General features: G+C 53.6%; 108 protein-coding genes (2 of these 108 running past the window's edge). 44 read left to right on the forward strand and 64 right to left on the reverse strand.

Annotated features, from left to right (window positions below):
- On the reverse strand, positions 1-122 hold the 5' end (the start) of the coding sequence (locus WKJ03_RS07655; RefSeq protein ID WP_337841587.1) for a transporter substrate-binding domain-containing protein. The gene continues 640 nt to the left of window position 1, outside the view; the window shows 122 of its 762 coding nt (coding positions 1-122); its start codon is at positions 120-122; the stop codon falls past the left edge of the window.
- A gap of 244 nt (positions 123-366) precedes the next feature.
- Here WKJ03_RS07655 and WKJ03_RS07660 point away from each other — a divergent pair, with 244 nt between their 5' ends.
- Positions 367-915, forward strand: coding sequence for a glycine zipper 2TM domain-containing protein (locus WKJ03_RS07660; RefSeq protein ID WP_337841588.1), 549 nt, complete (start codon positions 367-369; stop codon positions 913-915).
- 104 nt (positions 916-1,019) lie between these two features.
- Here the strand turns inward: WKJ03_RS07660 and WKJ03_RS07665 are convergent, their stop codons facing one another.
- A complete protein-coding gene (locus WKJ03_RS07665; protein WP_337841589.1) occupies positions 1,020-1,607 on the reverse strand; it encodes a hypothetical protein in 588 nt (195 codons plus the stop codon).
- A gap of 336 nt (positions 1,608-1,943) precedes the next feature.
- On the opposite strand from WKJ03_RS07665, the gene WKJ03_RS07670 reads away from it, so the two are divergent.
- From WKJ03_RS07670 to WKJ03_RS07690, 5 genes are all read left to right on the forward strand, one after another.
- Positions 1,944-2,321, forward strand: a complete 378-nt coding sequence (locus WKJ03_RS07670) for a DUF1294 domain-containing protein (RefSeq protein ID WP_337841590.1) — start codon at positions 1,944-1,946, stop codon at positions 2,319-2,321.
- A 91-nt stretch (positions 2,322-2,412) separates the two neighbouring features.
- Positions 2,413-3,585, forward strand: coding sequence for a dipeptidase (locus WKJ03_RS07675; RefSeq protein WP_337841591.1), 1,173 nt, complete (start codon positions 2,413-2,415; stop codon positions 3,583-3,585).
- A gap of 24 nt (positions 3,586-3,609) precedes the next feature.
- Positions 3,610-6,924, forward strand: coding sequence for an MHYT domain-containing protein (locus tag WKJ03_RS07680; RefSeq protein ID WP_337841592.1), 3,315 nt, complete (start codon positions 3,610-3,612; stop codon positions 6,922-6,924).
- Positions 6,924-7,919: a two-component system response regulator gene (locus tag WKJ03_RS07685; RefSeq protein WP_337841593.1), complete on the forward strand. Its 996-nt coding sequence runs from the start codon at positions 6,924-6,926 to the stop codon at positions 7,917-7,919. The genes WKJ03_RS07680 and WKJ03_RS07685 overlap by 1 nt, the downstream gene beginning before the upstream one ends.
- A 74-nt stretch (positions 7,920-7,993) precedes the next feature.
- Positions 7,994-8,524, forward strand: a complete 531-nt coding sequence (locus WKJ03_RS07690; RefSeq protein WP_337841594.1) for a hypothetical protein — start codon at positions 7,994-7,996, stop codon at positions 8,522-8,524.
- 44 nt (positions 8,525-8,568) lie between these two features.
- On the opposite strand, the gene WKJ03_RS07695 is transcribed toward WKJ03_RS07690, so the two are convergent.
- The 3 genes from WKJ03_RS07695 to WKJ03_RS07705 form a co-directional block, all read right to left on the reverse strand.
- A complete protein-coding gene (locus WKJ03_RS07695; protein WP_337841595.1) occupies positions 8,569-8,847 on the reverse strand; it encodes a cell division protein ZapA in 279 nt (92 codons plus the stop codon).
- Between the two features lie 3 nt (positions 8,848-8,850).
- Entirely contained in the window at positions 8,851-9,054 is a 204-nt protein-coding gene (locus tag WKJ03_RS07700) for a hypothetical protein (protein WP_337841596.1), read from the reverse strand.
- A gap of 162 nt (positions 9,055-9,216) precedes the next feature.
- On the reverse strand, positions 9,217-10,020 hold the full coding sequence (locus tag WKJ03_RS07705; RefSeq protein WP_337841597.1) for a DUF2884 family protein: 804 nt from the start codon (positions 10,018-10,020) through the stop codon (positions 9,217-9,219).
- A 236-nt stretch (positions 10,021-10,256) separates the two neighbouring features.
- Here WKJ03_RS07705 and WKJ03_RS07710 point away from each other — a divergent pair, with 236 nt between their 5' ends.
- The gene (locus WKJ03_RS07710) at positions 10,257-11,192 is read left to right on the forward strand and encodes a M14 family metallocarboxypeptidase (RefSeq protein WP_337841598.1); all 936 of its coding nucleotides are present in this window, start codon (positions 10,257-10,259) and stop codon (positions 11,190-11,192) included.
- A 53-nt stretch (positions 11,193-11,245) separates the two neighbouring features.
- Here WKJ03_RS07710 and WKJ03_RS07715 read toward each other — a convergent pair whose 3' ends face one another.
- Positions 11,246-13,381: a TonB-dependent siderophore receptor gene (locus WKJ03_RS07715; RefSeq protein WP_337841599.1), complete on the reverse strand. Its 2,136-nt coding sequence runs from the start codon at positions 13,379-13,381 to the stop codon at positions 11,246-11,248.
- Between the two features lie 162 nt (positions 13,382-13,543).
- Between WKJ03_RS07715 and WKJ03_RS07720 the strand changes: the two genes are divergently transcribed.
- Entirely contained in the window at positions 13,544-14,197 is a 654-nt protein-coding gene (locus WKJ03_RS07720; protein ID WP_337841600.1) for a DsbA family oxidoreductase, read from the forward strand.
- A 7-nt stretch (positions 14,198-14,204) separates the two neighbouring features.
- On the opposite strand, the gene WKJ03_RS07725 is transcribed toward WKJ03_RS07720, so the two are convergent.
- Positions 14,205-14,543: an FKBP-type peptidyl-prolyl cis-trans isomerase gene (locus tag WKJ03_RS07725; RefSeq protein ID WP_337841601.1), complete on the reverse strand. Its 339-nt coding sequence runs from the start codon at positions 14,541-14,543 to the stop codon at positions 14,205-14,207.
- A gap of 5 nt (positions 14,544-14,548) precedes the next feature.
- Positions 14,549-15,019 carry a MarR family transcriptional regulator gene (locus tag WKJ03_RS07730; protein ID WP_337841602.1) on the reverse strand — a complete coding sequence of 157 codons (471 nt, stop codon included), beginning with the start codon at positions 15,017-15,019 and terminating at the stop codon, positions 14,549-14,551.
- A gap of 159 nt (positions 15,020-15,178) precedes the next feature.
- Between WKJ03_RS07730 and WKJ03_RS07735 the strand changes: the two genes are divergently transcribed.
- On the forward strand, positions 15,179-15,967 hold the full coding sequence (locus tag WKJ03_RS07735) for a transporter substrate-binding domain-containing protein (protein WP_337841603.1): 789 nt from the start codon (positions 15,179-15,181) through the stop codon (positions 15,965-15,967).
- A 75-nt stretch (positions 15,968-16,042) separates the two neighbouring features.
- A complete protein-coding gene (locus WKJ03_RS07740; protein WP_337841604.1) occupies positions 16,043-16,531 on the forward strand; it encodes a hypothetical protein in 489 nt (162 codons plus the stop codon).
- 45 nt (positions 16,532-16,576) lie between these two features.
- On the opposite strand, the gene WKJ03_RS07745 is transcribed toward WKJ03_RS07740, so the two are convergent.
- On the reverse strand, positions 16,577-18,691 hold the full coding sequence (locus tag WKJ03_RS07745) for a hypothetical protein (protein ID WP_337841605.1): 2,115 nt from the start codon (positions 18,689-18,691) through the stop codon (positions 16,577-16,579).
- Between the two features lie 187 nt (positions 18,692-18,878).
- Between WKJ03_RS07745 and WKJ03_RS07750 the strand changes: the two genes are divergently transcribed.
- Both WKJ03_RS07750 and WKJ03_RS07755 read left to right on the forward strand, forming a co-directional pair.
- Positions 18,879-19,496, forward strand: coding sequence for a lysoplasmalogenase (locus WKJ03_RS07750; protein ID WP_337841606.1), 618 nt, complete (start codon positions 18,879-18,881; stop codon positions 19,494-19,496).
- 221 nt (positions 19,497-19,717) lie between these two features.
- Positions 19,718-20,776, forward strand: a complete 1,059-nt coding sequence (locus WKJ03_RS07755; protein WP_337841607.1) for a DUF3083 family protein — start codon at positions 19,718-19,720, stop codon at positions 20,774-20,776.
- 40 nt (positions 20,777-20,816) lie between these two features.
- Here WKJ03_RS07755 and WKJ03_RS07760 read toward each other — a convergent pair whose 3' ends face one another.
- The 4 genes from WKJ03_RS07760 to WKJ03_RS07775 all read right to left on the reverse strand — a co-directional run bounded on the left by WKJ03_RS07760 (position 20,817) and on the right by WKJ03_RS07775 (position 23,485).
- On the reverse strand, positions 20,817-21,989 hold the full coding sequence (locus WKJ03_RS07760) for a GGDEF domain-containing protein (protein WP_337841608.1): 1,173 nt from the start codon (positions 21,987-21,989) through the stop codon (positions 20,817-20,819).
- A 130-nt stretch (positions 21,990-22,119) separates the two neighbouring features.
- The gene (locus WKJ03_RS07765; protein WP_337841609.1) at positions 22,120-22,710 is read right to left on the reverse strand and encodes a hypothetical protein; all 591 of its coding nucleotides are present in this window, start codon (positions 22,708-22,710) and stop codon (positions 22,120-22,122) included.
- A 116-nt stretch (positions 22,711-22,826) separates the two neighbouring features.
- Complete coding sequence (locus WKJ03_RS07770; RefSeq protein ID WP_337841610.1) at positions 22,827-23,042, reverse strand: helix-turn-helix transcriptional regulator; 216 nt, start codon at positions 23,040-23,042, stop codon at positions 22,827-22,829.
- Positions 23,039-23,485 carry a hypothetical protein gene (locus WKJ03_RS07775; protein ID WP_337841611.1) on the reverse strand — a complete coding sequence of 149 codons (447 nt, stop codon included), beginning with the start codon at positions 23,483-23,485 and terminating at the stop codon, positions 23,039-23,041. Before WKJ03_RS07775 ends, WKJ03_RS07770 begins: the two co-directional genes overlap by 4 nt.
- 433 nt (positions 23,486-23,918) lie before the next feature.
- Here WKJ03_RS07775 and WKJ03_RS07780 point away from each other — a divergent pair, with 433 nt between their 5' ends.
- Positions 23,919-24,911, forward strand: coding sequence for a branched-chain amino acid aminotransferase (locus WKJ03_RS07780; RefSeq protein ID WP_337841612.1), 993 nt, complete (start codon positions 23,919-23,921; stop codon positions 24,909-24,911).
- 79 nt (positions 24,912-24,990) lie between these two features.
- Here the strand turns inward: WKJ03_RS07780 and WKJ03_RS07785 are convergent, their stop codons facing one another.
- Positions 24,991-26,250, reverse strand: coding sequence for an NADH:flavin oxidoreductase/NADH oxidase family protein (locus WKJ03_RS07785; protein ID WP_337841613.1), 1,260 nt, complete (start codon positions 26,248-26,250; stop codon positions 24,991-24,993).
- Between the two features lie 410 nt (positions 26,251-26,660).
- On the opposite strand from WKJ03_RS07785, the gene WKJ03_RS07790 reads away from it, so the two are divergent.
- From WKJ03_RS07790 to WKJ03_RS07805, 4 genes are all read left to right on the forward strand, one after another.
- Positions 26,661-27,020: a MerR family transcriptional regulator gene (locus WKJ03_RS07790; RefSeq protein WP_337841614.1), complete on the forward strand. Its 360-nt coding sequence runs from the start codon at positions 26,661-26,663 to the stop codon at positions 27,018-27,020.
- 150 nt (positions 27,021-27,170) lie between these two features.
- Entirely contained in the window at positions 27,171-27,926 is a 756-nt protein-coding gene (locus WKJ03_RS07795) for a hypothetical protein (protein WP_337841615.1), read from the forward strand.
- A gap of 120 nt (positions 27,927-28,046) precedes the next feature.
- Positions 28,047-28,214, forward strand: coding sequence for a hypothetical protein (locus tag WKJ03_RS07800; protein ID WP_337841616.1), 168 nt, complete (start codon positions 28,047-28,049; stop codon positions 28,212-28,214).
- Positions 28,211-28,549 (forward strand): nucleotidyltransferase domain-containing protein, encoded by a 339-nt coding sequence (locus WKJ03_RS07805; protein WP_337841617.1) that lies wholly within the window; start codon positions 28,211-28,213, stop codon positions 28,547-28,549. The genes WKJ03_RS07800 and WKJ03_RS07805 overlap by 4 nt, the downstream gene beginning before the upstream one ends.
- 37 nt (positions 28,550-28,586) lie before the next feature.
- On the opposite strand, the gene WKJ03_RS07810 is transcribed toward WKJ03_RS07805, so the two are convergent.
- Together WKJ03_RS07810 and WKJ03_RS07815 are read right to left on the reverse strand one after the other, a co-directional pair.
- A complete protein-coding gene (locus WKJ03_RS07810) occupies positions 28,587-28,913 on the reverse strand; it encodes a nucleotidyltransferase domain-containing protein (protein ID WP_337841618.1) in 327 nt (108 codons plus the stop codon).
- Positions 28,906-29,316 (reverse strand): nucleotidyltransferase substrate binding protein, encoded by a 411-nt coding sequence (locus tag WKJ03_RS07815; RefSeq protein WP_337841619.1) that lies wholly within the window; start codon positions 29,314-29,316, stop codon positions 28,906-28,908. Before WKJ03_RS07815 ends, WKJ03_RS07810 begins: the two co-directional genes overlap by 8 nt.
- 187 nt (positions 29,317-29,503) lie before the next feature.
- On the opposite strand from WKJ03_RS07815, the gene WKJ03_RS07820 reads away from it, so the two are divergent.
- The 3 genes from WKJ03_RS07820 (at position 29,504) to WKJ03_RS07830 (ending at position 31,153) form a co-directional block, all read left to right on the forward strand.
- Positions 29,504-29,794, forward strand: coding sequence for a nucleotidyltransferase family protein (locus WKJ03_RS07820; protein WP_337841620.1), 291 nt, complete (start codon positions 29,504-29,506; stop codon positions 29,792-29,794).
- Entirely contained in the window at positions 29,791-30,147 is a 357-nt protein-coding gene (locus WKJ03_RS07825) for a DUF86 domain-containing protein (protein WP_337841621.1), read from the forward strand. Before WKJ03_RS07820 ends, WKJ03_RS07825 begins: the two co-directional genes overlap by 4 nt.
- Positions 30,148-30,391: 244 nt before the next feature.
- Positions 30,392-31,153 (forward strand): hypothetical protein, encoded by a 762-nt coding sequence (locus WKJ03_RS07830; protein WP_337841622.1) that lies wholly within the window; start codon positions 30,392-30,394, stop codon positions 31,151-31,153.
- A 280-nt stretch (positions 31,154-31,433) separates the two neighbouring features.
- Here the strand turns inward: WKJ03_RS07830 and ilvA are convergent, their stop codons facing one another.
- The 4 genes from ilvA to ilvG all read right to left on the reverse strand — a co-directional run bounded on the left by ilvA (position 31,434) and on the right by ilvG (position 37,194).
- A complete protein-coding gene (gene ilvA / locus WKJ03_RS07835; protein WP_337841623.1) occupies positions 31,434-33,071 on the reverse strand; it encodes a threonine ammonia-lyase, biosynthetic in 1,638 nt (545 codons plus the stop codon).
- Between the two features lie 2 nt (positions 33,072-33,073).
- Complete coding sequence (gene ilvD / locus WKJ03_RS07840) at positions 33,074-34,927, reverse strand: dihydroxy-acid dehydratase (RefSeq protein ID WP_337841624.1); 1,854 nt, start codon at positions 34,925-34,927, stop codon at positions 33,074-33,076.
- Positions 34,928-35,278: 351 nt separating this feature from the next.
- Positions 35,279-35,536, reverse strand: a complete 258-nt coding sequence (ilvM, locus tag WKJ03_RS07845) for an acetolactate synthase 2 small subunit (RefSeq protein WP_337841625.1) — start codon at positions 35,534-35,536, stop codon at positions 35,279-35,281.
- On the reverse strand, positions 35,533-37,194 hold the full coding sequence (ilvG, locus tag WKJ03_RS07850; protein WP_337841626.1) for an acetolactate synthase 2 catalytic subunit: 1,662 nt from the start codon (positions 37,192-37,194) through the stop codon (positions 35,533-35,535). The genes ilvM and ilvG overlap by 4 nt, the downstream gene beginning before the upstream one ends.
- 640 nt (positions 37,195-37,834) lie before the next feature.
- Here ilvG and WKJ03_RS07855 point away from each other — a divergent pair.
- On the forward strand, positions 37,835-38,095 hold the full coding sequence (locus tag WKJ03_RS07855; RefSeq protein WP_337841627.1) for a DUF1289 domain-containing protein: 261 nt from the start codon (positions 37,835-37,837) through the stop codon (positions 38,093-38,095).
- Positions 38,096-38,176: 81 nt separating this feature from the next.
- On the forward strand, positions 38,177-39,799 hold the full coding sequence (locus WKJ03_RS07860) for a PAS domain-containing sensor histidine kinase (protein WP_337841628.1): 1,623 nt from the start codon (positions 38,177-38,179) through the stop codon (positions 39,797-39,799).
- On the opposite strand, the gene WKJ03_RS07865 is transcribed toward WKJ03_RS07860, so the two are convergent.
- Positions 39,763-40,680, reverse strand: coding sequence for a LysR family transcriptional regulator (locus WKJ03_RS07865; RefSeq protein WP_337841629.1), 918 nt, complete (start codon positions 40,678-40,680; stop codon positions 39,763-39,765). The genes WKJ03_RS07860 and WKJ03_RS07865 overlap by 37 nt on opposite strands.
- A 109-nt stretch (positions 40,681-40,789) precedes the next feature.
- On the opposite strand from WKJ03_RS07865, the gene WKJ03_RS07870 reads away from it, so the two are divergent.
- Positions 40,790-41,548 (forward strand): SDR family oxidoreductase, encoded by a 759-nt coding sequence (locus WKJ03_RS07870; RefSeq protein ID WP_337841630.1) that lies wholly within the window; start codon positions 40,790-40,792, stop codon positions 41,546-41,548.
- 256 nt (positions 41,549-41,804) lie between these two features.
- On the opposite strand, the gene WKJ03_RS07875 is transcribed toward WKJ03_RS07870, so the two are convergent.
- The 3 genes from WKJ03_RS07875 to WKJ03_RS07885 form a co-directional block, all read right to left on the reverse strand.
- On the reverse strand, positions 41,805-43,487 hold the full coding sequence (locus WKJ03_RS07875; RefSeq protein ID WP_337841631.1) for an alpha-amylase family glycosyl hydrolase: 1,683 nt from the start codon (positions 43,485-43,487) through the stop codon (positions 41,805-41,807).
- Positions 43,488-43,580: 93 nt separating this feature from the next.
- Positions 43,581-44,549: a catalase family peroxidase gene (locus WKJ03_RS07880; RefSeq protein ID WP_337841632.1), complete on the reverse strand. Its 969-nt coding sequence runs from the start codon at positions 44,547-44,549 to the stop codon at positions 43,581-43,583.
- Between the two features lie 132 nt (positions 44,550-44,681).
- The gene (locus tag WKJ03_RS07885) at positions 44,682-45,410 is read right to left on the reverse strand and encodes a complement resistance protein TraT (protein WP_337841633.1); all 729 of its coding nucleotides are present in this window, start codon (positions 45,408-45,410) and stop codon (positions 44,682-44,684) included.
- A 248-nt stretch (positions 45,411-45,658) separates the two neighbouring features.
- Between WKJ03_RS07885 and WKJ03_RS07890 the strand changes: the two genes are divergently transcribed.
- The 4 genes from WKJ03_RS07890 to WKJ03_RS07905 all read left to right on the forward strand — a co-directional run bounded on the left by WKJ03_RS07890 (position 45,659) and on the right by WKJ03_RS07905 (position 51,663).
- Positions 45,659-46,528, forward strand: a complete 870-nt coding sequence (locus WKJ03_RS07890) for a hypothetical protein (protein ID WP_337841634.1) — start codon at positions 45,659-45,661, stop codon at positions 46,526-46,528.
- A complete protein-coding gene (locus WKJ03_RS07895) occupies positions 46,525-47,661 on the forward strand; it encodes a hypothetical protein (protein ID WP_337841635.1) in 1,137 nt (378 codons plus the stop codon). The genes WKJ03_RS07890 and WKJ03_RS07895 overlap by 4 nt, the downstream gene beginning before the upstream one ends.
- A 147-nt stretch (positions 47,662-47,808) precedes the next feature.
- Positions 47,809-50,493: a TonB-dependent receptor gene (locus tag WKJ03_RS07900; RefSeq protein WP_337841636.1), complete on the forward strand. Its 2,685-nt coding sequence runs from the start codon at positions 47,809-47,811 to the stop codon at positions 50,491-50,493.
- A 21-nt stretch (positions 50,494-50,514) separates the two neighbouring features.
- Entirely contained in the window at positions 50,515-51,663 is a 1,149-nt protein-coding gene (locus WKJ03_RS07905; RefSeq protein ID WP_337841637.1) for a tyrosine-protein phosphatase, read from the forward strand.
- A gap of 81 nt (positions 51,664-51,744) precedes the next feature.
- Here WKJ03_RS07905 and rsuA read toward each other — a convergent pair whose 3' ends face one another.
- Positions 51,745-52,437 carry a 16S rRNA pseudouridine(516) synthase RsuA gene (rsuA, locus tag WKJ03_RS07910; RefSeq protein WP_337841638.1) on the reverse strand — a complete coding sequence of 231 codons (693 nt, stop codon included), beginning with the start codon at positions 52,435-52,437 and terminating at the stop codon, positions 51,745-51,747.
- A gap of 60 nt (positions 52,438-52,497) precedes the next feature.
- Positions 52,498-53,985: a thioredoxin-like domain-containing protein gene (locus WKJ03_RS07915; protein ID WP_337841639.1), complete on the reverse strand. Its 1,488-nt coding sequence runs from the start codon at positions 53,983-53,985 to the stop codon at positions 52,498-52,500.
- Between the two features lie 255 nt (positions 53,986-54,240).
- On the opposite strand from WKJ03_RS07915, the gene WKJ03_RS07920 reads away from it, so the two are divergent.
- On the forward strand, positions 54,241-55,587 hold the full coding sequence (locus tag WKJ03_RS07920) for a sodium-dependent transporter (protein ID WP_337841640.1): 1,347 nt from the start codon (positions 54,241-54,243) through the stop codon (positions 55,585-55,587).
- Positions 55,588-55,771: 184 nt separating this feature from the next.
- Positions 55,772-56,722: a lysylphosphatidylglycerol synthase domain-containing protein gene (locus WKJ03_RS07925; protein ID WP_337841641.1), complete on the forward strand. Its 951-nt coding sequence runs from the start codon at positions 55,772-55,774 to the stop codon at positions 56,720-56,722.
- On the opposite strand, the gene WKJ03_RS07930 is transcribed toward WKJ03_RS07925, so the two are convergent.
- The 10 genes from WKJ03_RS07930 to WKJ03_RS07975 all read right to left on the reverse strand — a co-directional run bounded on the left by WKJ03_RS07930 (position 56,719) and on the right by WKJ03_RS07975 (position 69,757).
- The gene (locus tag WKJ03_RS07930) at positions 56,719-57,111 is read right to left on the reverse strand and encodes a hypothetical protein (RefSeq protein WP_337841642.1); all 393 of its coding nucleotides are present in this window, start codon (positions 57,109-57,111) and stop codon (positions 56,719-56,721) included. The genes WKJ03_RS07925 and WKJ03_RS07930 overlap by 4 nt on opposite strands.
- A 91-nt stretch (positions 57,112-57,202) precedes the next feature.
- Positions 57,203-57,973 (reverse strand): 3'(2'),5'-bisphosphate nucleotidase CysQ, encoded by a 771-nt coding sequence (cysQ, locus tag WKJ03_RS07935; protein WP_337841643.1) that lies wholly within the window; start codon positions 57,971-57,973, stop codon positions 57,203-57,205.
- Complete coding sequence (gene cysC / locus WKJ03_RS07940; protein WP_337841644.1) at positions 57,973-58,566, reverse strand: adenylyl-sulfate kinase; 594 nt, start codon at positions 58,564-58,566, stop codon at positions 57,973-57,975. Before cysC ends, cysQ (WKJ03_RS07935) begins: the two co-directional genes overlap by 1 nt.
- 9 nt (positions 58,567-58,575) lie before the next feature.
- The gene (locus WKJ03_RS07945) at positions 58,576-60,315 is read right to left on the reverse strand and encodes an SLC13 family permease (protein ID WP_337841645.1); all 1,740 of its coding nucleotides are present in this window, start codon (positions 60,313-60,315) and stop codon (positions 58,576-58,578) included.
- The gene (cysN, locus tag WKJ03_RS07950) at positions 60,315-61,727 is read right to left on the reverse strand and encodes a sulfate adenylyltransferase subunit CysN (protein ID WP_337841646.1); all 1,413 of its coding nucleotides are present in this window, start codon (positions 61,725-61,727) and stop codon (positions 60,315-60,317) included. The genes WKJ03_RS07945 and cysN overlap by 1 nt, the downstream gene beginning before the upstream one ends.
- On the reverse strand, positions 61,727-62,641 hold the full coding sequence (cysD, locus tag WKJ03_RS07955; RefSeq protein WP_337841647.1) for a sulfate adenylyltransferase subunit CysD: 915 nt from the start codon (positions 62,639-62,641) through the stop codon (positions 61,727-61,729). Before cysD ends, cysN begins: the two co-directional genes overlap by 1 nt.
- A gap of 13 nt (positions 62,642-62,654) precedes the next feature.
- Positions 62,655-64,073 carry a siroheme synthase CysG gene (gene cysG, locus WKJ03_RS07960; RefSeq protein ID WP_337841648.1) on the reverse strand — a complete coding sequence of 473 codons (1,419 nt, stop codon included), beginning with the start codon at positions 64,071-64,073 and terminating at the stop codon, positions 62,655-62,657.
- Between the two features lie 170 nt (positions 64,074-64,243).
- Positions 64,244-66,046: a PDZ domain-containing protein gene (locus WKJ03_RS07965; RefSeq protein ID WP_337841649.1), complete on the reverse strand. Its 1,803-nt coding sequence runs from the start codon at positions 66,044-66,046 to the stop codon at positions 64,244-64,246.
- Between the two features lie 83 nt (positions 66,047-66,129).
- On the reverse strand, positions 66,130-67,341 hold the full coding sequence (gene sstT, locus WKJ03_RS07970) for a serine/threonine transporter SstT (RefSeq protein WP_337841650.1): 1,212 nt from the start codon (positions 67,339-67,341) through the stop codon (positions 66,130-66,132).
- A gap of 136 nt (positions 67,342-67,477) precedes the next feature.
- On the reverse strand, positions 67,478-69,757 hold the full coding sequence (locus tag WKJ03_RS07975; RefSeq protein WP_337841651.1) for a bifunctional diguanylate cyclase/phosphodiesterase: 2,280 nt from the start codon (positions 69,755-69,757) through the stop codon (positions 67,478-67,480).
- 263 nt (positions 69,758-70,020) lie between these two features.
- Between WKJ03_RS07975 and WKJ03_RS07980 the strand changes: the two genes are divergently transcribed.
- A complete protein-coding gene (locus tag WKJ03_RS07980; RefSeq protein WP_337841652.1) occupies positions 70,021-71,073 on the forward strand; it encodes a tetratricopeptide repeat protein in 1,053 nt (350 codons plus the stop codon).
- Between the two features lie 9 nt (positions 71,074-71,082).
- Here WKJ03_RS07980 and WKJ03_RS07985 read toward each other — a convergent pair whose 3' ends face one another.
- From WKJ03_RS07985 to WKJ03_RS07995, 3 genes are read right to left on the reverse strand one after another with little or no spacing between them, the layout of a single operon-like run.
- On the reverse strand, positions 71,083-71,820 hold the full coding sequence (locus WKJ03_RS07985; RefSeq protein ID WP_337841653.1) for a phosphoadenylyl-sulfate reductase: 738 nt from the start codon (positions 71,818-71,820) through the stop codon (positions 71,083-71,085).
- Between the two features lie 15 nt (positions 71,821-71,835).
- On the reverse strand, positions 71,836-73,551 hold the full coding sequence (cysI, locus tag WKJ03_RS07990) for an assimilatory sulfite reductase (NADPH) hemoprotein subunit (protein WP_337841654.1): 1,716 nt from the start codon (positions 73,549-73,551) through the stop codon (positions 71,836-71,838).
- Positions 73,551-75,356, reverse strand: coding sequence for an assimilatory sulfite reductase (NADPH) flavoprotein subunit (locus WKJ03_RS07995; RefSeq protein WP_337841655.1), 1,806 nt, complete (start codon positions 75,354-75,356; stop codon positions 73,551-73,553). Before WKJ03_RS07995 ends, cysI begins: the two co-directional genes overlap by 1 nt.
- Before the next feature lie 190 nt (positions 75,357-75,546).
- On the opposite strand from WKJ03_RS07995, the gene WKJ03_RS08000 reads away from it, so the two are divergent.
- Genes WKJ03_RS08000 through WKJ03_RS08010 form a run of 3 tightly spaced genes read left to right on the forward strand, consistent with a single transcriptional unit; the run spans position 75,547 to position 79,575 of the window.
- A complete protein-coding gene (locus WKJ03_RS08000; protein WP_337841656.1) occupies positions 75,547-78,381 on the forward strand; it encodes an ATP-binding protein in 2,835 nt (944 codons plus the stop codon).
- A gap of 49 nt (positions 78,382-78,430) precedes the next feature.
- Complete coding sequence (locus WKJ03_RS08005) at positions 78,431-79,234, forward strand: DUF2884 family protein (protein ID WP_337841657.1); 804 nt, start codon at positions 78,431-78,433, stop codon at positions 79,232-79,234.
- Positions 79,231-79,575, forward strand: coding sequence for a RidA family protein (locus WKJ03_RS08010; RefSeq protein ID WP_337841658.1), 345 nt, complete (start codon positions 79,231-79,233; stop codon positions 79,573-79,575). The genes WKJ03_RS08005 and WKJ03_RS08010 overlap by 4 nt, the downstream gene beginning before the upstream one ends.
- Before the next feature lie 19 nt (positions 79,576-79,594).
- On the opposite strand, the gene WKJ03_RS08015 is transcribed toward WKJ03_RS08010, so the two are convergent.
- The 5 genes from WKJ03_RS08015 to WKJ03_RS08035 all read right to left on the reverse strand — a co-directional run bounded on the left by WKJ03_RS08015 (position 79,595) and on the right by WKJ03_RS08035 (position 82,640).
- Positions 79,595-80,362, reverse strand: coding sequence for an alpha/beta hydrolase-fold protein (locus tag WKJ03_RS08015; protein ID WP_337841659.1), 768 nt, complete (start codon positions 80,360-80,362; stop codon positions 79,595-79,597).
- Positions 80,362-80,553, reverse strand: a complete 192-nt coding sequence (locus WKJ03_RS08020) for a hypothetical protein (protein ID WP_337841660.1) — start codon at positions 80,551-80,553, stop codon at positions 80,362-80,364. Before WKJ03_RS08020 ends, WKJ03_RS08015 begins: the two co-directional genes overlap by 1 nt.
- 74 nt (positions 80,554-80,627) lie before the next feature.
- On the reverse strand, positions 80,628-80,981 hold the full coding sequence (locus WKJ03_RS08025; RefSeq protein ID WP_337841661.1) for a hypothetical protein: 354 nt from the start codon (positions 80,979-80,981) through the stop codon (positions 80,628-80,630).
- A 136-nt stretch (positions 80,982-81,117) separates the two neighbouring features.
- A complete protein-coding gene (locus WKJ03_RS08030; protein WP_337841662.1) occupies positions 81,118-82,386 on the reverse strand; it encodes an amidohydrolase family protein in 1,269 nt (422 codons plus the stop codon).
- Complete coding sequence (locus WKJ03_RS08035) at positions 82,383-82,640, reverse strand: accessory factor UbiK family protein (RefSeq protein ID WP_337841663.1); 258 nt, start codon at positions 82,638-82,640, stop codon at positions 82,383-82,385. Before WKJ03_RS08035 ends, WKJ03_RS08030 begins: the two co-directional genes overlap by 4 nt.
- A gap of 110 nt (positions 82,641-82,750) precedes the next feature.
- On the opposite strand from WKJ03_RS08035, the gene rep reads away from it, so the two are divergent.
- Positions 82,751-84,766 carry a DNA helicase Rep gene (rep, locus tag WKJ03_RS08040; RefSeq protein ID WP_337841664.1) on the forward strand — a complete coding sequence of 672 codons (2,016 nt, stop codon included), beginning with the start codon at positions 82,751-82,753 and terminating at the stop codon, positions 84,764-84,766.
- Here the strand turns inward: rep and WKJ03_RS08045 are convergent.
- A complete protein-coding gene (locus tag WKJ03_RS08045; protein WP_337841665.1) occupies positions 84,740-87,319 on the reverse strand; it encodes a diguanylate cyclase in 2,580 nt (859 codons plus the stop codon). The genes rep and WKJ03_RS08045 overlap by 27 nt on opposite strands.
- Before the next feature lie 231 nt (positions 87,320-87,550).
- Positions 87,551-87,949 (reverse strand): c-type cytochrome, encoded by a 399-nt coding sequence (locus WKJ03_RS08050; protein WP_337841666.1) that lies wholly within the window; start codon positions 87,947-87,949, stop codon positions 87,551-87,553.
- Between the two features lie 518 nt (positions 87,950-88,467).
- Between WKJ03_RS08050 and polA the strand changes: the two genes are divergently transcribed.
- Positions 88,468-91,251 (forward strand): DNA polymerase I, encoded by a 2,784-nt coding sequence (gene polA, locus WKJ03_RS08055; protein ID WP_337841667.1) that lies wholly within the window; start codon positions 88,468-88,470, stop codon positions 91,249-91,251.
- Between the two features lie 750 nt (positions 91,252-92,001).
- On the opposite strand, the gene yihA is transcribed toward polA, so the two are convergent.
- Entirely contained in the window at positions 92,002-92,637 is a 636-nt protein-coding gene (gene yihA, locus WKJ03_RS08060; RefSeq protein ID WP_337841668.1) for a ribosome biogenesis GTP-binding protein YihA/YsxC, read from the reverse strand.
- A gap of 182 nt (positions 92,638-92,819) precedes the next feature.
- Between yihA and WKJ03_RS08065 the strand changes: the two genes are divergently transcribed.
- The gene (locus WKJ03_RS08065; protein ID WP_337841669.1) at positions 92,820-93,446 is read left to right on the forward strand and encodes a c-type cytochrome; all 627 of its coding nucleotides are present in this window, start codon (positions 92,820-92,822) and stop codon (positions 93,444-93,446) included.
- A gap of 389 nt (positions 93,447-93,835) precedes the next feature.
- Here WKJ03_RS08065 and WKJ03_RS08070 read toward each other — a convergent pair whose 3' ends face one another.
- A complete protein-coding gene (locus tag WKJ03_RS08070; RefSeq protein ID WP_337841670.1) occupies positions 93,836-94,594 on the reverse strand; it encodes an FKBP-type peptidyl-prolyl cis-trans isomerase in 759 nt (252 codons plus the stop codon).
- A gap of 98 nt (positions 94,595-94,692) precedes the next feature.
- Between WKJ03_RS08070 and WKJ03_RS08075 the strand changes: the two genes are divergently transcribed.
- Positions 94,693-95,676: a hypothetical protein gene (locus WKJ03_RS08075; RefSeq protein WP_337841671.1), complete on the forward strand. Its 984-nt coding sequence runs from the start codon at positions 94,693-94,695 to the stop codon at positions 95,674-95,676.
- A complete protein-coding gene (locus WKJ03_RS08080; RefSeq protein ID WP_337841672.1) occupies positions 95,673-95,900 on the forward strand; it encodes a SlyX family protein in 228 nt (75 codons plus the stop codon). Before WKJ03_RS08075 ends, WKJ03_RS08080 begins: the two co-directional genes overlap by 4 nt.
- Before the next feature lie 136 nt (positions 95,901-96,036).
- Here the strand turns inward: WKJ03_RS08080 and WKJ03_RS08085 are convergent, their stop codons facing one another.
- Entirely contained in the window at positions 96,037-96,237 is a 201-nt protein-coding gene (locus WKJ03_RS08085; RefSeq protein ID WP_337841716.1) for a YheV family putative zinc ribbon protein, read from the reverse strand.
- Between the two features lie 88 nt (positions 96,238-96,325).
- Between WKJ03_RS08085 and WKJ03_RS08090 the strand changes: the two genes are divergently transcribed.
- The 3 genes from WKJ03_RS08090 (at position 96,326) to WKJ03_RS08100 (ending at position 98,920) form a co-directional block, all read left to right on the forward strand.
- Entirely contained in the window at positions 96,326-98,230 is a 1,905-nt protein-coding gene (locus tag WKJ03_RS08090; protein WP_337841673.1) for an ATP-binding cassette domain-containing protein, read from the forward strand.
- A complete protein-coding gene (locus WKJ03_RS08095; protein WP_337841674.1) occupies positions 98,223-98,699 on the forward strand; it encodes a TIGR02444 family protein in 477 nt (158 codons plus the stop codon). Before WKJ03_RS08090 ends, WKJ03_RS08095 begins: the two co-directional genes overlap by 8 nt.
- A 92-nt stretch (positions 98,700-98,791) precedes the next feature.
- Positions 98,792-98,920, forward strand: coding sequence for a DUF3149 domain-containing protein (locus tag WKJ03_RS08100; RefSeq protein ID WP_337841675.1), 129 nt, complete (start codon positions 98,792-98,794; stop codon positions 98,918-98,920).
- Positions 98,921-98,927: 7 nt separating this feature from the next.
- On the opposite strand, the gene WKJ03_RS08105 is transcribed toward WKJ03_RS08100, so the two are convergent.
- Together WKJ03_RS08105 and WKJ03_RS08110 are read right to left on the reverse strand one after the other, a co-directional pair.
- The gene (locus WKJ03_RS08105) at positions 98,928-100,511 is read right to left on the reverse strand and encodes a GMC family oxidoreductase (RefSeq protein ID WP_337841676.1); all 1,584 of its coding nucleotides are present in this window, start codon (positions 100,509-100,511) and stop codon (positions 98,928-98,930) included.
- Entirely contained in the window at positions 100,508-101,017 is a 510-nt protein-coding gene (locus WKJ03_RS08110; RefSeq protein WP_337841677.1) for a hypothetical protein, read from the reverse strand. Before WKJ03_RS08110 ends, WKJ03_RS08105 begins: the two co-directional genes overlap by 4 nt.
- Positions 101,018-101,068: 51 nt before the next feature.
- On the opposite strand from WKJ03_RS08110, the gene WKJ03_RS08115 reads away from it, so the two are divergent.
- Together WKJ03_RS08115 and WKJ03_RS08120 are read left to right on the forward strand one after the other, a co-directional pair.
- On the forward strand, positions 101,069-102,097 hold the full coding sequence (locus WKJ03_RS08115; protein ID WP_337841678.1) for a hydrolase: 1,029 nt from the start codon (positions 101,069-101,071) through the stop codon (positions 102,095-102,097).
- Positions 102,091-102,336 carry a YheU family protein gene (locus WKJ03_RS08120; RefSeq protein ID WP_337841679.1) on the forward strand — a complete coding sequence of 82 codons (246 nt, stop codon included), beginning with the start codon at positions 102,091-102,093 and terminating at the stop codon, positions 102,334-102,336. The genes WKJ03_RS08115 and WKJ03_RS08120 overlap by 7 nt, the downstream gene beginning before the upstream one ends.
- Here WKJ03_RS08120 and cysQ (WKJ03_RS08125) read toward each other — a convergent pair.
- Positions 102,333-103,160: a 3'(2'),5'-bisphosphate nucleotidase CysQ gene (cysQ, locus tag WKJ03_RS08125; RefSeq protein ID WP_337841680.1), complete on the reverse strand. Its 828-nt coding sequence runs from the start codon at positions 103,158-103,160 to the stop codon at positions 102,333-102,335. The two genes, WKJ03_RS08120 and cysQ (WKJ03_RS08125), sit on opposite strands and share 4 nt — an antisense overlap.
- Entirely contained in the window at positions 103,147-103,725 is a 579-nt protein-coding gene (nudE, locus tag WKJ03_RS08130; RefSeq protein WP_337841681.1) for an ADP compounds hydrolase NudE, read from the reverse strand. Before nudE ends, cysQ (WKJ03_RS08125) begins: the two co-directional genes overlap by 14 nt.
- A 61-nt stretch (positions 103,726-103,786) precedes the next feature.
- On the opposite strand from nudE, the gene yrfG reads away from it, so the two are divergent.
- Entirely contained in the window at positions 103,787-104,452 is a 666-nt protein-coding gene (gene yrfG, locus WKJ03_RS08135) for a GMP/IMP nucleotidase (RefSeq protein ID WP_337841682.1), read from the forward strand.
- On the opposite strand, the gene WKJ03_RS08140 is transcribed toward yrfG, so the two are convergent.
- The 11 genes in view from WKJ03_RS08140 to gspD are tightly spaced (at most 1 nt apart) and all read right to left on the reverse strand, a layout consistent with a single transcriptional unit that may run on beyond the window.
- Positions 104,438-105,190 carry a type II secretion system protein N gene (locus tag WKJ03_RS08140; protein WP_337841683.1) on the reverse strand — a complete coding sequence of 251 codons (753 nt, stop codon included), beginning with the start codon at positions 105,188-105,190 and terminating at the stop codon, positions 104,438-104,440. The two genes, yrfG and WKJ03_RS08140, sit on opposite strands and share 15 nt — an antisense overlap.
- On the reverse strand, positions 105,190-105,651 hold the full coding sequence (locus tag WKJ03_RS08145; RefSeq protein WP_337841684.1) for a type II secretion system protein M: 462 nt from the start codon (positions 105,649-105,651) through the stop codon (positions 105,190-105,192). The genes WKJ03_RS08140 and WKJ03_RS08145 overlap by 1 nt, the downstream gene beginning before the upstream one ends.
- Positions 105,648-106,838 (reverse strand): type II secretion system protein GspL, encoded by a 1,191-nt coding sequence (gspL, locus tag WKJ03_RS08150; protein WP_337841685.1) that lies wholly within the window; start codon positions 106,836-106,838, stop codon positions 105,648-105,650. Before gspL ends, WKJ03_RS08145 begins: the two co-directional genes overlap by 4 nt.
- Complete coding sequence (gene gspK, locus WKJ03_RS08155; RefSeq protein WP_337841686.1) at positions 106,835-107,815, reverse strand: type II secretion system minor pseudopilin GspK; 981 nt, start codon at positions 107,813-107,815, stop codon at positions 106,835-106,837. The genes gspL and gspK overlap by 4 nt, the downstream gene beginning before the upstream one ends.
- On the reverse strand, positions 107,815-108,414 hold the full coding sequence (gene gspJ / locus WKJ03_RS08160) for a type II secretion system minor pseudopilin GspJ (protein ID WP_337841687.1): 600 nt from the start codon (positions 108,412-108,414) through the stop codon (positions 107,815-107,817). The genes gspK and gspJ overlap by 1 nt, the downstream gene beginning before the upstream one ends.
- Positions 108,407-108,772 (reverse strand): type II secretion system minor pseudopilin GspI, encoded by a 366-nt coding sequence (gspI, locus tag WKJ03_RS08165; protein ID WP_337841688.1) that lies wholly within the window; start codon positions 108,770-108,772, stop codon positions 108,407-108,409. Before gspI ends, gspJ begins: the two co-directional genes overlap by 8 nt.
- Positions 108,769-109,419, reverse strand: coding sequence for a type II secretion system minor pseudopilin GspH (gspH, locus tag WKJ03_RS08170; protein ID WP_337841689.1), 651 nt, complete (start codon positions 109,417-109,419; stop codon positions 108,769-108,771). Before gspH ends, gspI begins: the two co-directional genes overlap by 4 nt.
- Positions 109,419-109,853, reverse strand: coding sequence for a type II secretion system major pseudopilin GspG (gspG, locus tag WKJ03_RS08175; RefSeq protein WP_337841690.1), 435 nt, complete (start codon positions 109,851-109,853; stop codon positions 109,419-109,421). The genes gspH and gspG overlap by 1 nt, the downstream gene beginning before the upstream one ends.
- 1 nt (position 109,854) lies before the next feature.
- Complete coding sequence (gene gspF / locus WKJ03_RS08180) at positions 109,855-111,075, reverse strand: type II secretion system inner membrane protein GspF (protein WP_337841691.1); 1,221 nt, start codon at positions 111,073-111,075, stop codon at positions 109,855-109,857.
- On the reverse strand, positions 111,075-112,577 hold the full coding sequence (gene gspE, locus WKJ03_RS08185; RefSeq protein ID WP_337841692.1) for a type II secretion system ATPase GspE: 1,503 nt from the start codon (positions 112,575-112,577) through the stop codon (positions 111,075-111,077). The genes gspF and gspE overlap by 1 nt, the downstream gene beginning before the upstream one ends.
- On the reverse strand, positions 112,577-114,342 hold the 3' portion of the coding sequence (gene gspD / locus WKJ03_RS08190) for a type II secretion system secretin GspD (protein WP_337841693.1). 337 nt of this gene lie beyond the right edge of the window; only the last 1,766 of its 2,103 coding nucleotides appear in the window; the start codon falls outside the window, past its right edge — the gene reads right to left on this strand; the stop codon is at positions 112,577-112,579. Before gspD ends, gspE begins: the two co-directional genes overlap by 1 nt.

A 114,342-nucleotide genomic window follows, 5' to 3' on the forward strand; every position in this document is an offset into this window, starting at 1 on the left:
CCGGATTGATCCGACAGGTTAATGTATGGCGGTTTATCCAGCCCCACCAATACTGTCAGGCTGGTTTTCGCCAAAGCGGAACAGGACATCAGCAGGGTCAGAACGAACAGGAGCATTTTCATGCGTGGTACTTCTCCTCTGGGCAGGGACAACGCCAGCACCTTTTGTTAAAAGATAGGCATGTTTTCGGTCATTCGCACGGAGTTTGTTATGCAACACAAGGTTATTCAGCAACAGCTGCTGCAGATCAAAGCTGATTGCTGGTACGTGCAAAAGTTTCTGAACTGATTCAGCGGGCATAAAGTTAAAGCCGGTTATCTTGATGATGTCAGCACAGGCTGAATTGAATCGGATACGAGGTGAATCATGAACAAGTCTTTAATCGCAGGTGTCGTGGTAGGGGGTATTGCCGTCACAGCTCTGGGTTCTATCGCTGGCTACAGCTATCTGGATAAAGAACCACAATTTGCCGAAGTGGTGGCCAGCAAAGCCCTGTATCAGTCCGTCTCTGTACCGGCCGAACAATGCACAGACCAGGTGGTGCAGCAACGCCGCCCGGTGCAGGATCAGAATCAGATTGCCGGTACTGTAATTGGTGCAGTGGTCGGCGGTGTACTGGGTAATCAGGTGGGTGGAGGCTCGGGTAAAAAAATTGCCACAGTGGCCGGAGCAGCCGCCGGTGGTTATGCCGGTAAGCAAGTACAAACCGACATGCAGAACAAGGATGTAGAAACCAGCACCCGCCGTGTCTGCAAAACAGTGCAGAAAACTGAAAAACAGCTGATTGGCTACGATGTCACCTACATTATGGATGGCAAAGTCCACAAAACCCGGCTGGATCAAGAGCCCGCTGAGCGGGTGCCCGTGGTTGACGGCAAGCCTGACTTTCACAGCAGCCTGAGCGCGAAAAGCTAACCCCAGGCAGTCAGTCCTCAAGCACAAGCCTGTTGGGCGTCAGGAAAAGCCCAACAGGCGTTGATAAGACCATCAGCACCAGGCCGGCAGCGATCCCCTGACCGTCATTCATCGCCTTCGAACCGCTGCCTCATCGCCGGCATGGGTTTCAGCCCTTGGGGTAACTCAAATAAAGCCGGGTCCTGAGCCCCCAGTTTCAGGTCTGTCAGTTTCATTCTGATTCTGGATTCATGGCTCCCTTCTTTGCTGACAAAGTGCATTTGCAACGGGATCTGTTCTGCAGTGAACCAGATAAAACCACCGACGGATTTGTCCTGCAACAGGATACGGTATTTGATGGTATTGATCCCATCCAGGTATTCTGAGCCCATCAGCTCGATGCTGACATTCCCCGGCATTTCGCCTCGTATCTGGCTGGCCTGATGAGCGGCAATTTCTGAATAGCTTTCAAACACCGGCATCAAATGCCAGAACTTGCCGAGATCGGGCCGCACAATCATCACCCTCTGCATGCCTTCCACATTCATTTCAATACGTTCTTTACCAAAGGAGTGATACAACTGCTGCTGCAAGACCCCACCTGAATATTCAATCTGACGCACGGCGCTGTATTCGGCCTGTGCCACCGGCAGGCCATATGCCTCTGCAGCCTGGAGCAGCAGGCTTACAGCCATCACGAATAATTTCCACATCATTTGTTCCTGTCGCTCGTCCGCAAGCCCAGCTGTACACCCTGGTCGCAGGCCTGCTGTTGATTTGGTTAAATTCCGCTCAAAAAGCAGAAAGCGGCACTGTACCGGGGAACATCAGCTGCAGTTGTGAAAGAATGTAGGCAGTAAAAGCAACAGCCATCCTAGGTGTATTCAGTTGAATTTCAGCTAAGATCCTTTAAGTTAGAATGAGTTAGCTTATTGATTCCCGCACTGAGGTGCAGTCTGCTGCCATCAGTTGGTCAGGCAGTACCACATCAGCTGCCGCACCTGAAATACTTTGTCACGGCCCAGGCCAACTTTTTACAAGGATCTCAGATGACCCAATCTTCTGTTGCTGTTGGTTTGAAACTCAGTCTGCTGGTCTTTGGCCTGCTGACCCTGCTGCTGTTGTATCTGGACTGGCAGCTGATCATTCCTGGCTGGCTCAAGTACCTGCTGCTGGGTCTGAACCTGGTCACTTTGTTGGCCTACTGGCGCGATAAAAAGGCGGCAGAGCAGCAAAGCTGGCGGACTCAGGAAAGCAGCCTGTTGTTGCTCGGCTTGTTGGGGGGCTGGCCTGCCGCCTTAGTAGCACAGCACTGGTTGAGGCATAAAAACAAAAAACTGAGTTTCCAAATCCTTTTTTATCTGACCATCATGCTCAATGGCGGCCTGTTTTATGCGATTTGGCTGCACAGTCCCTTGCTGCCATAAGCAGAAAAACTGCGGCAACCTGGCTGGTCGCCCCGGGCAAAGCACGTTAAATTAGTCCCTTGGACTAGTTTAACGTGCTGTTGAGGAACTTATGCGCTTGTCTGCTTTACCTTTTTCTTTGTTACTTACACTGATATCCGGCCAGAGTCTGGCCAGTGATCTGGCGACCAAAGCACAGCAACTGGCACAGCAGACACTGATTATCGATACCCACATTGATGTGCCTTACCGTCTGCACGATGACTGGGAAGATGTGACCCAGGCCACGAAGCGCGGTGAATTTGACTACCCGCGCGCCAAAGCCGGTGGTCTGAACGCACCTTTTATGTCCATATACATCCCTTCGTCTTATGAAAAAAGCGGCGGCGGTTACCAGTTTGCCAATCAGCTGATTGATGGCATGGAAGCCCTGGTGGCCCGGGCGCCGGATAAGTTTGCCATGGCCTACCACAGCAAAGACCTGGCTGAACAATTCCGCCAGGGCAAAATCTCCCTGGCTCTGGGCATGGAAAATGGCACCCCAATCGACGGCAAGCTGGAGAACCTGCAGCATTTTTACAACAGAGGCATTCGCTATATCACGCTGACGCACTCCGAGAGTAACCATATTGCCGACTCCAGCTATGACCTGCGTCGCCAGTGGAAAGGTTTGAGCCCCTTTGGCAAAGAGCTGGTGGTGGCCATGAACAACACCGGCCTGATGATTGATATTTCCCATGTGTCGGATGCCGCGTTTTACCAGGTAGTGGAACTCAGCAAAGCCCCGGTGATTGCCTCGCATTCGTCACTGCGGGCCTTTGTGCCGGGTTTTGAGCGGAATATGGATGACAAGATGATCAAAGCGCTGGCGAAAAACGGCGGTGTCATTCAAATCAACTTCGGCTCCGCTTTTATCGTGCAGGCGGCCAATCAATGGGGTTTACAGCGGGACGCCGCTTTTAAAGCCTCAGGCCAGACCGACAAAGATGCCTTTACCGCCGAGTACAAAAAACAACAGCCTTACCCTTTTGCCAGCCTGGAAAAGGTACTGGACCATATTGATTATGTCGTCAAGCTGGTTGGCATCGACTATGTGGGCATAGGCTCAGATTTTGATGGCGTCGGTGATTCATTACCGGAGCAACTGAAAGATGTGTCGATGTACCCCAACCTGATCAAAGGTTTGCTGGAGCGGGGCTATTCAGAGCAGGATATTGAAAAAGTGCTGTCTGGTAACCTGTTGCGGGTGTGGCGTGCTGTGGAAGACTACGCCGCCAAACATTAACCTCATCACAGTGGAGGCCTGAGTATGTGGTCCTGGCTGAATCAACTTTTTACCCATCCGGCCAATTCCGAACTGCTGCTTGGGTCTTACGATCCCTGGTTGGTGCTGTTGTCTGTAGCCATCGCCGTGTTTGCTTCTGCAATGGCGCTGCAGGTGACAGCCCAGGCCACTGAAGTGAAACGCAAAGGGCTGCGCCGCCTAATGCTGGCCAGTGGCAGCCTGAGTCTGGGGTGTGGCGTCTGGTCTATGCACTTTATCGGTATGCTGGCCTTTGCCTTATGCACACCGGTCAGCTACACACCAGGCCTGACCGCACTGTCGATGTTGCCCAGTATTGCTGCATCCTGGGTGGCGCTGAATCTGATCAGTCAGAAAAAAATCAGCCTGCTGCAGCTGGCCACAGGCGGCCTCTTAGTGGGCGCCGGTATAGGCACCATGCATTACAGTGGTATGGCCGCGATGCAGCTCTCTGCCGCACTGCGTTATGATCTGTCAATCTTTGCTTTATCTATTCTGGTTGCAGTGGTACTGGCCATGCTGGCGTTGTGGATCCGCTTTGGACTGAAGCGGCTGAAACTGCAGCCAATCAGCCTGACGCTGCTGGCCGCCACAGTGATGGGCGCCGCTATTGCCGGTATGCACTATACCGGCATGGCCGCCGCACGTTTTGTGCCGCCACCGGGTTTTGTGCCACAAACCGAACGCGGTGAAACCCCGCTGGTGCTGGCGGCGGGCATTACTGTGCTGACGCTGGTGATCACTATGCTGGTCGTGATTGTGACCATGTTATTGCGTTATCGCGAAGCCAGCGCACAGGCCAAAGCCAGCGAAAGCCGGCTCCGCTCCATGATGGAAACTGCGGTGGATGGTATTGTCACCATCGACAGCAACGGCATCATTCAGAGTGTCAACAAAGCAGCAGAACGTATTTTCGGCTGGAGCTCGGCAGAAATGCTGGGACGCAATGTCACCATGCTGACTCCGGACCCGATTAAAGCCGAACATGACAGTTACCTGCAAAACTACCTGCACACCGGCAAAGCCAGCATTATTGGCCAGGGCCGGGATGTGATGGCCTGCCACAAAGATGGCCGGTCACTGCCTGTGCGTCTGGCTATAGGCCACGCCAGGCTGCCAGAACAGGACTTGTTTGTCGCTTTTATTACCGACATCAGCTCCCGCCTGCAAATGGAGCAGGCACTGAAAGAAAACGAAGAAAAATTCCGTTCGTTGATCAGCAATATCCCCGGCGCCGCTTACCGTTGCCTGTGCAACGAGCAGTGGGACATGTTGTTTATCAGTGACGCCATTGAAGGCATTTGCGGTTACCCGGCCTCTGATTTTATGTTGCCCCATCAGGTCCGGCGCTGGACCTCCCTGATCCATCCGGATGATTTAGCCGTAGTGCAACAGATGGAGATGTATCAAAACAGTTTTCAGCTGGAATACCGTATTCTGCATCGGGATGGCTCGGTGCACTGGCTGTTGGAACAAGGCCAGGCGATTCGGGACCCGGATGGCAACATTCTCTGGCTGGACGGCTTTTTGATGGATATCACTCAGCGTAAGCAGATGGAAGTTGAACTGCTGAAGGCGAAAAACCAGGCCGAAGACGCAGCCGCGGCCCGCGCTTCTTTTCTCGCCAATATGAGCCACGAAATCCGCACCCCAATGAATGCCATTATTGGTTTCAGTGACCTGTTGCTGAGTTCCCAGTTGCAGCCCGAGCAGCGCAAGCATCTGTCGACTATTCATGGCTCAGCCCATTCACTGTTGCATCTGCTCAATGACGTACTGGACAGTGCCAAGCTGGAAAAAGGCAAGCTGGAGCTGGAAATCGACAATTTCTCCTTACCTGCCTTGCTCGACTCCGTGGTGTCTACCTTATGGCTGCAGGCCCGGAAAAAACAGCTGGCGCTGGAGCTGAAGCTGGCCCCTGAATTGGGGGAGTTTTACCTGGGAGCGCCCGATCGGCTGCGGCAAATACTGACCAACCTGATTGGCAATGCCATTAAATTTACCGAAAAAGGGCAGGTAACAGTGCTGGCAGGTCTGACGGCCGATCAGCAGGTGCAATTCCGCATTACGGATACCGGCATTGGCATCGCCGCCCACAGGTTGCCTTTTATTTTCGATGCCTTTACCCAGGCCGACGCGTCGATGAGCCGGCGTTTTGGCGGTACCGGCCTTGGCACCACCATCAGCAAGCAACTGGTGGAGCTGATGGGTGGGCAAATTCGGGTGGAAAGTACCGAAGGGGTCGGCAGTTGCTTTGAATTTACACTGCCGCTGCAACCGGGCCAGTATCAGCCGCAACCTGTACAGGGCCAGGCCATAAAATTACCTGCGCTGAAGGTGCTGATTGCCGACGATATTCCGCAGAATCTGGAACTGTTGCAGCTGTTACTGCAACGCGCCGGTCATGCCGTGATCTGTGCCCGCGATGGTCTGGAAGCCGTCACGCTGTATCAGCAACAGCAGCCTCAGCTGGTTCTGATGGATATTCAGATGCCCCATCTGGACGGTTTGGGAGCCTGCCGGCAGATCCGTCAGCTGGAAGCGCAACTGGGGCTCAACACAGTCCCTGTCATTGCGCTGACCGCCAGTGTGCTGGATGAGGATAAACAAGCCGCCCGTGAAGCCGGTATGCAGGGCTTTGCCACCAAACCTGTGGATTTTGTCGCCCTGAGCCGGGAAATAGCCGCAGTGCTTGGCATCGACCTGCCGGAACCGGCCGACGCACCTGAAGATGTGCAACCAGAGCAATTGATCAATCTGAACAAAGCGCTGCAGCTGTGGGGGCACCAGGACAGCTACCTGTTTAACCTGCGCCAGTTTCTGCAGCAAGTGCCAGACCAGCTGGAACTGATGCTCAGTGCTTATCAGCAAAACAACCTGACCGAAGTACAACACAAAGCCCATGCGCTCAAAGGAGTCAGTGGCAATCTGGCGCTGGAAGCCTTCAGCCGGATTGGCGCCGAACTGGAGCAGGCGGCCCGGCAGCTGCAACCTGAACGTTGTTTGCAGCTGATCAGCAGACTGCAAAGTGGCTGGCCCCGCCTGGAGAAAGCAGCCGCAGCGCTGCAGGTACAACAACATCAGCAGACCGCCGCCGAACCCGTTGCTCTGGCGCAGTTAGAGCAGTTATTGCAGCAATTGGCGACTGGACTGGCCAAACACCAGCTCGACAGCCAGTTGGTGCAGCAATTAAGCCAGGTGCAATGCCCCTGGCAGCAGGAAATCCGCCACATTCTGGAGCTGGCAGATGATTTTGAATTTCAGGCCGCTTTAGCACAACTGGACCAGCTAAAGCCGCAGCTTAATCAGGAAAATCACTGATGAACCAGGCCAAAATTTTGCTGGTCGACGACGAAGCCACCAACCTCAAAGTGCTGCGTAATGTGCTGCAGGATCAGTACCAGCTGATGTTCGCCAAACAGGGGGATGAAGCGCTGCAGCTGGCGGCTGAACACAAACCGGATTTAATACTGCTGGATGTGATGATGCCGGGCAAAACCGGCTTTGAGGTGTGTGCACAGCTGAAACAAAACCCCGAGCTCTGTGCTATTCCAGTCATTTTTGTCACAGCGCTGAAAGAAGAGCTGGACGAAACTAAAGGCTTTGAATTGGGTGCCGTGGATTACATCACCAAACCCATCAGTCCGGCCGTGGTGCGGGCCAGAGTAAAAACCCATTTGTCGCTGGTACAGGCTGAAGAGCTGAAACAAACCCGCCTGCAGGTGATTCAACGACTGGGCCGCGCCGCTGAATACAAAGATAATGAAACCGGCTTGCATGTACTTCGTATGAGCCATTATGCCCATGTGCTGGCTTTGGCTTATGGCCTGGACACCCAGCAGGCGGAAAACTTACTGCATGCCGCCCCTATGCACGACATAGGCAAAATAGGCATTCCGGATCATATTCTGCTGAAGCCCGGCAAGCTGACCACAGAAGAATTTGCCGAAATGAAGCGGCATCCGCTGATCGGGGCTGAAATTATCGGCCATTGTGACTCGGCCCTGCTGCAAGTGGCCAAGCAGGTCGCCTTATACCACCATGAAAAGTGGGATGGCACCGGCTACCCATACGGACTGAAAGCAGAGCAAATACCGCTGGAAGCCCGTATTGTGGCCGTGGCGGATGTGTTTGACGCCCTGACCAGCCCCAGGCCCTATAAACCGGCCTGGTCTTTGGAGCAGACCATGGACTATATGCAGCAACAAAAGGGACTGCATTTTGAACCTGTGTTGATCGAGCTGCTGGAACAAAAACTGCCGGACATTCTCGCTATTCAGCAGAAATGGGCGGAAAAAGAAGTCTCACCACAGTAAAGATATTGCGAATTCAGCCGTGGCTTAGCAAGATGAACTAAACACGGCCCACACCTGAGAAACGGACTGAACTGATGAAGCCTTTTTACCTCTGCTTTTTCCTGCTGCTGTTATCCGGCTGCAGCACCACCTATTACCAGGAGCGTCTGCAGCAGCCGATGCCACTGCCGGAGGGTGAATGGACCATGACCCGGCTGCATCCCAATGATCTGGACCTGGTCACCGAAATGCGCTGGCAGGATAAAAACAGTCAGGACCTGGTGCAAAGCTTCGTATTTGAGCAACAACCCAATGTAAATTTGCAGGACACCAAACGTATTGATGACGAGCAGGGCCAGCTGAACTGCGATTTATTGTTCGACAGCCAGATCCTGAGCCAGACCCAACAGCAGGGTTACCCGCAGCTGACCTGGGTATCGGAGTGCAAAAGTAAAACCGGTCAATACTCCAAGGTGTTACACAAAGCCATCGCAGGTAAAGAGTCGCTGTATGTGTTTAACCGTATCTGGCGCACCCAGCCATTACAAACCGAATGGGATCTCTGGCTGGCGTACAGCAACCGCATTTATGTCTGCGACCAGCGCGCGGCAGCTGGCTGTCAGTGAGCCAAAAAAGAGGCAGCCAGGCTGCCTGAAAGGAGAGGCCTGGGCTAACGTTGCTCAAGCAAAAGGATCAGGTTATCCAGCTGCTGCTGGCAGTTCTGTAACTGAGGTTGTTGTTGCTGCATCAGCATCTGGGCAATTTGCAGCGACGCCAGCACTATGCTTTGTTCCTGCGATAAATGCCCGTTGCCTTTACGCACAGTGCCGACCTGCTCATTCAGCAGACGGGCGGCTTCCTGCAAATAGGATTGCTCATGCACCCGGCAACGCAGACGGTACTCACGGCCACAGATCAGCAGCTTTTGTTCGATAAGCGCAGCAGACATAAGTTACCTGGCAGAGTGGCCAAACAGCTGCAGTAATTGCTGTAAGTGCGCCTGCACCTGCTGCTGTTGCTCTTCGTTCTCCAAGGTTTTCAGCTCCAGCGTTTCCAGCTGAGCCCTGGTGTCATCCACCTGCTGTTTCAATTGCTGGTTTTCGTTGATTAACCCCTGAATAAGCTGATGCAGATGCTGAAACTGTGAATCGAACATAGGATTTCCTCTGAACACGACGAAGTGGATGGTCAGAAACTGACGGCTGAATGCCTGCCGACTTTAGCGGCTGCAATTGAACTCAGGCTGAACAACGGCGGATCCCGCCACTAAAAAAGCCCGCCAGGGCTGGCGGGCAACAGAGTAGTTCTACTCCAGGGTTCAGAAACTCACCAGCGCGGCATCCTCCCCGTTCTGCTCTGTACTCAGCAAATCATAAGCGGCGAAGGCCGATAATTGCTGTTGCAGACGGGTTTCCACCTGGTTCAGCGCCTGCAGGTTCTGGCATAAGGCGTCGCCTTGTTGTTCCAGTGCAGAGGCTTTTAATTCAACGCTTTGTTCAATCTGTTCGCCAACTAATTCCATCCGTTCACCAAAGGAATTCATTCGCTGCTCGAAGTCACCGTCACCGGACATCATCGCCAGCCCCATTTGCCACAGCACTGAGCCCATAGACTGCTGCACCGCATCTTCGATGGCCTGTTCAAACTCCGGACCAAAGGCTTCATCCAGCTGTTGCATCTGGCTGCCGCGGATCTCAATGCTCTGGCCGTCCCGCACAATCAGCTCGTCCGTGGTCAGCTCGACCTTCTGCAGCGCGCTTTGCAAGCCGTCGAACTCCGCCAGGTCTTTGCCGGTCAGCTCCGTCATCGCCTGGCCCACAGCGCTCACCGCCAGTTTCATCGCGTCGCCAACCAGTACCACTGTTTTTTCCGTCTGGTCGCGCAAACCGGCCTGGTACTGCAGCAGCAATGCACGTTGCTCAGCATTAACCTGCTGAGTTTTGCCATTCAGCCACAGGTTGCCCTGTGCGTCGATTTGCCATAAGGATTGACCCTGCTCAGACAACTCCACCAGAGCTGGCGTGATGCGCAAATCCTGCTTCAGTTGCAGGTTGCACTGTGAAGATTCAGCCGCCACTGTGGCGCTTAACAACAAGATGGAACTGGCAATCAGGGTTTTCATCAGAGTTCGTCCTTTCAGGGGTGATGCCAAAGAATCTGCAAAGCCAATGCCAATACGTAACTATCTGTTTTAAATCAATTTAAATAAAAACCCATCGCAAAACCCTGTTTTGCTGTTAGCCAAATTGACTAAAAAATAGTGGTAATTTGTCTGGCTGCGGTACTACTGAACTTCCGGCACCGCCGGGGCGGTGCTATAGTGCGCGCACCAGTGCAGAACCAGAGCGAAACCGCCGCATGAAAGCAGTGACACCATTTATTTACCCTATAGGCACAGTAGGCCAGCCGTGGGGCGACGCCGAAAAATCCCTTTGGCTCAACCAGCAAAAACAGACCAAACGCAGCTACCAGCAGGATGTCGTCAGTGCATTGCAGTCTTTACCGGACGAAGCTGAGTTGCTGCAGTACGGCCATATCGACTACAGCCGCCATCAGTTGCCTGACTATGCCCTTTATGCCGTGCGCAGCAAAAACTGGCAGCCAGAGTTACCGGTTTTATTGGTGACGGGGGGTGTCCATGGCTATGAAACCAGCGGGGTGCATGGGGCGCTGGCGTTTATTCAGCAGCATTTTACTGAGTTCAGTGCCAAGGCAAACCTGTTAATCCTGCCCTGCATCAGCCCCTGGGGCTATGAAACCATTAACCGGTGGAACCCGGATGCAGTTGACCCGAACCGTTCATTCAGCCCCACAGGGGAAGCGGCGGAAGCCCAGCTGGCGATGGCCTGCATTCAAAGCCACAGCGGAACAGTGCTGATGCATATTGATTTGCATGAAACCACCGACTCTGACAACAGCGAGTTTCGCCCGGCCAAAGCCGCCCGTGACGGCAGCGTCAATACCAACTGGAATATCCCCGATGGGTTTTATCTGGTCGGTGACACAGAGCGGCCTGAAGCCGGCTTTCAGAAAGCAGTGATCGATGCGGTCGCGAAAGTCACACATATTGCACCGGCCGATGAACATGGCTGCCTGATTGGCGAAAAACTGCAGCAGTTTGGAGTGGTGAATTACCCGAAACGCAGCCTGGGATTATGCGGCGGTTTTACCGACGCCCCTTTTGTCACCACCACCGAAGTGTACCCGGACAGCCCCAACACCAACCCGGCAGAATGCAATCAGGCCCAGGTGGCCGCTGTGGTGGCGGCAATGCAATTTGCTTTGGCTAACTGACAGCCTGAAACACAAAAGCCGGCACAGCCGGCTTTTTTATGCGGGGTAGCTGCTTAGAATGCGTAGGTCACACCCAGGCTGGCATTGCGTGGTGAACCATAACCATACTGTTCAAAGAAGCCAATCTGGCTGTAGTACTTCTCATCAAACAGGTTGTCGATGTTCAGCTGCACAGACAGCTGCTCCGACAGGGCATAACGCGCCATCAGGCTGACCAGGCTGTAAGAGTCCTGTACCAGCTGGAATGCCCCAGTGCCGTTGTACTGTTTGTCTTCCCAGTTGACACCGCCCCCCACAACCAGGCCCTCGACCAGACCGGCAAAGTTATAGGTTGTAAAGACGTTCAGCTTTTTGCGCGGATGGTCGGTGTTTACCTCGGTGCCAGCCGCATCTTTGGCTTCGTATTGCGAATAACCAGCCGAAATATTCCATTGAGCTGTCAGGTTACCAATCACTTCCAGCTCAAAGCCTTCGCTTTCCACGCCCTTAGCAGCCACATAAATCATTTCCAGCGGGTTATCCGGGAAAGGCACACCTGTGCTTTGTGCCAGATTGTCCTGTTCAATTTTAAAAATGGCGACTGAGGTTTGCAGTGCGCCGTCCATAAAGGAGCTCTTCAGGCCCAGCTCTGCGTTGGTACCTTCCACCGGGTCCAGCGTGTTTTTGTTCACGTCACGCGCCTGCTGCGGCTTGAAAATCTCGGTCTGGCTGACATAGAGGTTGTGCTCTGGTGTCAGCTGATACATCAGGCCGACATAAGGCACAAAAACACCACTGTCGCCGTAGTTTTCCGCTGTTGGGTTCCAGTTAAAACCCACCCGCTCCCATTTGGACACCCGGGCACCGGCAATCAGTTTTAAGTCGTCAGTGATCAGGAAGCGGGTAGCCGCATAATAACCATCCTGCTGGGTTTCCAGATCCACCTGAGCGGCACCTGTGGCAGAAAACTCTGGCTGTGGGTAGGTGGCGCCTGTCCAGTCAAAGAAATTGCCCACCGGAATAAAAGCCGAGGTTTGAGCGAAAGTTTCAGTGTACGCATCCTGCTCGCTGGTCAACGCACCCACCACAAATTCGTGAGTGCGGCCAAACAATGAATAATCGCCTTTTAACTGAATATCCCAGCTGCTTTGTTTGCTGTACCCCGAGCTTTTGTACGGCCATGGGCTTAAACCCAGACCCGTGGTTTTATCCAGCGTGCCGTATACATAAAGCAATTGAGTGTCGGCGGTATTTTTCAGGTGGTTGTAACTGATTTTGCCTTGCCAGCCATTGCTGAAGTTATGCACCAGGTTGGCGAAGGTATTGGTGTTGCTCGACTGCCAGTAGGTCCAGTCGGCCGATGTGGTGACTGAGGTATCCCAGTCTGTTGGCGTGCCGTCACTGAACCAGGCTGGCAAACCGCCCCAGGTAGAGCCTGCAGGGTCATTGTCCTGGTAGCTGGTACCAAAACTCAGCGAGGTCTGATCGGTCAGATCCGCGTCGACAATGCCATACAGCACTGTTTTGTCGTCTTCGACTATCTCCATAAAGGTATCGCCGACTTCTTTTTTCGCGACAAAGCGGAAACGCAAGTCACCATTGCTGTCCATGGCATTGGCCACATCAGCAGTCACATAACGCTGGTTCCAGCTGCCGATGCCTGCATTGACATACCCCTGCAGCTCGGTGGCGTTGGCATGTTTACGCACCAGGTTAATGGACGCGGATGGGTCACCTGCACCAGTTAACAGGCCCGTAGCGCCACGCACTACCTCTATCCGTTCATAAATGGACACGTCAGCCACAGTTTCGCCGGAATCGCCCGCCAGTGACCAGGCCAAAGGCACACCGTCAATCTGGTATTTGTCGATATCAAAACCGCGTGCGCTGAACACATTACGGGTGGTATCCAGCTGCTTGGCAGACACACCCACTGTTTGGGCAACCACTTCATTAATGCCGCTAAAGCCCTGATCCATAATACGTTCTGCCGTGATCACAGTGACAGACTGAGGGGTTTCCAGCAGGCTCAGGCCTAAACCTGTTGCCGTATCAATGGTCTCATTGATGGTGTATTTGCCCACCACCTCAATGCGTTCAACATCCTTTTCAACATCAGCGTCCTCTGCGGCCACAGTCGCCAGGCTGAACAGTGCCATTTGGGTGGCAACAACTAAAGGTAACTTACGGAATTTTACGGTGTTTGACATACAAGATCCTCCAATTGCGGCGGATCATACACAAATGCAAACCATTATCAAATGCAGATGAGATAAATTGTTATTTCTTTACTGCGCATTTTGCCAGGTTAACTTGTATTTAACCAATCCGCCCCCATCACTGTACAACTAGCCTGCCTGAAGGAGAGCCTGATGCGTCAGCTCCATATTGATTTAGTCTCGGATATCGCCTGTCCCTGGTGTGCCATTGGGTATGCGCGTCTGCTGGAAGCACTGCAGCAACTGCAAGGAAAAGTGCAGGTGACACTGACCTGGCGCGCCTTTGAACTCAACCCGGACCCGGCGCTGCAACCTGAACCTATTTTGCCGGCCCTGGCCCGCAAATATGGCCGCAGTGAAGCCGAAATGGAACAATCCCAGCTGCAGCTGATGGACATCGCCAAAGGCCTGGGGCTGAATTTCTCCGGCATGCAGCGGCGTTACACCACCAACACCTTTAACGCCCACCGTCTGGTGAAATGGGCCGCCGCCTTTGATAAGCAGAGTGCACTGAAACTGGCGTTATTCGACGCCTATTTTGGTCAGGCCGAAGACGTCAACAACCCGGCTGTGTTGCTGAATGCAGTGCAGGTGGCAGGCCTGAACCCGGCCCAGGCCCAGCAAGTGCTGGACAGTGATGCCTATGCCGATGACGTGCGTGCTGAAGAGGCTAAGTATCAAGAGGCCGGAATTCAGTCGGTGCCGGCTTTTATTATTAACCAGCAGTACCTGATCTCCGGCGCCCGTGAACCCGAAGTGCTGGCACAGGCGCTGGAACAGATTGCGGCACAGATCACCGAGTCGTGACACCAGCCTAATCGTCGCGGTTTTTCACATCCAAAAGTTCGATCTCAAACCTCAGGTTGGCATGCGGCGGGATGCTGCCCACCTGACGTTCGCCATAGGCCAAAGCCGCCGGTACCCAAAGCCGGCGTTTGCCACCTACTTTCATGCCCTGCAAGCCCAGCACCCAGCCCTGAATCACCCTGTTGTTGCTCAATACCACTTCAAAAGCTTCACCATGCTGCCAGGACGAATCAAATTCAGTACCGTCTTCCAGCCAACCGCGGTAATGGGCGGTGATCAGCGAGCCTCGTTTGGCGGCTTTGCCCTCCCCCAGCTGCAGATCTTCAATTTTAAGTTCAGTTGTCATCAGGCTTAACCGGCGTTCAGACTGGTGGCAATACGGTCGCGCAATTGCTGCAGTTCAGTGCGTAGCCGCACCAGTTCATCCAGCCCCATACCGCAGGCTGAACCAATTTGCTGCAGTACAACAAAGGCCTGTTGCTGCATGGCTTTGCCTGCTTTGGTCAGCTTAATTTCCAGAGCACGCTCGTTATCCGGAATACGCTGGCGGGTTAACAGGCCCTGCTGCTCCAGCCGTTTTAACACCGGGGTTAAAGCGCCCGACTCCGTGATCAGCCGTTCTGCAATGTCTTTTAAGCCAATACCGTCTTTTTCCCACAGGATCAGCATCACCAGGTATTGCGGATAGGTCAGCCCCAGTTTTTCCAATAGAGGCTTGTAGGCTTTGGTCATCATCAGCGACGCCGAATACAAGGCAAAACACAACTGATTGTCCAGGTGCAGCGCGGCAGGCTGCTCCAGAGGTAAACACTGATCTGACATGGTCAAAATCCGCTGAATTCAGGTCTGGCAAGGGTAAAAGATGCCACTGGGGCATGGCAAGTTAAAAAACTGTCTGACCTGCCCGTTACAGAAAAAAGTCAGTTTAGTCGCTTGGGGCATGTATAGTAGCAACTCCTGCACCACAGCAAGGACAGATGGATGAGAAGGCTCCTGTTTGTGTTCAGCTTTTTTTGTTTCAGCGCAGCCCTGCAGGCTGGAGAAGCCATTCGGCTGCGTTGGTGCCTGGACCATTTCCCGAATTTTCATGAATTTACGACATCAGGCAGCAAAGCCACTGGCCCTGGTGTCGACTTTATGCAGGAGCTGGCACGCCGGGCAGGCGTTGACCTGGAAATGAGCACCAAAACACCCAGCAAGCGTTGCCTTAAATTGATGGAAAGTGGCGAAGCCGATCTGATGATGAACCTGGTGTTGTCGCCAGCCGGACAAAATTATATGTGGATGTACAGCTATGCCGGACGCTTCCCGGACGCCGCCTGGCAACGTTACAACGACCAACGCCCAATTCCGTTGTTGGCATCTCTTGCTAACTTCACCCTGGTGACAGTGCGGGGCTATGGCCTGCACCCCAAAGTACGGGCCGTGGTTGATGCCATGCCAGAGCGGCAAAAAGTGCTGGCCCCTTCAGCTGAACTCGCGCTGCGCATGGTGGAAAAAGGCCGGGTGGACCTCGCGCTGTTGCCCAGTGAGCTGGCCAGGGCCGCTATCCAGAAACAACCTGAGCTGCACAACCTGCTCAGAAAAAAGCAGCTGCCTGTGGCAGCAGATGACACCCAGACGGTGTATCTGGGGTTTGCGAAACACAGCCCACATCCGCAATTACGCGAGCGTATACAAGAAAGCCTGGACAGTCTGTTGCAGGACGGTTCTATGGAGCACTGGTTTGGTGACATGATGGTGATCCGCCCCCAATCTGTTGAATACTGAGAAATAATGGCTTGATACCAAAGTCAGGCCTTAGTAAGGTTACATTTTTTCAACATAACGCAGGGAGCGCACAGCATGAAAATGCTATCGCAGCGGGAGATCCGCTGGCCTTATCAGACGATGACATTCACCAGCATCAAACAGGGATGGCGGGTGCTGAGTGGCACAGGACGACTTGTGCTTTGCAGTCTGTCGCTCGTTTATCTGGCGTTTATTATTGGCAGCAGTACCAAGCTGCAAAGTTTATTGATTGCCCTCTGCAACATTCCAGTCTGTGTTCTCTTTGCACTGCAATACCTGCATAGCCGTGGTCATCCACGCTTAGAAACAACCAGCCTGACTGAAGAACTCCGGCTGGACAACGGACAGATCTGCATTGGTCAGTTTGTGTTTCCGGCTACAGTGCGCAAACTGGTGATAGGACGACAGGACATCAACGGGCCTGGCTTTTTGCAGCTGGCCTGGAATGGCGGTGAGCAGTGGTTATTTCCGCTGGAAGAAATCCCGACAGTGCGGCATTTTTTCCGCCAGCATGCTCCGCAGATTGAACTGATTCACGAATAAAACGGGTGGCTGGTGCCACCCATTTTTTGTCAGAACTGCAACCGCTTAACCTAACCAGCGGCTGAATAATCCGGCCTGCCAGGCCCAACCCGCAAAACAGGCCAGCACCAGCAAACTCAGGTAGAGACCTGCCTTGCTTTTTTGCTCGTAAGGGTCAGTCAGGGTGCGGCTGGAACCTGCAGGCAACAGCGCCAGCGCCGTCAGTTTAGTGCCAAAAGGAATACTCAGTTTGGCATTGGTATTCAGTGCCCAGCCATTGGCGTCCAGTAATGGTGCCAGGTTGCGCTCCCGCAGTTTAAACCAGGCCAGCAGCATGGCCGGGCCAGAAATCACCAGTGCTATGCCCACCAGTGCCAGCGGCATTTGCCACCAGCTCAGACCGAGGAAACTGCTGAACACTGTGGCCAGCGCTGTGCCCAGGGCGCCCAGGGCCAGACCAATAGCGGCAAAAATACCGGCAAATTTAGCCACATCAAAGGGTGCTGCCGGTTTGGCCGCAGTTTCGGCCACCTTGGCAGCGTCGCCGACGCCCGCCGCACTTTTCGTCTCAATTTCTTTGTCTTTGCTGGCAGCGAACTTCTGGATTTGGTCAGAAATCATCCGGCCAATCCGACGGTAAGGCGTAAAAAAGGCTTCGCGGATACTGATAGGGTTTTCGACAATACGGCTGACAGTGGCGTCCCAGTCCTGACCTTTGGCGTCGTAATAGACCCCGTTGCGCCCGACCATCAGATTACCGGCATCCCCAGCCGTCATCGCCGCTACCATGGATTTTTTCTCAGTGCTGCCCTGGCGGCTGCAGTCCATATACAAAAGGTAAGCACCGGACAAACCGGCCACTTTGGCGTGTTTGGCCGCATCATGCACTTCAATACATAAATCACAGCTGCGACCATCAATATAAAGCCGGCCATTCTGGAATATGGCAGGCTGTTTTAAGCTGTAGAAATTCTGCAGGTTAACAAAGTTATGCAACAAATCCCGCAGGTAACGCTGGTAGCGGATCAGTTTATCCACCTCCAGCACCGCCTCCGCTTCTGCCTGACGGGCTAAATCCTGCGCTATTAATGCCGTAGCATCGGCCAGCACGCTGTCATCCAGACAGGCCCGTAACACCGACATGTCCAGCGCCGCGACCGGGCTTTGCGGCTCAGCCGCTTTCCAGTCCGCATAAGGTTGCAGCCTGTCTTTCAACTGCTGCCATTTGGCGGCATTTATTTCTTTGGCTGTTTTCCACACCGGCTTGGCCAGCAGAGCCAGACGATCCAGTTTATCTGCCCAATAGGGGTGAATACCGGCCGTTAATGGCAATACCGCCTCGGCGCTGATACGCGCCAGAGGCAAATGGCTGGCGTCAGCGCTGTCAGCACTTAATAACTGGCGGGATAAGGCCGCGTAATCCGCCAGGGCCGCATTCAGCGGTTCAGTGGCATTGGCGTCATAAGCGGCCAGCTGACAACGGGTAAAGAAGTCAGCCACTTTGGCATCCAGCGCCTGCACCAGCTGATACAACTCGGCAGTGTGTTCTCCTGCCACTGCAGCGACAGTGTCCGCTGCATCCAGCCAGCCGGTATAAGCCCGGCCAGCTTCAACAAACTGCTCAAGCGAGGCCTGATCCATACCGGCCACACCACTGCGGTCCTGCACTGTCCAGCCACAGCTTTGCACGGCGCCAATCAGCTGGCGCAGGCTGTCTGTGGTTGCCAGTTCAGCCGTGATGACACCATCGCCGTTGAGCTGATCGGGTGGAAATACGGTCGCCATATCCGCAGTATCCGCCACCGTCAGTGCCGACGCCGCAGTTTTGCCAAGATTAGTCAGCATACGCTGGGCTGAGGCCAATAATTTCCGCCCTTGCTCCGTGCTGTCGTCAATAGCGCTGAGTGGCAATTCGTCGCCGGACAGTAATACAGCCGGATGCTTTAATACAGACAAAGCCCAACGGACTGCCCCCCGCACTTCATCAATACGCACTTTGCCATCATGGTCGCTGTCCAGATAACTCAGGGTGCGTTCGTCAAACTCCAGCCCTTTAACCGGGCAGCTCAGCGCCGCCCATAATTTGGGGTCCAGTTCGTGCAAATGCTGCCAGTCTTCAATTTTATCCAGCCGAACCTGATCAAAACCGCCTGAACGGAAAAAACGCCACTGATGTGCCATACCCGCATCTCCTTGTCATCAAAACCAGGCCTGAAATGCAGGCTCCGGAGGGTTTCGCTAAATATTTCATGCTTTTGCAGAGCCAGCAAGCTGAAATCCGGCCAAAGCAACAAGCCGCTGTGCGCCGCACTTGCAGCCAAAGCAATTGCGCGGCAGACTGAAAGCAACCATTCTGCGGGGAACTCCAATGACAATAACAATCCCGTTTTGCTACAGCCTGCTCGCCTTTGCTTATATCTGGTTATCCCGCTCCGGAGAGTTCCCGCTCAGCTTTCTGCTGAAAATACTTCCGCTTTTACTGCTCTGCGGCTGGCTGATTAAAAGCCGTGTGACACAACCCTGGCTGTTGGCTGCTTTAGGTTTTTCCATGCTGGGAGATGTAGTGCTGGCCTGGGACGGCGAGCGTCTTTTTGTCGTGGGCCTGGCGGCCTTTTTACTGGGCCATCTGAGTTACCTGATGAACCTGCGACCCTTTAGCCGGTTTTACCCGCTGCTGTTGCTGCCCTATGCAGGTTTTGCCGCACTGGTCGTAAGCCTGATGTGGCCACAACTTGGCGCTATGGCGGTGCCGGTCTGCATTTATATGGTGGTGATCCTTTGCATGTCGTTCGGCACCTGGTGTTCAGGCCGCGCCACCCCCTGGCTGATTGCAGGTGGCCTGCTGTTTATTATCTCCGACAGCCTGATTGGTCTGAACAAGTTTTATCAGCCCATTCCTTACGCGGGCAGCTGGATTATGCTCACCTACTACGCAGCTCAGTTTGCCCTGGTGAAAGGCTTTTTAAGCAGCCCCACACGACCCTAAGCTGTACAGCCATCCCCTCCAGCACGGTGGCGCGACGCCGGCCTGGACAGCGATACCCCAACAGAGGCAACGAACAGCAACAGCGCCCCCTTCAGGGGCCCTGTGCCGAATACCTGTCCACTCTTTCACCTCAGGATCCGCACTGAAGTTTGCTCTGGATCAGCATTTGTCATCGGCGACAGGCGCACAATGCCACCAGTTTGAGAAATCAGGAGAACCGCATGCACAAGGTTTATTTGCCGCAAAACGCCCGTTCCAGCCAATACCTGCTGGCCGAACTGCCACTGTGCAACGAACTGCTCAGTCATTACCCCGACCTGATCAGCTGCTACCAGGCGCTGAGCCAGAGTTTCTTTCAGCACTGCCAGCAGCAAGGCCTGCACCACTGCTACTTTATCGCCAATGACAAAGTGCCGGTGGTGCGTTACCTGCCTGAAGCACTGACAGTGCAGACCCAGGACCAGATGCTGTTTTTCTACAACCCGGCCTATCATGAAGGCCAACAAGCCTACTTTGACAGCCAGTACAGAGCGCGGAAAATCAGCTTGTTGTTGCTCAGTGCGGGTGACGAAATCCGCACCCATGCCGCCACTTTTCACAGTGCAGTGCGTCAGGCGTTGCTCGGCTTCCGGGAAAGCCTGCCCAGCCTGAATGTCGGCCTGAAACTGCGGGATCACCAGCATATAGGCTACGACCTGTTTGCCCGGCAAAAAGGCCAAGACCAAAGCTACGGTTACAAAATGCGCGCCGTACCCAAACGATATGAAAGCCGCAACTGCCTGCTGCCGGCACAGTATCACCAAATGAACTACGCCGTGATCAGCCTGCCCTTTAACCGGCAACTGCGCCAGGCACTGACCCTGGAACATGACACACTGGCCAGCAGCAGTGTGCTGGTACCTGCGCTGGAACAGCTGTTTTTTCAGCAGGTCACAGCCCAACATCTGAAGCTGGCCGCCCTGGTGGCCGACGGCCGTACCCCATTGGTGCGCAACTTTCAGTCCGACAAAGAACACGTCAGCAAAGAACTGCGGCTGCTTAGCTTTGACACCAGCAACACAGACACCATGCTGCAGTGCTACTGGCAACCCGAACTCTGCCCGGACACAGTGCATTTATTGCTGGTGGCCGATGACAGCCAGCTCACGGAAGGAGGTTATGCCCGTTTTCTGCAGCGGGTTGAGGAATGCATGAAACAGCTGACACGCAAGCTGATGCTGAATACTGAAAAGCAGGATGTGCACATCCGCTTCCATCAGCATATCAGTTACTGGCTGTAGTTGACGAAAGGGCCAGCGCTAACGCTGGCCCGGTGCGGTGTCAGGAGTTTTCTGCCTGCGCAGGTTCAACCTGGTACAGCGTAAAGCCATGACGGCCGCTGCGTTTCACTCTGTACATGGCGGCATCGGCTTTTTCAATCAGCTCGGCAATCTGGCTGCCATGTTGTGGGTAAATGCTGATACCTATACTGGCCCCCAGGTTGTAACTCTGACCGTCCAGCTCCACAGGTAACTCCAGTTGCTCTGACAGCTTCTCAGCCACCATTTGAACTCCGGCCTGGTGCTCCAGCTGAGTCGCAATCACCAGAAATTCATCACCACCGACCCGGGCACAAACGTCTGTACTGCGCATACTGTGCCGCAAGCGCCGGGCGACTTCGCGCAGCACAGCGTCGCCGGCTTTATGGCCAGCCTGATCATTAATGGGTTTAAAATTATCCAGGTCAATGTATATGACCGCCAGTAACTGATGCGGCCTGTTGGCCAGCAGCAGCACCTGTTCAAACAAGGCATCAACATAACGTTTGTTGTTCAGGCCAGTCAGTGGGTCTTTGTAAGCCAGTTCCAGCGCTTTGGATTCCGACTCGATCAGCCGCTTCTGAAACATCGCAAACACAGCACTGATGAAGCTCAGGTACATGCCTGCCACCAGCACTGTACCCAACCAGAACGCCTGAGTACGCCAGTCGCTGTATAGCACCAGCGAGACAGGCTCAAACAGAAACCAGTGCACAGCCCGCAATACAGCAAACAACGCGATAAGACGCCGGATGATCAGGGGGACAGTCAGCTCGCCTTTGAGTACAACAAAAGCCAGCATCAACAAGGTGACACTGTTGATCAGGCCAAGCACCAGACCCGACACCCAGGGCGACCACTGCAGCAGGTAAGCCACCAGTAAAAAGACCAGGCCGGCCAGCACCAATCCGCTGTATAACCAGGGCTTGAACAGGGATCCAAAAAAAGCACTGGCCCCCAATAACAAGAATAATTTCTCGCTGAGCGACAACAAACTGTACGCCAGTTTGGCGCCTTCAGAATCAAACTGGTAAACCCAGACATAGACCAGACGGGAACAAAAGGCTGCCAGTATAGCCAGCGCCCACCAGCCACACCCCGGGTTAGTACGCGGAACCTGACGGGCCACTAACATCAATACGAAAAACAGCAGGTAAAGCGCACAGCCTACCGCGTGAACTATTTCGAATGCCATATCAAACCTGAACTCGCTGCAGACCTGCACCTTTTTCGGAACTGTTGGAACCCTTAAAAACAAGGCTCAGGCTTGAGTGTAGTTCAGGCTTTGCGGTTCGCTGGCTGTTTTTCTCTGGGCTTGTGCAGCGTCAAAAGACGGACTGTTGCCAATTGCCTTGCTTGTCGCGCTGCAGTATCACAGCAACAGGTCTGGAAGGGCAGCATCGGGCGTCGTCCGGGCCATAGTCCATGCCGAAAATTTTTATCTGGTCATCTGAAATTTTTTCAATACCACTGACCGGGGCTTTGGCACTGGGCATGCCTTTGATCCGAATCACGGGTGAAGATCCTTTGGCGTTCACAAACAAGCCACCGACATTTTTTTCCACCAGCGTCAGGTGATAAGCATAAGAACCGCTGCCGCCGTAACAGCCCAGATCGGCCGCCCATAACACCAGCCAGGACAACATCGCCCCTTCGCCTTCGGTGCTGGTAGTCCATGGTAAAGTGCCGATGATTTCGTGCTCGCCGCAACTCAGCGCGTCGGCATATTTATCAGCCACTTGCCTGACCTGTTGCTCCAGTGTCAGCATCAGTTCTGTCGTGGCCTGATCTGCTGGAGTTTCAGCAAGCACTGCAACTGCGGGGGAAGGAATAGTGGGTTCTGGAATCACTAACTCTTGCTGCGCCTCCAGCGCAAAACACCAACCCAAACAACTCAGACTAAAAACTTTGTTCATCCTGAACCTCTGTACAAACCATGCTAGAAGTTGAGAATCATTCTCAACTTGGCCGACATTATTGCAGAAGCCGGATGAACTGCAAGATGCTGACAAAAATTTAGTGTTTTACATTATCAATCCGCCTGCCGCCACTGAAATACCTCCTCCAGCGGCACCCCAAAGACCCGCGCAATTTTAAAAGCCGCCTCCAGGCTGGGGGAATATTTGCCCGCTTCGATGGCGGCAATGGTCTGGCGGGTGACGCCAATTTTTTCGCCCAGTTCAGCCTGCGTCATTTCGCCCTGCATAAAACGCAGCAACCGGATCCTGTTGGTCAGCTGTTCAGTCATAGGGCCTGCCTGCGGTAACTCAGTACCATCTGGCTGTAATGCCACAACTCACTCAGCACAATAAAAAACACCGCCGCCTGAAACTGTGGCCAGCCACTTTGCGAAAACGGCATCAGGCAGCCCACCAAAATCATGCCGGTCATCAGCAGGTAATAAGCGCCTTTCAGTGCATTCGCTTCAATGGCTTTATCACGTTCGTCTTTGGCTGCTTTGGCATCCAGCGGCATCTGCCAGCGCAACCACAGATAACCGCCGCCCAGCAATGCCAGCTGCACAGCCACTGTCAGACCATAAGCCTGCAGTTGCTGCCACAAACTGAGCTCCTGAGCGGCATTGAGCGATACCCAGACAAAATAAGGCCCAAAGGCCAGCAGTCGGGCCAGAATGGCCAGCCAGGCCGTTTTCTCGCGGTAGCTGACTTGTGAGTCTTCTGCGTGTTCCATAGCAGTCTCCAGTGCAATAACCAGCAATTAATGGATACTAAACCTGACCCAATGTTAGCATTGTTTAACATGAGGTCAAATTTATTATTCAGAAAATTCTGAGGCTACTGCAGGTTCTGAACCTCCATAAGGTCCAGTTGCAGCAGCTGTACCGGCCAAATTCATCAGCGGAATTCACAAGAATTTGATTGATTAAACACAGCATTTAACTAATGCCATCTGTGTTTAAGCGCTGTACAATGACCCGGCGCCTTGTGGCAGTGGTGGACGAGAGTTCGGGTGCGCAGCAGATGAAGTCCCACAAGGTGTTGATGGCCCAGCGCCAGTTCCCCCCATCCGCTTTTTTTGCCCCGAAACCGACAAGACAAGTCAGAATTTGCAGTAACAATAATGAACGGCTTTTTCAGGCCGGTAAGCAACAGGAATAAAGAAGATGGCAGCATTTGGTAGCGTATTTATGCCAGAAATGGCACTGGCCCGTTTTGATGGCAGCAGCTGGAGCAAAGGCGCTCTGGTGAGCGCCGACAGCATTTCACTGCACCCGGGCGCGCATGTGCTGCACTACGCCAGTACCTGTTTTGAAGGCTTAAAAGCCTTTCGCCACGAAGACGGCAGCATCGCTATTTTCCGTATGGATAAAAACATTGCCCGTATGCAGCAAAGCTCAAAACTGCTGTCGCTGCCGGAGTTTGACGCCGACCTGCTGAAGCAGATGATTATCGACGTGGTGAAACACCATGCCGCCGACGTACCAACGCCACCGGGTTCAATGTATATCCGCCCAACCCATATCGGCACTGAACCTGCCATTGGTAAAGCGGCCAACCCAACCACCACCTCTATGCTGTATGTGCTGTTGTCGCCTGTGGGCGATTACTTCGCCGGTGGCAGCCGTGGCCTGCGCTTGCTGATGGAAGACAATGCCCGCTGTGCACCGCATATGGGCATGATCAAAAGTGGTGGTAACTACGCCAGCGCGTTGCACCCGACGCTGCAGGCCCGTGCTCAGTACCAGGCCGATCAGGTGTTGTTCTGCCCGAACGGCGATGTCCAGGAAACCGGCGCGGCCAACTTCCTGTTGATTGACGGCAACGAAATTATCACCAAAGCGCTGGACGCTTCGTTCCTGCACGGCGTGACCCGCGAGAGCATTCTGACGCTGGCGCGTGATTTGGGCATGACGGTGTCTGAGCGCGAACTGACTGTCGCCGAGTTGCTGGAACGTGCCGCTAAACCAGGCACTGAAGCGGCACTGTCTGGTACTGCAGCAGTACTGGCGCCAGTCGGCACCCTGATCCATCAGGGCAAAGAATACAAAGTAGGTTCAGGTGAGCCAGGCGCCACCACCGCCAAACTGCGTCAGGCACTGAATGATATTCAGTGGGGCAAAGCGGCCGACACGCACGGCTGGCTGACCCATATCTAATGCCCACGGGCGCAGCAAGCTGCGCCCCTACCGATCTTTAAACCTGATTAGGGGTGGGTCTTGACCCATCCTCAGCTTATTAATGACAACAACTTGGGCCTTGGTCGGCCATTTCGCGGCGGTAGCGTTTCGCCAGTGTTTTCAGCCGTAGTTGATCTGCCAGCAGCATCCACAGAGGCCAGCGCAGCGGTGACCAGAATGGTAAAGGCTTGCCTAAACGACGCAGCATCAGCCGGGTATAGGCCATAGCCGCCAAAGCTTTTAACGGCTTTTGTTTAAATTCCAGCGGCGGCAATTCCGGCGCCAGTTGCTCCCCAGCCTGCCAGCGTTTCGGCAAATCTGTACTTAGCGCCAGTGCAGTCGCAATGCCCACCAAGGCCACACCAGAGCGCAACACCTGCTCGGCCACTTCGCGACGGCGAATGCCACCTGTCACCATCAACGGCATTTGTGCGGCCTGTTGCAGCTCTTTCGCAAACTCCAGGAAATAAGCTTCGCGCGCCAGCGTACGGCCATCGCGACTGTCGCCTTGCATGGCCGGCGCTTCATAACTGCCGCCCGACAGCTCAACAAAATCCAGCCCCAGCGGGTTCAGCCATTGCAGCACTTGTTTGGCGTCTTCTGCCGAAAACCCACCACGCTGAAAATCCGCCGAGTTCAGCTTCACACTGACAATAAAGCCCTGAGGTAATTCGCTGCGCAGCCTGGCGGCTATTTCCAGCAACAGCCGGGCGCGGTTTTCCAGGCTGCCGCCGTAAGCGTCAGTGCGCTGGTTCACCAAAGGCGATAAAAACTGGCTGAGCAAATAACCGTGCGCCGCATGAATTTGCACCCCGCTAAAACCCGCTTGTTGTGCCAGCCGGGCCGAGGTTAAAAACTGGGTTTTGACTTGCTCAATATCATCCAGCGTCATGGCACGCGGCTTCACAAACATGTTGGAGAACTTGCCTAAATCCAGCGCCACAGCGGAGGGCGCCAGCGCAGGCTGGCCCAGATTGGTGGGTAGCTGTCGGCCTGGGTGGTTGAGCTGCAAAATCAATTTGCTGCCCTGCTGCTGACCGGTGCCAGTCTGCACGGACTGAGCCCAGCGTTTAAACAGCTCCAGGTTGGAATACACATCCAGCACTACGCCGCCCGGGCCGGTCAGTGCAGTACGGCTGACCATCACATTGCCGGAAATCAGCAAGCCAGTGCCGCCTTGCGCCCAACGCTGATACAGCTGAATCAGGCCGTCCGACGGGTTCTGCCCGCTGGCCGCCATATTCTCTTCCATCGCCGCCTTCACCAGTCGGTTTTGCAACTGCACACCACTTGGCAGCATCAAACTTTCAAATAACATCACACCACCTCTTTAATTGGGGTCAGGTCCTGTGCCCACGGGCGCAGCAAGCTACGCCCCTACAGCTATTTAAACTCGCTCATCTGCCCAATCACCGCCCATTAAAGGTGTTGCAACAGGTTTACCATCCTCGTAGGGGCGGGTCTTGACCCGCCCGCCGCCGCAGTGTCAACGAATACCGAGCTTGCTCCTAAATCATTGGCGTTGCAGCAAGGCGACAAGACCGAGAGACCCCAGGAGCATAGAAACCTATGTGACTGGGGCCATTGCCTTTAACGAAAGCGCCGCAGTCAACGCCGCTATAACACGAATGACGACGCAGATAGTGTAAAGCTTCAACCCAGGTTGAGAGTCAAGCCCTTCTGTGCCAGTATCCGGCAAAATAACTCATTGCTGTCGGAACCTTTGTTATGTACCGGATTGGTCAGCTCGCCAAATTGCTGAATGTGTCGGAATCCAAACTGCGCTTTTTGGAAGAGCAAGGCGTGATCCACTCGGTGCGGCAGGCCAATGGTTACAGGTATTACAACGACGACAACAAAGAACGGCTGGAGATTATCTTAAAAGCCCAGCAAATGGGCTTTAGTCTGGCGGAAATTCGTGCCGTGCAACGCCAGCACGGCAGCAAAGAACACCCGGTGGATTGCCAGTTGTTACTGCCGATGCTGCAAAAAAAACTGCAGGAGCTGGACCAGCAGATGCAACAACTGCAGCAGCAGCGCCGCGATATGGAGCAGCTGGTTCAGCAACTCACCCCTGTAGATCCTTAACGCCCAGCCATCCCTCCCTGCAATCCATTTACAAAAGTTTCGCTAAATGAAACAAAGTTGACTAGGGTTAGAAGCTGCACCACAGGCCACATCAGAATAAAACCGGCCCGGCGGTGCAGGTTTTTACCTACCAACACCAGGGAGAACATAATGAAAACATCGGTACTTACCAGCCTTTTGCTCGTCAGCCTGCTCAGCGCCTGCTCCACCATGCGCCAATACACTATGCCGGAAGAAGCCAATTTACTCAGCGGTTCTGGCTCTTTACTGGTTTCCGAAGACAAAGCCGAAGCCTATGAAACCATAGATATCAGTACGTTGCTCAGCGATTACGGCTTTTCGGATATCCCTCAGCTGGCCAACACGGACCTTGGCAGCGACAAACTCAAATACCAGCGCAACGAGCTGCAAGACAGAGTGATAGCGGCGTCCAACCAGAAATGCGGTATGTACCTGCGGGTGCTGACCTCATCCAAAGCGCAAACTCAGTTGGGGTGGGGTGGATTAGCCACGCTGTTAAGCGGTGCAGCAGCCGTGGTAACACCCGCCACTACAGCCAAAGCCCTGGCGGCGGGCAGCACTGTGTCCAATGGTATTTTGTCGCAATACAACGAGGCCTATTTTAATAACCTGGCCATTAATGTGATTTCGTCAGGCATTACCTCACAACGTGAAGGCATTTTGCAGCAAATTAATAGCAAAAGGCAGCAAAGCCTGGTGGAGTACCCGGTGAACCGGGCCATTGCCGACGCCGTGCAGTACCATGCGGTGTGCAATATTATCAGCGGCCTGGAAACGGCGGCTGTGGCCACCCGCAATATGAACAGCCAACCCCCGGCCCAGGGCGACGATGAAAATGGTCAGACTCAGCCAACCACCTCACCGGCGGTGATAAAAATTAACTAGCTGCAAGCTTAACCTTGAGACTTGTGTTGAGCTGCAAGTCTCAAGGTTAAGCCCTACTCTGGTTGTCTGCCAAAGCTCGTCTGGCATAGAATCACCCTATCAGGGCAGGAGCAACTCACAATGACGACCGATATTCGCTGGCACCAACGCCTGGCTAACTTTGATAAAGCGCTGGCTGAATTGACTGAGGCTTTGGCACTGGCCATTCAGAGCCAGTTTTACCCGGCTTTTGTCGCCTTGCAACTCAGCTTATCCACCTATAAGCAACAGACAAATTCCGGCCAATGACAGTGTCAGCGCACTTTGGTTTAACCAGTTCACAATTTCAGGCCATTCAGCAGGTGTTGGCGAATACCCTCAACCTCGAACAAGCCATCATTTATGGCTCCCGGGCTTTGGGGCGGGAAAAGCCTGGGTCCGATATTGACCTGATGTTAGTGGGCGAACACTTCAGCCATACCGACCTACTGCACCTGATGAACGAGCTGGACGACCTGCTGACGCCCTATAGCTTCGACCTGTGCCGCCAGCAGGACATCAGCCACCCCGACTTGCTGGAGCATATAGCCCGAGTCGGCCAGCTGTTTTATCAACGCGGCTTAGCTTGCCATAGCAAGAATTGAAGCCAATTTAGCGACGGTTGTAGCTTTGTTGGCTACGTTAGTTGTGCGAGCCAGCCTTTTGCAGCACCAGCTTTCGGCCCTGAATAATGGTGCGAAAAGACTCTGCGGTGGTGGCCCAATCGACCAGATCCACCTTCCAGGGTAAGTTTGATTCAGAAAACGCTTCCGACAGCTCAGCCATAGCCGCCAGAGGCATAGGCTGTTCAGTCAGAATCACCAAGTCCAAGTCAGAAAAGGTTTTACAGGGCCCATCCACCCGCGAACCGAAGGCCCACACTTCATGCAGGGGCAAATACTGCTGCAAAATGCGCTGCAATTCCTGCCATTCTGACATGGAAACCAGCAGTCGATCGGGTTTATGCATGGCTTAACCGCTGTGTTAACTGGGCCGCCAGAAACTGCGCTTCACGCAAAAAGGCTGGAATACCCGCCACCACCTGCAGGGCAATATCTTCATCGTAGGTATGGCTGGTTTTACTGCGCATATCACGGTAACTGCGCCAAACCGGCCAATCGCCCAATAACAAGCCTTGTTCGTTGGCCGAACGAATTAAATCAGCAAAAGGCATAGTGTCAAATTGCTCGGGGCTGGCTGAACTCTGCTCGAGGTAGCGTTTGAGCATTTTGTGGCTGATTTCGTAGGTAAATTCAAAACGCTGCACCAAACCATCACGAATTTGCGTGTCGGTAATGTCTTGCTGATAGCGCGCCCAGCCTTCATCCAACCGCAAAATGGCGTTTTCTAACGAAGTGATATCCAGTGCCATGGCTTTGCTCTGCCTTTAAATCAATTGTTTATAAGCATACCGCAGCAGCAGCCTGCTGCCAAAAGCATCTTGCAACACAAACGAGCAGCTGGGGTTAATTCCAGCCGTAGTGCTCACTCAACCATGCTTGTGGTTGCAAGCGCCCAGGCAGAGGGCTAAAATCTGAACAGAATCAATGGAGATCCTAATGAAACCTTCTGTGGCCTTAGCCAAACACCGTGAACAAGTCCGCCAGGTTGTGGCTGCGCACCGCGCCAGCAACGTGCGAGTGTTTGGTTCCGTGCTGCAGGGCACCGACACAGAACAAAGCGATCTCGACTTATTGGTTGACCCAAGCCCACAAATGACGATGTTCGATATAGGTGCTATACGCCACCAACTGCTGCAGTTGCTGCAGGTAAAGGTGGATGTTCTAACGCCAAATGCCCTGCCGGAAAAATTCCGCAGCGCAGTGCTCGCCGAGGCCAGGCCGGTATGAGCCGGGACCAGCAGCGTCTGGCCGATTACCTCGCCCACATTCGGCAAGCTATAGAGCGTATCAGCCGCTACTGCGATGATTTATCTGAACTCGATTTCCTGCAAAACGAATTGGTACAAGACGCCGTGGTACGTAACTTTGAAGTGATTGGTGAAGCCAGTAACAACATAGAAAAACACTACCCGGAATTTGCCAAAGCGCACCCAGAGCTGCCACTTTCCAGCGCCTACCAAATGCGTAACGCCGTCGCTCATGGTTACTTTAAAGTGGATTATGAGCTGGTGTGGAAAACCATTGAAGCGGATCTTCCTGTGTTGTTTGAACTGGTGGTAGCTGCCGAAGCCAGCTTGTAGCAAACAAAACCCGCCAACTAAAGCATATCAGCCAGGCGTACCGAAAAACTGCTTGCCGTTTGTTTCGGGCTGCTTTAACTTGGTTCTATCTAAGTAACAACAACATGTTGCAGGTTGCCGGAAAAGGATGTTTGGGCAGTTTGGTTTTCAGGCGTTTTCCGCTTTTAACTCTTCCGCTTTAATTATCCAATTTCTGCTTTATTAACGATTCAACCTTTGGGGCACGGGGCAAGACCTGACCACGTTGGTTCGTGGTTCGCAGTTGGAGCAAAAAACGGTGGAAAGTCAGAAGAAACAAAACGGTGCTGCTGAAAAATTTGGTGTCTTTATAGCACTTGTAATAATGACAGGTATTATTATAGGGTTAGTTCGAGGAGGATACTGGCTATTTGAAATTATCTCACCATTTGAAGGCTACTCAAATAAAGAAGAAATTTCGACTGTCATCACAAAAGCAATATCAAATGGGGCAGATCTAGAATCAATTCAGATTTTATTTGAAAACAGAGAAGTATCAGACTCATTTATTACTAGAATTTATCTGAAGCCTGACAATGTCTATGAAGAACCAATAAAACTAGAAGATGTTTTAGGTGATATAAAGTCTCAACTATTTATGAATAAACCTGATGACTCTACCCTGCAAAAAATCAACTTAATAATAGAAGAACATCGAAAATCAGATCCATTCGCAATTCTACAAGATTTACAGAGAGAACGATTCAACAATGTGCGTACGAAGCTTGGCGAACAATATCCCTTGGTAGAAGCTGATGTAGTCAAAATCTCGGAAGAGCTAGCGAAACAGAATACATTGGTAAAAGAATATTTAGCAACTTCAACTGCAAGTTTTTGGATATCAATTTTTGGCCTATTTTTCTCAATATCTATCTCTGCCTATCAATTATACAAATCAAACAAACAAGTTGTAAGCAATGGAGGACTAATGATTCATTTATTTGATAAGCTAGAAAATAACATTTCAAAAATGCTTGGAAAAATATAATTCACATTCACCATCGAAAGGGAAGACACCAAAAATCTAATGAAGAATTAACAGAATGAAATATAGACAAATCCAAAATTGACATAAATAAATAGAGAGATAAAGAGAATTGAGTTTCCATTCTAGATATTATCAATGTATTAACTGTTCACACAGGCCAGATCAGACAAAATGATTCAATGGAGTATGTTCCATACTCAGGATTAAGTCAGTCCTTCACCAGAGGCTCGGGCGTTCGCCCGGCAAAGCGCAAAACTTTTTGCGCTTTGAGATCCCGGACTCACCCCCCTGTCAAAAACGCCCTATAAGCCCCATTACTTGTGACCAGCCGGTATTCGTAACCCAGCTGGTCCAAGTGCTCGGCAATTTCACTGTGATCAGCTATTTCAAAACCCGCCAATACGTCGCCGGTGGCGGCGCCGTGGTTGCGGTAATGAAATAAAGTGATATTGCATTCGTCGCCCAGGGTGGTGAGGAAGTTCATTAACGCACCGGGGTATTCCGGGAAGTTAAACTGGTACAGCTGCTCTTGCACTAAACGTGGTGGCATGCCGCCGACCATATAGCGCACGTGTAGTTTAGCCAGCTCGTCGTCAGATAAGTCCTGAAATTCGTAACCGGCGTTGGATAAGGCCTGTGTCACCTGAGCCAGTTCGTCGGCGCCGTGGCGCAGCTTAATGCCAACAAAAATATGCGCTTTGTTGTCGCTGGCGTAACGGTAGTTAAATTCGGTGATGGCGCGCCCGCCAATGGTTTGGCAAAAACGGCGGAAACTGCCTTTTTGCTCTGGAATAGTCACGGCAAACACCGCTTCTTTTTTCTCGCCGAGCTCACAGCGTTCCGACACATAACGCAGGGTGTCGAAGTTTAAGTTGGCACCGCTTAGCACTGCACTTAATTGCTGGCTGTGGTCACTCGACGCGGCGTATTTTTTCAGGCCCGCCAAACTCAGCGCACCTGCAGGTTCGGCCACAGCGCGTAAGTCGTCGAAAATGTCTTTGATGGCGGCGCAAATTTCGTCGCTGGACACCGTAATCACGTCATCACAATACTGCTGCGCCAGTTTAAAGGTCTCGGAGCCGATGCGTTTTACCGCCACGCCGTCGGCGAACAGCCCTACTCTGTCTAACGTCACTGGTTCACCGGCTTCGAGCGCAGCTTTTAAGCAGGCGGCGTCGTCGGGTTCTACCCCTATTACTTTGACGCCCGGCATCACAGCTTTGATATAAAGCGCCATACCAGCCAGCAAACCACCGCCACCGACGGGCACAAACACCACGTCCAGCTTGTTGTGTTGGCTGAGCAGCTCTTTCGCCACTGTGCCCTGGCCGGCAATTACGTCCGGGTCGTCAAAAGGCGGAATATAAATAGCGCCCTGCTGTTTAGAAAGCGCAATGGCATGGCGGTTGGCTTCATCAAAGGCGGTGCCGTGCAGCAGCACCTGGCCGCCTAAGGCTTTGACTGCATTTACTTTAATTTCTGGCGTGGTGATTGGCATTACAATGGTGGCTTTCAGGCCCAGTTTGCGCGCCGACATGGCCACGCCCTGAGCGTGGTTGCCTGCCGAAGCGCAAATGACAGCACTACCGGGTTGCTGCTCTTTCACTTTCATCAGTTTATGAAAGGCGCCACGCAGCTTAAAGGAGTACACCGGCTGCATGTCTTCGCGTTTTAAAAACACCTGATGGCCTAAGCGCTGGCCTAATTTCGGCATGGCCTGCAGCGGGGTTTCTACCGCCAGCTGGTAGACAGGCGACAGCAAAATGTCGCGCAAATAGGCTTGCTGCGAGGCGGCGTCTGGCTCTGGCTTTTGCCAGAGCGTATGGTTGCTTTGCGGCGCGGCATTTTTTACCGCTACTTCTGCCACAGGAGCAGATGCTTCTGCCTGCTGCTTTTTCAGCGCACTCGCCTCTGCCATCACTATTCTTGCTCCAGTTTGGATAAATCACGCACTGCACCTTTGTCGGCGCTGCTTGCCAGCATGGCGTAGGCTTTTAACGCCGGGCTGACCACACGTTCGCGGTTGGCCGGTTTCCAGCCCAGTTTGCCTTTGGCGTCCATCGCGGCGCGGCGGGCATTTAGCTCGGCGTCGCTGATTTCAATGGCAATGCGGCGGTTTGGAATATCAATGGCAATGCCGTCGCCCTCTTCTACCAGCGCAATGGCACCGCCGCTGGCGGCTTCTGGTGACACGTGGCCAATCGACAAACCCGAAGTACCGCCCGAGAAACGGCCGTCGGTGATCAGCGCACAGGCTTTACCCAAGCCCATGGATTTTAAGTAGCTGGTGGGGTACAGCATTTCTTGCATACCCGGGCCGCCTTTTGGCCCTTCGTAGCGAATGACCACCACGTCGCCAGCCACCACGCGGCCAGCCAGAATGGCGTCTACCGCGCTGTCCTGGCTTTCGAAAATACGGGCGCGGCCATTAAACACCAGGTTTTCTTTTTCAACACCTGCCGTTTTTACAATACAGCCATTCGGCGCCAGATTGCCGAACAACACGGCCAGGCCGCCGTCTTGCGAATAAGCACCTTCTTTGCTTCGGATACAGCCGTCAAAGCGGTCGTCGTCCAGTGTTGGGTAGCGGCAGTCCTGCGAAAAGGCCTGGGTGGTACGAATACCGGCCGGGCCTGCGCGGTAAAAGTCGTGTACCGCCTGGTCTTTGGTTAGGGTAATGTCGTAACGGCTGATTACATCGCCCAACGAGCTGCCCGACACATGCGGGGTGTCCGGGTTCAGCAGGCCAGCGCGTAATAACTCGCCCAGAATGGCGATGACGCCACCGGCACGGTGCACGTCTTCCATATGGTATTTCTGGGTAGAAGGCGCCACTTTGGATAAGTGCGGCACAATACGCGATAAGCGGTCGATGTCGGCCATGCCGAAATCCACTTCGGCTTCCTGCGCCGCGGCCAATAAGTGCAGCACTGTGTTGGTGGAACCGCCCATGGCAATGTCCAGCATCATGGCGTTTTCAAAAGCGGTTTTATTGGCAATATTACGCGGCAGCGCACTGGCGTCGTCTTGCTGATACCAGCGGTTGGTCAGCTGCATAATGCGTTTACCGGCATTGATAAACAGCTGCTTACGGTCGGCGTGGGTGGCCAGCAAACTGCCATTGCCCGGCTGAGCCAAACCTAAAGCTTCGACCAGACAGTTCATGGAGTTGGCGGTAAACATGCCAGAGCAAGACCCACAAGTAGGGCAGGCGCTGCGCTCAATTTTTTCGCTGTCGGCGTCGCTGACATTCGGGTTAGCCGCCGACACCATGGCGTCCACTAAATCCAGCTTGATAATTTGATCCGACAGCTTGGTTTTACCAGCTTCCATTGGGCCACCGGACACGAAAATCACCGGAATATTCAGCCGTAACGAGGCCATTAACATGCCCGGCGTGATTTTGTCGCAGTTGGAAATACAGACCATAGCGTCAGCGCAGTGGCCGTTCACCATATACTCCACCGAGTCGGCAATAATTTCGCGCGACGGCAGGCTGTACAACATACCGCCGTGGCCCATGGCAATACCGTCATCGATGGCGATGGTATTGAATTCTTTGGCAATACCACCCGCTTCTTCAATGGCCTCGGCCACCAGTTTGCCTAAGTCGCGTAAATGCACATGGCCCGGCACAAACTGAGTAAAAGAGTTCACCACCGCAATAATAGGCTTACCAAAGTCGGTATCTTTAACACCAGTAGCACGCCACAAGGCGCGGGCTCCGGCCATGTTGCGGCCTTCGGTGGTAGTGGCTGATCGTAACTTCGGCATTGCTTATGTTCTCCGATTCTGTTTCGTTCCCCTGCTGCCTTGCCGCCGTAGCTTTGTTGCCTGCGCTCTTCGCTACTACGCCAATGCATTTGGGCTGTATTTAGTTTGTTTACCCAACACAAGTCTGGGTTTTATCAATTTATTTAATGGCTTGCGTCTTTTTGTCTACGGCAAAGAACGAACTTACCGAAAGGGTTGCTGTGTTCCATAAAGCGACCGTTGAGCGCCAGGGACGGCGCGAAACGAGCCCCCCAGGGATGGGTTCACGGGCGTGTCGCTGTTGGAATGCAACAACCCTTTGCAGCCGCTCCATCTACTCCGTGCCACCAAACCATCAACAACCCCAGCCCATCAAGCCCGCATCGAACCCGCAGCGCCTGCCGCCTTGCATTCCAAATGCTGCACGTCATACAGCTTAGCCAACTGGTTGGTCAGCAAACTGATGGGCTTGTCAGTGGTCACAGACAAGGTCAACAGCAAACCGCTGAAATCCGCCATGGGCTTCATCTCAAAAGACGCCAGCTCAAAACCCCGGTAGCGCGTTACCTGCAACACACGCTCCAACGCCACTTGCTCATTTTTGGTCTGTATCGTTAAAACATGGTTCATTTGTTCGCTCCCGTTAACATATCCTGATTCGCGGCGCCCGGCGGTACCAGAGGCCAGACATTGTCTTTTTCGTCAATTCGTACATGCAGTAAATAAGGCCCAGGCCAGGTAAACATCGCCTCCAGCGCCGGTAACACCTCGTCCTTGCGGCTGATGCTGTGGCCAGGAATGGCAAATGCAGCGGCTAACGAGACAAAATCCGGATTGTCCGACAAATCGGTTTCGCTGTAGCGCTCGTCAAAAAACAGCTCCTGCCACTGTTTCACCATGCCCAGCTTCTGGTTATCGACAATGACAATTTTCACCGGCAGCCGGAAGCGCTTGATGGTGCCCAGCTCCTGCACATTCATCATAAAGGAGCCATCACCGCTCACGGCTATGACAGTGTCTTTTGGCCGCGCCAGCTGAGCACCAATGGCGGCCGGTAAACCAAAACCCATAGTGCCCAGGCCACCGCTGCTTAAATGGTTGCGCGGGCTGGAAAAGCTCATATGCTGCGCCACCCACATCTGGTGCTGACCCACGTCGCAGCACACCACGGCGTTGTCGGGCGCGCGGTCGCTCAGTTGCTTCAGCATTAAAGGCGCAAAAATCTGCTCGCCCGGGTGGTCGTAACGCCAGCCGTGCTGCTGCTTCAACTGCTGACAATGTGCCAGCCAGTCGGCGCAGTAAGTGGGGACTGACATGGCTGGCAGCAGCTCACGTAAATCGCCCAGCATGGCGCAGTCGGCGCGGCGCAGCTTGTGCAGTTCGGCCGGGTCTATGTCGATATGGATCACTTTGGCGTCCGGTGCAAAAGCCGCCAGTTTGCCAGTGACGCGGTCGTCAAAACGCGCGCCTAAACAAATCAGTAAGTCGCACTGCTGCACTGCAAAGTTAGCGGCCTGAGTACCGTGCATACCCAACATGCCGAGGTAATAGGGGTTGTTCGCCGCCACTGTGCCCATGCCTTTTAAGGTGGTCACAGACGGCATAGGGCTTTGGCTTAAAAAGGCATTTAGTTGTGCTTCGGCGCCCGCCATATGCACGCCGCCGCCAATGTAGGCCACTGGTTTTTTCGCGCCCTGGATCAGCAAACGGGCCTGGTCCAAGGCGGCAACCGGTAAATGGGTAACGGCTGGCTCGGCTACATTGTCGGCCACTAAACGGGGTTTGAGCTGCACTTCGGCCAGTTGAATGTCTTTTGGAATATCCACCAGCACAGGGCCGGGGCGGCCAGAGACGGCCAGTTCAAAAGCCTGGTTTAAGGTGGCTTCCAGCTCTGCCACGTCGCGCACCATAAAGCTGTGTTTGGTCACGCTCAGGCTTAAACCCAATACGTCCACTTCCTGAAAAGCGTCGGTGCCCATCACGGCTTGCGACACCTGGCCAGTGATGGCTACTACGGGCACTGAGTCCAATAAAGCGTCGGCCAACGAGGTGATTAAGTTAGTCGCGCCCGGGCCTGAGGTGGCCATGCAGACGCCAATTTTGCCGGAGCTGCGGGCATAACCAATGGCTGAAAACGCGCCGCCTTGTTCATGGCGACACAGGTAGTGTTTGACCTTGCTGCCGTACAGCGCGTCGTAAATAGGCATAATGGCACCGCCGGGGTAGCCGAACACATGTTCAACTCCTTGTTGTTCCAGCAGGTTTATCACCAGTTCTGCGCCTTTCATACCCTATCCCCTATTTGGCCTCGTACTTGAGGCTGCCGCGTTGTTGACTACTCACCCGGCACCGCTTTGGACGCTGGACGGGCGGGGCTAAACCCCGCCCCTACGTATTCATCTGGCTTGCAACGCCAATTACTTTGGCCAACTTAGTCAGTTTGTGTTCTATCGTTGATACAAGTAACCAACAAAACCTGTTTCGAAACTTTTCGGGGACCTTAAAACACAAAACCCCCGAACCTTTCGGTGCGGGGGTTTTGTTGAGAATTTTTTGCTGCTTAAAATTCCAAACGCGATCCCCCGCAGTGACTAATCACCACGAGCACGAGGACCACAATAATGTTCAGAATTGAAGCTAAACGCATTTTTGTATTTTAACTCTTAGGTTAATTTTGTTTATTTAGTGTTCCGGCGCTGTTTTTACGTTGGATGCCGGAAAATTGCGCTACTAGAAATAGCCGTCTAAACATCTTTAGTCAACAACTATTTTTGCTTTTTGCCGCGTTTTGTAAAAAAATTACAAGCCGCACAGGCAGTTATCCGGACTGTGCTGTGGTCAAACAAATCAGTAACGCTATCTCCAAGCCGCTTATTGCTGCAGTCCACACAGCTGCAGCTGCAAGGGCGACGGGGATAAAGAGCAGGTATGGATCAGTTAGAACTATTCGACTTACCCAACCCCTGTATTGGGGTCTGCACAAGCAATAACCGCGGTTATTGTGTTGGCTGCCTGCGCTCACGCGATGAACGTTTTGACTGGCATAACAAGCCGGTGACCGAACGTGCCCGTATTCTGAAACTGCTGGAGCAACGCCGCGCCCGCCGTGATGCCGCCCGGCTGGCTGGTAAACCAGACAGCAGCCTGGAAGCAGATGCGGATCCAACGCCAGACCTGTTTGGTTTCTGAGACCGCCGCAATAGCTAGATGGATTGCGCATTCTGAGCGCAATGGCTACAGTGGATTCAGAACATTTCCTGGAAATCAGCAGTGTCCGCCATTTTATCCCAGTCATCCGAAATCCTTCAAAAGCAACTTCAGCATATACGGGGCGAATTTGCTGACGCCTTGTGGCGTAACTTTGCACTGATTTCGCTGTTTGGCGTGCCTTTGTCTTGTTTGCGGGCGTTCAATACCGGCTGGTTGCCGCTGTACAGCCTGCATATTGCCGTAGGTACGGTGTTTATTGCGGGGCTCTGGCTGCTGCCGAAGCTGACGACGGCACTCAAAGGGGGTTTGCTGATCCTGCTGTTCTGGCTGATTGGTCTGCCGGGTGCCATGCACTTTGGTTTTGCTTCTCCCGGCATCTGGTGGCTGGTGTTAAGTTGTGTGGTATCGCATCTGTTATTCCGGCCCCTGGTCACAGTGCTGCTGGCCGTGGCGGCCTCACTGAGCCTGCTCAGCCTGGCGCTGGGCTTTATTTACGGTTATCTGAGCATTCCCTTTAATGTGCGCTCTTATATGACAGACCCCACCGCCTGGGCCACTTACCTGACGGTGAACTTTATTGCTTTTGTGGTGGTGTTCCGCACCGTGGTCAGCCACAGTGCGGCGCTGCAGGCCTATGCCCAGCATCAGTTCCGCCAATGGGTGGAAGATTTACCTCTGGGCATAGTGGTACTGAATAAACTGGGCCAGCCTTTTTACCGCAATAAAACGGCCCAGCAGTGGTTTGACGCTGATCAGACTCAGCTGAACCTGCTGCTGGGCCAACAGGCCTGCCCGCTGGACGACAGCCAGTTGCCGGAGCAACGCGCTTTATTGGGTGAACGGGTGCAAATGGATAACCTGCAGCTGCAGCAACACAATGACGCCCGTTTACTGCAGGCATGGGGTCGGCCTGGGTATGACCCCGATGGCACACTGAGCTTTGGTATTGCGGTGTACGAAGACATTACAGCCCGAAAAAAACTGGAGCAGGTGAAGGACCAGTTTGTCTCCACCGTCAGCCACGAACTGCGCACGCCACTGACCTCCATCCACGGGGCACTGAAGCTGGTACTGGGCAATGCATTGGGCGAGCCACCGGAAAAAATTCGCGCCATGCTGGAAATTGCCGGACTGAACAGCCAGCATTTAATTCGCTTAATCAATGACTTATTGGATATTCAAAAAATTGAAGCGGGCGAGCTGGCCTTTGACCTCAGCTGCTTTCAGCTGGGGCCCTGGTTACGCACCGCTGTGCAGCAACTGTCAGGTTATGCCATCAGTCATCAGGTCAGCTTTGAGCTGGCAGAGCCCGGCTGCCCTTGTTGGGTGAATGCAGACAGCAACCGACTGATGCAGGTGATGGGCAATCTGCTGTCCAACGCCGCCAAATTCTCTCCGGCCGGGGCTGTGGTGCAGATCCGGCTGGAGTGTCTGGGCACTGGCTGCCGTATCGCCATTGCCGACCAGGGCCCCGGCATTGCTGATAACTTTAAAGAGCGCATCTTTCAGCCATTCAGCCAGTCCGATACCTCAGACCGGCGCCAGTTTGGCGGCACAGGTTTGGGCCTGAGTATCAGCAAAGCGCTGGTGGAAAAACATGGCGGCCGGTTGTGGTTTGAAAGCGCACCGGATCAGGGCAGTACCTTTTACGTCGATTTGCCTGCCGCCGCAGCACCTGGCTGAAACAGCTGACTCAGCCAGTCACTGAATACCCTTAAGTTCCGGCTCATCAGCTTACGGTGCGCATACAGCAAATTCACCGGCATGGCTGGCGCATTAAAATCAGCCAGCACCTGAATCATCTGACCGCTTTGCAGGTAAGGCCGGGCACCACTTTCCGGCAGCTGGATCAGGCCCAGCCCGGCCAGGCAGGCGGCGCTGTAAGCTTCAGTGTTATTGACGGTGATTTGACTGTGCATGCGGATACGCTTCACTTCAGTCCCCTGCTGGTATTCAAATTCGGCTTTTTGCCCACTGAGTTGCTGGCTGTAATTGACCAGCTGATGCCTGCCTAAATCGTCCAGCCGCGTGGGGGTACCAAAGCGCTGGATATAAGCCGGACTGACGCAGTTAATCTGGTTCATCTGCCCAAGCGGCCGGGCGATCAGGCTGCTGTCTTTCAGCGCCCCCACCCGGACTATGGCGTCAAAACCTTCGGCTATTAAATCAACCCGCCGGTCTGTGCTGGACAGCTGCAACTGCAAATCCGGGTGCTGCTGCAAAAAGGCAGGCAGCTTGGGCAACACCAGATTTTTCGCCAAGCCTGTGGGCATATCAATCCGCAGCACGCCGTTAAGTTGCTGATCGCCGGGTTTGAACAGCTGCTGCAACTCCTCCAACTCATGCAATAACTCGCTGCAGCGGCGCAGGAATTGCTGGCCGTCACTGCTCAGTTCCACCCGTCTGGTGGTGCGGTGCAACAAGCGGCTGCCGAGACTGTGCTCCAGTTGCTGCACGGCTTCCGACACTGAAGTTTTTGGCAGCCCGAGTTGCTCAGCAGCCCGGCTGAAGCTGCCCAGTTCCGCCACCCGCACAAAGATCTGCATCTGCAAAATTCTGTCCATTGTTTGGCCTGTTTATCCGGATACTACGAATAGTGATTTCGAAATTAGCGCGTTTATCCAGATATTTCCATGCAATAAGCTAGGCATCATCCAGACAGAGGAGCACAGCATGAACACAAAAATTGCATTAATTACCGGCGCCAGCCGCGGTTTGGGCAAAAACGCTGCCTTGGCCTTAGCCAGAGCAGGCCACGACCTGGTGATCACCTACCATAGCCAGGCCGAGGCGGCGGCAGAGGTCGTACGCGCCATTGAAGCCCTTGGCCGCAAGGCGGTTGCGCTTCAGTTGGATACCAGCAACATTGCTGGATTTACCGACTTTTCCAAGCAGTTAGCCACAGCCTTACAGCAACATTGGCAACGTGACCGCTTGGATTATCTGGTCAATAATGCCGGGACTGGGGTACATAGCCCGATCAGCGAAACCACGGCAGCGCAGTTTGACACCATGGTCAATGTGCATTTAAAAGGCGTCTTCTTCCTGACACAAACCTTATTGCCACAACTGAAAGACGGCGGCGCGGTGCTGAACCTGTCCAGTGGTCTGGCGCGTTTTTCGCTGCCTGGCTACGCCGCTTACGCCATGATGAAAGGGGGTATTGAAGTCTTCAGCCGTTATCTGGCACTGGAACTTGGGCCACGCCGCATCCGGGTCAACACGCTGGCACCGGGCGCCATTGAAACTGATTTTGGCGGTGGTGTGGTGCGCGACAACGCCGGTTTAAACCAGCTGATTGCGTCGCAAACGGCTTTGGGCCGGGTGGGACTGCCGGATGATATTGGCGGGGCTGTGGTGGCTTTGTTATCGGATCACAGCGGCTGGATTAACGGCCAGCGTATTGAAGCCTCTGGCGGTATTCATTTGTGAGCCTGATACGGGGCTCGGGAGGGTCAAGACCCTCCCCTACAGCAAACATGGGTAAACAATGAAGCGGGGTGGGCCTAAATCGAGAAAATCTAACGCCGAATGCGGCCATTCTGATTTCGCCCTTACGGGAGCGCCTGAAAAACCCTCACTCCGCGTTGTAACAGCTCGAAAGAGCCCCACTATTCCTTCGCTGTTACGCCTTGATTGAGCCTTTTTCAGGCTGCTCTGCTGCTCACTTCTTAAACTAATCGGTGCTCTAGCTTTGCCAGATTTGCAGCTGGTAAGCACCCAATTCAGGCGTTTCATCTTCCTGCCAGCTGATGTGTAAGCCCTGTGGCACCAGTTCTGCCGGAATGGCCTGCGTTTCTGCTGACAGGTTCAGCAAGATCACGGACTGCTGCGGCCCCAAAGTACGGCTCAGTTTCAGCAGCTTGCCGTCGGCCAACAGTTCGGCCCTGTACTCACCTGCAATGCCAAACTCCGGCCGTTTTTTCTGTGCGATCAGGAATTTATACAAAGACCAGACCGATTTCGGGTCTTGCTGCTGCGCCGCTACCGTAGTGGCGCCTTTTAGCTGCTCAGCTAAAAAAGGAGCCCACCAGCTGGTGTCGCCCTGAGGCGGGAACAGCTGGTCCGATTGCACCCAGACTTTATCCGCTGTAGTAAAACCCGCCTGATTGGAGCCATCCCAGAACATAGGCGAGCGGCGGTGCATATGCTCTTTGTCCGACGCTTGGGTCAGCGCAATTTCTTCGCCGTAATAGATGTAAGTGGTGCCTGGGGATGCGAATAACATGGCGGCCGCCAGCTTGGCTTTGTTGAAATCACGGCCCAACTGCCAGGCCAGCCGGGGCTGGTCGTGATTGGTCAGGAAGGGGCTGAAAAACTCAAAAGGCGCCCCAGAGGCTTTGCGGTCCTCAAAGTTGTTTTGCAGGCTGTTGCCGGCTCTTTTGTGCTGCGCCATGGTGCCAAACTCGGCGTTTTGTGCCCCGGCGTTCAAAAGCTCCAACACTTTGTAGCCAAAGTCAAAATCAAAACCTGCGTCCAGACCTTTGCCTTCGCCCCAATAACGGGCCGCCACCGGAATATCCACCCAGGCCTCAGCGACCAGATAAGCTTCAGGGTTTACACTTTTGACGTACTGAGTAAAGTCCACCCAATAATCAATAGTTTGTTGTGTATCTGCCTGCTGACCCGGGCCGTTTTCAATGGCATAACGCACCGCGTCCAGCCGGAAACCCGCCACCCCTTTATCCAGCCAGAATTTGGCGGCTTTTTTCATTTCGGCCACCACATCCGGATGCGTCAGGTTCAGGTCGGGCTGTGACGCGCCAAAAGCAGCGTAATAGTAGGCCTTGCGCTGCTCGTTCCAATGCCAGACCGCTTCAGGTTTCACCTCTTTGTTCCAGGCCGGGCCCCAGCCGTCCTGTGGCAGTTCGTCACGCCAGATAAAATAATCTTTGTAGGGGGTTTCACCGGCAGCAGAACGTTTAAACCAGTCGTGTTCGCTGGAGATATGGTTAATCACCAAATCCAGAATCACTTTGATATTTTTGCTGTTGGCGTCCTGCACCAGGGCTTCAAAATCGGCCATGCTGCCATAGTCCTGCTCCACCTCATAGAATTCAGTGAAGTCGTAGCCATGGTAAGACGGCGCTTCAAACATAGGGGTCAGCCAGATGGCGTTAATGCCTAAATCCTGCAGGTATGGCAGTTTGGCCTGAATACCCTTGAAATCGCCAATGCCGTCGGCATTGGTGTCGTAAAAACTACGGGGCCAGATTTGATAGACCACAGCGTCCTGCCACCAGGGCGCTTGCGCCTGAGCTGTGGCAGCAGGTGCGGCGGCCACCGCGTTGCTTGTGTTGTTGTCCGGGGCTTTGGTGCAGGCGTTTAACGCCAGCGCCAGTGAAAGCGCTATAACTGTTGATTTAAACATCGTCTGATCCCTGTTGTTTTCTTGTTGGCCCCAGCTTAGTCAAAAAGCCGGGACCGGGCCAGACTGCATACGAATGCGAAACGACTGACGCTGTTATTGGCCGGTCAGGCGCTTGCCAAAGGAGATGGCATAAGCGGGGGAACGCATTTGCAACACAGGGTCACTGCTGGCCCTGACGCCTGTGCTCAGCACATTGGGGTCAAAATTAATGCCGGTGCAGGCGTCGTCACCCTGACGCTGAATACTCAACCGGCCAATATCCAGGGTTGTGCGGCTTGCAGGCCAGCTTTGCGACGGGTCAGTCTCGGTATCAGCAGCCTCGCCCAGCACCAGCTGCATAGTCCAGTGCACCGGGCCTTGCTGCAACCGGGTGGCCAGCCGCTGCTGCAGAAAATCGGTTGGTGGCGCTTTGATTTCTGCATCAGTCAGCCCCTTCACACCATCAACAGGCACAAAATGCCAACGCACTTTGTGTTCTTTGCCACTGCTGTCGGTCAGGAAAAAGGTGTGAATACCAAAATAAGAACTGGTGGCGTAACTCCAGGGAGGTGAGTTTTTTTGCAGGTACTCCGCTTGCGGCAAGGTGGACGGATTGGCCTGACGAAAGGCCTGAACTTTGGCCAAATCGGGCTTGCCGGTAACTGAGTCTGGCAAGGAACTTTGTAATAAACCTAAAAATACGTCCGGATCTTTGGCGCCAAAGATGGGGGTGTTCAGCATGGCAAAGTGCTGCAGCTCGCCATTGGGGCTTTTCAGTTGCAACGCCATCCCCCTGGGGCTGCGGCTGTTTTCCGGCGCTTTCGGGTTACCTCCAGCCATGGAAAAACGTGCCGTGACCGGCACAGTCGCGCCACTGAGCCAGCTGATTTGGCTGAATGGCTTTGCGGCAGGCAAGGCCGTGAACTCACCGGCAGCACAAAAGCCTTTGGCGTGACCTTTCCGTTGCCCTTTATGTTCACCAAACAGCTTGGCAAAGGTATCGATCAGGGCTGTTGGTGTGGCAGTTTCGGCGTTCAGGGCAGGGCTTAACACCAGCAGTATGGCAAGGGTGAGTGGCTTCATCGTGAGTTTCCTGTAAGGTTCGCAAGTGACCAGAAAAGACCTCTGAGTCCAGCACTAACTTTCGTCCCACGAAAAAAAACCAGCTTTGCTTGGGACAAAGCCGGCCTAAGGGAACATCAACAGGTAGAAAACTTACATGATGCCGGAGATAGAGCGGACCAGGCCCTGGATCAGCGCAGGCTCAGCTTCAACATACTCCATATTGACCTGATTGGCGGTCGACATAATGCGGGTCTGGTAACGTTTCCACTCGGTTTCTTCGGTGGAGCTGACGTTTTTATAACCGCTGTTGCCCTGCTTCAATGCGGCCTTGTTTTCTTCCACTACAACCACACCTTTTTTCGCCCGCTCAGAGATCTGCAGGTCGGTGATAATGCTGTAATGCACATCTTTGACTAAAGCGTCAGCCGCCAGACCAATCAAGGCGCCACCTACTGTGGCTGCAGCGCGGCCGCTGCCACTGCCAAACTGGTTACCAATAGCACCACCGACTAAAGCACCGCCAAAACCGCCACCAAAGGCTTCATTCTGGGCGCGCAGGTCGGTCTGACCAGCTTGTAACACATTAGCCTGCAACAGGAAGTTGGCTTGTTCCGGGTCACGCACTACGCGATAACCTTTAGACTGTACCGCTTCAATAATGGCAGGTTCCAGGCTCAACCCCTGTTTGTCTGAGGTGTTACGCACCTGCACAAACACTGTGCGTTTGTCATCAGCAACAGGATCTAAAAAGATGGTGTCAGACATTTTGGTCTGCACATCCAGATTCCGTTTGCTGATAGCAGTATGAGTGGCAGAACAACCAGATAAAGCTAGTGCACCAACCACCAGGGCCGCTGCAGCGAATTTCAATTTTGACATACATAACTCCATATTGACTGTCATAAAGACGGGCCTAGTTTATACGGACAGCCCTTGGCTGAGCTTGTACATCGCTAAAAATATTTGTAACAGCCTGTGCTGTTGCTGCCGTTTCAAGCCAATAGTAGCGCTAACTGCCTGAACCTATTCTGAATAATTGCTTAGGGCAATTTATCGCCAACACCCAATGTCACCTGATTGTCATACAAAATCTTTAAAGTGATGCGCTGGAATTTGGAGCGCTGACATTGACCAGGTATCTGACACCACTGCAGTTCCGTTGGGCTATGACCGGCCTGACCGCTGCCCTGCTGCTTCTGGCGCTGGGCTGGACTCTGGCGTCTGCGCCCATAGCCTTTGATATTCAGCCCTACAGTTCAGAACGTTGTGCGATTAACAATGGCAATCAGCCACAGAGCCTGACCGTGCTGGCATCTCCCATAGTAGCCAAGGCATTGTTACCCCTGTTGTGCAGGAGTCCGTTGCTGGCCGCGCATTACCAGCAGGTTGAGCTGCATTGGCCTGCCCTCAGTGAATTACAGGCCGATGACCTGATCCTGGGCAAATACGCTCTGGTCTGGGCCAGACCTGAAACCCTGAAAGCTGTGTTGCATAACTTTGAGGCCTACTACACCGAACTCTGGGCCAACCCGAATTACCGCGTATTCTGGATCAGTCAGTCGGCTATTCCCCGTTGGAATGCCACTTTTGTCCGGCAACAACAGATAGGCTTGTTGGCGGATCGCAACAGTTACAGCGGTTATCAGTTGCCACTGGCATCGTTGCAGCTGCCGGATCTGAGTTTGTCTGAACTGACTCTCCGTTTTTATGCCGACCGACAGGCCTTAACAGATGCCTTTGCTCGGGGTGAAATCAGCCTTTACCCTGCTGTATTACTCAACAAACAAGGGGTGGCCCTGTCAGACACAGACCCCCCACCTTATTACGATGTCAGCGGGCAGCCGCTGCCAATGGCCCATCTGCATCCAATGTCCGGCACCAGCAATGGTGGCAGCTTTTACCTGCATAACAGCCTGGCTCCACTGAATTGCGAGCTGGCCGGGCTGTTGAAAGAATCCAGGCTCTGGCATGGTGTGATCAAGGTGCCATGCCCATGAGTCTGAGCCGGAACAAACACCTGCTGTGGCCCCTGGTTTGGCTGCTGTTGCTTGGACTGATGTTGCTGGGCACCAGCCTGTACAAATCCCGCCAGTTATCCGGGCAGATATCCAGCCAGTTGCCGGCCGTGGTCGAAGCCACACTGCAAAACAACCATGGCTACATTCGTCAGCTGCTTCCTGCGTTGCTGGCGCAACTGAATCAACAAAGCACCAGCCTGGCCTCTGACGAACTGCTGGTGTGTGAGGCGAGTTTTGAAGCCATAGGCGAAGGCCAGCCTGTGGATGCGTCGCTGGTGTGGCAATCCGGTCTGGTGACTTTTTACGCCCGCTATCAGTCGGTGTGCACCCCGTCGGCCCTCAGCTGGTCTGCCTGTCTGGCGCTGATGCTAACCCTGATTTGGCTTAGCACTCAATTGAGCCAGACGGTCCTCAGCCCCAGAGAGCAGCAACTGACTCACAGCCTGCTGCAGAATGCTGTACCTGGCAGCGACACCCAGCAGAAACTGGTGTTGCAGGACTGTCGTCAGCACTGGCAGGAGCCTCACTGGCAACTCTTTGCGCAGATCAGCCCCCTGCTGCCGAGCCAGCTCTGTCTGGATTTAATCAACCATGGCATCCGGCATCAGTTGCACTGCAATGAACCGGACTGGCTGGTGCTGGCCGCCCGGCAACGACCGGATGACCCGGCGGCCATTTGGGCTGTCGCCACGGCGGAGCCCCAACTGAAATTCCAGCTGGAGACAGGCCAGCTTTGGGTGCATGGCCTGGAATTGAAACTGAGCCGTACGCCTTTTCTGTATTACTACTGGTATGCCAGCCGGCGTAAATCTGCGCTGCAGGATGGCTGGGTACTGAACCCCGCCAGTAACAGACCCAGCACCGACTATGCCACCGAATTAACCGCTTTGATGCTGCAGGGGCATGGCCATAAAAAAGCACTGCAGGATATTGAAGCCGGAGTCAAAGCCAAAACCCTGGACCAGAACCGCAGCAAATTGCGGGATGAACTGGAACAACAGCTGGGGCCGGCGCTGGCGCAGCAGTTCCTGTTCGACTGTCATAAAGATGTCAAATCCAGCCGTTCTCATTACAGAATGATGACAACCCCAGAGCAGATAGAACTCATCTGAGCCTGCCTCTTTATAGATGTCTCTAAACGCCGCAGAGACATCCAATACACAAATCTTTCATCTTCAGTTTTTACCTTGGAGCGAGCAAAAACGCAGCCGCCAGACAGGCACTGCACTGTATTCACGCACTATCAGGAAGGTAAATTTATGTCTGCTTTAACGCGACTGCCCCGTACGGGTCCGGCTCCGTTTCGTCTGAACCGCATTACTTTGGGTTGCCTGTTATTGGCTGCAACCTGTGCAACACCAGTGCTGGCAGATGTCGCCGCTGAAGCTGTTGAGGCCGCCGTCGCTGAGGCGGGTGGTGAAGCCACCCGGCCAAACGCCAGGGCAAAAGAAAAAGCCGTGGAACGCATCTCTGTGGTCGCAAGCCCCATCCGCAACAGTCAGGAACAATCCATTGCGCTTCAACGGGAAGCCACTAACGTGGTCAACGTCATTGCTTCAGACGATATTGGCCGCTTTCCGGACCAAACCGCTGCCGCTGCGTTAGCCCGTTTACCTGCAGTGGCGGTGCAACGCGACCAGGGCCAGGAACGTTATATTCAGATGCGTGGTGCACCTGCGCGCTGGACAGTGGTGGCCTTTGACGGCGTGAACGTCTTAGGTGCGGAAGAGCGGGTGTTCCGCTTTGACTCCGTACCAGCCAACCTGATGAGTGAAGTGGTGGTGGCCAAAACCCTGACCCCACAAATGCCGTCGGAAGCTGTGGCTGGCCGGGTGGATATTAAAACCTTCAGCCCTCTGACCCAACCAGGCTTTGCTGCCGATCTGGATTTAGGTTTAGGTAAAAACCAGTTGGGGGATGGTGATCAGGAACGTTATGCCGGTCGCCTGTCCTGGTCCGACGGCACTTATGGTGTGATGGTGGCAGGTTCCACCTACAGCAATGAACAAACCACGGACAACAACGAAACCAGCTGGGATGCCAATGGCGCCCCCACCGGCTTTGACGTTCGCAGTTACAAAATTACCCGCGAAACCAACTCTGGCGCCGTGAAGTTTGAGTTTGCCCCCACGGACAACGACTATCTGTCACTGTCCAGCCTCTATACCGAATTTCTCGACCACGAACTGCGTAACCAGTTTACCTTTGACCTGGATGCGGCTTCCGTGTCCGGCAGCCGTGGCGTCAGCTCAGGTGACCTGGTGGCGGTGCCCGTCACCGCTATGTATCAGGACGGTGACTACGCCAACTCCACCTGGGTGAACACCCTGGCCGGTGAACATGAACGTGGTGACTGGCTGTGGAACTGGTCGGTCAATTACACCGAAACCGAAAGCACGGTGAATTTACCTATTATCCGTCGGATGCAAACCAACCCGTCGCAGTTCGCCTCCATGCATTACGACATAAGCAATCCGGCCCTGCCACAAATGCAGCTGTACAACACTGTGGTGAATGCGGACCGCAGCATGAGCCGTGGCAGCGCTGTGTCTGCGCTGAACCAAAGCGCTTTTGGCTTTGACGGCGTGATTATCTATGACATGGAAAACACCACGGACGCGCTGGGCCTGAAGCTCGACGGTGCCTACAGCTTTAAACATGCCGATGCCGACGCCAGGCTGGAATTTGGTGTGCAGCTGGATCAACGGGAAGCTCAGTCACCAGGTTCGGCCCAACCTTTTATTTATGTCGGCCCACTGGCGCAAGCGGCAGGTCTTGATTTTGACCTGAACCAGTTTAATACCAGCACACCCTGGGACACAGATATGGGCCATGGCTTCAGCGTAAATTACTTTGACAATGCCGGTGCCCGCCAGCTGTTAGACCAGACGCTGGCCAGCCTGACCGACATGGGCCTGGTAAACCCCGATACCTTCCGTTCTGCCGACAGTGCCTATGAAGTGCAGGAAGATATTCAAAGCGCTTATGCGATGAATACCTGGACTTGGGACCAACACCAGGTACTGATGGGTGTACGCGCTGAGCGGGTCAGCCTGGACAGTGCAGGTTTTGTCAAAACAGCCACAACCACCGAAGCGCTGCACATGTCACGGGATGACACCAGGCTGTTCCCCAGTATTCACTGGAATATGGATATCACTGAGGATCTGAAATTCCGTTTAGCCGGGGTGACAGGGTCCAGCCGCGCCAGCTTCAGTCAGGTGCGCGCTGGCGCTTCTGTCAGCGATACCGAAGAAAGCATCAGTGGCGGTAACCCTTACCTGAAAGATGAAGAAGCCGTAGGTGTGGATTCGTCGCTGGAATGGTATTTCGCCGACGCCTCTTTGGCTTCAGTCAACCTGTTCCACCGTGAACTGGACCATGTGCTGTTCAGCTCAGTGACCACTGTTGGCGACAGCCGTTTTGATACCGACGGCATCGACCGCTCAGGGTATGACTACAGCACCACATTAAACGGTGGCAGTGGCCACTTAACCGGCCTGGAGCTGACCTACATTCAGCCCTGGGATTTCCTGCCAGAAAGCCTGCAGGGTTTTGGTATGCAGTTTAACTATGCCTTGCTGGACAGCGAATTCGCCACACCAGAGGGGCGCAAAGTGGCCTTACCCGGCACCTCAGACCGCGTGATAAACAGCACCTTTTTCTATGAAAACTATGGCTGGTCGGTACGGGTGAATTACCAATGGCGCGACCAGTGGCTGGACGATATCTCCTATGAGGCCACAGGCGACATTTACTGGCAGGACAGCAAAAGAGTGGATTTGTCAGTGCGTTACCAGCTGACCGACCAGGTTTCCGTGTATGCCGACCTGAACAACATCACCGATGAAGGTGGCGAACGGTTCGAAGGCGATGCCAGCCGCCCTATTGAAGTGGAAGGTTTTGGCCGTCGTTATATGGCCGGCGTCAAAGTCAGTTTTTAAGGTCTTATTGAAGGAATAGGTATGAACATCAATACAATCACTCAAACTCTGCTGCTCGCAGTTTCGGGTTTCAGCTTCAGCCTGCTGGCGGCCAGCAGCGATTTCCAGACCGGTAATGAGCGCATCCTGCAATCCGCAGGGGCGGTCATGGTGAAACAGGATAAAGCCCTGTTACCGCAAACTGTGCTGGTCAGTTGGTCTGCCAGCCTGGGCCCTGTCACTTTGTACCGTGCCAGCAGCCCGGATCAGTCCAGGATGGAACTGGTTGCAGAGAAGCTGAATGGCAACAGTTACCTGTTGCCTGCAAAAGATGCGCAGCGCCAGTATGTGTTTATTAAACCGCAGCAGCAGGAGGGCTATTGGGTGGCTGAACGTGTATTACCATTACAGGGCGGTGTGAACTTCCGCGATTTGGGTGGTTATAAAGGCGCCGATGGCCGGGCTGTGGTCTGGGGCAAGCTGTTCCGCTCCGGCAGCATGAGCGACCTGACCGGCGCGGATTACCAGTACCTGAGTGCGCTCGGTATTCGCACCTTCTGTGACTTCCGCTCCAACGAAGAGCGCGCCGACGAGCCTACCCTGTACAAAGAGTTTGCCCCAGAAGCGCAAATGCTGGTGAAAGACTACTCGATGGCGCAAATGATGAACGCCGAGTTTGGCAAAGCCCTGGCCCAGGTGCAGAACCGGGAGCAGGCACTGCAGATGTTCAGTGGTTTTTACCGCAAAGGTGCCACCAGCTATGCCGGTCAGTTTAAACAGATGTTTGCCCAGCTGCTGGCAGGCAAAGCGCCGCTGGCGGTGAACTGCTCAGCAGGCAAAGACCGCACCGGCATGGCGTCAGCGCTGATTCTCACCGCTTTGGGGGTGCCCCGTGATGTGGTGGTCGCCGACTATGCGCTGTCGGAACAAACCTATGACTTTGGCATGCAGGCGCTGAAAAAAATGGCCAGTGGCGGTGCTAAAGAGCAGTCGCCTCATACCCAAATGTTCCGCCAGTTAAAACCTGAAGTGATTCAGGTGATGATGGGCACAGATCCGGCGTTAATCACGGCGTTTTTCCAGCAAATTGACCAGGACTATGGTTCAGTCGAGCACTACCTGCAAAAAGAGCTGGGGCTGACCCCAGCCTCACTGGAAACCCTGCGCTCGCTCTATCTGACCAAGGTGTAAATTCAGCACGGGACCACGGCGTTCAGATGAGGGGCGGGTCAAGACCCGCCCCTACCTAACACGACAGCCCCGCAACCCGATTCAACGAAACGAGGCCACCTCTTCTGGGGTCAGAAAACGGTATTCGCCTTCAGCCAGGCTGTCCTCCAGCACCAAAGCGCCAATTTGTTCGCGGTGCAGCTGCTCCACCTTGTTGCCGATAGCGGCAAACATGCGTTTCACCTGATGGTAACGGCCTTCATGAATGGTCAGCAGCACCTGCTGAGGTTCAATAATTTGCAGCTGTGCTGGTTTGGTCAGCGTTTTTTCGCCGCGCAGCATCACACCTTCAGCAAAAAGCGCAATGGCCGAGTCCGGCACCGGATCGGCCAGCCAGACCCGGTAAGTTTTGGCACAGTGGTGTTTGGGTGAACTGATTTTATGCGACCACTGGCCATCGTCCGTGATCAGCACCAGACCCGTGGTGTCCAAATCCAGCCGGCCTACTGTGTGCAAACGTTCAGTCAGCGGCTCGTCGAGCAGAGTAAAGACGGTGTTGTGGTCCGGGTCGTCGGTGGAGCAGACATAACCTGCTGGTTTATGCAGCATAATGTAGCGCGGCCCCATCAGCTGCAGCTCTTCGTCATCCAGACAGACTTTATCCTCAGGTTTCAGCTGCAGTGCAGGTTGTTTGACCGTCACACCATTCACTGTGACCAGGCTTTGCCGGATCAGTTTGCCAGCCTGACTGCGGGTCAGGCCGGTGCAGTCACAAATAAACTTATCTAATCGCATCATGGGCTTCCTGTTTCTGCGTTCCAGTCTAACCAGAAGCGAAACACAACTCCAGCCTTGTCATGGCACTGCAATGCTCAGCACCTTCTGCTCCCCCGTCTGTGGCTGGTAACTCAGCACCCTGTGGTTATTGGTGTCGGCTATATAAATAACCCCTTGCCAGACCGCGACTGAACCGGGTTCATTCAGCGGCGGATTCAGACTGATGCTGCTGACCTGCTTTTTGTCCAGATGCAGCAGGCGTAACCTGTGGTTGTAAGTGTCGGCCACCACCAGGGTGTTGCTGTCCAGCACCGCCACGTCTTTGTTGTGTTGCAGTAAGGCGCGGCGGAATGCTCCATCTTTCAGGCCAAATTCAAACAGGCCCTGCCCGACCAAAGTGCTGACTTTGCTGGACTTCAGATCAATCTGCCGCACCGCGCTGGCTTCGGCGTCGGCCACCCACAATTTGCCAGCGGCCAGCGCCAGGCCACTCGGCTGATTAAAAGCCGCGTCATCACGACGGCCGTCCAGCAAAGCTTCCTGCCCGGTACCTGCATAGGCTTCCAGTTGGTTACGCACTAAATCCAAAGTCCAGATTTGATGGCTGCCTGCCATCGCTATATACAGGGTGCGGCCATCCAGCGCTAAATCCCAGGGGGAACGCAGCGCCATGCTGCGGGGGTCTTCACTGCCGGCTGAACGGCCTCCCAGTTCGCCGGTGCCTGCCAGTGTACTGACGTCAAAAGTTTTTAAGTCAATTTTACGGATGGCATGGTTGCCGGTATCCGCCAGATAAAGTGCATCTTCAGTCAGCACCATACCTTGCGGTGAATGAAAGGCAGCACTGCTGGCATGGCCATCTTTGAGTTCAGCAATGCCGCTGCCGATACGCTTGACCAGCTTGCCCTGATGGTCCAGCAGCACCAGTTGATGGTGCAGGGTGTCGCTGATGGCGATGTAACGCGCATCAACCGCCACAGCCCCTGGGGCGGCCAATGGGGTGCTCAGCGGGTCCAGCGGTTTAAGTGGCAATGGTTCTGTATTCAGCTCGCCTTTGTACTCCGCCAGCAGTTGCGCCACCGCCTCATCCAGCAGCTGGTAGCGGCCTTCGCCTGAGGTCTGCCCCACATATTTGCCATCCGGTGCAATCAACACAAAGGTTGGCCAGGCCCGCACGGCATAATGACGCCACAACACAAAATCCACGTCATTCACCACCGGGTGCTGAATACCATAACGACGCACAATGGAGCTTAAGGTGCTGAGCTGCTTTTCATTGTCAAACTTGGGCGAATGCACAGAAATCACCGCCAGCTTGTCGCCGTACTTCTGTTCGAGTTTATGCAGGTCCGGGATCACGTGAATGCAGTTCACACAGCCATAGGTCCAGAAATCCAGCAGTACCACTTTGCCACGCAGCTGCTGCATGGTCAGTGGCTGGCTGACATTGAGCCAGGGTAAGGACGGCGGGAAATCGACGCTGTTGGTGCGTGCTGCCACTTTTTGCAGACCCAAAGTTAAACTGCCGATCATGACTATTACCCAAACCATTAGTTTTAAACGCATTTGACACTCCTGCCTCAGTCCGGCTTCTTTACTATAGACAGCGAAGATGAAAAATTTCTTTCGGTGTTTGGACAGGATGTGCCAAGCCAGATAGCGGATTTAACCAGATAATCCGGCCTGACCACGGATTTTTGGTTGCATTTGGTTGCATTATTACTCTATCTTGCTGCTGCACCACGTACTTAACCCACTGCTGAACCATGCGCATCAGCAGCTGAGTACTGACACAAATAAAATTAAAACAATGAGATCAGCATGACTAACTCTGTATCACGCGGCAGCTGGGGTTCGCGTATAGGTTTTATTCTGGCCGCAGCCGGCTCCGCCGTCGGCTTAGGCGCCATCTGGAAATTCCCTTACATTGCAGGCGCCAACGGCGGTGGTGTCTTCCTGCTGGTGTATCTGGCCTGTGTATTTTCTGTCGGTGTGGTGATGTTGCTGGCCGAAATGATGATTGGCCGCAGCGCGAAAAAATCGGCCACCTCCGCATACCGTGCCTTGGGGAAAGGGTATTGGCATGTGGCTGGCTGGCTGTCGGTACTTGGGGTGTTCTTATTACTCGGCTTCTACTGTGTGGTGGGTGGCTGGACCATTGCTTACATAGTGCAGGCGGTACAGGGCAATATTCTGACCACAGATGCCACAGAGCTGAATAATATTTTTACCGGCTTTATTGCTGACCCTGGCTCCTCGCTGATTTTTACCGCGATGTTCCTCGGCATTACAGCGCTGGTGGTGATCGCCGGTGTGCAGTCTGGGATTGAACGGATTTGTAAAATTCTGATGCCCGCCCTTTTTGTGCTGATGCTGGTGATGGTGGTACGCAGTCTGACCTTGCCCGGCGCGCTGGAAGGCGTGATGTATTTTATTACGCCGGACTGGAGCAAACTGAGCATCAAGATGGTGCTGGACGCCTTAGGCCTGGCGGTCTTCAGTCTGTCGGTCGGTGCCGGTTTAATGGTGGCTTATGGTTCGTACCTGAGCCCGGAAACCAAAGTGGTCAGTGCCGGTTTATGGATTGCCGGCTTAGCGACCCTGGCCTCTGTTTTGGCTGGCCTGATGATTCTGCCTGCAGTCTTTGCCTTTGACGTAGACCCGGGTGCTGGCCCTGGCCTGACCTTTATTACCATGCCTGCCCTCTTTGCCCAAATGGCCGGTGGTCAGGTGCTGGCGCTGGTGTTTTTCTGCCTGTTGCTGTTTGCCGCTGTCACCTCCTCCATTTCCATTCTGGAACCTGTGGTGGCCTTCCTGATTGACGAATATGGCATGGACCGTAAAGTGGCCACTGTGAGCGTGGCCCTGGTGAACTACCTGTTGTTAGGCATTCCGGCGGCCCTGTCTTTTGGTGGGGGTATGGAAAGCTACACCATATTTGGCAAAACCCCTTTTGACGTGATGGATTTTATGGCGTCCAACGTGCTGATGCCGCTGGGCGGGATGTTTGCCGCTCTCTTTGTTGGCTGGCGTATCTGGCCACAGATTAAAACCATTCTGGCCGGTGAAGTTCCGGCGCTGATACAGAAGATCTATTGGCTGGTGGCCGCTGTGGTGTCTCCGGTGCTGATTGCGATAGTCGCCATTATGATGATTCGGGCCAGCTAAGCGGGTTGGCCCCACAAATAGCGTAGGAATTGAGCAGCCAGAGTCCGCTCCGGCTGTTTTACTTGCCAAAAGACAGCCACAATGCTGATATAACGGCAAATTGCTCGATACGAGACCAGCACATCGCTGGATAAACACAGCAAAGCGGCCGCTGCGGCGGAACCACTTTGGCAAGGGATAGACAATGACGAAAAAAGACTACTTCTGGCCAGTCATAGGTCTGGTCGCGGTAGCATTCTCTGTTCATTTATTAATAGACCAGCTCCGGGACATCTCCTATGAAGATGTGCTCGACAGTCTGAACGCCATCAGCCTGCATGGCTGGCTGATGTCTGCACTGGCCACAGTCGCCGCTTACGTAGCTCTGGCAGGTTATGACCGGCTGGCTTTATCCCATTTGCGCAAAAAAGTGTCCTGGCGCTTTATTTCTGTGGCTTCCTTTGTGGCTTATGCCATAGGCCATAACCTGGGTGCCTCGGTGTTTTCCGGCGCTGTGGTACGGTACCGTGCATACCGGTCACAAGGCCTGACCCCTGCCGAAGTTGGCATTCTGGTGGCATTTTGTTCCTTTACCTTTGTACTGGGCACCATTTTGCTCGGCGGCATGGCACTGCTGATCGAACCCACCCTGCCCTCGCATTTCCATAAAGATCTGCCCCAATGGCTGGCTCAGGCTCTGGGGGCGGCCATGATGTTTGTGGTGGTGTTGTATCTGTATGGCAGCCTGATGAAACGCCGTTCCATTGCTTTGTGGAAAATTCGTCTGGAATACCCGCGTTTTTCATTGATTTGCCGTCAGCTGATTGTGGCGCCTCTGGAGCTGCTGGCTGCCGCCGCCATTATTTATTACGCCCTGCCGGAACAAAGTAACCCTGGTTACTTTATGGTACTGGGGATTTTCCTGGCGTCTTTTTCTGCCGCCTTGCTGTCGCATGCGCCCGGTGGTCTGGGGGTGCTGGAAGTGATGTTCCTGCTGGCGTTGCCGGAAGTGAACCCGGCGGATGTGATCGCAGCCTTATTGGTATTCCGGCTGTTTTACCTGATTATTCCTTTTGCCATTTCGCTGATTTTTGTGGTCTGGTTCGAGCAGGACCAACTGCTGAAAAAGTTTAAGGGCTCGAAGACCGAGTCTTAAACCACATCATCCGGTTCTGCTTTGATTCGTTTTGGGCGTTCCGTCCTGGGCTGGAACGAACTTGGCAGCACTTCAATGCCAATTTTACGGCCGAGTTTAATCAGGATAGGAATAGTGATAGGGGCAAAAGGTAACACCGCAAAAACGCCAAGGCCGGTGGCCCTTAATACGTCCACCAGCTGATGATTGGCAAAACGCAGCTCGGCTTCGGTGGCTTTGCCCTGCAAGGAGCGCTGATAAATCACCAGCATGCGACGGGTCTCATCCGTTTCCTGAGCCAATGCTGTCCTCAGGCGGATCATACTAAAACGAAAACGCGACAGCGTTTTACGTCGTTGTATCCGCAGAACCCGGATCGGCGCTTTATGCAGCCGCGTTAACACATTCATAACCACCTCAGACCCTTCAGCCCTTATTATCGGCCGGAACAGGCGGACAGAACAGCGTTATTTTGTCAGCTCAACTGGTATTGCCGTGCGCTCAAAGCGCACTGACTAAAAAGTTCGGGTTTTTCAGATTTTCCCTGTGGTACGCCGGGTTTTCAATGCCGCTGTAGGTCACTGCTGCCCCGGCAACCTTCGCAATCACATGACCAGCCCCAGTGTCCCATACCATGGTCGGGCCCAACCTTGGGTAGAGATGAGCTGTACCTTCAGCCACCAGGCAGAACTTCAGTGAGCTGCCTACAGCAATCAACTCATGCTGTGGAAAGCGGCTTAAATAAGCGTCAATTTCAGCCGACTGATGGCTACGGCTACCGACCACCTTCACCACTTCCCCGGCCGATGGCGTGACCGCAGTGCGGATGCTTTCGGTCAGGCCATGTTGGCTGCGGCTGGCACCCAAGCCTTCGGCCGCTGTGTAGGTTTTATCCAATACAGGCGCATGAATAACACCCAGCACAGGCTCCCCTTGCTGCACCAAAGCGATATTCACAGTGAACTCGCCATTGCGTTTAATAAACTCTTTGGTGCCGTCCAGCGGGTCCACCAGCCAGTACTCTTGCCAATGCTGACGCTCTGACCAGGGAATATCGGCCGCCTCTTCAGACAACACAGGCACTTGCGGCGTCAGCGCCTGCAATTGAGCCAGGATCAGCTGATGCGCTGCTAAATCGGCTTCCGTCAGCGGTGAATCATCATCCTTCTGCTCGACCTGAAAATCGCGCTGATAGACCTGCAAAATCGCCTGGCCTGCCGCCTCTGCGATCTGTTTCACCTGTTCGACTAATTCCTTGGTTAACGCCAGCATTAACGGATCACTCCCTGTTGTTGCAGCAGCGCTATCAGCGCAGCCACACTTTGTTCAAGCGACAGCGCGGCGGTGTCCAGCACCAGGTCCGGCTGCTCTGGCGCCTCGTAGGGGTCAGAGATGCCGGTAAAATGGCTGATCTCACCCTGACGCGCTTTCTTATACAAACCTTTGACGTCACGCTGCTCACAGACATCCAGCGAAGTCGCCACATAAATTTCCAGAAATTTGCCTTCAGGCAGACTCTGGCGGATTTTATCGCGCTGAGCCCGGTATGGCGAAATAAAGGCACTGAGCACCACCAGGCCAGCGTCCAGCATTAAACCAGCCACAGCACCCACCCGGCGCAGGTTTTCGGTGCGGTCCGCTTCAGAGAAGCCTAAATCGGCACATAAGCCGTGGCGCACATTGTCACCGTCGAGCAAATAGCTGTGAATACCGCGACGTACCAGCTCCTGCTCCAGCGCATTGGCGACGGTGGATTTGCCCGCCCCACTTAAACCAGTAAACCAGAGTACCACGGCCTGATGACCCTTTTGTTGCTCCCGCTCCACCCGGCTCACCTGATAGTGTTGCCAGACCACATTCGACATAAAGGCTCCTTACAGGCTCTGAAAGGGGAAAAACACAGGGATCAAGGTCAGCACAGCGACCGAATAGGCCAACGCCATGGGCAGACCCACCTTCACATACTGGCTGAGCCGGTAGTTGCCGACGGTAAACACCAGCAGGTTGGTCTGGTACCCCCAGGGCGAAATAAAGCTGGCACTGGCGCCAAAGAGCACCGCCATAATAAAAGGCATAGGGTCGATGCCAAAGGCTTTCGCCAGACTAATCGCCAACGGGCAGGCCAATGCCGCCGCCGCATTATTCGACATCAGCTCAGTCAGCAGCAAGGTGAAAAAATACAAAGCGATTAAAGCCCAAATTAAATGATGGCCGGAAAACAGGCTTAGCAGGCTCTGGCCTAACATGGCCGACACCCCGGTATTTTCCATTGCCTGCGACAATACCAGAGCGCCACCAACAATCAGCACTATATCAATAGGAAAACGACGGCGGATCTCCTGCACTGTGACAATGCGGGTGGCCAGCAGCCCAACCAGTAACAGCACCAAGCCCTTCAGCAACGGCAATACGCCTGTCATCGACAAACCAATCACGGCGACAAAAGCGCTTAATACTCCCCAACTGCGGCCTCGCGACAGACGGGTGGCTGAATCCACCCCATTCACTAACAAAAACTCTTTGCTAAGCCGACTGTTCTGCAAAAAGCTGCGCCCAGGCACCAGCAATAAGGTATCACCAGCCTGCAGTTCGACCGTGCCCAGGCCCCCTTGTAAACGTTGCTGGTCACGTTTAATCGCCACCACCACCGCATCAAATTCTTCGCGAAAGCGGCTGTCTTTCAGAGAGACACCGACCAAAGCCGAAGAGGGGCTGACCACGGCTTCCAGCAAGGCCTGCCCATTCATGCTGTGATGGCCGTATAAGGTTAACCCCTGAATTTCCTGTAATAAGGCCACCGACTCCATATCACCAGCAAACAGCAGAATATCACCGGACTGCAGCCGTTCGTCTGGCCCGACAGGCGCCACATTGCCTTGTTCCCGCACTATTTCCGCCAGAAACAGTTTACGTAAATGGCGCAGACCGGCCTCACTGACCGATTTGCCAATCAGGCAGGAATCAGCCGCCAGCCGGGCTTCGAGAAAATAAGGCAGGTCGGCTTCATCGACCGGCTTTTCGGTGACCGGCAGTTTGTCGGCAATCAACCAAATCATCAGCATGCCAGCAATCACGACCCCGGCAGCCACGCCTGTGGTGGTAAAAAACTGCAGCAGTGGTAAACCGGCTTTGTCCAAAAAGCTGTTGACCACCAGGTTGGTCGAAGTGCCAATCAGCGTCAGGGTGCCACCAAAAGTGGCAGCAAAAGCCATAGGCAACATCAGTTTGCTGGGCGCAAACTTCTGGCTGCGTTTAATGGCGCCAATCAGGCTGGCCACCACGGCCGTGTTTGCCGTGAAGGACGACAACACAGAGGTCGACAGCCACAGGCGGCCCAGCACAGTGCGAAAACTGCCTTTAGTCAGTTGTTGGCCCACCCAGCTGATCAGCCGGGTCTTTTCCAGCGCCACCGACACCAGCAGCAACAACACCAGGGTCAGCAAAGACGAATCGGTAAAACTGGCGGCAAACTGCTGCACATTCAGCAAATCGGTCAGATACGCCAGAATGGCAACAGCACCAAACACCCAGGCCGCAGAGAGCCGGGTTAAGGTCAGCAGGCCAACGAGGCCGGCCAGCATGGCAAAGACAGCGTACTGCTCCAGCGTCATCATCAGCCCAGCTTGCTCAGGTCCAGCGCTTGCCAGTGCGGGAAGTGTTTACGAATAAGCGCATTCAGTTCCAGCTCAAACTCAGAAAACTGGGCACGCTGACTGGTGCTCGCCAAAGCCGAGTCGACCAGACCCGCCCCCACTGTGATATTGCTCAGCCGGTCGATAAAAATAAAACCGCCGGTATCCCGGTTTTGGCTGTAGGGGTCAAACACCACGGCTTCGGTCAGCTCCATTTCCACCAGTGCAATGCTGTTCAGCTCCAGCTGGTCCACCGTCTGTTCAGTCAGTGTGTTGACATCAATGCTGTGGGCAATGGCGGTGACCCGGCCACTGACTTTTTTACTGGCCAGTTTGATGTTGTAACTCTTGCCAATAACCAGCGGCTCTTCGTGCATCCAGACCACTTTGGCCAGAATGCGGTTCGATAACTGAGCATGGTGCTGTTTTGGCACCAGCACGTCGCCACGACTGACATCAATTTCATCGGTCAGCGTCAGGGTCACCGCCTGACCGGCAATGGCCTGTGGCAGTTCACCGTCAAAGGTGACAATGCTTTTAATACGTGAGCTTTTGCCCGACGGCAGCGCTGTCACTTCGTCACCGACACTGAATTTGCCCGCACTTAAGGTACCGGCAAAACCACGGAAATCCAGATTAGGCCGACTGACATACTGCACAGGGAAACGGGCTTCTGCCTGCACATTGGCGCCCGTCACAGGGGCCTGCTCCAACAAGCTCAGCAAAGGTTCGCCCTGATACCAGGGGCTGTGTGCTGACTTGTGCACCACGTTGTCGCCGTTCAGCGCAGACAAAGGCACAAACTGAATATCCGGTACATTCAGCTGACCGGCAAAGGCCAGGTAGTCGTCGCGGATTTGCTCAAAGCGGGCCTGGTCAAACCCCAGCAGGTCCATTTTATTCACCGCCACAATAAACTGCTTAATGCCCAAAAGCGCACAGATAAAGCTGTGGCGACGGGTTTGGGTTTGCACGCCATAACGGGCGTCCACCAGAATAATGGCCAGGTCGCAGGTCGAAGCCCCGGTGGCCATATTGCGGGTGTACTGCTCGTGGCCCGGTGTGTCGGCAATAATAAACTTGCGTTTGTCGGTGGAGAAATAGCGGTACGCCACGTCAATGGTAATGCCCTGCTCACGCTCCGCCTGCAAACCATCAACCAGCAGCGCCAGGTCAATGGCTTCGCCTGTGGTGCCATGGGTTTTGCTGTCTTTATGCAAGGCCGCCAGCTGATCTTCATAAATTTGCTGGCTGTCGTGCAACAAGCGGCCTATCAGGGTGCTTTTGCCATCATCCACAGAGCCGCAGGTGAGGAACTTCAGCAAGGATTTGTGCTGCTGGTTCTGCAAATACTGCTCAATGCCAATTTGCGCCAGTTCTTGTGCTACCGACATCAGAAATACCCCTCACGCTTTTTCTTTTCCATCGAGCCACTGGAGTCGTGGTCAATCACCCGGCCTTGTCGTTCACTGGAGGTCGACAACAGCATCTCTTCAATAATTTCCGGCAAGGTACTGGCCGTGCTTTCAATGGCACCGGTCAGCGGGTAACAGCCCAAAGTACGGAAACGCACCAGTTTCTGTTGCACCTGCTCGCCTTCTTTCAGTTTCATCCGGTCGTCGTCCAGCATAATCAGGGTGCCGTCACGCTCCACCACAGGCCGTTGTGCGGCAAAATACAGTGGCACTATATCGATGTTTTCCTGGTAGATGTATTGCCAGATATCCAGCTCAGTCCAGTTCGACAGCGGGAACACCCGGATGCTTTCGCCTTTGTTAATCTGGCCATTGTAGGTATGCCACAGCTCGGGCCGCTGGTTTTTCGGGTCCCAGCGGTGGTGCTGGTCACGGAAGGAATAGACCCGCTCTTTGGCGCGGGATTTTTCTTCATCGCGGCGCGCGCCACCAAAAGCCGCATCGAACTTGTAATGGTCCAGCGCCTGCTTCAGGCCCTGGGTTTTCATCACGTCTGTGTGCTTGGAACTGCCATAGGTAAATGGATTCATATCCATGGCTATGCCTTCCGGGTTGATATGCACCAGCAGGTCAAAGCCATACTTTTTTGCCGCTTCATCACGGAATTTGTACATCTCGCGGAATTTCCAGCGGGTGTCCACATGCAATAACGGGAATGGAATTTTGCCCGGATAAAATGCCTTGCGTGCCAGATGCAGCAACACAGAGGAATCTTTGCCAATGGAATACAACATCACCGGGTTTTCAAACTCGGCGGCCACTTCGCGGAAGATCTGAATGCTCTCAGCTTCCAGTTGTTGCAAATGCGTCAGGGACTGCACAGGCTTTGCCATCCTTACTGCTCCGTTAAAGTTGATTTAGTAGCGCTTGTGGCGCCGCCTGATTGGTGGATGCACCAAACCAGGCTAATTGGGATTGCAGGGCCACCACTTCGCCGATAATCAGCAAGGCCGGTGACTGGACCTGATGCTGCTCAATCAGTTCAGCCAGTTCAGCCAGCTGCCCGGTAAAGACACGCTGCTCCGGCCGGGTGCCGTTTTCAATAATGGCGACCGGGGTTTGTGCCGCCCGGCCCGCCTGCAGCAGTTGCTGCTGTATATGGTCGGCTTTCATCAACCCCATATAAATGGCCAGCGTCTGGTTCGGTTTCGCCAGACTGCTCCAGTCCGGTTCAGTGCCATCTTTACGGCAGTGACCTGTGACAAACTGCACTGTCTGGGCGTAATCGCGGTGCGTCAGCGCAATCCCGGCATAAGCGGCACAACCGGCGGCCGCGGTAATACCCGGCACCACCTGAAAGGCGATCTTATGCGGCAGCAGCACCTCTATTTCTTCGGCACCACGGCCAAAAATAAAAGGGTCGCCGCCTTTCAGCCTGCACACCTTTTTACCGGAAAGCGCCAATGAAACCAATAAGTTGTTGGTATCTTCCTGCGATACCGAGTGAGCGCCGGCTTTTTTGCCGACACAAATCAGCTCGGCGTCGCGCCGGACCAGCTGCAAAATAGGTTCAGACACCAAGTAGTCGTACACCACCACATCGGCCTGTTGCATGCATTGCAACGCTTTCAGCGTTAACAATTCCGGGTCGCCCGGGCCTGCACCCACCAGCCAGACTTCGCCTTGCTCCGGCTGTTCGCTGTGTAACAACTGCTCCAGCTGTTGCTGGGCCTGCTCCAGCCGTCCTGCTTGTACTTCACGCACCACACTGGAATTAAAGACCTTTTCCCAGAACAAACGCCGGGCGGCAAGACCGTCCAGCTTTTGTTTGACCACAGCGCGAAAATTGCCCACCAGCTGGCTTAAAGGCCCCAGATACTGGGGCAACAGGCTCTCCAGCTTTTCACGGATTCGCCGCGCCAGTACAGGTGCCGCTCCTCCGCTGGAAATGGCCACCAGCAAAGGGCTGCGGTCCACTATGGCGGGGAAAATAAAACTGCAAAGGGGTTGATCATCCACTGTATTGACCAGCATTTGCCGTGCTTCAGCCGCCTGAAACACCGCCTGATTGACGGCATCATTATCGGTGGCTGCCACCACCAAAAACTGGCCGTGCAGTTGTTCAGCCGCAAATGGGGCCTGGATCAGCTGCACTTTGCCTTGTTGCTGCCAGTGGAGAAAATCGGCATGGAACTCGGTGGACACCACGGTTAAACGGGCACCGGCCGACAGCAGGGTATTGGCTTTGCGTAATGCAACAAGACCAGCGCCCACCAGTAAGACCGGGCGTTGTTGCAATTGGGCAAAAATAGGCAGGTACTGCATCCAGACTCCACAAAAGCATCAGAGTCAGGTTTGGGCCCTTGTCCTCAACCTGACTGCTGTAGTAGTGCTGTGGATATTAGACGTCTAAACGTCTTTTTTACAAGATTGCTGCGAGCTTTCTTATAACCAAATGGAATGAATGCTTTCAGCCTTCCTAAAAGGTGATTGTATTAAATCTGCTTCGCGGCCAACCAGGCGTCGCGCTTTTTCCGCTGCGCTTTGCTGGCTTTCGGATCTTCCGTTAATACCAGCTGCGGGTCGGCCTGCACTTTCAGTTTCAGCTGCAACTGCTGGTCAAAGCGACGCAGGGTCAGTATCAGTTCATCCCCCACTTTAGCTTTGGCTAACGCGCTGTTCAGGTCACCAGTACTTTGCAGGCGCACATCCCCCAGCTGCAGCAGTAAATCGCCATCCGTCACACCCGCCTGTGCCCAGGGCGACCCATGCAGCGCGACACCCCGCACCCGCAATGCATCCCCATAAGACTCCAGCCCCAGTCGGCCCAGCCAGGCCTGTTCAGGATCAGCCGGAGCCAGCATCAGCCCAAGTCTGGCGAACAGGGCCTGGTAGTCCGGTAAAGCAGAGCCTTCGATGCTGTCGTGAAAAAAGCGCCGGGCGAAGCTGCTGTTGCCGCTGATGTCAGCCAACGCCTGCTCAATATCGGCCAGCTGATAAGGTTTTTCCGCACGGCCAAAGCGCTGCCACATCAGCTGCATGAATGCATCCAGATCCGTGTCGTATTCAGTCCGTAAAATCAGGTCCAGCCCCAAAGCCAGCACTTCACCATAGGTGTAATAAGATAAAAAGGTGTTGCTGTAATTGGTCGGGTCGATCGACACCCCGGCATCGACAAACACCGCCTGCTGGCTCATAGCCGCAGGACCATACCAACGCCGGCCCGGGGCCTGCAACGCAGTGTTCAGAGGCCCCTGCAATTTTTCCAGGTAGTTGTCCAGAGTGAAATGCCCACTGCGTTTTAGCAGTAATTTGCCGTAATAGTTGGTAAAACCTTCGGCAAACCACAAGGCATCACTCATATTGGTCTGGCTGAAATCAAAGGGTTGCAGGTTCTTCGGCCGCAACCGCTCCACATTCCATGCGTGGAAGAACTCATGCGAGATGGTTTCAATCTGGGCGAAATCGGCCTGGGCCAGAGATTTGCTGCTGGTGACGACAGTGGAATTGCGGTGTTCCATCCCATCACCGTCTACCCCAGGCAGGTAATCAGCGATAAAGGTATAACGCTGGTTTTCAAAATCAGGCAACTCACCAAACACAGCCTGCTGCTGTTGCACCACAGCTTTGATTTTTTTCAGCAGCTGAGCCGCAGCCTCTGCAGTTCCCTGATGATGCAACGCCAGTTCAATCCGGTAGTTTTTGCCATTGGATGGCTGGTCAAAACCCAGCAGCTGATGGTCGCTGAGCTCCAGCGGGCTGTCCATAAAGTAGCTCAAATCCGGCGCTGTCAGACTGCCATCCGGTTGTGGCATCAGCTGGCTGGCCACAGACCAGCCTGCAGGCAGAACCTTCAGCCTGACCGTGATCGGCTGGCTTGCCAGAGCCGGTGCGTATAAAAAGCTGGCTGGCATATTCAGGTGCGTATGGCGGCTGTCGATCTGGCTGTAGGTCCCATCGGCTCTGTTGCCAAACAGCAGATAAGTAACGCGCACCACGCCCTGGTGCTGACTGACTCTCCAGCTGGACGGTGTCAATCGCTCAACAGCAAGGGGGTGACCGCTGCCATCCGTCGCGCTCAACGCATAGACGTTTTTGGCAAAGTCATGCCGGGCATAACGGCCTGGCGAGGCAGCAGCCATCCGCAGATCCAGAGGCTCATTCGGGTCCAGCCGGTATTCAGCGCTGACCGCCAGCTGATGCAGCTCACGACCGGATAAGTCGAGCTCATACCATGTTTGAGCAGAAGCCGTAGCACTTAACAACAAAAAGGCACAGAGCTGGGGAGACATCGTCATGGTCATCATTCCATTTTCAGAATAAAAAAGCGGAGCATCAGGCTGAAAACACAACCCCGACCGCAGGTCGGGGCTGGTTGCCTTTATTCAGACTGGCTGACGGCGGCGGTAAAAACTACGTCAGTCGAGCTGTTCAGTGCCGTCTCGGCACTGTCCTGCACCACACCAATAATAAAGCCGATGGCCACCACCTGCATCGCCACATCATTCGGAATACCAAAGAGTGAACAAGCCAGAGGGATCAGCAGCAGCGACCCGCCTGCCACACCTGAGGCGCCACAGGCCGATACAGTGGCCAACACACTCAGCAGCACTGCACTGGCAAAATCGACTTCTATGCCCAGGGTGTGTACAGTCGCCAGCGTCAGTACTGTGATGGTAATGGCTGCACCTGCCATATTGATGGTGGCGCCCAAGGGAACAGACACTGAATACAATTCTTCTTTTAGCCCAAGCTTTTCACAAAGCTGCAAATTCACCGGAATATTGGCCGCTGAGCTGCGGGTGAAAAAAGCCGTCACGCCACTTTCACGCAGACAACGCAACACCAGTGGATAAGGATTGCGGCGAATTTTGAAATACACCAGTGCCGGATTCACGACAAAAGCAATAATGGCCATCGCACTGAGCAACACCACAATCAGCTGACCATAGCTGGCCAAAGCGCTGAAGCCTGTGGTGGCGATGGTGTCGGCCACCAGGCCAAAAATACCCAAAGGCGCCAGCCGGATAATAAACTTCACCAGCGACGACAAACCATGGGATAAATCTGAAAACATCAGTTTGGTGTTTTTGCTGGCATGTTGCAGTGCCAGACCAAGGCCCACGGCCCAGGCCAAAACCCCAATATAGTTGCCAGCAATAAGTGCATTGATTGGATTGTCCACCACCTGCAGCAACAAGGTGGTCAATACCTGACCTATCCCTTCAGGCGCGGCTATGGCTTCAGGGGTGGCTTCCAGTACCAGGCGGCTCGGAAACAGAAAGCTCAGCACCACCGCCACCAGGGCCGCCAGAAAAGTGCCCACCATATACAAGATCAATACAGGCCGTATTGCACTGTTGTCGCTGGCCTGCTTATTGGCAATAGCAGACGCCACCAGCACAAACACCAATAAAGGAGCTATGGCTTTTAAAGCTTTGACAAAGATGGTGCCCAGCAACGCCAGTTGCTGCCCCAGCTCGGGAGAAGCGACCGCGACCAGAATACCCAGCAAAATACCAATTACAATTTGTGGCACCAGGCCAATACGCAGCAGCTTGTGCAGCGGGGAAACGAAAGTCGAACCTGTCATCGGGGATGTCTCTGATTGACGCCGGAGTGCGCGCTCCGGCTTATTGGAATAAGCACCCGATTCTGCCGAAAAAGCCAGCTGACCACAAGTCAGAGCTGGTCTGGCTGTCACAAGGACGCGACAATAGGGCGAACTCCTAAGGCACTATGGGATCCTGCTGCTGCAGCAGATTGGGTCTGGCGTTCTCACTGAGCAGTTGTTGCCAGTAGCAGACAGCTTGTGGAGGGCTGAACAGATAGCCCTGCAATTGCTGGCAACCCAGAGTCTGCAGAAAGCGGCGCTGGACATCCAGCTCCACCCCTTCAGCAACCAGTTTCAGGTTCAGGGTTTTGGCCAGTTGCACTGTGGTATGTAAAATCCTCACTGTACGGCTGTCCTGCGGCACAGCGCGGACAAAACGCCGGTCAATCTTTAAGGTGTCCGCCGCGCAATCCACCAGCTGGCTCAGCGACGAATGGCCAGTACCAAAATCATCAATGGAAATACTGAACCCATATTGGCTCAGCGCTTTGAGGCGTTTATGCAAAGTCGGGTGCTGCACCGCTATATTTGTTTCAGTAATTTCCAGCTGCAGCTGGCTGATCAGCCAGGGATAATCCGCCCCCAGACTCATCAGTTCGGCAAAAAAGCTGTCATCAAGCAGCTCGGGACCGGCCAGATTCACCGCCACAGGGTAAAGCCAGCCTCTTTCCTGCCAATCCTGCAACAGACGCACAGCCTGCTGCAGCACACAGCGGGAGAACTGCACAATAATTCCTTGTTGTTCGGCCAGCGCAATAAACCGGTCTGGCGTCACCATTTCCCCATTGAGGCTCCAGCGGCTTAACGCCTCAAAACTTTGCAGCTCTCCATCGGGGCTGACTTTGGGCTGCAAATGCAATTCGAGCTGTTGCAGGCGCAGTGCGTCCCGCAGCGCATTGCCAAGACGGTAATCCTGCTCCAGCTTTAAGGCCGAACCCGGGTCGTAAAAGCTCAGAGGCTGCGCCGGGTGGCTGTGTTCCAGCGCCAGTTCACAACGTTCCAGCAGCACCAAAGGTTCATCCGTCGTCTGACGGGCAACCGCCAGACCAAACTGGTAATGCATACGAGCCGGCAATCCATCGATACGAATTTCACTCGGCAGGTTGGAACAGAGCATTTGGGCCAGATGCACTGGGTCTGTCGCATTCAGATTGGCCTGTAACCAGATAGCGAACTTCACTCCGCGCACCCGCGCCAGCACGGCGTCGGCAGGCAACACGGTGCGGCTTTTTTCGGCAAAACGCTGCATCAGGCGCGTACCAAAATCGTAGCCGTATTGTTGATTCAGGGTTTTGATATGACACAGCCGCACTATCACCACCAAGGCAAACTGGTTCGACTGCAAGGCACTCAGGCGTTGTGCCCCCAGCTCAAGAAAACCAGCCCGGTTTGGCAAACTGGTCATGCAGTCGTAGTGCTGCCAGACATCCAGCTTTTGCTGATACTGTTCAAATTGTTGTTGCAGCCGTTTCAGCGCCGTGATGTCTTGCAGGTTCAGAATATGATGGCCACTGCGGGTCCGGATCACATGTTTCAGCTGCCTGTGCTGATCAGGATCGGCCTGTAGCTGACATTCGATTTTGTCTTGCGCCCAGTGTGCCGGATCCAGCGGACCGGTCTGAGTCTGCAGCAACTGGTCCAGCCGCAAGGGGCCGGTTTCACACTGCAATAAACGTCGCGCCAGGCCATTGGCTTTGATGACATCCCCATTACTGTGCATCAGCAAAGTCGCAGAGCCATTATTCTCAAACAGCTCTTCATAATAATTGTGACTTTGTTCCAGTTGCAGATTCAGTACACCAAGCCGGCGTGAGGCACGGCGTAAAGTGCCCAAAATACGGGCAAAAGCCAAAGGTATACAAAAATTAAAAAACAGAAACAGCAGGCCATGCAGATAGAGCGTGGTGTCTGGCAGGGTAATGGACCAAGGGAGCAAATGCAGTGGCTGCTCCAGCCAGATCAGGTAACCAAAGGGAATGCAGTTCAGCAGCATAAAAAACACCGCAGTCCTACTCCCAAAAAACATCAGGCTAATCATCGGCAAAGTGTATACGAAGACCACACCGAGCTTTGCCAGACTAAAATCGTCAATAAACAAGGATATACAGAAGCCTGCCCCCACCACTACGCCCAACAGGGCAACAGCGCCAACTTTGGTATGGTGGCGGGAAAGGTATAAGGCAGCCAGCAACGAAACATAAAAACTGCAGGTAATCGCTATCACATGGTAAGACCTCTGCTGCCAGGCTTGCCATGAACTGTGCAGGACAATCCCCAGCACCAGCGCTAAACCAGACAGCAGAATAATGCGCAATACACTCTGTTGCAAAAGTGCCGTCTCAGCAGAACCCAGATCGTGCTTAGTCAGTCGTAAAAATTGTCGAAACCACTGCATGACAGATATCCCTGCTTACTGCCCGAGGCGCGTACCTTAACAGAGCCATTATCATTTTGTCTAAAAAATAACAACTAAGGTGAAAAATCAGGAAAATTTGTTGTAAAAAGATGCAAAAAAATGTAACTAAACAACGAGATTCAGTTTATTTTTCAGGCAACACCTCTATGTCACTGCGATTTTTTATTCTTGTTACCCTGGTTTTGCTGTCGGGCTGTCAGACAAAAAGCCCACCAGCCAACATGGTTGTTTCGATGCCTGCAATGGATCAGAATTTGATTCCCTTTCAGGAATATTTGCCGTCACTGGATAGCTGGTTTGATCTCAGTACAGAACAGCAGCAGCATTTTCTGAGTTTTTTTCATAACCCTGACTTTGCTCATCACAGCCCGGCACAGCGCTTGTCTCTGTATCTGCACAACAAGCTGGTAACTTTTCATTATTTGGGCGAAAACCTGTCCGCCAGCGAGGCTTTACGGGAAAACAAAGGCAATTGCCTGACTCTGGCCGTGGTGACCACAGCCTTAGCCCGGCTGGTTAATATTGACCTGGGTTATCAGCTGATGTCTTCACAACCTGTGATCAATGTAAAAAATGGCGTCTGGCTCAGCTCGGACCATGTCCGTACCTTATTGTACAAACCGGCGGAACCAGGCGCGCCTTTGCTGGAGCGTGGCGCCATAGTGGTGGATTACTTTCCCGACGCTCAGGATATCAGTGGTCCGACGCTGCCAGAAACGCGTTTTCACGCCATGATCTTCAACAATCTGGCAGCCGATGCCTTTATCGCCAGACAAAACCCAAAAGCTTATGCGCTGGCCATAGCCGCATTGCAGCAGGATCCAGGTTATGTACCTGCGGTTAATCTGCTGGCACTGGCGCTAAAACGGGCTGGCGCATTGGACCAGGCGCAGAGTTGGTTTCACTACGGCACCCACCTGGCTGACCCCAATCTGAGCCTGTTGGCCAATTACCGCGATTTCATGAAAACACGAGGCGATTTGCAGGCCGCTCTGCACATAGAGCAGCAAATAGAGTCGGCACATTTCGGTAATCCTTTTGCCGATTTGGTGCTGGCACTGGAAGCTTACCATCACCGGAATTATCAGAAGGCACAAAGGTACTATCAACGTGTACTGAGGCAGGCACCTCATTTGCAGAAAGCCTATCTGGCGTTACTGGACCTTTACCTGCAAGAAGGCCAATACCAACAAGCCAGGCAGGTCGCCGAAACAGCGATACAGTACGCCTATGAACCTGGACTGCAGAGTTTCTATCAGGCCAAACTGGCAGCGCTGAGCCAACAGCCAGAGTGAAGGCGCTGGCTAAATGCCGTCGCCGTCCAGATGCAGGCCGCATTCACGGCCAAAGCCATTAAAGCGGGTGTCTTCTTCGTTCATGCCCAATTCCAGCTTGCGGGTGGAATGCACATCGCCGACCGACACATAACCCTGCTCCCATAATGGGTGATAGGGTAAGTCGAACTCTTTCAGGTAATAGAAAATGTCTTTATTGGACCAGTCCAGAATCGGCTGCACTTTCACCACACCCCGGCTGATTTCCACAAAGCTTTTGTCGGCCCGGCTTTTCGACTGGCTGCGGCGCAGGCCGGTAAACCAGGTGCCCACCTGAAGCTCCTTCAGTGCCCGTTGCATCGGCTCTACTTTGTTCATCTGGTTGTATTGCCTGATGCCGCTTTCGGTCTGCCACAGCTGACCAAAACGCGCTTCCTGCCAGGCCGGGCTCAGTGCAGAGCGGTATACCTTCAGGTTCAGATCCAGCCGTTTTTGCAGCTCGTCGACAAACTGATAGGTCTCTGGGAATAAATAACCGGTATCGGTCAGCACCACCGGGATATCCGGCTTGTGCCGGGTGACCAGATGCAGCATCACCGCGGCCTGAATACCAAAGCTGGAACTGAGCATTGGCTGCTGCGGCAAATTAGCCAGCGCCCATTGCACCCGTTCGGACGGATGCATAGGAGCCAGCAGCGCATTGACTTCATCCAGCCATTGCTGCTGTGTCGTCTGGTCTTGCTGGACTATGGCGTTCACACTGCTCATGCTTTACTCCCGCCCTCAGGCATGGAAATCGGTTTTTGACACTTTGACTTCCGCAACTACACCGGCACGGATCACAAAATCACCAAAGCCTTCACCAGCCGTGCGCTCTGCGACCCAGCGGCCAATCAGCTCGTCCAGCGCCTGCAGAATTTGCGCTTCGCCAACGTTGTCCAGGTACAGCTTCGGTATACGGGTGCCCTCACGGTTACCGCCCAGGTACAGGTTGTATTTACCCGGACCACGACCAACCAGACCGGCCTCGGCCAGCATGGCGCGGCCACAACCATTCGGGCAGCCCACCACCCGTAAAATCAGGTGGTCGTCAGGAATACCGTGACGGACCAGCATGGACTCGACATAAGTGACCAGTGTTGGCAGGTAACGTTCTGCTTCGGCCATGGCCAGTGGGCAGGTTGGCATCGACACACAAGCCATCGAGTTTTTCCGCTGTTGTGTGACGCTGTCATTGATCAACCCATGGTCACGGGCCAGTTGCTCAATCTGTGCTTTATGTTCAGGCGCAACGCCAGCAATAATCAGGTTCTGATTGGCGGTAATACGGAAATCACCCAAATGGATGCGGGCAATTTCGGCGACACCGGTTTTCAGCGCTTTGCCCGGATAATCCAGCAGGCGGCCATTTTCAATAAAGACAGTTAAGTGCCATTTACCGTCAATGCCTTCGACCCAGCCGAAGCGGTCACCACGGCCGGTGAATTCGTAAGGGCGGCTTGGCTGAAACTTCACACCAACCCGTTTTTCCACTTCGGCTTTGAAGTTGTCCACGCCAATACGATCAATGGTGTATTTGGTTTTGGCGTTTTTGCGGTTAACCCTGTCGCCATAATCACGCTGCACAGTCACCACATGCTCAGCCACAGCCAGCACATGCTCCAGGCCGATAAAGCCAAAGTCTTCGGCTTTACGCGGGTAAGTGCTTTTATCGCCGTGGGTCATCGCCAGACCGCCACCAACCAGCACGTTAAAACCAATCAGCTGACCCTGCTCAGCAATGGCGACAAAACTCAGGTCGTTAGCGTGCACGTCCACATCATTTTGCGGTGGGATCACCACTGTGGTTTTAAACTTACGCGGCAGGTAAGTTTCGCCCAGCACAGGTTCCACTTCGGTGGTTTCAACCTTTTCTTCATCCAGCCAAATCTCGGCATAAGCACGGGTTTTTGGCAATAAATGCTCAGAAATTTTTGCCGCCCATTGATAGGCCTGCTGATGCAACTCTGACTCTACCGGGTTCGAGGTGCACAGCACGTTACGGTTGACGTCACCGGCGGTGGCAATCGAATCCATGCCTATTTTGTGCAGCATCTGGTGCATGCTTTTGATTTTCGGCTTCAGCACGCCGTGGAACTGAAAGGTCTGACGGGTGGTTAAACGAATGCTGCCGTACAGGGTGTTGGCACCGGCAAATTCATCAATGGCCAGCCACTGCGCTGTAGTGATAATGCCACCCGGCAAACGGGCCCTTAACATCACGTTATGCAGCGGTTCCAGCTTTTGTTCGGCACGTTCAGCCCGGATATCACGGTCGTCCTGCTGGTACATGCCGTGAAAACGGATCAGCATAAAATTGTCACCGTTAAAACCACCGGTGATTTCGTCTTTCAGATCTTTGGTGATAGTGCCGCGCAGCAGCTGGCTGTCTTTTTTCAGCCGCTCGTTGTCCGACAACTGGCCCTGAACCTGAAATTCCGGATTGATTGGGTGAGTCATTAGTACACGTCCTTCTGATAACGTCTGGCCTGACGTAAATCATCAAAATAAGTTTCTGCCTGTTCAGCGTCTAAACCGCCATACTGCTGTGCGATTTGCAATAATGCCTGATGCACATCTTTTGCCATCCGGGCGCCGTCACCACAGATATACAGATAAGCACCCTGTTGCAGATAAGCCCAGACATCCGCGCCTTTTTGCAGCAATTTATGCTGCACATAAATTTTTTCTGCCTGGTCGCGGCTGAAGGCCACATCCAGCCGGTTCAGCACACCACGCTTTAAATAGTCCTGCAGTTCGACCTGGTAGAGGAAATCCTGAGTAAAACTCGGGTTGCCGAAGAACAACCAGTTCTGCCCTGTGGCACCGGCCTGATCCCGCTCTTGCAGGAAAGCACGGAACGGCGCCACGCCTGTACCTGGGCCAATCATCAGCACAGGTGCCTCATGGTCCGGTAAGCGGAAGTTGTCGTTGTGTTCGACAAAGACCCGCACTTCTGCGCCTTCGTCCAGCCGGTGCGCCAGAAATCCTGAAGCGCCGCCTAAATGGGGCTGGCCGAACGCGTCGTAACTGACCACACCGACGGTTAAGTGCACTTCTTCACCTACTTCCGCCTGTGAGCTGGCGATGGAATACAAACGCGGCTGCTGTTTACGCAGCGCATCCACCAGCGTTTGGGCCTCAATGGCTGCCGGGTACTGCAAAATCACATCCGCCGTCTGGTGTTGCTCTAAAAAAGCCCGCAGTTTGGTTTTATCGGCCACCAGCTCCAGCAACTGCGTCTGCTGTGTCGCCTGGGCGTACTTCTCAACAAAAGATGGGTAAGACTGCGTCAGCTCGAGCTGGCTGATTAACGCTTCACGCAAACTGAGTTCAGTGGCGGCCACCTTAACCAGGGTATCGGCCGCACAGCCAGTCCGCTCCAGGATCGAATCGACCAGTTGTTCGTCATTGGTAAAGTACACCCCTAAGGCATCGCCTGGCTGATACGTCAGGCCGGAACCGGCCAGTGAGATTTCGATATGCCGCACATCTTTGACCGAGTCGCGACCGGTAATTTTCTGGCCAACCAGCAACTCTGCCGCAAAAGGCTTTTCTTTGGTGTAGAGACTGTCGTGGGACGATGTTTGGCCTGGCCAGGCAATCACCTGCGCAGAACCGGCACCGGCCTGCTTTAATTCGGGTGCAAAAGCCTGGACTGCAGCCTCAGTCCAGCTGGCGGCTGCAGCGGCGTAATCCACATCCAGCAGTGCAACCGGATGCAGGCGGGTCGCGCCCAAGGCTTGCAGCTGCTCATCAAAGTCTGTGGCTGTTTTGCAGAAAAACTCATAGCTGGTATCACCCAAGCCTAAAACAGCAAATTTCAGCTCCTTCAGCTTGGGTGCTTTTTTGCTGAACAAAAACTTATGAAAAGCCACAGCGCTTTCTGGCGGTTCACCTTCGCCGTAGGTGGAGGTCACAATCAGCAGGTACTTCTCTTTCGCCAGCTGATTGGTTTTATAACTGGCAATATCCTGCAGCTGCACCGCCAGGCCCTGTTGCTCAGCTGCGGCTTTAATTTTGTTCGCCACGCCTTTGGCATTGCCGGTTTGCGACGCAAACAAAATAGTCAGGCTTGCCGACTCCGCGGCCTGAACCGCAGCACCAGCCGCCAGACTTTGCCCGGCAAATTGAGCAGAAGCGGCCAAATAGCCACTGACCCACGCCTGTTGGATTGGGTTAAGCTGGCTGACCAGTAGTTGCAGATCTTTGATTTGCTGCGCCGACAGCGGGCTGGCCTGAGCCGCCAAAGATGCCAAAAGCATGAGTTCACCTGTAATACCAAAACTCCGCGCATTTTAGCCATCTATACGGATGCTGCAGAAATAACCCTTCTATCTTCTTTATACTTTTTGGTTATTAAAATCCGGCATACTCATATAACTAGTCGCTAGTCCTTGCCGGGATGACGGGCCATTGTTAGCATGCTGGTAACAGTAGTTCAGGTGTGTGGGTATGTCAGCCAGAGTATGGATAGGGGTGCTGTGGTGGTGTTGCTGGCCGGTTTTGGCCCAACAGGCCAGCCTGCCTCAATTGCAGGAGCACTACCAAAGAGCTGGTCCTGATCAGCAACCCGCACTGCTGCTGCAATTGGCAGAAGTGGCTGTACGGCAAAATCCCGCATTGAGTCTGGAGTATGCTCAGCAATGGCGATCACTGACTCCGGACAGGCAAAGTAACCACTACGCCCGGTTGTTAATCAGCGAAATTACCGCTTATATGCTGCAGGGCCAGTATCAGATCGCCTACCAGTTAGGCCTGGAACTGGAACCTCTGGCCCGGCAGTCCAACGATCAGCGCCTGCTGTTTAATGCACTACGCCGTCAGGCAGATAATCTGAACCGGCTCGGACAAAGCGCCCAAGCGTTGCCAATTGCATTGCAAGCCATGCAGATTGCCACCGACTCGGCGCAAACGGTGCCACTGCAGATTATGCGTTATGATCTTGCCCATATTTACATCAACCTGTTTGCTTACCCGCAGGCACTTGAGATCGCCAGTGCCGGTCTGACTCAGGCCATGCAGGATCAAGACAGCGACAAAGAGGCCGGATTTCTGCACCTGCTCAGTGAAGCCAGCCGCCTCTATCAACAATACAGTGCCGCAGAAGATTTTGGCCGCCGGGCTTTGAGTGTCCGTCAAAGCCGCCAGGAGCCGGCGTTGCTGGCGCAGTATCACCTGAGCCTGGCCCGGACGCTGTTGGCCCAGCGGAACTGGGACGCGGCTCAGACCGAATTGGAGCAGGCCTGGGCTGCAGCCACCAAGGTACAAAATGCTCAGGAGCAGGCAGATGCGCTGCTCAGTCAGGCGGAACTGGATTTAATCCGTGGCCAGCCAGACGCAGCCAGACAACGTTTTGAACAAATCCGGCAGTTACTGGCTGCAGAAGAGTTCAGCAGCAATCTGAATATCCTGACAGTGCAGTACCTGAACCATCTGGTGAACTACGGTCAGCCCGCTCAGGCTGCCGCTCTCTATCAGCAAAAGTTGCAGCACTACCAGCCATCGGCCAACACCCAGCATGAAATTGATTACCTGCTGCTGAGTGTTGCAGTTCGGCAGCATCTGCAGCAGTACCAGCAGTCAGCCCAGCTCAGTCAGCGCCTGATGCAACTGCAACAGCGCCAGTTTGATGACAAACTGGCCAAACAGGCGCTGGTGATCAGCATGGAGCAACATAAAACGCTGCTGCAAAGGCAATTACAGGAAGCTCAGCAGGCAAAAACCCTGAATGAACTGGAATACCAGCACCGGCAACGCCTGACGTTGGCAGTTGCCACCGGCGTCTTACTGGCCTCTGCCCTGTTATTGTCGCTGCTGTATCACAAAAACCGCCGCAGCCAGCTTAAGTTGCGGCAGGAGCAACTGCTGGCTCAGCAGAAAATAGCCATTAAAAATGAATTTATCGCATCGCTTGGCCACGAAATCCGCAGTCCACTGCAAGGGATCCACCTGGTCATTGAGCAACTAAGTCAGGAACTGCGCACCCCGGCCGTGCAGCAAAAGCTACAACTGGTGATCCGGAGCCTGGGATCACTGGACAGTATCATCAGCAATATCCTGACCAGCAGCCGGCTGGAACATGGCGAGTATCAGCTGAATTTAAGGCCTGTTGCCCTGACAGCCCTGGCCCAACAACTCCAGGATTTGCTGAAACCTCTGGCAGAAAACAAAGGCCTGCAGCTGCATTGCCATATCGCTTCTGCAGTACCTGCCCTGGTGATGCTGGATGAGAATCTGCTGACCCAGTTGCTGACGAACCTGATCAGCAATGCCGTTAAATACACTGAACAGGGCGAAATAGAACTGAGGATTGAACTGCAACAACATCAGCTTTGGTTTAAGGTCCGCGATACCGGCGTGGGGCTGACCCAATTGCAAATCAGCCAGTTGCTGCGGGGGGAACGGCTGGAACAACAGCGACCTCTGCAGGCAGGCCCGGGTCTTGGTATAGTCCTGTGTCAAAAATTGCTGGCACAGGCAGATTCTGTACTGCATATTCATTCAGTTCCCGGCCATGGTACCGAAGCCAGTTTTGCTCTGGCGCTGACAGACGTCAGCCCCGGCCCTGAGCTGCCTGTACAGCTTCAGCACGAACTGGCTCTGGTCGTAGACGACGACCCGCTTTGCCGGGTCAGTCTGGTGCATCACCTGACAGAGCTTGGCTTTCGGGTGCAGCAAGCAGACAGTCTGACACAATTGCAGCAGATGCCGCTGACGGACTGGGGCTGGCTGTTTCTGGATGGCCACCTGAGCGATGGCAGTTCCAGCCAGGTATTGGACTGGTTACGTGCCCAGCACCGCTTGCCTGCGCAGTGCCGGGTGGTGCTGGTCAGTGGCAGTGCTGATGGACCCCTTGATCCGTCCGTCAGCACTCTGCTGCTCAAACCCTGGCGGCGTGAGCAATTGCAAGCAGTGGTCAGTCAGTTGGCGCGGGTTGAACCTTTGATGCCGCTGTACGACCTGGCCTATCTGCAACAAAATGTGGAGGCATTGACTGCAACACAGCGCCAGCAGCTGATGCAGCACCTGACGACGCAGTTCACCGCTCTGCAGCACGAGATACAGCAGGCCAGCCCTGATGCGAAACTGATGCACCGTATGATCGGGACTATGGGCCAGCTTGGCTTGTTACGGCTGGCTCAACTATGCCGGCTGGCCACCCAGAGTGGCCACAACCAGCCTCCAGACCCCTGGATGCTGGCACAACTCAGGCTTTGCCTGACACAAAGCCAGCAGATAGTCTGGCAGCAACTGGCTGGCGTTGATGACGGTTCAGTTCAGCGCTGATTCAGAGGCTCTTATTCACTATGACCGCAGTACAGACACAGGTATCACCATGATGAAATTTCTTCTGATCGTTTTGAGCTGCCTCAGTAGCACAGTCGCCCTGGCCAATCAGTGTTCGCTGCAACTGCAGCAGGATTTAACCGTCAGTCCGGCACAAATCAGCCTGCAACAGGGACAGCAGGAACTGTGGCGCATGGACACCAAAGGCCAGCTGTGGCAAAACGGCCAAAAAGTTACAGTGAGTTCAACAGACCAACTGGTGCTGAAACAATACCAGCAACAGCTGCGCAGTCAGGTTACGGCCTCCGCTGCACTGATGGATGACAGTCTGCAATTCGCCCGCGCTGTACTGGACCAGAACCTGCAGCAAAGCACAGGGCAAGGACTGGCTGATCACCCCCAACTGCAGACTGTTGTCAGGCAACTGGAACAACAACTGAACCAGCTGGTGGAACGCAAAGATTCGTCTATTTATATCTATGGCAGCCAGTTGGCTTCAGCCAACAGCAATCTGGCGCAGGAAGCAGAACAAAAAATCCAGCAGGCTATGCTGAAAATCAGCAGCCAGATGATGCTGACTCTGGGCCAGCAGGCACTGCAAGGGAACGGCACTGCAGCTGAAAAAATGCAACGCTTCAGCAATGGCATCGGACAATTTGGCTCCAGGCTCAAGGCCGATCTGAAATCGGCCAGCGGACCTCTGCAACAGCGGGGACAACAAATCTGCCAGCAGTTGCAGCAATTGGATCAGGTTGAAATGCAGCTGCAGCGGCAAATCCCACAACTGGCGGATCTGGACTTAATTGACAGTACCGCACCAGGCTTTAAAAGCAACCTCGAGGGCGTGTTATGATCCAGAGAATCTTACCAGGCAAAAGATACAGCGAAGCCGTGATTGCCCATGGCTTGATCTTCTGTTCCGGCATGGTGCCGGAGAATACCGGAGCTGACGCCACAGCTCAGACGCAGAATGTGCTGGCGCAGATCGATCAGTTACTGGCACAACAAGGTGTGAATAAAAACCATATTGTTGATGCAACCATTTATCTGGCGGACATGGCGGATTACAACGCCATGAACGAGGCCTGGGACGCCTGGGTTGCTGAAGGTCAGGCTCCGGCCCGCGCTACCGTCGAGGCCAGACTGGCCGATCCGCACTGGAAAGTCGAGATTAAAGTGGTAGCGGCACTCTGAGTGCTCTGCGACAACACAACTAGCCGTGGTTGCCGCTGTATGTGACTGGAAATAAATCCAGCAGCAGATCGTCCAGCAAAGGTTGCCAGTTGCGCCAGTCATGGCCTTGTTCAACCTTGACCCTGGTCAGCTGATGCCCCTGTTGCTGCAGCAGTTTCATCAGTGCAGTGTTCGCATTCAGATTGTCGTTACGGCTGCCAACCGAATAAAACAGCCGCATCCTCGGGCCTTGCCGCTTTTTGTATTCTTGCCTGAGCACTTTCAGATGCTGAGAATTGGCCGGCGACTGCAAGCCATACAAACCAAAGTATTCCGGCAGCATTAAACCAAAACACAAGGCGTTCGTCGCGCCGAACGACAATCCCATAATGCCGCGTTCTGCGCGGGACGGCTGAATGCCAAGCTGAGCTTCCACCTTGGGTATTAACTCGTCGCGATAAAAAGCTGCATAGCGGGTATTGCATAAATACTGCTGATTACGTCGGTCCATTGTCAGCTGATCGGGGTCCCTGCTGTCGACAAAAACCACATAAAGAGGAACAATTTGTCGCTTCAGAATCAGCTGATCCAACACAGCCATCATCTGGCCTTGCTGAAGATAAGCCGCGCCGTCTGAGACATAAAGAATATGCTGCACTGAATCACCGGCTGGTACCTCAGGCCGGTATAGCCAGTATTGCAGCGGATAGTGCAGGGTCTGACTGTCAATACGAAAAAGCTCAGCCCTGTCAGCTTGCGCTGCCAGGGCTGAGCTCCACAGCATGAGCCAAAGCCAGCTGCGTTTCATCAGATCTTGCAGGCACCGCCTGCACAATCATCACCACCATCCTGCAATTCTGCCAGTTCCGCCAGCTGCGCTTGCTGCTGCTTGTGCTGTTCCGCCAGCTGCGCTTGCTGCTGCTTGTGCTGTTCCGCGTTGGTTTTCTGTTCCGCGGCGTCAAAATCCAGGTGGTCTAAATCAAAATCAAAGTCACTCATTGTCCTTCCTCCACTGCTATGCATGGTCAGTGGAGTCACTTTAACGGACTTTCAAGTCAGACCCAAGGCTGTTTTTAGCCAAAAATACGTTGCAGTTCAGCCAGACGCTCTTCTTCAGACATGGCTTTGAGCTGCTGGATCACTGAGGGGGTCAGCTTACGAATTGAACCACGGCTGAACTCGCGGATTTGCTGTTCAGCAGAGCTCTCAGCGACCGGGCTTTTTGATGCGCTCAATAAGGCTTTACACTCTGCTTTGGCTGGCACAAAACCCAACTTATCGGCGTAAGCGCTCAACAATTGCTTGCTGGCATCCTGACGAACCAGAGTGCAGTACTCCTGGTTGCTGTACTGGTACTGTTGCTCAACAGTCACAGGTTTGGTTTGTACAGACATACTGAATAAAGCAGCAGTGAATAAAACAGACATGGTCGGCTCCTATGGGCAGTTCGTTTAACTGCGCGCATTTTGAGCAGATTATGTGACAGTCCAGTGACAGATAGCGGAGAAAAAACAGCACAGAAGCATTAGTTTAACTAATGCTTCTGTCATTCTGGCGAGTCGGTTAAATCACCAGCTTGCCTGCTTTCACCACTGCAGCCGGCTGTTCAAGCAATTTGATCTGTTGCAATGGGTCGGCCTTGATAGCGACAAAATCCGCAAAGGCGCCAACTTCAATCACCCCTACATTTTGCTGGCCCTGCTCATTTTTCCAGTTCAGCAAAGTGCCTGCGTTTAAGGTTGCCGCCTGGACCGCCTGCAGAGGTGTCATGCCCCATTGCACCATATAGGCAAACTGCCGGCCGTTCAGGCCATGCTGATAGACCCCGGCATCAGTGCCATACGCCATTTTCACGCCAGCTTTCACCGCCTTCTGGAAATTCTGCCGTTGGATCAGGCCAACTTTTTTCTCTTTTTCCAGTGACTCCGGCAAAATACCAGCCTTTTCGCCTTCGGATAAAATAAAGTCGCTGACATAAACGTCCATCACCAGGTAGGTGCCATGTCTTTTCGCCAGTGCGATCGCTTCATCATCAATAAAACTGCCATGTTCAATCGAATCCACGCCGGCCTGAATAGCACGTTTAATGCCCTGTAACCCGTGGGCATGCGCGGCGACAATACGGCCTCTGTCATGGGCCTCTTCCACCAGCGCCGTCATTTCCGCCAGATTGTACTGACTGGCATTGACGTCGGTATTTTTTGACAACACACCGCCAGTGGCCGTGAACTTGATCACATCCGCACCGTATTTGATATTTTCCCGCACTTTGGCGCGGATCTCATCCGGGCCGTTGGCGACCCCGCCACTGCTGGCCCGGTAAATATGCGGCAGCAGGTTGTTGTCACAGTGGCCACCGGTAATGCAGATAGTGCGGGCGGCCGTGCGCATCCGTGGTCCGGCGATTTCACCTTCATCAATAGCATCACGCAAAGCCACATCGGAGAAACCACCGGCGCCCAGATTACGCACTGTGGTAAAACCTGCTTTTAAGGTAGCTTCCGCTGCTTTGACGCCATAAATAGCTTCACGGGCCGGTGTTTCTGCCAAAGCCCGGTAACCGTGTTTATTGGGGTCCGAGGTCAGGTGTACATGCATGTCAATAAAGCCGGGCAGTACGTGGTAGGCCGACCAGTCCAGCACAGGCACACCAGCGGGCGCTTGGGCCGCCGGTACTATGGCACTGATGCGGCCCTGCTCAATCAACACGGCCTGATTGTCTTGGTATTTTCCGGTCCGAACGTCCAATAACTTCCCTGTCAGGATCACTTGCTCCACGGCAGTTGCCTGTCCTGCCAGCACCAACAACCCCGGGACTACCCACTTGATCATTCCGCTTTTCCTTGTTGTGCCGCCACTAATTCAGCCACCTGCTGCTCCAGTTGTTCCAGCTTGGCGCGGGTACGGGCCAGTACCTGGGTCTGCACATCAAATTCTTCGCGCGAGACAAAATCCAGCTGGCTGAGTTTTTGCTGCAAGGCCTGCTTTATTTTGCCTTCAATATCATCGGCCATTTCCCGGACTTTTGGCGGGATGCTGTTCCCAATCTGGCGGGCCATCTCTTCAATTTTCTTTGGATCTATCATGGTCGTTCTCCTTTGGTTGCCTTCATTCTACGACCAGAACTGCAGAACGCGAATGAAATCTGCCGCAAAAAAAAGATAGAATACCCAGCCCAGCGGAGGACCCAACCACAGTGAAGCTTAATCCCCAACAAAACGAAGCCGTAAAGTACATCAGTGGCCCTTGCCTGGTGCTGGCTGGCGCCGGTAGCGGCAAAACCCGGGTGATCACCAACAAGATTGCTTATCTGATTGAAGAATGTGGGCTGGCGGCCAAACATATAGCGGCGGTCACCTTTACCAACAAAGCGGCCCGGGAAATGAAAGAGCGGATCAGCCACCAATTGCCCCGCCCTTTGCTGCGCGGCCTGACGGTCTCCACCTTCCACACCCTGGGGCTGGATATTCTGAAAAAAGAATACAAGGCCATTGGCTACAAGGCCAACTTCACCCTGTTTGACGATCAGGACAGCATGGCACTGCTCAAAGAGCTGACTGAACAGGAACTCCAGGGGGACAAGGATCAGCTGAAACTGCTGATGGGGAAAATCTCCAACTGGAAAAACGATTTGTTATTGCCGGGCCAGGCGCTGGCTCAGGCACAAGACCCGCAAAGCATCAGTTTTGCCAATTATTACCAGCAGTATGCCCAGCAACTTCGTGCCTACAATGCACTGGATTTCGATGACCTGATTATGATGCCGACGCTGCTGTTTGCCGCCAACGAACAGGTCCGCCACAAGTGGCAACAAAAAATTCAGTACCTGCTGGTGGACGAATACCAGGACACCAATACCAGCCAGTACGAGTTAGTGAAATGGTTGGTCGGTGAGCGCCAACGTTTTACTGTGGTAGGGGACGACGACCAGTCGATTTATTCCTGGCGTGGTGCCAAACCACAGAATCTGGTGCTGCTCGGCAAAGACTTTCCAAACCTGAAAGTGATCAAGCTGGAGCAGAACTACCGCTCGGCAGAGCGTATTCTGAAATGTGCCAATATTTTGATCGCCAATAACCCACATGAATACGACAAGAAGCTGTTCAGTGAACTGGGTTATGGGGTGCCGTTGCGGGTCCTGCCGACCCGTAACGAAGAAGACGAAGCTGAAAAAGTCGTGGCCGAGATTATTTCGCACCGTTTTGTCAACCGCACCCAATACAAGGATTATGCCTTGTTGTATCGCGGCAACCACCAGGCCAGGGTCTTTGAAAAAGCCTTGATGACCAACCGTATCCCTTACAAAATTTCCGGCGGCACCTCGTTTTTTTCCCGCAGTGAAATTAAAGACATCATGGCGTACCTGCGGTTGCTGGTGAATCAGGACGATGACAATGCGTTGCTGAGGGTTGTGAATGTGCCGCGGCGGGAAATAGGCGCGGCGACGCTGGAAAAAGTCGGCAGTCTGGCCAATGAAAAGCACATCAGCCTGTTTGCGGCCTGCTTTGAACCTGAACTGGCGGAACGTCTGCCGGCCCGCAGCCTGACTGCTGTCACCAGTTTTGCCAATTGGATCAACCGGCTGGCTGATCAGGCGCAACGCAGCGATCCTAAGGAAGCGGTGCGGGATTTGATCCGGCAAAGCAATTATGAGGCCTGGCTGTTCGAAACCAGCGCCAGTGGCAAAGCCGCTGAAATGGCACTGAAAAACATCAATGAGCTGTACCGCTGGGTCAGTGAAATGCTGGACGGCAAAGACGATGAAGAACCACTGAGCTTAAGTGAAGTGGTGACCAAACTGACGCTGCGCGACATGATGGAACGGCAGGAACAGGAAGACGACGCCGACCAGGTGCAGCTGATGACCATGCACGCCTCCAAAGGCCTGGAATTTCCTTATGTGTTTATTGTGGGTATGGAAGAAGGCTTGTTACCGCACCAGAGCAGCATTGATCAAGACAATGTGGAAGAAGAGCGCCGGCTGGCCTATGTCGGCATTACCCGCGCACAACGCGAGTTAGTCTTCACTTATGCGCGCGAACGACGTCAGTACGGCGAAATCGTCAAACCTGAACCCAGTCGCTTTCTGGAAGAACTGCCAGCCGACGATTTGGAATGGGTGAAACCAGGGGTCGTGAAATCGGAGCAGGAACGGCAACAAACCGGCTTGGCTCACCTGAACAGATTACGCCAGTTGCTGAAAAAACCCTGACTCCTGCGCCGCCAGTTCAACCTGCTGGTCAGCAAAATAATAGCCGCCGGCCTGCGCCATCAGTTGTTGGATCTCAGCTTGTTCTGCAGTGCCTGCTATCAGCTTAAACTGACGGCTCTGTGCCAGTTGTTGCAGTACCTGCAGCAACTGACGGCGGCTTTCGCTGCGTGGCAGACTGCGGCTGAAGGCGGCATCCAGTACGACAAAATCAAAGGGATATTGCACCAATAAGCCCAGGGCCGCCACTTCCGCAGCAAACTGATCCAGCGACAGACGTACGCCCAAACGTTTCAGCTGATGCAGATTCGCCAGCTGTGTCGCAGACAAACGCAGTAAATCTGCTTCGGTAAAGCCCAATACCAATTGATGCAAAGGTAACAGGGACTGCTGCAACTCTAAGGTTAACTTATCCAGCAGTAAATGATTGCTCAACCAGGCTGAATTCAGGCTCAGGCATAACACAGCACCTTGCTCAATAGCGCCTGACTGCCGGGTCAGCTGTTGCAGCAGCATCAGTTCAATATCCGGCATCAAACCCGCCTGAGTGGCCTGACGGCTCAACTCCTGTTGTTGTTCAGCATCGGACTGCAGCCAATACAGACTGGCCTGATAACCCACCATTTGCGATTGATCCCCAGCCATCATAGGACGTAACTGCGGCCTGAACCTGCGTTGTTGTACAGCCTGTTGCAGGGCCTGTTCCTGCCCCAGTTCCTGCAGCATCTGTGCCCGCATGCTGTCATTGAAAATCACAAAGCGGTTGCGGCCAAAAGATTTCGCCTGGTACATGGCCGCATCGGCATCACGCAGCAACTCATCAGCATGCTGATACCAGTTCTGATAACAGGCAATGCCAATACTGGCACCGGAACACACCTGGTTGCCTTCCAGGTTCATTGGCTGGCGTACAGATTCAATTAAGCGCTCGGCCACTTCTTCGGCGTCTACTTCATGCTGGATCTTCCCCAGCAGAATCACAAACTCGTCCCCACCCAGCCGGGCCACCAAATCGTGCTCACGCACCGCCTGCTGCAAGCGACGACTGACTTCAATCAGGAACAAATCACCAATGTGATGGCCAAGTGTGTCGTTGATTAACTTAAAACGATCCAGGTCGATAAACAACAAGGCAAAGTTGGTGGCCGAATCACGGTTGCGGTACGAAAAGCGCTGCTTGAGCTGCATCAAAAACATCTGCCTGTTGGCCAGGCCTGTTAATGCATCATGATTGGCTTCAAAAAACAGTTGCTCTTCAGCTTTTTTGCGTTCTTCCACCTGCAGACGCAAAAACAAATTGGTCTGGCGCAGTTCACGGGTGCGTTCAAAAATACGCTTTTCTAAGTCTTCGTGGTGTTGCTTTTGCTGTTCAGTCGTCAGCTTACGGCTGATGGCCACCGCTATATGCTGCGACACAAATTTCAGCAACACCAGTTCCTGCTCACTGTAATGATGGCTGTTGTCATAGCATTGCAGCGCAATCACCCCCAGGATCTGGCTGCCAATCTGCAGCGGAGCTCCCAGCCAACTGGTACACATGGGTTGATAGCCTGGGCTGCTGACTTGCCGCTCTACTTCACCGGATTGCATCAGTTGCTGCAGCTGCGCTTGTGTGATTAACCGGGCTTCACCGCAACGAATGACATATTCGGTCAGGCCTCGCTGTAAAGGCCGCTGTTGCTGCGCCGGGCTGTACTGGTCCAGATAAAACGGGAAGTTCAATTGTTGCCCACTTTTGTCCAGCAAGGCGATATAGCAGTTCTCAGTCCGTAACAACCCACTGAGAATGCTGTGAACTTCCCGATAGAAGCTTGGCATATCCGAGCTGGCCGCGGTCAGTTCGGAAATTTTATACAACGCAGCCTGCAGCTGTTCCGCATGGCTGCGTTCACGAATTTCATGTTGCAGGGAGGCGTTGGTGTTCTGCAGTTGCGCCGTACGCTCACGCACTGTCTGCTCCAGCAATTCGCGGCTGCGCACCCGGTCAATGGCGGTGACTGTATGGATAGCAATATGGCTGATCAGCGCCCGATCATGTTCGTTATAGCCGGTATCTGCCTGATAGCTCTGAATCGCCATCACACCAATAACCCGCTCACCACGGCATAAAGGCACACCTAACCAATGCTTGGATGGTGAGCCCTGTGCCTGGACATGACCGGCTGCAACCAACCGTTCAAATTCAGTTTCATCACACAATAAGGCTTTGCCTTGCCGGGCGACGTACCCGGTCAGGCCTGTTGCAAAAGCTTCGGAAGGTGCATCTGGCAAGATCTGCTGATCTTTTTCATCCGCAAAGTATTCCAGCCGGAATTGGTTGTCCTGATCAATCAGCACCACATAAAAATTATCTGCACGTAACTGTTGGTTCAGTAGCTGATGAATAGCAGGATAAAACTCGCGCATTTCCTTAATACCAGACGCCAGCTCAGACAAGTGCAACAAAGCGCCCTGAATACTGTATGCCCGCTTATAGCCAGACAGCAGCATACGCATACGGCGTAACTGACTGTGCCAGACTGCAGGAATAACGGAGCTGAGCTTTGAGTCCTTCAAGGTGTTCTCTGTATTCTTATTATTAGTTGCGGCGAGTGCCAGGCGGCTGCCTCTATTATGCACAAAGTCTGAACAAATGGAACGTCTGATTTTTACACTGAACCGATCAGATGAAACAAAGTTGGGCCTTGCTCAGAATCAAAGACCATAGAACCGCTGATGTCCGAGACCAGCAGAGTTGGCGCAATAAAAAAAGCCGCAACTGAGGCGGCTTTTTTTGCAGCGTAAAAATTATACGCCGTCAGTCATGAATTTAATGGCTGCAGCCAACTCCTCGTCAGAACAGTCGCCACAGGTACCGCGTGGTGGCATGGAACGAATACCGTCCACAGCATGCTTCAGCAACACATCCATTCCTTGCGCCAAACGAGGCTTCCAGGCCGCATCACCTTTTTTCGGAGCATCCAGAGCACCAGTGCCATGGCAGGCAAAACAAGCGCCCTGGTAAACCTGTTCGCCAGAACGTGGGCCTTTCGGGCCTGTGTCTGCTGCAGCTTCAGCACCCGCCAGATACACCTGACCTACAGGCTCCAGACGTTTCTTCAGTGCGTCATTATCGGCTTCCTGAGCTACTGCGTTGACCAGGGCAGCAGAAGTGATCAGGGCAAGGGCGAGCGTTAATTTTTTCATCTGTGGATCCCGTTCAAAGCCTTGTTAGTTTTGGGGCATTATAGCGTTGCCAGCCTGACCAGTGGAAGCCCCTGTATTTGTTGGGGTTTCATTTGCGACGAAATACATGTCAGTTCTTTGAGCCAAATCATTATAACGAGGTATTTCTTTCACTCTTTTTTTATCTAAAAAAAGTTCTGCTCAGGCCTATGCAACGATGATGATTGTGGTAGTCTGTTTGTCCGGTTTTGGCCTTACCCCACCCCCCACTTTGACAGGGTCGCCAGCTCCGAAAAAATATTCACAATTGGATGTATAAGAAAAACAATAAGGGAACAAGCAGTTTGACCCTTCTTTTTCTTTTAAAAACAAACACATACAAATAACCTATCAGTATCTGTTACGGCAAATGCTGTATAAATCCTATTGTCTTTCCACAAAGTTATCCACAGATTAATCAACTTTCCATACCCGCATGAAGCTGGCTCCGATCCTGATGTTATGGCATGCTAACTAAAATGTTTTCAGGATAATCCGTTATGGCCTCAGTCCCACAAAATCCACTGATCCTGGTGGATGGTTCGTCGTATTTATTCCGTGCCTATCACTCTCCACCACACCTGACCAACTCCCGTGGAGAAGCCACCGGCGCCATATATGGTGTGGTCAATATGCTGAAAAGTTTGTTGAAGCAATACCAGCCGGACGAAATGGTGGTGGTATTTGATGCCAAAGGGCCGACTTTCCGCAACGACATGTATGCCGATTACAAAGCCAACCGGCCACCCATGCCAGATGATCTGCGTAGTCAGATTGAACCTTTGCATAAAATTATTAAGGCCATGGGTTTGCCTTTGCTTTGTATCAGCGGTGTTGAAGCTGATGATGTGATTGGCACTCTGGCGGTGCAATACAGCCAGCAGGGCCGGCACGTCCTGATTTCCACCGGCGATAAAGACATGGCGCAGCTGGTGACGGACAAGGTCACGCTGATCAATACGATGACAGATACCCTGTTAGATCCGGACGGTGTGCGCGAGAAGTTTGGTATAGCCCCAGACCTCATTATTGATTATCTGGCCCTGATGGGTGACAAAGTCGACAATATTCCGGGTTTACCCGGTGTCGGTGAAAAAACAGCCTTAGCCCTGCTACAAGGCATAGGCTCCATTGAGCAGTTGTACCAGCGCCTCGATGACATCGCCGCTTTAGGTTTCCGGGGTAGCAAGACGATTGCGGATAAAATGCGTGAGCATCAACCACAACTGGCATTGTCTTACCAGTTGGCCACCATCAAAACCGATGTGGAGCTGGACCTGAATGAAGCGCAGTTAAAAATCACCAGCGCAGATTTGCCAGCTCTGGCCGAATTATACAAAGACTGTGAATTCAGACGCTGGCTCAGTGAAGTCTTGTCTGCCCAGGAAAAATCATCAGGTCCTGCACAAGCCAGTTTATTTGGCGACGCCGAAGCACAAACCGAATTGCCTGCGCCAGAGCAATCCGCTACTGCCACCCCAGCCTATGGCTGCATCCTGACACAGGACGCCTTTGACCAGTTACTTCAGCGGCTGCAGCAGGCCGGGCTGGTCGCTTTGGATACTGAAACCACCAGCCTGGATTATATGGTGGCTGAACTGGTCGGTATGTCCTTCGCGTTTGCACCGGGTGACGCCTGTTATCTGCCGTTGGCTCACGATTACGTTGGTGCACCGGAACAGTTAAACCGTGCGCACGTACTGTCAGCACTCAAACCCTGGCTGGAAAACGCCAAAGCAGCCAAGGTGGGCCAGAACCTGAAATACGATATGAGTGTATTGGCCCGTTATGGTATCGAACTGCAGGGCATTCAGTTTGACACCATGCTGGAGTCTTATGTGTTTAACAGCACCGGCTCCCGCCATGATATGGACTCACTGGCGCTGAAGTACCTGGGCCATAAAACCATCAGCTTTGAAGAGATCGCTGGCAAAGGCGCTAAACAGCTCACTTTTAACCAGATTGCCATTGAACAGGCGACGGCTTATGCCGCCGAAGATGCGGACATCACCTTACGTCTGCATCAGACGTTGTGGCCACAGTTGGCAGAAAATACCGACCAAGCCAAAGTGCTGACCGAGATCGAGGTTCCACTGCTCAGTGTGTTGTCACGTATGGAACGCCAGGGCGTGCGGATTGACCCACAGTTGCTGCGCCAGCAAAGCCAGCAACTGGCAGAACGTATTGCCGAATTGGAACAACAGGCGTACCAGCTGGCCGGCAAAGAATTCAACCTGGCATCCCCGAAGCAGTTACAGGAAATTCTGTTTGAGCAAATGGGTTTACCGGTGATCAAGAAAACCCCGGGCGGCACCCCATCGACCGCAGAAGAAGTGCTGGTCGAGCTGGCTCATGACTACGAATTTCCCAAGTTGATTATGGAACACCGGGGTCTGAGCAAGCTGAAATCTACTTATACTGACAAGCTGCCATTGTCGGTGAATGCCGAAACCGGCCGGGTTCATACCTCCTATCATCAGGCGGTCGCGGCAACCGGGCGCTTAAGCTCCACCGAACCTAACCTGCAGAATATTCCAATCCGCAGTGAAGAGGGCCGGCGTATCCGGCAAGCCTTTATTGCCCGGGATGGTTACACCATTCTGGCGATTGACTACTCGCAAATTGAGTTGCGTATCATGGCGCATCTGTCCAGAGATCAGGCGTTGCTGAACGCCTTTGCCCAAGGTAAAGATATTCACCGGGCCACAGCAGCAGAAGTTTTTGGTGTCAGCCTGGCTGACGTCAGCTCCGAACAGCGCCGCCGCGCCAAAGCCGTGAATTTTGGTCTGATTTATGGCATGTCCGCTTTTGGTTTGGCCCGGCAGCTGGATATCAGCCGCTCAGAGGCCCAACAGTATGTTGACCTGTACTTTGAACGTTTTCCTGGTGTACTCGATTATATGGAACGCACCCGGGCTCAGGCACATGACAAAGGTTATGTCGAAACCTTGTTTGGCCGCCGTCTCTACCTGCCGGAAATCAATGCCCAGAATATGGCCAGAAAAAAGGCCGCTGAGCGGGCCGCTATCAACGCCCCTATGCAAGGCACTGCCGCCGACATTATCAAAAGGGCGATGATTCAGGTCGATCTTTGGCTGCAACAACAGCAACCTCATGCTGTGATGATTATGCAGGTGCATGACGAACTGGTGTTTGAAGTGAAAACCGAACAACTTCAGCCAATTACGGCCGAATTGGTAAAGCTGATGGAATCTGCCGCCAGTCTGGACGTGCCTTTGCTGGCAGAAGCCGGCTTTGGGCTGAATTGGGACCAGGCACACTAAAAATATTTTTACCGAACCAGTGAACTTCACAGCTCCGCCATTATCTGAACAGATGTGTGAATGCCCATTCCTGGTATGTTGACCTTCCGCCCCGGTATATCCGGGGCTTTTTTATGCCAGCCCATCCTTACAGCTTTTTTAACATCCTTCGCCTGATTTCGCTTGTGTTAAGCCGTTCCTGCTGAGTAATTGGGTTACATTTCAGCTGTTTCGCCTGCTAAAAACAGAAATTCTGTAGTTTAATTACAAACTTCGCCTTGCTTTTTTATTCAACAGTTGTAGAATTCAAAACGTAGGGTACAGAGGTAAGATGTTCTATCTTTCAGCACTAACAGGCAGTTTTGCCGAGTTAATGACCAGAAAGAAAGGCTTTATTAGCCGCCCCACTGCTTGCAGTGGGGCGTTTTTTTTGTCTGTCGTTCGCTAAAATAACGAAATTATGAAATAAAATTAGATTTTCTAGAGCAAATACTTCAAACATGAGAAATTCTGTGTATAATGCAGATGTCTTGTCAAACAAGACACCCTGTTGATTTGAAATTATTGAATAGCTTCTCCCCGTTTGCTATGACCGGCCCCATAAAGGCCGGTTTTCTTTATTTTGCGCACTGTAAATCTGAAAACTTACCATGCCCCCGACAAAGTATGTCTTGGGTAGCTGTTTGGCTGCAGATTACACAGGATTGAAATTCCGGGAAGAAAATACTGATATCCGCAGGGGCCTGAAGCCCCCTGTGGATTGAGCTGCGCTCAGAGGCTTTGGGTTTGCCCTTCCAGGCCCTGCGGGTAAAACCAGTGATCCAGCACCTGCTCCAATTCTGTCAAACCTAACTTGGTTAACGAACTGAACACCTGCACTGTGACATCCCCCATAAAGGCTAATGACGCTTCCCGCACTTCCAGTAACACTTTTTTCCGTGGTCCAGGGCTTAACTTGTCCGCTTTGGTCAGCAGTAATAAGACTGGCAATTGGCTTTGCACCGCCCAATGGATCAGATCCTGATCCAGGTCTTTGAGCGGGTGGCGAATATCCATCAGCACCACCAACCCTTTCAGGCTGTCGCGTTTCACCAAATACTCACTTAAAGATTTTTGCCACTTCAGTTTGACCTCCAGTGGCACCTGGGCATAGCCATAACCAGGTAAATCGATCAGGCGCTGGTTCTCTCCCAGCGTAAAAGTATTAATCAGCTGAGTCCGTCCCGGGGTTTTACTGGTACGGGCCAGACTTTTTTGCCGGGTCAGTGTATTTAACGCACTGGACTTACCTGCATTGGAGCGACCGGCAAACGCAACTTCAATGCCAGTATCCGCTGGTAATGCTTTAATGTCTGGGGCGCTGGTCAGAAAACTGGCTTTCTGATAATTGATTAAGGCTTTGTACACAGCCTGCTCCGATAGAAAATTTTGCGTTAGTGTAACGGATCCTGCCGATCCACAGAAGCATTACTCCACTTTATGGGATTCTCAGTACGCCAGAATCGTGTAAAATAGGCAAAAATTATAAGGTCATTCACAACTTGGTTGCCAGCTTGCTGGTGGGTCATCGCGGACAGAGACGGAAAAAAATGAAAAAATTCGCACTTCCACTCACGCTATTTTTAGGTCTAGTGGGTTCAGCTTATGCATTGGACGGCAATGCAGAAGCAGGAAAAACCAAATCAGCTACTTGTGCTGCCTGCCACGGCCCGGATGGTAACAGCCCAACCGATATGTATCCCAAAATTGCTGGTCAGCATGCAGGTTATATTTTTAAGCAGTTAAAAGAATTTAAGCTGGGTGCAGAAACCGGTGGCAAACAAGGCCGTAACAACGCTGTGATGGCCGGTATGGTTGCAGCTTTGTCTGAGCAGGACATGAAAGACCTGGCTGTCTATTACTCTGGCCAAACCATGAAGCCTGGCAGCACTCCTGAAGATGTGGTGGCTAAAGGTGAAAAATTATTCCGCTCTGGGGATAAAGCACGTGGTATTGCTGCGTGTATTGCTTGTCACGGTCCACGGGGTGTCGGTCACAGTCTGGCGGGTTTCCCAAAAATTTCGTTCCAGCATGCCGCTTATATCAAAACTCAGCTGGAATCCTTCCGCGGTGCCACTCGTGCCAATGATATGAATGGCATGATGCGTGATGTGGCTAAAAAGCTGACCGACGAAGACATTGAAATCTTGTCCAAATACCTTGGTGGTCTGCATTAAGAATGAAGCGTCAGTCAGAAAAGCCAGTCTCTGCACTGGCTTTTTACTAGGGCTTGTTGACGTTTCGAGATTAAATTTTGTTCGCTCTGGCGGCGTTCTGAACGCGAAACGAGGAACGAAGTTTAGTCATTCTAAATGAGTGACGAGTGACAAAGTGCAGGGCGCCGCCAGACCGAACCCGAAGGGCAGCGCCTGGCCGGTCTTTCTGCTGCGTTAGCGCTCGTTTATGTAGAATAACTACACTGCACTCGCACTGCCTTGCATAAAAACCGGCCAGACTGCTGCAAAAATAACCCTGAAACGTCAACAAGCCCTAAACATCAAAAAATAAAATTCAGCATCAAAAAAGCCTGCATCAGTGTGCAGGCTTTTTTGTTTATCCATCCGGCTTATTTGCTTTCTGCCGGGGTTTCAGCTTTTGGCTCTTCTTCACCAATGCCTAACAGCTCAACGTCAAATACCAACACGCTGTTCGCCGGGATAGTGCCCATATCGCGCTCACCGTAGGCTAAATCGCTTGGGATAGTGAACTTGAACTTGGAACCAACGCTCATCAGTTGCACACCTTCAGTCCAGCCTTTGATCACCTGATTCAGCGGGAACTGTGCCGGGCCACGCTCTTTGGAACTGTCAAACTCAGTACCGTCAGTCAGTGTACCAGTGTAATGCACACGTACTACGTCCGTCGCTTTTGGTTTTGGACCATCAGCGGCTTGCACTACTTCATACTGCAGGCCAGATTCTGTCACTATCACGCCTGGTTTCTTAGCATTTTGTTCCAGGTACGCTTTCCCAGCAGCAATGTTTTGCTCGGCCTGAGCTTTCGCCAGTTCAGTTTGTTTCTCACGGGCAGTTTGCTCTAAAGCCATCATTACTTTCTGCACTTCTTCTTCAGTCAACTGAGCTTTACCTGCCAGTTGGTCCTGGATACCACGCAGAATCACGTCAGAAGCCAGAGGTAAACCCAGCTTCTCATGCTCTTTAATAGTGCTGTCGATAAAACGGCCAGCTGATACACCCAGGCTGTACGATTGTTTGGCTGCGTCTGTGTCCAGAGTCAGAGGTTTTGGTTGTTCTGCTTCTTTGTTGCAAGCAGATAAAGTGAAGACGGCTACCGCAATCAGCGATACCTTAGTCATTAAGCGCATGTAGTTCTCCGATAAATTACGCAGGTTGAGCTGCCAAAAGTATGTTTTAATAAGTCTAAAGGTGTGAAACCACTGTCCTATACTAACGGTTTGTGCGAATGACGTTAACCCATGGTGCGAAATATCTGTCGCTTTTCTTGGTCATTGGTCTGCTTGGTTGTGACAAAGTTCAGCCAGAGCCCGTCCGACAGGTCCTGCACAGTGAAAATCCCTCTTATGCCGCCAGTATTGACCAGGCGGGCAACAAGGTTGCTGTATCCTCTGTCGACAGCGGCGTGACCGTCTGGGACATTCATAGCGACACCGCGTTATACAAGCTGAACCATCAGGGGCAGGCTGACAATCAAATCCTCGCATTGAGTGTCAGCCCGGATGGCAGCTCTCTCGTCACGGCAGACAGTCAGAATTTCGCCCTCTGGCAGATGAGTGACGGTAAAAACCTTGGTTTCTGGTCCATCAAGGATGCCACAATCCGTGATCTGGCCGTGGCGGATAATGGCCAAAGCCTGCTGGTTGGCCAGAGTGATGGCAAAATACAGCATGTCACCCTGGCGAGCGGACGACGGCTGGAGTTTCTCGGTCATACAGAAAATGTTAATTCAGTGGATTTGTCTGCCAATGGCCGTTTTGCATTGACCGGGGCCAATGATCATCATGCCTACTTCTGGGATACCGGCAGCGCGCAGATCATCTACAGTTTCCCGCACCCGAATCGGGTGACCAAAGTAGTACTGGACCAACAGGGCCGCTACGCTTTTACCGCAGGCAGTGAAGTCACTGCTTTTATCTGGGATCTAAAAACAGGCAAACAAATCAGCCAATTGCAACTGTCCAGAGCGCAAATCATTACCGCAGCCCGCTTTAGCCCGGATGGCCGTTATCTAGTGACAGGGTCGCCGTCCCGTGCCTTGGCACTGTGGGATGTGCAAACTGGTGAAAAAGTCCAGCAATGGCAGGTCCGGGCCATTCTGAACAGCAGACCGGCCAGCGCCGTAGTGCATGCAGTGGCCTTTTTATCCGGCCACCAGATTCTCAGTGAAAGTTCCAGTGGCGTAGCCGAAGTATGGGAGATCCACAAATGACACAAGCCGACACCAATGAACTGCAACAGCAGCTTATTGATTTAGAAAGTAAACTGGCATTTCAGGAAGACGCCGTGCTGGCGCTGAACAATGAACTGCTGGAGCACCAGAAACGCATTGAAAAACTGCAGCGACAGGTGCTGCTGCTCGCAGAAAAACTGAGCCGCAGTGACAACAGCGATATCCTAAGACCTGAAGAAGAACCGCCACCACCGCATTATTAATCTATACCCGTCGTCCTTGAAGCTGCGGCTTTGTTGGCTGCACCATCTCACCCCAGTCACATAGGTTGACTATGCTCCTGGGGTTTCACTGGCTTGCCGCCTCCCCGCAACTTCAAGTTACTTGGGTATCTACCTGTTATTCGGGTTTAAACACCCCAATCACCTGTTCAGCAGGGCGTGCCTGTTTGGCCACTTGCTGTTCAGGCTGCACCATCTGGTAATGGCACTGCACACATTCCACCTTTTCCACATTGTTTTCCTGAAACAACATCATGGTGTCGACGGCTTTGCATTCAGGGCAGGTTGCGCCAGCAATAAAACGTTTTTTCTTCCGGATTGTCGTGTTCATACTCTACAATTCGCTTTTTGTCAGATGTCTGATGGTTGGCCTGCACTCAGGCCCAGTTTGTTCGGGACCCCGTTTTATGATCCAGCTGCACCAACTTGAACTTCGCCGCGGCATTAAATGCCTGTTGAAGGATGCTAATCTTACCGTATTTCCCGGCCAGCGCGTCGGAATAATTGGCGCCAACGGCTGCGGCAAATCCAGTTTGTTTGCACTGCTGCAGCATAAGCTGCAGCCGGACGCCGGGTCGGTCAATATTCCGTCCAGCTGGAGCATCGCCACAGTAGCGCAGGAAACACCAGCTCTGGACATCAGTGCCATGGATTATGTGCTGCAGGGGGACAGCCAGTTGTACCCCTTGTTACAGCAGTTGAAAATTACCGACGGTTCGGTTGATTTGGCCACAGTGCACCATCAGATTGAAGCGCTGGATGGTTACCGTGCCGAAGCCAAAGCTGGCACTTTGCTCGATGGCCTGGGCTTTTCCGGCGCAGCCCAGCAACATCCTGTGAAGTCATTTTCCGGTGGCTGGCGGATGCGACTGAACCTGGCCCGCGCGCTGATGCAACCTGCCCAACTGTTGCTGCTGGATGAACCGACCAACCACCTGGATTTAGACGCTGTACTCTGGCTGGAAAAATACCTGGCCGGTTATGACGGCACTTTGTTGCTGATCAGCCACGACCGGGATTTCCTCGACGCTGTGGTCGATGGCACTGTGCATATCGAACACCAGACCCTGACCCTGTACAAAGGCAACTACAGCGCCTTTGAGCGTCAGCGGGCTGAACACCTGGCGCAGCAACAATCGAACTACGAAAAACAACAACGCCAGGTGGCGCACCTGCAGCAGTTTATCGACCGTTTTAAAGCCAAAGCGACCAAAGCCAAGCAGGCACAAAGCCGGATCAAAGCGTTGGAGCGTATGACCTTATTGGCACCGGCCCATGTCGACTCCCCGTTCCAGTTTGAATTTTTACCACCACGCGCTTTACCCAACCCGCTGCTGAAACTGGAAAACGTTAAAGCCGGTTATGCGGACACCAGTATATTGCAGCAAATTAATTTCCAGTTATTGCCTGGCAGCCGTATCGGCTTATTGGGCCGCAACGGCGCCGGTAAATCGACGTTGATTAAACTGCTGTCCGGCTCCTTAGCACCACAGGCGGGTGAGCTGTGGTACGCCAGCGGTGTGTCTATCGGTTATTTTGCCCAGCACCAGCTGGAAACCTTAAGGCCGCAGGATTCCCCCTTGCAGCACCTGGTCAGGCTGGCCCCGGAGGCCACCGAACAGCATCTGCGGGATTTCCTCGGTGGTTTTGGTTTTCATGGTGACAAAGCGCTGGAAGCCTGTGCGCCTTTTTCTGGTGGCGAAAAAGCCCGACTGGTGCTGGCCTTGCTGGTGTATCAGCGCCCGAACCTGCTGCTGCTGGACGAACCAACCAACCACCTGGACCTCGACATGCGCGAAGCCATAGTAATGGCACTGCAAAGCTTTGAAGGCGCTATTGTAGTGGTGTCGCACGACCGGCATTTACTGGCCAGCACCACAGACGAGTTTTATCTGGTGGCGCATGGCAAAGTGGCCCCTTTTGCCGGCGATCTGACGGATTATTACCAGTGGCTGCAGCAGGACCAAAAAGCCAGCACCGAACCCAAAGCCGAAACCGCTGGCAGTGCGGTACAACGTAAAGATCAAAAACGGCTGGAAGCTGAGCTGCGTAACCTGCTGCGGCCACTGAAACAAAAAATTGAAAAGCTGGAGCAACAACAGGACAAGCTGCAACAGGCGCTGGCAGCCATTGAGCAGCAACTGGCCGATACCAGCCTGTACGACGCCAGCCGCAAAGCCGACTTAACCCGTCTGCTGACTGAACAGCAACAGCAGCAAAAAGCACTGCAACAAACCGAAGAAGACTGGTTTGCCGCACAGGAAGAGTGGGAACAGCAAAATGAGGCCTTCTGGGCACAAAACAATGGATAAAGACCAGTTCTGGCAATTCAGCCTGGCCTTGTACAGCCCCAACAAAGAGTTGTGGCTGCGTTGGCAGGACCAGTATGGACTGAACATCAACCTGGCGCTATTTCTGCTGTTTTTACACCGGCAGCAACAGCCGCTGTCTGAAACAGGCTTAATGTCGCTGCAACAACAGTTGCAGCAGTTCAGTCGGCAGATCACTCAGCCGTTGCGCGTTGTGCGCCGCGCTGTGCCAACCCCCTGGCTGGATCCCGCGGTCCAGACGCCTTTTCGCCAGCAGTTGCTCAGTACCGAGTTGGCAGCAGAACAACTGGAGCAGCAGCTGTTGCTGCAGCACTACGCAGAGTTGCCTGACGCTGACCTTACTGCTCCCAAAGCTGAGCTGTTGACCCGCTACCTGCAGTTATTACAGGCCCCGACCTTGCAGCTGCAGCCCTATATTTTTGATCTGTATCAACAAGCGGCCGCCCTGTAACTGCCACCTGCGGCAGATTTTGATCTACATCAGTTCAGCCATGCGTCTTCCTCATTAAGCTGGGTTTGTATCCACAGCGAAGGAGCACGACCATGTCTGTCTGGCAACAATTTCTGCAAGACCCAGTCATTTTTATCTCATTCAGCGGCCTGGCGCTGGTGATTGGACTTTGCCTGTTTTATGCAGCTTATTTTTTATACAAAACCAGCCATAACGAATAGTGCCGGCTCAGCCTGCGGCCAGTTGATGGTGCAGCTGTTCCAACTGCCATAAAGTCAGCGCAAAAATGCTCAGCTGCGGGTTGGCCCCGAGACTGCTGGGCAGAATGGAGCCATCCAGCACTGACAGGTTATGTAATTGATGGTGACCACCGTCTGGGCGCACCACCCCTTTGGCCGGGTCTTTGCTCATACCGCAGCCTCCCATCACATGAGCGCTGGCCAAAATGCTTTGGTAGGGCGCCTGCTGCAGACCGGCAATAGCAGCTTTGGCCTGCGCCCAGCTGTGATAGTGCTGCGCCTGCTGATGCATAGGCAACACCGCCTTGGCTCCTGCAGCAAACTGCAGCTCCGCCATGGCCAGCAGAGCCCTGCGGGCGCCTTGCCACAGGTAAGGTGTCAGCGGGTAATGCAACAAAGGTTCGCCTGCGTTGTCCAGACGTACTTCGCCGCCCTGGCTGTCCGGGTGAAAGCCATCCCGCAGCAAAGCAATACACACCTGCAACTGGTTAAACTGCCGCATCAGCGCAGCATGCGACTCTGCGTGGCCAATCAGCTTAGACGCCATCAAAACAGGGTGTACAGGGGCTGCTTCCAGTTTAAACCCCATCTGATCATCCTCTGGCCAGACAAACTGGTCCGAATAGACCGACTGAGGAGCCCCACTGTGACCAAAAATGGGTTCGTCATACAAAGCACCGGAAATCAGGCTGGGGTGCAGACAGGTGCGTTTCCCCAGTTGCCGGTACGGGTCGGGTGCCCCGGAGCGAAGCAACAAGGCTGGAGAGCCAATAGCCCCGGCCGACAAAATAAAATGCCTGGCCTCGAATCGCAGTACAGGGCTGGCTTTGGCTTTGAAATACTGATCGACCGGCACAGCCTCCAGCGCCTGCACAGCGGAGCCAGACCAAACCAGCCGTCTGGCACTGACATGAGTGATTAACAGCGCACCATGCTGCATAGCCGCAGGCACAGCAGTGACCAGCATCGACTGTTTGGCGTTGAGTGGACAACCCATACCACAATAACCCAAATTAGCGCAGCCTTTGACGTTGCGGTTGATCAGACTGTAACGCCAACCCAGCTGTTCACAGCCCAGGCGGAGTTTATCGTTGTTGGCATTGGCGGGCAGCGCCCAGGGCTGAATATTCAGCCGCTGCTCGGCCTGTTGAAAATAAGGTGCCAGCTGGGCGCTGCTAAATGGCAAATCAAACTGTGCACGCCAATAGTCCAAGGTCGGTTCCGGTGTGCGAATAGAAGTGGTCCAGTTCACTGTGGTAGACCCCCCCACAGTGCGGCCCTGCAAAATGCTGATGGCCTGATCGGCCGTTTTACGGCCTGCGCCATCCTGATACAGCGCCGGATAAGCCCAACGTTCCTGTTGCTGAAACTGGCCACCTTCCAACAAGCCCCCCATCTCCAGCAGTATCACCTGCAGACCCGCGCGGCTTAACTGCTCTGCGGCCGTGGCCCCGCCCGCTCCCGAGCCAACGATAACGACATCAGCCTGCAGTGTCTGCGTTTCGGTCAGGCTGCGGGCATCCAGATAACGCCAGCCCGCAGCTATACCGTCGGCGATTCGATTTTTGCTCACAGGCTGGACTCCGGGTTCAACAGCGGGGCTTGATACTGCAGCGCGTGCCACGTTGCCGGGTTGCCATAATAAGCCGCCAGTAACAGTTCTTTGCAGCCAGCATAAGCCTGCTGCAGCAGGTGCAGGTAGCTGTTGCGCCAGCTGTCCAGCAGCGCCAGCCGGTCGCCCAGAGGCAAGTGGGCCAACGACAACCAGTGCCCGGTCAGTGCCAGCCGGAGTAAGTCCGTCTCCAGCACCACAAAGAGTTGTTGCAGCTGTTGCTGTTGACTCTGTGACAGGTAAGGCAGATAGTCCAGCACGGCCTGACGGCTGTGTTGCAGCTGCTGCGTTGCCAGAGCCGGCTCGTCCGGCAACGCACCAAGCAATAAGGCTGGCAGCAATGCATCTACGACCAAAGTCGCCGTGTCGTCACTGCCTTCGGCCTGCTGATACTGGTATACTGCCAGGCCTGTGCTGGTCCCCACCAGCAAAGCCAGGGCGCTGAAAAGAAACTGGCGTCTATGCATTATTGTTCTGGTCCGGCCAGGAAATCGAACCTAGATTGTTGAGTAGTCACCTTGAATTTGCAAGCCCAGCCCGTTTCGGTGCAACATCCACCACCTTTTAAGCCTGCCTGGTGGCTGCGTAACTGCCATCTGCAAACCATAGCCGCCAAATACCTGGCGCCGCGCCGTCAGGCACCAGCCTTCAGTGAAATGTTGGCACTGCCGGATGGGGATCAGCTGGAACTGAGCTGGACTGAGGCACCAGCAGTTCGCCCTGATACGCCTTTGGTCATTGTATTGCATGGCCTGGAAGGCAATATTCACAGTCATTACGCGGCTGGTATGCTGGCGGCGTTGCAGCAACAAGGCTTTACCGCCGTGTTGATGCACTTTCGTGGTTGCAATGGTCAGCCCAATCGCCTGCCGCGGGCTTACCACTCTGGCGATACCGCCGATCTGGCGTATTTGATTGCCCAGCTGCAACATCAGTACCCTACACGCCCCTTGGCTGCTGTTGGTTTTTCCTTAGGCGGTAATGTGTTAGTGAAGTATGCTGGCGAGACAGGTTCGGCCTGCCCACTCAAGGCTCTGGTCGCTGTTTCAGCGCCGCTGGCGTTGGCGCCCAGTGCAGATCGGATCAATCAGGGCAGCAGCAGAATCTATCAACACTATCTGTTGGGGCGACTGAAACACAGTATGCTGGCCAAACTTAAACGCCACACAGACTTTCCTTTGCCAATCACGCCACAACAAATTCTCAGCCTGCGCAGTATCCGCCAGTTTGATGATGTACTGACAGCACCTTTGCATGGCTTCAGCAACGCCGATGAATACTACCGGCTGTGCAGCGGCAAGGCGTATTTAAAACAGATCCAAAAGCCTACCCTGCTGATCCACGCTGAAGACGACCCGTTTTTATCCGCCGCAGTGTTACCCAAAGCCGACGAAATGCCACCCTGGGTGTCATTATTGTTGTCCAAAAGGGGCGGTCATGTCGGCTTTGTCAGCGGCGCTATTCCGTTGAAGCCGCGTTATTATCTGGACCAGCATGTTCCGGCTTATTTACAGCAGTTTTTCCCACAGGTGGTCGCCCAATGTTAATTCCGTACCAGCAGCTGGACAGCAACACACTGGATAATCTGATTGAAGCTTTTGTGCTACGCGAAGGTACGGATTATGGTGAACAGGAAATGACGCTGACCGACAAAGTCAGTCAGATCCGCCAGCAAATCGAGGCCGGACTGGTGGTGATTGTGTATTCAGAACTGCATGAAAGTGTCGACCTGCTGACCCGCCAGCAATGGCTGGTGCGTGTGTCTGAGCAGAACTGTGGCAGTTAAGCCAAAGTGCGGGTGGCACTGTGGGCGCGGATCAGGCTTTGCCAGGGCTGCTCAGCGCGGCCCAGCACCATAAAATCCGGGTTCGCCAGGGTTTCGCGTTGGTTGTAGCTTAAAGGCATAAACTGACTGTCGAGAATTTTGCCACCAGCCTCTTCGACAATAATCTGCACAGCGGCGGTATCCCACTCGCCTGTAGGGCCCAGACGCAGGTAACAGTCTGCCCCACCTTCCGCCACTAAGCAGCTTTTCAGTGAACAACTGCCCAAAGCAACAAACTCCGGCTGCACCTGTTCGTTCAGTAAATGCTGAATGGGTGCCAAAGGTTGACGCCGACTGACTGCGATGCGCAGCGGCTGACCGGTCTGATGCTGACGCACCTGAATACGTTTGATCAGCGAGCCCTGCTGTTTAAAAGCGCCGTGCCCACGACTGGCGTAGTACCAGGTGTGTTCTTTTGGCCAATAGATCACCCCAAGTACAGGCCAGCCATGCTCCACCAGCGCGATACTGACAGCAAAGTCACCGCTGCGGGCAACAAATTCCTGAGTGCCGTCCATCGGATCAATCAGCCAGTAACGTGGCCAGTCCTGCCGTTGCTTCAGCGGCAACAAATGCATTTCTTCTGACACCACCGGAATATCAGGACTGAATTCAGCTAACGCGTGCAGGATCAGGGAATTGGCGGCTAAATCCGCCGAAGTGACCGGGCTGGCATCGGGTTTTTGTTCATGCTGGTAATCTCCGCTCTGGTAAATGGACCAAAGCGCCTCTCCGGCACGTTGTGCTGTTTGCTTAACAGGTTCTATTAACCTACTTAAAAACATCCTGATGAGTATCCAGATAATTCCGGGCGAGATATAAAGCAGCCACACTGCGCGCTTCGGTGAAATCCACCTGCGCCAGCAGTGACTGCATCTGTGACCAGTGCCAGCTGACCAGCTCCAGAGGTTCAGGCTCATCGCCCTGCAACCTGGACGGTGCCAAGTCCAGCGCTAACACCAGATGCATTGTAGCATTAAAGTACCCCGGAGCTAAGGCCAGGGTTTTCAGTTCAATCAGACGGTTGGCTTTAAAGCCAATTTCTTCCTGCAATTCGCGGTTGGCCGCTTCCAGTGCCGTTTCCCCTGGGTCTATCAAGCCTTTGGGAAAGCCCAGCTGATAATCGTGGGTGCCGGCACAGTATTCCCGCACCAGATAAAACTCGTCTGCACTGGCGCAGGCCACTACCATCACAGCGCCACGGCCTGAACCTTTCATGCGCTCATAGGTACGCAGTTCACCATTACTGAACTTCAGCTCCAGCTGTTCCACTTTGAACAGCCTGCTTTCGGCCACCAGCCGGCTTGCCAGAATTTCAGGTTTGACTTTCGCCGGGTCCTTCTGCGTCATCAGACTGCCTCTGTTACAATGAGCGACCGCTCTACTATAAATGGAAAGGCTGAAAAAACCTATGCTGGACTGGAGACAAATAGATACGGTGCTGTTGGATATGGACGGCACCCTGCTCGATTTGCATTTTGATAACTACTTCTGGCTGGAATATCTGCCTGAGCGCTGGGCCGCAGAAACCGGACAGACCGCGGACCAGGCCAAGGCACAGCTGAAAGCTGAATACGACCTGTTAATGGGCAAACTGGAATGGTATTGCCTGGACTACTGGGCCAACCGCACAGGATTAGCTATCACAGAGCTGAAACGGGAAATTCAGCATAAGATCCGTATGCGGGACGACAGCCCGGCCTTTTTAACTGCGCTACGGCAGGCGGGTAAGCAAGTGATCCTGGTGACCAATGCCCATCCGGACAGCCTGTCGCTGAAAATTGAGCAGACGGAACTGGCCAGTTACATAGATACCCTGGTGTCTGTGCATGAGTTTGGTTACACCAAAGAACAGCAGCCACTGTGGCAACTGCTGCAGCAAAAGTATGGCTTTGACAGGGAGCGAACGCTTTTTGTTGACGACAGTCTGCCAGTGCTGCGCTCAGCTCAACAGTTTGGCATCCGGCATTTGCTGGCCATCACCAATCCGGACAGCCAACAACCCGCCCGTATCATCACTGAGTTTCCGGCTATTGATAACTATGCCGTGTTGCTGGATGACTTAACGGCTGCCTAAGCGCACCGGGAAACGACCTTGTGCATCAGCTTTGCCAACAAATTGCATGGCCTGGTGCACATCCTGCGGCATGGAGCTGTCCGGTTTGATAAACCCATCCAGCCGGTAACGCCCGGCCGGGCTGACCAACGCAGTCACCTCCAAATGCAGTGGTGGACTGGGTTGGGTCACCAGTTGCAGCTGGTTATCGGCACAGCTCAACTGGCCATCCAAAGTTCCTAAACCTATCCAGCCCGTTGGTGGCTGCACTTTTGCATCCAGCCAGCTCACCAGCCCCTGTAACTGCTGGCAACCTGCAGTTGACCATTCAAGCTGTGGAATTTTCAGTAACACAGCGCCGTCCAGTCCCACTGGCAAAGGCAGTTGCAATGCAGGTTGCAGCAAAGACACCGGCAGACGTGCCTGCAACTGACGCACTTGCATGGAGTCAAAGCCGAACCGCAGTTCGGTTTTCAGTGAAGGCAACTGAGTCTGGCGTGGCTGCCCTGCTTCCAGCGTGAGCGCCAGTTTACCAGTGAAAAGCAACCAGGGGTTTAGCTGCCATTTCAGATCCGACAGTGTCAGCCCCTGCACGGACAACGCCTGGACCTGCCCTTGCCATACAGTGCCCGACACGGGGCCCAGTTGCACAGAGGCGGGCAAAGGCACTAATTTGAGCCACAAAGCCGCTGGGCTCAGCAGCAACACAAACCCCAGATACAACGCCAGGATCACCAGGCCGGTTTTTATTTTTTTCATCAACTTTCAACCACTAAACGTCGCACTCTGACCAGGCCAGCCTGATCGGCTTTGCTCAGGTCCAGCTGCACTATTGACACTTTGTGTTGGTACTGCAGCTCATGCAACCAAGTCAATAATTGATCAAAACTCAGGTCATTCAGCATCACCTGCATTTGTTCATTTTGCGGCTGCATCCGGCTGACCTGAATATTATGTTTGCGGGCGCTGGAACTCAACAAATCGGTCAGGCTGCCAGCCGGGGCGGTTTGGGCGGTGGCGACCGGAAAACTCTGCACCTGAGTCAGCTGTTGCTGTACCCGCACCAGATCAAGCTGCTGCTGGTTCAGGCTTTGATGCAGCGGCTGCCACAACAGATAATAAAAAACAGCGACCAGAACAGCGACGGCCGCCACCATCAACAGCTGTTGCTCCCGGCGTTGCAACGCCGACCAGCGAGCCAGAAGTTGTTGCTTCGTCATGATTTGACCCTCACCGACACAGTACCAACCACTTTGTTGCCTTCATTGCTCAGTGCGCCTTGTTTCACCTCAAAGCCCTGTTGCTCCAGCCGGGTTTTCAGGCTGTCAAACCGCTGGAAACTGTCGGCCTGCGCCTGGAAACGCAGCTCATTGCTTTTTTGGTCGTAGCGCAGACTATCCAGACGGACCTGCTCTGTCGCAGCCAACTCCCGCTGCACATCCTGCAATAAGCCAAACAAACTGACATCTTTACCCTGACCAGCTCCGGCGGTTTTGCGTGCCAGCGCCCGGCTGATATCCCGGGTCGATTCACCGGGAAAACGGCTTTTATACAACTGCACCAGCTGCGCACGTTGTTGTTGCAGCTGATTGCCTTGCTGCCAGACCTGCAACCCGACTGAGCTCAGGTAAATCAGCGCACAAGCAGCGGCAGACAGCATTGACGTTTTCCAGGTCAGCCAGATTTTGCTTTGTGGTTTTTTCGGCTGATAGGGGCCCTGCAACAGACTGAACGGCTGGTCTGGCAACTGAGCGGCCAGCAGGGCCAGCGGCAATTCAGGTTCTGCCAACTGCACCTGCTGGAGTATCTGTTCCGGCCAGGGGCTGTAACTGGTGATAAGCGGAATGTCGGCCAGCGTCAGGTAGTCGGCCCACCAACTGCTGTCAATGCTGGTCGCCTGCCAGTCAGACTGGCGCACTAACCATTGCCCCGCCAGCTCTATGGCACTGGCGGCATGCACAGAGAGCGGCAATAGCAACGCGTCGGGCAGCATACGGCTGGCGGTAAAACCGGCGGCTGTCAGTTGGGCCAGCCATTGCTCCAGTTGCGCTTTTTTACACAAGGCCACCTGTTGCCAATACTGCTGTTCCTGCTGCACACAAGGCCCCAGCGCCAGAAACAACTGATCGATATCTTCGGCATGCTCTTCTTCCAGCATATAAGGCAAAGCCTGTAGCAGCTGGCGATTGGGTTTGCCCGGCAACGCCACTTTGGTCATCACCACGTCGGCAGCGGGCACCAAGGCCACGACAGGTCTGGCACCAAGCCGCTCTGCCAGAGCGGGCAGTTCGGAGCTGTCTTTCAGCTGGCCTGAGGCGATGACCTCGGAGCTGGCCGCCGACCAAACCAACCACACCACCGCCTGGTCGGGCCGGCTGTTCAGCCGGATTATTAATTGTTCTGTCACCACTGGCCTCCAAAACGCCGGGCTATCACTTTTACTTTTTGTTGTTCATCTATGTGCAACACAGACGCCAGATTAAACAGGCTGTCCTGGTAGGTCACTGTACTTTCCAGCACAAAATAATTGGTTTTTAACACAAACAAGGCTTTGACCTCATCTGGTATGTTTTTGCCCTGCAGTTGCTGGCTTTGCCAGACTTCGTCCAGAGTGGTAAAACCTTGTTCCGGCCTGCTGCCAATTAAATCCTGCGCCGCCCCTTCATCCAGCTCCGGAATAAACGCACTTAACAGCACCGCCTGCTCCGAACTCAGGGTATTGATATTTACCTTACTGTCCCGCAGTTTTGGGATCACACAGACAAAGGGCCGCACCTGTTCATAATCCGACGGCGTCATATCCAGCATCACCCGCAATTCGGAGACCGACCCCATCAGGCTATTGGCCGTGTAATAGGGCAACTGCAACCCGGCGTAATCATCCTGCTCTGCCCCACCAGCCGTCTGTAACAAAGAATCCGCATCCAGCCAGTCGCTGACCCGGGCCACCAGGTATTCAGAGGGCATCGACAAATCCGTAGCTTTTAAGTCCAACAAACGTTCAAACGCCTGCTGCGTGGTACTTTTACCTGTCCCTACCTGAGTTTCACCGGCAGGTCGTTGCAGGCTGTTCAGGTTAAAGCAACTTTGCAAGTCAATCAGTTTGCCCGTGATGCTGCCATCATCCACCGGGAAGGTGGCTCCCAGCTTGGCCCAGTCCTGCGATAAGTTGGTGGTTTCTTCGCTGACTACTGTGCGTTTGATTAACTGAATAGCCGCCTGCTCTGCGGCTATGGCATACCAATACGCCTGCTGCTGATGCTGGCGGTTAAACTGTCGCTGCAACTGCAACTGCAGCCGGCCACTCATCTCCACTGCGATGACCACCACCAGCGCCAGGATCAGCATCACCACCACCAGTGCCACACCCCGTTGTTGCCGCATCAGGTCAGGCCATCCACTAAGGTATAAAAACGCTGAATCTCACCCAGACTTTCGTGGGTAATGGTCAGCCGTATGGCTTTAGGCAGACGCTCCGCATTCCATTGCTCTTTCCACTCTTCGTCTTGCAGGTACTCCAGCTTAAAGCCGGTGATCTGGTCCAGCAGTGGCTGCACTTTCGGCTCTGTTCCTGTCACCGCATCCGGGTACAGACTGAATAAACGTTCTATACGGCCTTCTTTTAAACGATAAGCGACGGCCTGAATTTCACTGCGGGGCAACACCATACCCGGATTACGCCAGCCATGATGCACAAAAGCCAGTGCATCTTCTTCACTGTCAAACAGCAGTTTTTCACCAATCAGCAGTGCTTTTAACGGCTCTTCACCATCAACCCGGATTTGCCGGGCGCTGATTTGCGCCAGATCCCGCTCCAGCAAATTAAAAAAACGCTGCAACTGCACCAACCGCAGTTCTGCGTTGCGGGCCGCAGCATCCGTATCCAGCACCGATGACAACACACTGGCGGAGGCAAGGCCGACAATGGCAAAAATAGCCACTGCCAGCAGCATTTCAATAAAGGTAAAACCCCGGCTACGCATCAGGCTTACCTACATAAGTCTGCAGCTGATAAATCACCCGCTCCGGTTCATCCGCCAGGCTGACTTTCACCACGACTGCACTGAAGTTGGCATCAGCAGTTTTGCGGATTTCCTGCCGCCAGAGCCATTGCCGGTTCGCCAGCTCGACCGTTTTTTGTTCATTTTTCAGTGGCCAGCTTTTTTCCAGAAACACTGCGTTCAGCTGATTTTCGGCAACATAACCGGCATAGGTTTGTTCTTCCAGCATGCCGATGGCTCGCACATGCTCTGATGTGGCTTTCATTGCCGCCACACCGGCAGTGGCAAAAATGGCCACTGCGATCAGCAGCTCCAGCAAGGTAAAACCACGGGAGTTCATGGCCGCACCGTATCAGGTTCAGTCCGGCTCAGTGGAATACTGTACTCGCCTTTGAGCGACTGATACCAAACCGGGTCGTCGGTGTCGTCCGACAACACCAGCAAAAAAGGGCTTAAATCACCGGATGACAAAATATAGACCTGGGGCAGCAAAGGTTTTTCTTTGGCGTCTGTCGGAGTTTTTTCCGTAGTTTTGCCGTCGCTTCCGGTTTTCTCACCGGTTTCTTCGTCCTGTTCCATCAACTGCTCCAGCCATTGCTGTTGCTGCTCACGGAACTCTTCCTGCCCCATAATGCTGTCTTCGGCAAAAGGCAGACCATCCAGTTGCAATTCAACCGTCAACTGTTCAGGCCAGGCGTGAAACTGCATAAACCTGGGCTCAGCGGCACGCTGCCAGCGGGTACCGTCATGCCAGAGAAACTCATAGCCTTTGTCATCCAGCAACAGGCCAAAATCCATTTGTTTCATTACTGCGGTTTCTGACACCGTCTGGACCAGTTGCTGCAAACGTTCAGTCTCACGCTGCAACACTTTTTCCCGTGGTTCCAGCACAAAATTCACCACCACAAAAGACGCCAGTAAGCCCATCAGCACCATGACCAACATCACTTCGATCAGGGTAAACCCCTGGTGCTGCAGGCGACGCATCAGTTTTGCTGCTCTTCCGAATCCAGGTTCCAGTTGCCAATATCATCTTCGGTACCGGCAACCCGATCCGGCCCCATCGAAAACACATCAATGCGGCCCATTTCACCTGGGCTGACCAACTGATACTCATTATCCCACGGGTCTTTTTGCATGCGCTTGATAAAGCCGCCTTCAGGGAAAGAGCGGGGTACAGGTTCAGAGGTGGCCTGGGTCACTAAGGCCTGTAAACCCTGCTCAGTGGTCGGGTAAAAGCCATTGTTCAGTTTGTACAGGTCCAGCGCATTTTCTATCTGCTGAATATCCACTATCACCTTTTGCTTCGCTGCTTTTTCCTGGTTTCCCATTAAGTTGGGCACCACCATACTGGCGATAATGCCGAGAATGACGATCACCACCATGACTTCAAGCAACGTAAAACCTTTTTGCTGTTGCATCCTAACCTCCTACTAAATTGTTTAATGCCAAAATAGGTTGCAATATTGCCATGACGATAAATAACACTATGCCAGCCATGGACACTACCAGCACAGGTTCAAACACTTTCAGCGACACAGTGACCAGGGTCTCAAATTCCCGGTCCTGGGTGTTGGCCGCCCGTTCCAGCATGCCATCGAGCTGACCACTTTTTTCCCCGCTGGCGATCATATGCAGCATCATAGGCGGGAACAGTTTGGTCTGCTCCAGGGCAGAACGCAGCGACGCCCCTTCGCGCACCTTGGCAGTGGCTTCACCTATGGCCTGACGCATATAGGTATTTTCCAGCACGTCGCTACTGATACGCATCGCTTCCAATAAAGGCACAGCGCTGGCGTTGAGAATACTTAAAGTACGGGCAAAGCGGGCTGTATTGAGGCCGCGGCTGACCTTGCCGACCAGACCCAACCGTAACAGACGCCGATCCACCTTCAGCTGGAAAGCCGGCCTGCGCAGCGCCCGTTTAAAAGCAGCAATGGCCAGAATTATCAGCCCAAGCAGCAGCAAACCGTAATCACGGACGAAGTCACTGGCCGCTATTAAGAACAGTGTTGAACCCGGCAAGCTCTGCCCCATATGCTCGAACTGACCGACAATTTTGGGCACCACAGCCGCCAGCAACACGCTGATCACGCCAATAGCCACCAGCGTCAGAATGGCTGGATACAGCAGCGCCTGTAAGATCTGGCTGCGCATATGCTGGCGTTGTTCGGTGTAATCAGCAAGCCGGTTCAGCACCGCATCCAGGTGACCGGATTTTTCGCCGGCCGCCACCATCGAGCTGAATAAGTGGTCAAACACATAAGGAAACTCAGCCAGGCCTTCGGCCAGGCTGTAACCTTCCACCACTTTGGAGCGCACTGCCATCATCATGCTTTTCAGTCGGGCCTTGTCACATTGTTCCGCCACCGCATAGAGGGCGTTTTCAATCGGCAGGCCGGCTTCGACCAAAGTGGCCAGCTGGCGGGTGATCAGAGCCAGCTCCGACGCTTTCACCCGGGGTTTAAACCAGCCTGAACCGGCCGACAGCAGCTTTTCCTGCCTGGCAACCAGTTCCAGGCTAAGCGGCGTCAGCTTTTGTTCGCGCAGCAGCTGGCGGGCATGGCGGGCATTGTCGGCTTCCATCACGCCTTTGGTTTTACGGCCTCTGGCATCCAGCGCCTGATAATCAAAAGCCGCCACTAGGCATCCTCACGTGTGACACGCAACACTTCTTCCAGCGTGGTTTCACCGGCCAGCACTTTGCTGAAACCATCCTGACGGATACTGGGACTTTGGCTGCGAATATATTTTTCAATCGCTTGTTCGCCCTTGCCGTTGTGAATAAGCTCACGGGTGTGCTCGTCCACCACCAAAAGTTCATGAATACCTGTGCGGCCGCGATAGCCGGTCTGGTTGCAATGTTCACAGCCGATGGCACGGTAAATCAGCGGCGCCTCTTTTTTGGTGACGGCCAGCAGCGCCCGCTCTTCTTTATCCGGTTCATGCGCTTCTTTGCAATGCGGGCATAAGGTCCGTACCAGACGTTGCGCCAACACCCCCAATAAACTGGACGACAGCAGAAACGGCTCCACCCCCATATCTTCCAGACGGGTGATGGCGCCAGCGGCGGTATTGGTGTGCAATGTACTCAGTACCAGGTGACCGGTCAGTGACGCCTGCACCGCGATTTGCGCTGTTTCCAAATCCCGGATTTCACCCACCATCACCACGTCCGGATCCTGACGCAAAATAGCACGCAACCCACGGGCAAAGGTCATATTCACTTTGCTGTTCACCTGGGTCTGGCCTATGCCTTCCAGCTCGTATTCAATCGGGTCTTCCACCGTCAAAATATTGCGGTCTTTGGTGTTGATTTCGGTCAGACCCGCATAAAGCGTGGTACTTTTCCCTGAACCTGTCGGGCCTGTGACCAGAATAATGCCGTGTGGTTTTAAAATAAGACGGGAAAAGGCGTGTTGCACAGAAGGTGTCATGCCCAGCTTGTTCAGATCCAGATGACTGTTGTTTTTATCGAGCAAACGCAGCACCACCCGCTCACCATGGCTGGACGGCATGGTCGAGACCCGCACATCCACAGCCCGGCCGGCAATACGCAAACTGATGCGGCCGTCCTGTGGCACCCGTTTTTCGGCGATATCCAGCTTGGCCATCACTTTGATGCGCGACACCAACAGGCTGGACAGTTTGCGATTGGGTTTGAGCACCTCACGCAATACGCCATCGACCCGGAACCGCACCACCAGGTTCTTCTCAAAAGTTTCGACGTGAATATCCGAAGCGCCCAGTTTAATGGCTTCACCCAACATGGCGTTGATCAGCTTGATAATGGGCGCGTCGTCTTCGTTTTCCAGCAGATCTTCAGTTTCAGGGATTTCATCCGCCAACGAAGCTAAATCCACCTCGTTGCCGATGTCTTGCATAATTTGTTGCGCTTCGGTGGAATCGCGCTGGTAAGAAGCCTCAAGTAAGGCTTCAAACTCGGTGCTGCTGAGCTTCTGCACCACAAAAGCCGTGCCCAGTAAACGCCGGACCTCCAGCAGTGCGGCTGGTGCTGTGTTTGGGTTGACATAAAGCACCCAACCTTGTTCCTGCGCCTGCAGCAGCACCCCAAAACGTTTGGCAAAACCAAAAGGCAGCCGTGTTCTTGGAGCGGCCAATGGAGCTTGTTCAACCTCTGCCATCAGGGCTGCTCTCCGCCGTTCTGGGTTTTCTTCAATCGCTCCGCCTGATCCTGCGCCTTTTTCTTCTCCAGGTACTCGTCAAAGCTTGGCGGAATAATCAGTGTCGAATCAAACTCTGGCATGGCTGGAGTGTCGGTATCCGACATCAGCTTGATACCCTTTTCGCCCTGTGCCAGCTGGGCTGCACGCACGTAATTGTATTTACGCTGGCTGATTTCATTCACCAGCGCATCGTCGCGCATAATAGTGGGTTTAATAAACACCATCAGGTTACGTTTACGTTTGCTGGATGAGGTGGAGCGGAATAAAGCACCCAGTACCGGGATATCGCCCAACAGCGGCACCTTGGCTTCGCTTTGTTGTACATCTTCGTCAATCAAACCGCCCAGTACCACTGTGGCCCCATCATCGGCCAGCACTGTGGTTTTAATTTCACGTTTGGAAACAATAGGGTTGCCTTCAATATCCCCGTTACGGCCCGACACTTCCTGCTCAATGGTTAATTTAACCGCATTGCCTTCGTTAATTTGCGGCGTGACTTTCAGCTTGATCCCCACTTCAATCCGGTCCAGCGTGGTAAAGGGGTTGGTGCCCCCCTGACCTGGGCTGGTGGTGGTTTTCACCGGAATTTCTTCACCGACAATAAAAGAGGATTCCTGGTTATCCAGGGTGGTAATGGAGGGTGTAGCCAGAATATTGGAGTTACTGTCGCTTTTGACCGCCTGTAAAATAGCGCCCCAGTCGTTTTTCACCACGCCCAGCATCATCCCTGTGGCCCCACCCAAGGCTTCGCCCAGTGCAGTGTAATCCCCATTGGAATCAGGAGTCGTTTGGGTGGTTGTGGTGCCCTCTGCATTAGTAGTAGTGGTCGTTGTTCCCTTAGTTACCCTAGCCGCTGCTGCGCCAGCTGCCACCGAAGTAATAGGCACCACGCCATTATTAAACTGGGTAAAACCACCGTCCGCGCTGATCCACTGTACGCCCAGGTTCACCCCGGCATTGTCAGCCACTTCCACAATAATGGCTTCGACCAATACCTGAGCACGGCGGATATCGACCTGACGGATCACATCTTCCAGCGAGCGTAATACGTCCGGCTGCGCCGTGATCACCAAGGAATTACTTTCGACATGAGCTTCAATGCTGACATCGCGGTTGCCACGGCTGCGGGCTCCCTGCTGGCCGCTGGCCGCCGTACCGCCCTGAGCCTCAGCCGCAATGGTGGCACTGACGCCTTGCAGTACTTTGACTAAATCTTCGGCTTTGGCGTATTTCAGGTAATAAACCCGGGTATTGCCCTGGCTTTCCAGTTCGGCATCCAGCCGCTGCACCAAAGACACCACCCGTTGCCGCGCCTGACGTTCACCGCTGACAATCACACTATTGGTGCGTTCGTCCGCCACAATTTTTGGGATCAGAAACTCTGGTGTTTCACCTTTGCCCTGATTTTTATAGATATTTTCCAGAATACGCACTACTTCACCCGAAGAAGCGTAATTCAGCTTAATAATTTCCAGGTCCTGATCACCGGCTTTGTCCACCCGGGCAATAATATCGACCAGCCGGTTCACTGTGGCGGCCTGGCCCGTCATCATAATGACGTTGGATGGGTCGTAGTTCACCACGCTGCCACCGCCACTCTGGTCCACAAACTGCCGCAGCAACGGCGCCAATTCACGCACTGAGACGTTTTTCACCTGCACCACCCGGGTCACCATTTCATCACCCTGAGCGCTGCTGTTGTCCCCAACCACCGGAATATTGG

This window comes from Rheinheimera sp. (genome assembly GCF_037442525.1).
Lineage (GTDB): Bacteria > Pseudomonadota > Gammaproteobacteria > Enterobacterales > Alteromonadaceae > Pararheinheimera.

Bases quoted from the DNA above. Each gene is read 5' to 3' on its own strand.
- WKJ03_RS07905 (WP_337841637.1), top strand. From the start codon at position 50,515: ATGAACATCAATACAATCACTCAAACTCTGCTGCTCGCAGTTTCGGGT.
- WKJ03_RS07790 (WP_337841614.1), top strand. From the start codon at position 26,661: ATGTACCGGATTGGTCAGCTCGCCAAATTGCTGAATGTGTCGGAATCC.
- WKJ03_RS08035 (WP_337841663.1), bottom strand. From the start codon at position 82,640: ATGATAGATCCAAAGAAAATTGAAGAGATGGCCCGCCAGATTGGGAAC.
- WKJ03_RS07690 (WP_337841594.1), top strand. From the start codon at position 7,994: ATGAAGCCTTTTTACCTCTGCTTTTTCCTGCTGCTGTTATCCGGCTGC.
- cysN (WP_337841646.1), bottom strand. From the start codon at position 61,727: ATGTCGGTAGCACAAGAACTGGCGCAAATTGGCATTGAGCAGTATTTG.
- WKJ03_RS07900 (WP_337841636.1), top strand. From the start codon at position 47,809: ATGTCTGCTTTAACGCGACTGCCCCGTACGGGTCCGGCTCCGTTTCGT.
- WKJ03_RS07695 (WP_337841595.1), bottom strand. From the start codon at position 8,847: ATGTCTGCTGCGCTTATCGAACAAAAGCTGCTGATCTGTGGCCGTGAG.
- WKJ03_RS07880 (WP_337841632.1), bottom strand. From the start codon at position 44,549: ATGAAGCCACTCACCCTTGCCATACTGCTGGTGTTAAGCCCTGCCCTG.
- WKJ03_RS07780 (WP_337841612.1), top strand. From the start codon at position 23,919: ATGGCAGCATTTGGTAGCGTATTTATGCCAGAAATGGCACTGGCCCGT.
- gspK (WP_337841686.1), bottom strand. From the start codon at position 107,815: ATGCGGCAACAACGGGGTGTGGCACTGGTGGTGGTGATGCTGATCCTG.
- WKJ03_RS08140 (WP_337841683.1), bottom strand. From the start codon at position 105,190: ATGAAAAAAATAAAAACCGGCCTGGTGATCCTGGCGTTGTATCTGGGG.
- WKJ03_RS08100 (WP_337841675.1), top strand. From the start codon at position 98,792: ATGTCTGTCTGGCAACAATTTCTGCAAGACCCAGTCATTTTTATCTCA.
- WKJ03_RS07810 (WP_337841618.1), bottom strand. From the start codon at position 28,913: ATGCATAAACCCGATCGACTGCTGGTTTCCATGTCAGAATGGCAGGAA.
- gspE (WP_337841692.1), bottom strand. From the start codon at position 112,577: ATGGCAGAGGTTGAACAAGCTCCATTGGCCGCTCCAAGAACACGGCTG.
- WKJ03_RS07885 (WP_337841633.1), bottom strand. From the start codon at position 45,410: ATGTCAAAATTGAAATTCGCTGCAGCGGCCCTGGTGGTTGGTGCACTA.
- WKJ03_RS07770 (WP_337841610.1), bottom strand. From the start codon at position 23,042: ATGACTGAACAGCTGACCAACAGGATCCGGTTGCTGCGTTTTATGCAG.
- WKJ03_RS07765 (WP_337841609.1), bottom strand. From the start codon at position 22,710: ATGAACAAAGTTTTTAGTCTGAGTTGTTTGGGTTGGTGTTTTGCGCTG.
- WKJ03_RS07870 (WP_337841630.1), top strand. From the start codon at position 40,790: ATGAACACAAAAATTGCATTAATTACCGGCGCCAGCCGCGGTTTGGGC.
- WKJ03_RS08075 (WP_337841671.1), top strand. From the start codon at position 94,693: ATGACGTTAACCCATGGTGCGAAATATCTGTCGCTTTTCTTGGTCATT.
- cysC (WP_337841644.1), bottom strand. From the start codon at position 58,566: ATGTCGAATGTGGTCTGGCAACACTATCAGGTGAGCCGGGTGGAGCGG.
- WKJ03_RS07715 (WP_337841599.1), bottom strand. From the start codon at position 13,381: ATGTCAAACACCGTAAAATTCCGTAAGTTACCTTTAGTTGTTGCCACC.
- WKJ03_RS08120 (WP_337841679.1), top strand. From the start codon at position 102,091: ATGTTAATTCCGTACCAGCAGCTGGACAGCAACACACTGGATAATCTG.
- WKJ03_RS08050 (WP_337841666.1), bottom strand. From the start codon at position 87,949: ATGAAAAAATTAACGCTCGCCCTTGCCCTGATCACTTCTGCTGCCCTG.
- WKJ03_RS08110 (WP_337841677.1), bottom strand. From the start codon at position 101,017: ATGCATAGACGCCAGTTTCTTTTCAGCGCCCTGGCTTTGCTGGTGGGG.
- WKJ03_RS07875 (WP_337841631.1), bottom strand. From the start codon at position 43,487: ATGTTTAAATCAACAGTTATAGCGCTTTCACTGGCGCTGGCGTTAAAC.
- WKJ03_RS07760 (WP_337841608.1), bottom strand. From the start codon at position 21,989: ATGGCATTCGAAATAGTTCACGCGGTAGGCTGTGCGCTTTACCTGCTG.
- WKJ03_RS07675 (WP_337841591.1), top strand. From the start codon at position 2,413: ATGCGCTTGTCTGCTTTACCTTTTTCTTTGTTACTTACACTGATATCC.
- WKJ03_RS07700 (WP_337841596.1), bottom strand. From the start codon at position 9,054: ATGTTCGATTCACAGTTTCAGCATCTGCATCAGCTTATTCAGGGGTTA.
- gspI (WP_337841688.1), bottom strand. From the start codon at position 108,772: ATGAACTCCCGTGGTTTTACCTTGCTGGAGCTGCTGATCGCAGTGGCC.
- WKJ03_RS07745 (WP_337841605.1), bottom strand. From the start codon at position 18,691: ATGGCACATCAGTGGCGTTTTTTCCGTTCAGGCGGTTTTGATCAGGTT.
- rsuA (WP_337841638.1), bottom strand. From the start codon at position 52,437: ATGCGATTAGATAAGTTTATTTGTGACTGCACCGGCCTGACCCGCAGT.
- WKJ03_RS08090 (WP_337841673.1), top strand. From the start codon at position 96,326: ATGATCCAGCTGCACCAACTTGAACTTCGCCGCGGCATTAAATGCCTG.
- WKJ03_RS07995 (WP_337841655.1), bottom strand. From the start codon at position 75,356: ATGCTTTTGGCATCTTTGGCGGCTCAGGCCAGCCCGCTGTCGGCGCAG.
- WKJ03_RS08145 (WP_337841684.1), bottom strand. From the start codon at position 105,651: ATGACGAAGCAACAACTTCTGGCTCGCTGGTCGGCGTTGCAACGCCGG.
- WKJ03_RS07815 (WP_337841619.1), bottom strand. From the start codon at position 29,316: ATGGCACTGGATATCACTTCGTTAGAAAACGCCATTTTGCGGTTGGAT.
- WKJ03_RS07730 (WP_337841602.1), bottom strand. From the start codon at position 15,019: ATGTCAGATCAGTGTTTACCTCTGGAGCAGCCTGCCGCGCTGCACCTG.
- gspG (WP_337841690.1), bottom strand. From the start codon at position 109,853: ATGCAACAGCAAAAAGGTTTTACGTTGCTTGAAGTCATGGTGGTGATC.
- cysQ (WP_337841680.1), bottom strand. From the start codon at position 103,160: ATGTTTTTAAGTAGGTTAATAGAACCTGTTAAGCAAACAGCACAACGT.
- WKJ03_RS07945 (WP_337841645.1), bottom strand. From the start codon at position 60,315: ATGATGACGCTGGAGCAGTACGCTGTCTTTGCCATGCTGGCCGGCCTC.
- WKJ03_RS07720 (WP_337841600.1), top strand. From the start codon at position 13,544: ATGCGTCAGCTCCATATTGATTTAGTCTCGGATATCGCCTGTCCCTGG.
- WKJ03_RS07740 (WP_337841604.1), top strand. From the start codon at position 16,043: ATGAAAATGCTATCGCAGCGGGAGATCCGCTGGCCTTATCAGACGATG.
- WKJ03_RS07725 (WP_337841601.1), bottom strand. From the start codon at position 14,543: ATGACAACTGAACTTAAAATTGAAGATCTGCAGCTGGGGGAGGGCAAA.
- WKJ03_RS08020 (WP_337841660.1), bottom strand. From the start codon at position 80,553: ATGAGTGACTTTGATTTTGATTTAGACCACCTGGATTTTGACGCCGCG.
- WKJ03_RS07775 (WP_337841611.1), bottom strand. From the start codon at position 23,485: ATGGAACACGCAGAAGACTCACAAGTCAGCTACCGCGAGAAAACGGCC.
- WKJ03_RS08000 (WP_337841656.1), top strand. From the start codon at position 75,547: ATGTCAGCCAGAGTATGGATAGGGGTGCTGTGGTGGTGTTGCTGGCCG.
- WKJ03_RS07965 (WP_337841649.1), bottom strand. From the start codon at position 66,046: ATGACGATGTCTCCCCAGCTCTGTGCCTTTTTGTTGTTAAGTGCTACG.
- WKJ03_RS07920 (WP_337841640.1), top strand. From the start codon at position 54,241: ATGACTAACTCTGTATCACGCGGCAGCTGGGGTTCGCGTATAGGTTTT.
- WKJ03_RS07915 (WP_337841639.1), bottom strand. From the start codon at position 53,985: ATGCGTTTAAAACTAATGGTTTGGGTAATAGTCATGATCGGCAGTTTA.
- WKJ03_RS08030 (WP_337841662.1), bottom strand. From the start codon at position 82,386: ATGATCAAGTGGGTAGTCCCGGGGTTGTTGGTGCTGGCAGGACAGGCA.
- nudE (WP_337841681.1), bottom strand. From the start codon at position 103,725: ATGACGCAGAAGGACCCGGCGAAAGTCAAACCTGAAATTCTGGCAAGC.
- WKJ03_RS07710 (WP_337841598.1), top strand. From the start codon at position 10,257: ATGAAAGCAGTGACACCATTTATTTACCCTATAGGCACAGTAGGCCAG.
- WKJ03_RS07855 (WP_337841627.1), top strand. From the start codon at position 37,835: ATGGATCAGTTAGAACTATTCGACTTACCCAACCCCTGTATTGGGGTC.
- WKJ03_RS08095 (WP_337841674.1), top strand. From the start codon at position 98,223: ATGGATAAAGACCAGTTCTGGCAATTCAGCCTGGCCTTGTACAGCCCC.
- cysG (WP_337841648.1), bottom strand. From the start codon at position 64,073: ATGCAGTACCTGCCTATTTTTGCCCAATTGCAACAACGCCCGGTCTTA.
- cysD (WP_337841647.1), bottom strand. From the start codon at position 62,641: ATGGCAAAGCCTGTGCAGTCCCTGACGCATTTGCAACAACTGGAAGCT.
- polA (WP_337841667.1), top strand. From the start codon at position 88,468: ATGGCCTCAGTCCCACAAAATCCACTGATCCTGGTGGATGGTTCGTCG.
- gspH (WP_337841689.1), bottom strand. From the start codon at position 109,419: ATGCGTCGCCTGCAGCACCAGGGGTTTACCCTGATCGAAGTGATGTTG.
- WKJ03_RS07665 (WP_337841589.1), bottom strand. From the start codon at position 1,607: ATGTGGAAATTATTCGTGATGGCTGTAAGCCTGCTGCTCCAGGCTGCA.
- ilvA (WP_337841623.1), bottom strand. From the start codon at position 33,071: ATGGCAGAGGCGAGTGCGCTGAAAAAGCAGCAGGCAGAAGCATCTGCT.
- WKJ03_RS07660 (WP_337841588.1), top strand. From the start codon at position 367: ATGAACAAGTCTTTAATCGCAGGTGTCGTGGTAGGGGGTATTGCCGTC.
- WKJ03_RS07895 (WP_337841635.1), top strand. From the start codon at position 46,525: ATGAGTCTGAGCCGGAACAAACACCTGCTGTGGCCCCTGGTTTGGCTG.
- WKJ03_RS07820 (WP_337841620.1), top strand. From the start codon at position 29,504: ATGAAACCTTCTGTGGCCTTAGCCAAACACCGTGAACAAGTCCGCCAG.
- WKJ03_RS07865 (WP_337841629.1), bottom strand. From the start codon at position 40,680: ATGGACAGAATTTTGCAGATGCAGATCTTTGTGCGGGTGGCGGAACTG.
- ilvD (WP_337841624.1), bottom strand. From the start codon at position 34,927: ATGCCGAAGTTACGATCAGCCACTACCACCGAAGGCCGCAACATGGCC.
- WKJ03_RS07705 (WP_337841597.1), bottom strand. From the start codon at position 10,020: ATGAAAACCCTGATTGCCAGTTCCATCTTGTTGTTAAGCGCCACAGTG.
- WKJ03_RS08070 (WP_337841670.1), bottom strand. From the start codon at position 94,594: ATGCGCTTAATGACTAAGGTATCGCTGATTGCGGTAGCCGTCTTCACT.
- WKJ03_RS08025 (WP_337841661.1), bottom strand. From the start codon at position 80,981: ATGTCTGTTTTATTCACTGCTGCTTTATTCAGTATGTCTGTACAAACC.
- WKJ03_RS07785 (WP_337841613.1), bottom strand. From the start codon at position 26,250: ATGTTATTTGAAAGTTTGATGCTGCCAAGTGGTGTGCAGTTGCAAAAC.
- WKJ03_RS07825 (WP_337841621.1), top strand. From the start codon at position 29,791: ATGAGCCGGGACCAGCAGCGTCTGGCCGATTACCTCGCCCACATTCGG.
- WKJ03_RS08005 (WP_337841657.1), top strand. From the start codon at position 78,431: ATGATGAAATTTCTTCTGATCGTTTTGAGCTGCCTCAGTAGCACAGTC.
- WKJ03_RS08010 (WP_337841658.1), top strand. From the start codon at position 79,231: ATGATCCAGAGAATCTTACCAGGCAAAAGATACAGCGAAGCCGTGATT.
- gspJ (WP_337841687.1), bottom strand. From the start codon at position 108,414: ATGCGTAGCCGGGGTTTTACCTTTATTGAAATGCTGCTGGCAGTGGCT.
- WKJ03_RS07670 (WP_337841590.1), top strand. From the start codon at position 1,944: ATGACCCAATCTTCTGTTGCTGTTGGTTTGAAACTCAGTCTGCTGGTC.
- WKJ03_RS07980 (WP_337841652.1), top strand. From the start codon at position 70,021: ATGGATCAGAATTTGATTCCCTTTCAGGAATATTTGCCGTCACTGGAT.
- WKJ03_RS08080 (WP_337841672.1), top strand. From the start codon at position 95,673: ATGACACAAGCCGACACCAATGAACTGCAACAGCAGCTTATTGATTTA.
- WKJ03_RS07755 (WP_337841607.1), top strand. From the start codon at position 19,718: ATGCACAAGGTTTATTTGCCGCAAAACGCCCGTTCCAGCCAATACCTG.
- WKJ03_RS07750 (WP_337841606.1), top strand. From the start codon at position 18,879: ATGACAATAACAATCCCGTTTTGCTACAGCCTGCTCGCCTTTGCTTAT.
- sstT (WP_337841650.1), bottom strand. From the start codon at position 67,341: ATGACAGGTTCGACTTTCGTTTCCCCGCTGCACAAGCTGCTGCGTATT.
- WKJ03_RS07805 (WP_337841617.1), top strand. From the start codon at position 28,211: ATGACAGTGTCAGCGCACTTTGGTTTAACCAGTTCACAATTTCAGGCC.
- cysI (WP_337841654.1), bottom strand. From the start codon at position 73,551: ATGACTCACCCAATCAATCCGGAATTTCAGGTTCAGGGCCAGTTGTCG.
- WKJ03_RS07930 (WP_337841642.1), bottom strand. From the start codon at position 57,111: ATGAATGTGTTAACGCGGCTGCATAAAGCGCCGATCCGGGTTCTGCGG.
- WKJ03_RS08015 (WP_337841659.1), bottom strand. From the start codon at position 80,362: ATGAAACGCAGCTGGCTTTGGCTCATGCTGTGGAGCTCAGCCCTGGCA.
- WKJ03_RS08065 (WP_337841669.1), top strand. From the start codon at position 92,820: ATGAAAAAATTCGCACTTCCACTCACGCTATTTTTAGGTCTAGTGGGT.
- yrfG (WP_337841682.1), top strand. From the start codon at position 103,787: ATGCTGGACTGGAGACAAATAGATACGGTGCTGTTGGATATGGACGGC.
- ilvG (WP_337841626.1), bottom strand. From the start codon at position 37,194: ATGAAAGGCGCAGAACTGGTGATAAACCTGCTGGAACAACAAGGAGTT.
- WKJ03_RS07985 (WP_337841653.1), bottom strand. From the start codon at position 71,820: ATGAGCAGTGTGAACGCCATAGTCCAGCAAGACCAGACGACACAGCAG.
- WKJ03_RS07735 (WP_337841603.1), top strand. From the start codon at position 15,179: ATGAGAAGGCTCCTGTTTGTGTTCAGCTTTTTTTGTTTCAGCGCAGCC.
- cysQ (WP_337841643.1), bottom strand. From the start codon at position 57,973: ATGCTGGCGTTAACCAAGGAATTAGTCGAACAGGTGAAACAGATCGCA.
- WKJ03_RS07680 (WP_337841592.1), top strand. From the start codon at position 3,610: ATGTGGTCCTGGCTGAATCAACTTTTTACCCATCCGGCCAATTCCGAA.
- WKJ03_RS07685 (WP_337841593.1), top strand. From the start codon at position 6,924: ATGAACCAGGCCAAAATTTTGCTGGTCGACGACGAAGCCACCAACCTC.
- WKJ03_RS07975 (WP_337841651.1), bottom strand. From the start codon at position 69,757: ATGCAGTGGTTTCGACAATTTTTACGACTGACTAAGCACGATCTGGGT.
- WKJ03_RS07925 (WP_337841641.1), top strand. From the start codon at position 55,772: ATGACGAAAAAAGACTACTTCTGGCCAGTCATAGGTCTGGTCGCGGTA.
- ilvM (WP_337841625.1), bottom strand. From the start codon at position 35,536: ATGAACCATGTTTTAACGATACAGACCAAAAATGAGCAAGTGGCGTTG.
- WKJ03_RS07800 (WP_337841616.1), top strand. From the start codon at position 28,047: ATGACGACCGATATTCGCTGGCACCAACGCCTGGCTAACTTTGATAAA.
- WKJ03_RS07795 (WP_337841615.1), top strand. From the start codon at position 27,171: ATGAAAACATCGGTACTTACCAGCCTTTTGCTCGTCAGCCTGCTCAGC.